101 protein-coding genes, 2 tRNA genes, 3 pseudogenes and 1 riboswitch (2 of these 107 only partly in view) are annotated in these 114,207 nt (G+C 72.8%); of the genes and pseudogenes, 58 read left to right on the top strand and 48 right to left on the bottom strand.

Going from position 1 to position 114,207, the window contains the following annotated elements; translation table 11 throughout:
* The 7 genes from ABH931_RS06960 to ABH931_RS06930 form a co-directional block, all read right to left on the bottom strand.
* Positions 1–351, bottom strand: partial view of an ABC transporter permease gene (locus ABH931_RS06960; RefSeq protein WP_370110924.1) — the start only. The gene continues 576 nt to the left of window position 1, outside the view; only the first 351 of its 927 coding nucleotides appear in the window; the start codon lies at positions 349–351; its stop codon lies off the left edge, out of view.
* A 73-nt stretch (positions 352–424) separates the two neighbouring features.
* Positions 425–1,372, bottom strand: a complete 948-nt coding sequence (locus tag ABH931_RS06955; RefSeq protein WP_370110922.1) for an ABC transporter permease — start codon at positions 1,370–1,372, stop codon at positions 425–427.
* A 175-nt stretch (positions 1,373–1,547) separates the two neighbouring features.
* On the bottom strand, positions 1,548–3,437 hold the full coding sequence (locus ABH931_RS06950) for an ABC transporter substrate-binding protein (RefSeq protein ID WP_370110921.1): 1,890 nt from the start codon (positions 3,435–3,437) through the stop codon (positions 1,548–1,550).
* A gap of 499 nt (positions 3,438–3,936) precedes the next feature.
* Positions 3,937–6,159, bottom strand: a complete 2,223-nt coding sequence (locus ABH931_RS06945) for a hypothetical protein (RefSeq protein ID WP_370110919.1) — start codon at positions 6,157–6,159, stop codon at positions 3,937–3,939.
* A 146-nt stretch (positions 6,160–6,305) separates the two neighbouring features.
* Positions 6,306–6,830 (bottom strand): DUF6113 family protein, encoded by a 525-nt coding sequence (locus ABH931_RS06940; protein WP_370110918.1) that lies wholly within the window; start codon positions 6,828–6,830, stop codon positions 6,306–6,308.
* Positions 6,827–7,819 (bottom strand): N-acetyl-1-D-myo-inositol-2-amino-2-deoxy-alpha-D-glucopyranoside deacetylase, encoded by a 993-nt coding sequence (gene mshB, locus ABH931_RS06935; protein WP_370110916.1) that lies wholly within the window; start codon positions 7,817–7,819, stop codon positions 6,827–6,829. The genes ABH931_RS06940 and mshB overlap by 4 nt, the downstream gene beginning before the upstream one ends.
* A 60-nt stretch (positions 7,820–7,879) precedes the next feature.
* The gene (locus tag ABH931_RS06930; protein WP_370110914.1) at positions 7,880–8,074 is read right to left on the bottom strand and encodes a hypothetical protein; all 195 of its coding nucleotides are present in this window, start codon (positions 8,072–8,074) and stop codon (positions 7,880–7,882) included.
* Between the two features lie 263 nt (positions 8,075–8,337).
* Here ABH931_RS06930 and ABH931_RS06925 point away from each other — a divergent pair, with 263 nt between their 5' ends.
* The 5 genes from ABH931_RS06925 (at position 8,338) to ABH931_RS06905 (ending at position 14,265) form a co-directional block, all read left to right on the top strand.
* Positions 8,338–10,614 (top strand): prolyl oligopeptidase family serine peptidase, encoded by a 2,277-nt coding sequence (locus ABH931_RS06925; protein ID WP_370110912.1) that lies wholly within the window; start codon positions 8,338–8,340, stop codon positions 10,612–10,614.
* Positions 10,615–10,683: 69 nt separating this feature from the next.
* Positions 10,684–11,679 carry an ABC transporter ATP-binding protein gene (locus ABH931_RS06920; RefSeq protein WP_370110911.1) on the top strand — a complete coding sequence of 332 codons (996 nt, stop codon included), beginning with the start codon at positions 10,684–10,686 and terminating at the stop codon, positions 11,677–11,679.
* Between the two features lie 2 nt (positions 11,680–11,681).
* A complete protein-coding gene (locus tag ABH931_RS06915; protein ID WP_370110909.1) occupies positions 11,682–12,398 on the top strand; it encodes an ABC transporter permease in 717 nt (238 codons plus the stop codon).
* Between the two features lie 20 nt (positions 12,399–12,418).
* On the top strand, positions 12,419–13,663 hold the full coding sequence (locus ABH931_RS06910; protein ID WP_370110906.1) for a sensor histidine kinase: 1,245 nt from the start codon (positions 12,419–12,421) through the stop codon (positions 13,661–13,663).
* Positions 13,660–14,265 (top strand): response regulator transcription factor, encoded by a 606-nt coding sequence (locus ABH931_RS06905; RefSeq protein WP_370110904.1) that lies wholly within the window; start codon positions 13,660–13,662, stop codon positions 14,263–14,265. The genes ABH931_RS06910 and ABH931_RS06905 overlap by 4 nt, the downstream gene beginning before the upstream one ends.
* 149 nt (positions 14,266–14,414) lie before the next feature.
* On the opposite strand, the gene ABH931_RS06900 is transcribed toward ABH931_RS06905, so the two are convergent.
* Positions 14,415–15,263 carry a transglutaminase family protein gene (locus ABH931_RS06900; RefSeq protein ID WP_370110901.1) on the bottom strand — a complete coding sequence of 283 codons (849 nt, stop codon included), beginning with the start codon at positions 15,261–15,263 and terminating at the stop codon, positions 14,415–14,417.
* Positions 15,264–15,311: 48 nt separating this feature from the next.
* Positions 15,312–16,298, bottom strand: coding sequence for a GNAT family N-acetyltransferase (locus ABH931_RS06895; protein ID WP_370110898.1), 987 nt, complete (start codon positions 16,296–16,298; stop codon positions 15,312–15,314).
* Positions 16,299–16,480: 182 nt separating this feature from the next.
* On the opposite strand from ABH931_RS06895, the gene fdxA reads away from it, so the two are divergent.
* Complete coding sequence (gene fdxA / locus ABH931_RS06890) at positions 16,481–16,807, top strand: ferredoxin (RefSeq protein ID WP_370110896.1); 327 nt, start codon at positions 16,481–16,483, stop codon at positions 16,805–16,807.
* A 1-nt stretch (position 16,808) separates the two neighbouring features.
* Positions 16,809–17,951 (top strand): succinyldiaminopimelate transaminase, encoded by a 1,143-nt coding sequence (gene dapC, locus ABH931_RS06885; RefSeq protein WP_370110894.1) that lies wholly within the window; start codon positions 16,809–16,811, stop codon positions 17,949–17,951.
* A 387-nt stretch (positions 17,952–18,338) separates the two neighbouring features.
* Here the strand turns inward: dapC and ABH931_RS06880 are convergent, their stop codons facing one another.
* Both ABH931_RS06880 and ABH931_RS06875 read right to left on the bottom strand, forming a co-directional pair.
* Entirely contained in the window at positions 18,339–19,061 is a 723-nt protein-coding gene (locus ABH931_RS06880; protein ID WP_370110891.1) for a hypothetical protein, read from the bottom strand.
* Positions 19,062–19,397: 336 nt separating this feature from the next.
* Positions 19,398–20,399 (bottom strand): hypothetical protein, encoded by a 1,002-nt coding sequence (locus ABH931_RS06875; protein ID WP_370110889.1) that lies wholly within the window; start codon positions 20,397–20,399, stop codon positions 19,398–19,400.
* A 275-nt stretch (positions 20,400–20,674) separates the two neighbouring features.
* Between ABH931_RS06875 and dapE the strand changes: the two genes are divergently transcribed.
* Complete coding sequence (gene dapE, locus ABH931_RS06870) at positions 20,675–21,715, top strand: succinyl-diaminopimelate desuccinylase (RefSeq protein WP_370110976.1); 1,041 nt, start codon at positions 20,675–20,677, stop codon at positions 21,713–21,715.
* Positions 21,716–21,793: 78 nt separating this feature from the next.
* A complete protein-coding gene (locus tag ABH931_RS06865) occupies positions 21,794–22,618 on the top strand; it encodes a TIGR00730 family Rossman fold protein (protein WP_370110886.1) in 825 nt (274 codons plus the stop codon).
* A 25-nt stretch (positions 22,619–22,643) separates the two neighbouring features.
* Here ABH931_RS06865 and folP read toward each other — a convergent pair whose 3' ends face one another.
* Complete coding sequence (folP, locus tag ABH931_RS06860) at positions 22,644–23,519, bottom strand: dihydropteroate synthase (RefSeq protein WP_370110884.1); 876 nt, start codon at positions 23,517–23,519, stop codon at positions 22,644–22,646.
* An 87-nt stretch (positions 23,520–23,606) separates the two neighbouring features.
* Between folP and ABH931_RS06855 the strand changes: the two genes are divergently transcribed.
* Together ABH931_RS06855 and ABH931_RS06850 are read left to right on the top strand one after the other, a co-directional pair.
* Complete coding sequence (locus ABH931_RS06855) at positions 23,607–24,083, top strand: DivIVA domain-containing protein (protein ID WP_370110883.1); 477 nt, start codon at positions 23,607–23,609, stop codon at positions 24,081–24,083.
* On the top strand, positions 24,080–24,649 hold the full coding sequence (locus tag ABH931_RS06850; protein ID WP_370110881.1) for a DNA-3-methyladenine glycosylase I: 570 nt from the start codon (positions 24,080–24,082) through the stop codon (positions 24,647–24,649). The genes ABH931_RS06855 and ABH931_RS06850 overlap by 4 nt, the downstream gene beginning before the upstream one ends.
* Before the next feature lie 218 nt (positions 24,650–24,867).
* On the opposite strand, the gene ABH931_RS06845 is transcribed toward ABH931_RS06850, so the two are convergent.
* Complete coding sequence (locus tag ABH931_RS06845; RefSeq protein WP_370110879.1) at positions 24,868–25,668, bottom strand: enoyl-CoA hydratase-related protein; 801 nt, start codon at positions 25,666–25,668, stop codon at positions 24,868–24,870.
* A gap of 359 nt (positions 25,669–26,027) precedes the next feature.
* Between ABH931_RS06845 and ABH931_RS06840 the strand changes: the two genes are divergently transcribed.
* Positions 26,028–26,195, top strand: coding sequence for a DUF3117 domain-containing protein (locus ABH931_RS06840; RefSeq protein WP_075003713.1), 168 nt, complete (start codon positions 26,028–26,030; stop codon positions 26,193–26,195).
* 117 nt (positions 26,196–26,312) lie between these two features.
* Here ABH931_RS06840 and ABH931_RS06835 read toward each other — a convergent pair whose 3' ends face one another.
* Positions 26,313–26,963: an O-methyltransferase gene (locus ABH931_RS06835; protein WP_370110974.1), complete on the bottom strand. Its 651-nt coding sequence runs from the start codon at positions 26,961–26,963 to the stop codon at positions 26,313–26,315.
* Positions 26,964–27,197: 234 nt separating this feature from the next.
* Between ABH931_RS06835 and sigE the strand changes: the two genes are divergently transcribed.
* The 5 genes from sigE to ABH931_RS06810 all read left to right on the top strand — a co-directional run bounded on the left by sigE (position 27,198) and on the right by ABH931_RS06810 (position 32,022).
* Complete coding sequence (gene sigE / locus ABH931_RS06830) at positions 27,198–28,001, top strand: RNA polymerase sigma factor SigE (protein ID WP_370110878.1); 804 nt, start codon at positions 27,198–27,200, stop codon at positions 27,999–28,001.
* Positions 27,998–29,002 (top strand): anti-sigma factor, encoded by a 1,005-nt coding sequence (locus tag ABH931_RS06825; protein ID WP_370110876.1) that lies wholly within the window; start codon positions 27,998–28,000, stop codon positions 29,000–29,002. Before sigE ends, ABH931_RS06825 begins: the two co-directional genes overlap by 4 nt.
* A 281-nt stretch (positions 29,003–29,283) precedes the next feature.
* Positions 29,284–30,603: a S1C family serine protease gene (locus tag ABH931_RS06820; protein ID WP_370110874.1), complete on the top strand. Its 1,320-nt coding sequence runs from the start codon at positions 29,284–29,286 to the stop codon at positions 30,601–30,603.
* Positions 30,604–30,712: 109 nt separating this feature from the next.
* Complete coding sequence (locus tag ABH931_RS06815) at positions 30,713–31,174, top strand: sec-independent translocase (protein ID WP_370110872.1); 462 nt, start codon at positions 30,713–30,715, stop codon at positions 31,172–31,174.
* A 116-nt stretch (positions 31,175–31,290) separates the two neighbouring features.
* Positions 31,291–32,022, top strand: a complete 732-nt coding sequence (locus ABH931_RS06810) for a hypothetical protein (RefSeq protein ID WP_370110870.1) — start codon at positions 31,291–31,293, stop codon at positions 32,020–32,022.
* 33 nt (positions 32,023–32,055) lie between these two features.
* Here ABH931_RS06810 and ABH931_RS06805 read toward each other — a convergent pair whose 3' ends face one another.
* The 5 genes from ABH931_RS06805 to ABH931_RS06785 all read right to left on the bottom strand — a co-directional run bounded on the left by ABH931_RS06805 (position 32,056) and on the right by ABH931_RS06785 (position 37,110).
* On the bottom strand, positions 32,056–32,820 hold the full coding sequence (locus ABH931_RS06805; protein ID WP_370110868.1) for a hypothetical protein: 765 nt from the start codon (positions 32,818–32,820) through the stop codon (positions 32,056–32,058).
* 476 nt (positions 32,821–33,296) lie between these two features.
* Complete coding sequence (locus ABH931_RS06800; protein WP_370110866.1) at positions 33,297–34,451, bottom strand: Mrp/NBP35 family ATP-binding protein; 1,155 nt, start codon at positions 34,449–34,451, stop codon at positions 33,297–33,299.
* A gap of 84 nt (positions 34,452–34,535) precedes the next feature.
* Positions 34,536–35,078: a DUF1003 domain-containing protein gene (locus ABH931_RS06795; protein WP_370110864.1), complete on the bottom strand. Its 543-nt coding sequence runs from the start codon at positions 35,076–35,078 to the stop codon at positions 34,536–34,538.
* Positions 35,062–36,357: a magnesium transporter MgtE N-terminal domain-containing protein gene (locus ABH931_RS06790; protein ID WP_370110861.1), complete on the bottom strand. Its 1,296-nt coding sequence runs from the start codon at positions 36,355–36,357 to the stop codon at positions 35,062–35,064. The genes ABH931_RS06795 and ABH931_RS06790 overlap by 17 nt, the downstream gene beginning before the upstream one ends.
* Before the next feature lie 213 nt (positions 36,358–36,570).
* Positions 36,571–37,110, bottom strand: coding sequence for a hypothetical protein (locus tag ABH931_RS06785; protein WP_370110859.1), 540 nt, complete (start codon positions 37,108–37,110; stop codon positions 36,571–36,573).
* A gap of 231 nt (positions 37,111–37,341) precedes the next feature.
* Here ABH931_RS06785 and ABH931_RS06780 point away from each other — a divergent pair, with 231 nt between their 5' ends.
* A complete protein-coding gene (locus ABH931_RS06780; protein WP_370110857.1) occupies positions 37,342–38,301 on the top strand; it encodes a DMT family transporter in 960 nt (319 codons plus the stop codon).
* Between the two features lie 38 nt (positions 38,302–38,339).
* Complete coding sequence (locus ABH931_RS06775) at positions 38,340–38,978, top strand: suppressor of fused domain protein (protein WP_370110855.1); 639 nt, start codon at positions 38,340–38,342, stop codon at positions 38,976–38,978.
* A gap of 7 nt (positions 38,979–38,985) precedes the next feature.
* Here the strand turns inward: ABH931_RS06775 and ABH931_RS06770 are convergent, their stop codons facing one another.
* From ABH931_RS06770 to ABH931_RS06745, 6 genes are all read right to left on the bottom strand, one after another.
* Positions 38,986–39,456: a hypothetical protein gene (locus ABH931_RS06770; RefSeq protein ID WP_370110853.1), complete on the bottom strand. Its 471-nt coding sequence runs from the start codon at positions 39,454–39,456 to the stop codon at positions 38,986–38,988.
* A 127-nt stretch (positions 39,457–39,583) separates the two neighbouring features.
* A complete protein-coding gene (locus tag ABH931_RS06765) occupies positions 39,584–40,432 on the bottom strand; it encodes a PHP domain-containing protein (protein ID WP_370110850.1) in 849 nt (282 codons plus the stop codon).
* 51 nt (positions 40,433–40,483) lie between these two features.
* Positions 40,484–41,122 (bottom strand): DUF6758 family protein, encoded by a 639-nt coding sequence (locus ABH931_RS06760; protein WP_370110849.1) that lies wholly within the window; start codon positions 41,120–41,122, stop codon positions 40,484–40,486.
* 110 nt (positions 41,123–41,232) lie between these two features.
* Entirely contained in the window at positions 41,233–41,382 is a 150-nt protein-coding gene (locus ABH931_RS06755; protein WP_370110848.1) for a hypothetical protein, read from the bottom strand.
* Positions 41,383–41,491: 109 nt separating this feature from the next.
* Positions 41,492–42,412, bottom strand: coding sequence for an alpha/beta fold hydrolase (locus tag ABH931_RS06750; protein WP_370110845.1), 921 nt, complete (start codon positions 42,410–42,412; stop codon positions 41,492–41,494).
* Between the two features lie 258 nt (positions 42,413–42,670).
* Positions 42,671–45,691, bottom strand: a complete 3,021-nt coding sequence (locus ABH931_RS06745) for a DEAD/DEAH box helicase (protein ID WP_370110842.1) — start codon at positions 45,689–45,691, stop codon at positions 42,671–42,673.
* Positions 45,692–46,254: 563 nt separating this feature from the next.
* On the opposite strand from ABH931_RS06745, the gene ABH931_RS06740 reads away from it, so the two are divergent.
* Entirely contained in the window at positions 46,255–46,998 is a 744-nt protein-coding gene (locus tag ABH931_RS06740) for a ferritin-like fold-containing protein (protein WP_370110840.1), read from the top strand.
* A gap of 24 nt (positions 46,999–47,022) precedes the next feature.
* Here ABH931_RS06740 and ABH931_RS06735 read toward each other — a convergent pair whose 3' ends face one another.
* From ABH931_RS06735 to ABH931_RS06720, 4 genes are all read right to left on the bottom strand, one after another.
* Positions 47,023–47,295 carry a hypothetical protein gene (locus ABH931_RS06735; RefSeq protein WP_370110838.1) on the bottom strand — a complete coding sequence of 91 codons (273 nt, stop codon included), beginning with the start codon at positions 47,293–47,295 and terminating at the stop codon, positions 47,023–47,025.
* Positions 47,296–47,460: 165 nt separating this feature from the next.
* Positions 47,461–47,685, bottom strand: a complete 225-nt coding sequence (locus ABH931_RS06730; RefSeq protein ID WP_370110836.1) for a DUF3107 domain-containing protein — start codon at positions 47,683–47,685, stop codon at positions 47,461–47,463.
* Positions 47,686–47,809: 124 nt separating this feature from the next.
* Positions 47,810–48,451: a TetR/AcrR family transcriptional regulator gene (locus tag ABH931_RS06725; protein WP_370110835.1), complete on the bottom strand. Its 642-nt coding sequence runs from the start codon at positions 48,449–48,451 to the stop codon at positions 47,810–47,812.
* 145 nt (positions 48,452–48,596) lie between these two features.
* The gene (locus ABH931_RS06720; protein ID WP_370110834.1) at positions 48,597–48,806 is read right to left on the bottom strand and encodes a hypothetical protein; all 210 of its coding nucleotides are present in this window, start codon (positions 48,804–48,806) and stop codon (positions 48,597–48,599) included.
* Between the two features lie 95 nt (positions 48,807–48,901).
* On the opposite strand from ABH931_RS06720, the gene ABH931_RS06715 reads away from it, so the two are divergent.
* From ABH931_RS06715 to moeZ, 6 genes and pseudogenes are all read left to right on the top strand, one after another.
* Complete coding sequence (locus ABH931_RS06715) at positions 48,902–49,852, top strand: alpha/beta fold hydrolase (RefSeq protein ID WP_370110833.1); 951 nt, start codon at positions 48,902–48,904, stop codon at positions 49,850–49,852.
* Between the two features lie 546 nt (positions 49,853–50,398).
* Positions 50,399–51,874, top strand: a complete 1,476-nt coding sequence (locus ABH931_RS06710) for a glycosyltransferase (protein WP_370110831.1) — start codon at positions 50,399–50,401, stop codon at positions 51,872–51,874.
* Positions 51,875–52,035: 161 nt separating this feature from the next.
* Positions 52,036–52,989, top strand: a complete 954-nt coding sequence (locus ABH931_RS06705) for a hypothetical protein (protein WP_370110829.1) — start codon at positions 52,036–52,038, stop codon at positions 52,987–52,989.
* A gap of 230 nt (positions 52,990–53,219) precedes the next feature.
* A pseudogene (locus ABH931_RS06700) lies at positions 53,220–54,038 on the top strand (NAD-dependent epimerase/dehydratase family protein); the annotation flags it as partial.
* Positions 54,021–54,131: pseudogene (locus ABH931_RS06695) on the top strand (reductase); the annotation flags it as partial. The pseudogenes ABH931_RS06700 and ABH931_RS06695, both read left to right, overlap by 18 nt.
* Before the next feature lie 165 nt (positions 54,132–54,296).
* A complete protein-coding gene (gene moeZ, locus ABH931_RS06690) occupies positions 54,297–55,475 on the top strand; it encodes an adenylyltransferase/sulfurtransferase MoeZ (RefSeq protein WP_370110828.1) in 1,179 nt (392 codons plus the stop codon).
* An 86-nt stretch (positions 55,476–55,561) separates the two neighbouring features.
* Here the strand turns inward: moeZ and ABH931_RS06685 are convergent, their stop codons facing one another.
* Positions 55,562–58,384 carry a flippase-like domain-containing protein gene (locus ABH931_RS06685; protein ID WP_370110827.1) on the bottom strand — a complete coding sequence of 941 codons (2,823 nt, stop codon included), beginning with the start codon at positions 58,382–58,384 and terminating at the stop codon, positions 55,562–55,564.
* Between the two features lie 282 nt (positions 58,385–58,666).
* Here ABH931_RS06685 and ABH931_RS06680 point away from each other — a divergent pair, with 282 nt between their 5' ends.
* The 4 genes from ABH931_RS06680 (at position 58,667) to ABH931_RS06665 (ending at position 67,906) form a co-directional block, all read left to right on the top strand.
* Positions 58,667–59,014, top strand: coding sequence for an MGMT family protein (locus ABH931_RS06680; RefSeq protein ID WP_370110824.1), 348 nt, complete (start codon positions 58,667–58,669; stop codon positions 59,012–59,014).
* A 179-nt stretch (positions 59,015–59,193) separates the two neighbouring features.
* Positions 59,194–62,895, top strand: coding sequence for an ATP-dependent helicase (locus tag ABH931_RS06675; RefSeq protein ID WP_370110822.1), 3,702 nt, complete (start codon positions 59,194–59,196; stop codon positions 62,893–62,895).
* Between the two features lie 76 nt (positions 62,896–62,971).
* Positions 62,972–66,505 carry a UvrD-helicase domain-containing protein gene (locus ABH931_RS06670; protein ID WP_370110821.1) on the top strand — a complete coding sequence of 1,178 codons (3,534 nt, stop codon included), beginning with the start codon at positions 62,972–62,974 and terminating at the stop codon, positions 66,503–66,505.
* Positions 66,506–66,739: 234 nt separating this feature from the next.
* Positions 66,740–67,906 (top strand): PP2C family protein-serine/threonine phosphatase, encoded by a 1,167-nt coding sequence (locus tag ABH931_RS06665; RefSeq protein ID WP_370110819.1) that lies wholly within the window; start codon positions 66,740–66,742, stop codon positions 67,904–67,906.
* A gap of 10 nt (positions 67,907–67,916) precedes the next feature.
* On the opposite strand, the gene ABH931_RS06660 is transcribed toward ABH931_RS06665, so the two are convergent.
* On the bottom strand, positions 67,917–68,864 hold the full coding sequence (locus ABH931_RS06660) for an endonuclease/exonuclease/phosphatase family protein (protein ID WP_370110816.1): 948 nt from the start codon (positions 68,862–68,864) through the stop codon (positions 67,917–67,919).
* A gap of 62 nt (positions 68,865–68,926) precedes the next feature.
* Between ABH931_RS06660 and ABH931_RS06655 the strand changes: the two genes are divergently transcribed.
* The 5 genes from ABH931_RS06655 (at position 68,927) to nudC (ending at position 75,698) form a co-directional block, all read left to right on the top strand.
* The gene (locus ABH931_RS06655; protein ID WP_370110814.1) at positions 68,927–69,568 is read left to right on the top strand and encodes a PadR family transcriptional regulator; all 642 of its coding nucleotides are present in this window, start codon (positions 68,927–68,929) and stop codon (positions 69,566–69,568) included.
* Entirely contained in the window at positions 69,565–70,392 is an 828-nt protein-coding gene (locus tag ABH931_RS06650; protein ID WP_370110812.1) for an ABC transporter ATP-binding protein, read from the top strand. Before ABH931_RS06655 ends, ABH931_RS06650 begins: the two co-directional genes overlap by 4 nt.
* Positions 70,389–73,181, top strand: a complete 2,793-nt coding sequence (locus ABH931_RS06645) for an FtsX-like permease family protein (RefSeq protein WP_370110810.1) — start codon at positions 70,389–70,391, stop codon at positions 73,179–73,181. The genes ABH931_RS06650 and ABH931_RS06645 overlap by 4 nt, the downstream gene beginning before the upstream one ends.
* Positions 73,182–73,281: 100 nt before the next feature.
* On the top strand, positions 73,282–74,736 hold the full coding sequence (locus ABH931_RS06640; RefSeq protein ID WP_370110808.1) for a dipeptidase: 1,455 nt from the start codon (positions 73,282–73,284) through the stop codon (positions 74,734–74,736).
* Positions 74,737–74,753: 17 nt separating this feature from the next.
* Positions 74,754–75,698 (top strand): NAD(+) diphosphatase, encoded by a 945-nt coding sequence (nudC, locus tag ABH931_RS06635; protein WP_370110806.1) that lies wholly within the window; start codon positions 74,754–74,756, stop codon positions 75,696–75,698.
* A gap of 218 nt (positions 75,699–75,916) precedes the next feature.
* On the opposite strand, the gene ABH931_RS06630 is transcribed toward nudC, so the two are convergent.
* On the bottom strand, positions 75,917–76,381 hold the full coding sequence (locus ABH931_RS06630) for an ATP-binding protein (protein WP_370110804.1): 465 nt from the start codon (positions 76,379–76,381) through the stop codon (positions 75,917–75,919).
* Positions 76,382–76,580: 199 nt separating this feature from the next.
* Between ABH931_RS06630 and ABH931_RS06625 the strand changes: the two are divergent.
* Both ABH931_RS06625 and ABH931_RS06620 read left to right on the top strand, forming a co-directional pair.
* Positions 76,581–76,670, top strand: a pseudogene (locus tag ABH931_RS06625) (GntR family transcriptional regulator); the annotation flags it as partial.
* A gap of 201 nt (positions 76,671–76,871) precedes the next feature.
* Entirely contained in the window at positions 76,872–77,324 is a 453-nt protein-coding gene (locus ABH931_RS06620; RefSeq protein ID WP_370110972.1) for a UTRA domain-containing protein, read from the top strand.
* 45 nt (positions 77,325–77,369) lie between these two features.
* Here ABH931_RS06620 and ABH931_RS06615 read toward each other — a convergent pair whose 3' ends face one another.
* Positions 77,370–77,621 carry a mycoredoxin gene (locus tag ABH931_RS06615; protein ID WP_370110802.1) on the bottom strand — a complete coding sequence of 84 codons (252 nt, stop codon included), beginning with the start codon at positions 77,619–77,621 and terminating at the stop codon, positions 77,370–77,372.
* Positions 77,622–77,803: 182 nt separating this feature from the next.
* Here ABH931_RS06615 and ABH931_RS06610 point away from each other — a divergent pair, with 182 nt between their 5' ends.
* The 4 genes from ABH931_RS06610 (at position 77,804) to ABH931_RS06595 (ending at position 81,564) form a co-directional block, all read left to right on the top strand.
* Positions 77,804–80,149: an ATP-dependent DNA helicase UvrD2 gene (locus tag ABH931_RS06610; protein ID WP_370110801.1), complete on the top strand. Its 2,346-nt coding sequence runs from the start codon at positions 77,804–77,806 to the stop codon at positions 80,147–80,149.
* A gap of 205 nt (positions 80,150–80,354) precedes the next feature.
* Positions 80,355–80,759: a hypothetical protein gene (locus ABH931_RS06605; protein ID WP_370110800.1), complete on the top strand. Its 405-nt coding sequence runs from the start codon at positions 80,355–80,357 to the stop codon at positions 80,757–80,759.
* 137 nt (positions 80,760–80,896) lie between these two features.
* Entirely contained in the window at positions 80,897–81,247 is a 351-nt protein-coding gene (locus ABH931_RS06600; RefSeq protein ID WP_370110799.1) for a WhiB family transcriptional regulator, read from the top strand.
* Positions 81,244–81,564 carry a hypothetical protein gene (locus ABH931_RS06595; protein ID WP_370110797.1) on the top strand — a complete coding sequence of 107 codons (321 nt, stop codon included), beginning with the start codon at positions 81,244–81,246 and terminating at the stop codon, positions 81,562–81,564. The genes ABH931_RS06600 and ABH931_RS06595 overlap by 4 nt, the downstream gene beginning before the upstream one ends.
* A gap of 157 nt (positions 81,565–81,721) precedes the next feature.
* On the opposite strand, the gene ABH931_RS06590 is transcribed toward ABH931_RS06595, so the two are convergent.
* On the bottom strand, positions 81,722–83,065 hold the full coding sequence (locus ABH931_RS06590; RefSeq protein ID WP_370110796.1) for an ABC1 kinase family protein: 1,344 nt from the start codon (positions 83,063–83,065) through the stop codon (positions 81,722–81,724).
* A gap of 86 nt (positions 83,066–83,151) precedes the next feature.
* Complete coding sequence (locus ABH931_RS06585; RefSeq protein WP_370110794.1) at positions 83,152–84,198, bottom strand: ThiF family adenylyltransferase; 1,047 nt, start codon at positions 84,196–84,198, stop codon at positions 83,152–83,154.
* A 250-nt stretch (positions 84,199–84,448) separates the two neighbouring features.
* On the opposite strand from ABH931_RS06585, the gene ABH931_RS06580 reads away from it, so the two are divergent.
* A complete protein-coding gene (locus tag ABH931_RS06580) occupies positions 84,449–85,036 on the top strand; it encodes a M48 family metallopeptidase (RefSeq protein WP_370110792.1) in 588 nt (195 codons plus the stop codon).
* A gap of 180 nt (positions 85,037–85,216) precedes the next feature.
* Here ABH931_RS06580 and ABH931_RS06575 read toward each other — a convergent pair whose 3' ends face one another.
* Entirely contained in the window at positions 85,217–85,798 is a 582-nt protein-coding gene (locus ABH931_RS06575) for an NUDIX hydrolase (RefSeq protein ID WP_370110790.1), read from the bottom strand.
* Positions 85,795–87,375, bottom strand: a complete 1,581-nt coding sequence (locus ABH931_RS06570) for a zinc-dependent metalloprotease (RefSeq protein ID WP_370110789.1) — start codon at positions 87,373–87,375, stop codon at positions 85,795–85,797. The genes ABH931_RS06575 and ABH931_RS06570 overlap by 4 nt, the downstream gene beginning before the upstream one ends.
* A gap of 212 nt (positions 87,376–87,587) precedes the next feature.
* Between ABH931_RS06570 and ABH931_RS06565 the strand changes: the two genes are divergently transcribed.
* From ABH931_RS06565 to ABH931_RS06550, 4 genes are all read left to right on the top strand, one after another.
* Positions 87,588–88,667: an NAD-dependent epimerase/dehydratase family protein gene (locus ABH931_RS06565; RefSeq protein WP_370110787.1), complete on the top strand. Its 1,080-nt coding sequence runs from the start codon at positions 87,588–87,590 to the stop codon at positions 88,665–88,667.
* A 168-nt stretch (positions 88,668–88,835) separates the two neighbouring features.
* On the top strand, positions 88,836–89,279 hold the full coding sequence (locus ABH931_RS06560; RefSeq protein WP_370110786.1) for a molybdenum cofactor biosynthesis protein MoaE: 444 nt from the start codon (positions 88,836–88,838) through the stop codon (positions 89,277–89,279).
* 131 nt (positions 89,280–89,410) lie between these two features.
* Complete coding sequence (locus ABH931_RS06555; protein WP_370110784.1) at positions 89,411–89,578, top strand: hypothetical protein; 168 nt, start codon at positions 89,411–89,413, stop codon at positions 89,576–89,578.
* A gap of 42 nt (positions 89,579–89,620) precedes the next feature.
* Positions 89,621–90,712, top strand: a complete 1,092-nt coding sequence (locus tag ABH931_RS06550) for a PDZ domain-containing protein (RefSeq protein WP_370110782.1) — start codon at positions 89,621–89,623, stop codon at positions 90,710–90,712.
* A 57-nt stretch (positions 90,713–90,769) separates the two neighbouring features.
* Here the strand turns inward: ABH931_RS06550 and ABH931_RS06545 are convergent, their stop codons facing one another.
* Positions 90,770–91,309, bottom strand: a complete 540-nt coding sequence (locus tag ABH931_RS06545) for a PPA1309 family protein (protein ID WP_370110780.1) — start codon at positions 91,307–91,309, stop codon at positions 90,770–90,772.
* A 155-nt stretch (positions 91,310–91,464) separates the two neighbouring features.
* On the opposite strand from ABH931_RS06545, the gene ABH931_RS06540 reads away from it, so the two are divergent.
* The 4 genes from ABH931_RS06540 to ABH931_RS06525 all read left to right on the top strand — a co-directional run bounded on the left by ABH931_RS06540 (position 91,465) and on the right by ABH931_RS06525 (position 94,919).
* Positions 91,465–92,316 (top strand): UPF0182 family protein, encoded by an 852-nt coding sequence (locus ABH931_RS06540; RefSeq protein WP_370110778.1) that lies wholly within the window; start codon positions 91,465–91,467, stop codon positions 92,314–92,316.
* Between the two features lie 40 nt (positions 92,317–92,356).
* Positions 92,357–92,430: transfer RNA gene (locus ABH931_RS06535), tRNA-Met, on the top strand.
* Positions 92,431–92,575: 145 nt separating this feature from the next.
* Positions 92,576–92,649 (top strand) — tRNA-Met (locus ABH931_RS06530).
* A gap of 623 nt (positions 92,650–93,272) precedes the next feature.
* Positions 93,273–94,919 (top strand): tetratricopeptide repeat protein, encoded by a 1,647-nt coding sequence (locus ABH931_RS06525; RefSeq protein ID WP_370110970.1) that lies wholly within the window; start codon positions 93,273–93,275, stop codon positions 94,917–94,919.
* A gap of 29 nt (positions 94,920–94,948) precedes the next feature.
* On the opposite strand, the gene ABH931_RS06520 is transcribed toward ABH931_RS06525, so the two are convergent.
* The 3 genes from ABH931_RS06520 to hisN all read right to left on the bottom strand — a co-directional run bounded on the left by ABH931_RS06520 (position 94,949) and on the right by hisN (position 96,989).
* The gene (locus ABH931_RS06520) at positions 94,949–95,365 is read right to left on the bottom strand and encodes a Fur family transcriptional regulator (RefSeq protein ID WP_370110776.1); all 417 of its coding nucleotides are present in this window, start codon (positions 95,363–95,365) and stop codon (positions 94,949–94,951) included.
* Positions 95,366–95,429: 64 nt separating this feature from the next.
* On the bottom strand, positions 95,430–96,101 hold the full coding sequence (locus tag ABH931_RS06515; protein ID WP_370110774.1) for a DedA family protein: 672 nt from the start codon (positions 96,099–96,101) through the stop codon (positions 95,430–95,432).
* A 93-nt stretch (positions 96,102–96,194) separates the two neighbouring features.
* Positions 96,195–96,989, bottom strand: coding sequence for a histidinol-phosphatase (gene hisN, locus ABH931_RS06510; protein WP_370110773.1), 795 nt, complete (start codon positions 96,987–96,989; stop codon positions 96,195–96,197).
* 166 nt (positions 96,990–97,155) lie between these two features.
* Between hisN and ABH931_RS06505 the strand changes: the two genes are divergently transcribed.
* Positions 97,156–98,766: a hypothetical protein gene (locus ABH931_RS06505; RefSeq protein WP_370110771.1), complete on the top strand. Its 1,611-nt coding sequence runs from the start codon at positions 97,156–97,158 to the stop codon at positions 98,764–98,766.
* Between the two features lie 18 nt (positions 98,767–98,784).
* Here the strand turns inward: ABH931_RS06505 and ABH931_RS06500 are convergent, their stop codons facing one another.
* From ABH931_RS06500 to ABH931_RS06485, 4 genes are all read right to left on the bottom strand, one after another.
* Positions 98,785–99,108: a multidrug efflux SMR transporter gene (locus ABH931_RS06500; protein ID WP_370110768.1), complete on the bottom strand. Its 324-nt coding sequence runs from the start codon at positions 99,106–99,108 to the stop codon at positions 98,785–98,787.
* Between the two features lie 272 nt (positions 99,109–99,380).
* Positions 99,381–100,412, bottom strand: coding sequence for a ribosome small subunit-dependent GTPase A (gene rsgA / locus ABH931_RS06495; protein WP_370110766.1), 1,032 nt, complete (start codon positions 100,410–100,412; stop codon positions 99,381–99,383).
* Positions 100,413–100,422: 10 nt separating this feature from the next.
* Positions 100,423–101,778, bottom strand: a complete 1,356-nt coding sequence (gene aroA, locus ABH931_RS06490) for a 3-phosphoshikimate 1-carboxyvinyltransferase (RefSeq protein ID WP_370110764.1) — start codon at positions 101,776–101,778, stop codon at positions 100,423–100,425.
* 67 nt (positions 101,779–101,845) lie between these two features.
* Positions 101,846–102,556 (bottom strand): M50 family metallopeptidase, encoded by a 711-nt coding sequence (locus tag ABH931_RS06485; protein WP_370110762.1) that lies wholly within the window; start codon positions 102,554–102,556, stop codon positions 101,846–101,848.
* Between the two features lie 184 nt (positions 102,557–102,740).
* Here ABH931_RS06485 and ABH931_RS06480 point away from each other — a divergent pair, with 184 nt between their 5' ends.
* From ABH931_RS06480 to def, 7 genes are all read left to right on the top strand, one after another.
* Entirely contained in the window at positions 102,741–103,508 is a 768-nt protein-coding gene (locus ABH931_RS06480; RefSeq protein WP_370110760.1) for an SOS response-associated peptidase, read from the top strand.
* 126 nt (positions 103,509–103,634) lie between these two features.
* Positions 103,635–104,408, top strand: a complete 774-nt coding sequence (locus tag ABH931_RS06475; RefSeq protein WP_370110759.1) for a sigma-70 family RNA polymerase sigma factor — start codon at positions 103,635–103,637, stop codon at positions 104,406–104,408.
* The gene (rsrA, locus tag ABH931_RS06470) at positions 104,405–104,719 is read left to right on the top strand and encodes a mycothiol system anti-sigma-R factor (protein WP_370110757.1); all 315 of its coding nucleotides are present in this window, start codon (positions 104,405–104,407) and stop codon (positions 104,717–104,719) included. The genes ABH931_RS06475 and rsrA overlap by 4 nt, the downstream gene beginning before the upstream one ends.
* An 839-nt stretch (positions 104,720–105,558) precedes the next feature.
* Positions 105,559–106,365, top strand: a complete 807-nt coding sequence (locus tag ABH931_RS06465) for an HD-GYP domain-containing protein (RefSeq protein WP_370110968.1) — start codon at positions 105,559–105,561, stop codon at positions 106,363–106,365.
* A 923-nt stretch (positions 106,366–107,288) separates the two neighbouring features.
* Entirely contained in the window at positions 107,289–108,482 is a 1,194-nt protein-coding gene (locus ABH931_RS06460) for an HD-GYP domain-containing protein (protein WP_370110756.1), read from the top strand.
* Between the two features lie 148 nt (positions 108,483–108,630).
* A complete protein-coding gene (locus tag ABH931_RS06455) occupies positions 108,631–109,593 on the top strand; it encodes a tetratricopeptide repeat protein (protein ID WP_370110754.1) in 963 nt (320 codons plus the stop codon).
* Between the two features lie 51 nt (positions 109,594–109,644).
* Entirely contained in the window at positions 109,645–110,244 is a 600-nt protein-coding gene (def, locus tag ABH931_RS06450) for a peptide deformylase (RefSeq protein WP_370110752.1), read from the top strand.
* Positions 110,245–110,337: 93 nt separating this feature from the next.
* Here def and ABH931_RS06445 read toward each other — a convergent pair whose 3' ends face one another.
* From ABH931_RS06445 to ABH931_RS06435, 3 genes are all read right to left on the bottom strand, one after another.
* Entirely contained in the window at positions 110,338–111,366 is a 1,029-nt protein-coding gene (locus tag ABH931_RS06445; protein WP_370110750.1) for a ribonucleotide-diphosphate reductase subunit beta, read from the bottom strand.
* Positions 111,366–113,732, bottom strand: a complete 2,367-nt coding sequence (locus ABH931_RS06440) for a ribonucleoside-diphosphate reductase subunit alpha (RefSeq protein WP_370110749.1) — start codon at positions 113,730–113,732, stop codon at positions 111,366–111,368. Before ABH931_RS06440 ends, ABH931_RS06445 begins: the two co-directional genes overlap by 1 nt.
* Positions 113,733–113,885: 153 nt before the next feature.
* A riboswitch (cobalamin riboswitch) is annotated at positions 113,886–114,067 on the bottom strand.
* Between the two features lie 48 nt (positions 114,068–114,115).
* Positions 114,116–114,207, bottom strand: partial view of a GNAT family N-acetyltransferase gene (locus ABH931_RS06435; protein ID WP_370110747.1) — the end only. 424 nt of this gene lie beyond the right edge of the window; the window shows 92 of its 516 coding nt (coding positions 425–516); its start codon lies beyond the right edge, outside the window — the gene reads right to left on this strand; the stop codon is at positions 114,116–114,118.

Below are 114,207 nucleotides of genomic sequence, written 5' to 3'. Positions count from 1 at the left end.
GATGACGGCGGCGGCGAAGCCGATCCACAGCGAGGTCTGACCGCCGAGCATGATGCGCCCGATGATGTCGAAGCCGTTGCTGTCGGTGCCGAGCGGGTGGCCCGGCCCGGGGGCGCCGTCGGTGTTGAGCAGGTCGGTGGTCTCCTGGTTGGAGTGGTAGAAGACCGGGCCGAGCCAGCAGAACAACACGAAGAAGACCAGGATCGCCACGCCGGCGACGGCCATCTTGTTCTTGAGGAACTCGCGGAGCGTCAGTTTCCAGGCGGAGGTGGTCGCCTGGAGGTCGCCGGCGTCCGCGACGGGAGCGGCAGCGGGCTCGGGGGAGGCCGGAGACTCGATGATCGCGCTCACGTCGACTCCTCGGGCTGTCTCGGTGGCGGCCTCGGCGGAGGCTGCGGGAGTGTTCGTCGTATCGGACATGGCGCTACACCAGCTTGATGCGGGGGTCGGACAGGGTCAGGCAGACGTCGGCGACGAGGTTGCCGATGACCGTCAGGACGGCCGTGATCAGGGTGTAGGCCATCAGGACGTTGTAGTCGTAGCCCTGCAGGGAGTTGACGAAGAGCAGGCCGAGACCGTTGATGTTGAAGGTGTACTCGACCAGCAGGTTGCCCGCGATCAGCAGGGGCAGCGAGAGCCCGATCAGGGTGATCATCGGCAGCGAGGCGTTGCGCACCAGGTGCCGGGAGTACACCAGCCGGTCCGAAAGACCCTTGGCCCGAGCCACCTTGATGTAGTCCTGCGCCAGCACGTCGAGGGCGGCCGAACGCTGGTACCTCGAAAATGAGGCGACAGCCGTGACGGTCAGTGCCACAATCGGCATGAGCAGGTCCTGGAAGCTGCCGAGCGCGCCGGAGAGCGTCTGGTCCTGCGGGACGTTGGGGCTGACCCAGTTCAGGTTGAGCGCGAACACCTGGACCAGCAGCAGCGCGACGATGAAGGTCGGCATCGAGTAGAAGATCATGGCCAGCGAGGTGGCGGAGATGTCACCGAAGGAGTTGCGCTTGACGCCCTGGTAGATGCCGAGCGGCAGCGCCACGGCGATGGAGAGGACCAGCGAGGCGACGGTCAGGAAGACACTGAGGGGCGCCTTCTCGGTGAGCAGGGAGGTCACCGGCTGGTTCAGGTGGTAGGACCAGCCGAGGTTCCCCTGGAAGAGATGGCCCACGTACGTGGCGAACTGGTCCCACCACGGCTTGTCGAAGCCGTTCGCGTGGTTCCATGCCTTGATGGCCGCTGGCTGCGCCTTCGGCCCGAGGACCGTGATCGCGGGTGACGGCGCGATGATGTGCAGCATCAGGAACGTCACCAGAATGATGCCGAAGACCACGAGGATCGCCGTGGCCAGGCGCCGGATGAGATAGCCCGCCATGTTCGGGATCTCCTCCTTCGTAATGGTTCGATGGGGAGGAAGGCAGCCCGCCACGGAGCTGCCTGTTGATACCAGGCGGCCCACCCGGAGTTGACGCTTGGTCCGGATGGGCTGCGAGGCGTCGACCGGGCGGCGCGGCAGACTGGCTACCGCGCCGCCTCGGTACGATCCCGGCTTACTTGGTGAAGTACCAGTCCTCGGGGTTCAGCATGAACTGCGTGGTGGCCGCGAAGGAGTCGGTGGAACCGGACAGCTTCGGGCTCCAGGCGTAGATACGGTCCTCGTTCGGCTGGAAGATGCCGGGGAGGTCGCCGTCGACCGCCGTGATCTCCTTCTTCAGCGCGTCGGAGTCCGGCGAGATCATCGAGTTGTTGATCAGCGTGTCCAGGGTCGGGTCCGAGAAGCCACCCTGGTTGTACGAGCCGCCCGTGTTGAACAGGTTGATCGTCGAGGGGTAGATGTTCTCCGAGAACCCACCGAAGTCGGCCATGCCCCAGTTGTTGTCGTTCTTCGGGGACGAGACCACGGACTCGTTCTGGATCAGGTTGTTGAACGTGTCGGCCTTCAGCGTGACGTTGACACCGATCTGCTTCAGGTTCGCCGCGAAGGCGGTCACCATCTGGCCGGTCGCCTTCGGCGTGCTGGTGTAGTAGAACGTGAAGTCCAGGCTCTGGCCCTTGGTGATGCCGGCGCCACACTGGTTGGCGGCCGTGCCCGGGGTGGCGCAGGTGGTGGTGCCGTTCGGGACCACGTTCCAGCCGTGCGAGGTCAGCAGCTGCTTGGCCTGGTCGATCGAGAACGGGAACGGGTTGGTCAGCGCGCTGTCCGGCGTGTAGGGCGACTTGGGCGCGACACCCAGCGGGCCGTAGGCCGGAGCGGCCATGCCCTTGTAGATGCCCTTGATCTCCGCGTCCTCGTCCTGCAGGTGGGCGAAGGCCTGGCGGACGTACAGCTGGCTGATCGCCTTGTCCCAGCCGTTGCTGGTGTTCTTGAAGTTGAAGTACATGTAGCCGAAGCCGAAGTCCGGCAGGCCGTAGACGTTGTAGCCGTTGGCCTTGAGCTTGCCCAGCTGCGGCCAGTTGTCGGACTTGACGTAGCCGAAGTCCAGCTTGCCGCTCTGCAGGTCGTTGAACTCGGCGGTCGGCGAGGTGTAGGCCAGCTCGTCGATCTCGGCGATGTTCGGCTTGCCCTCACCGGTGTAGCTCTTGTTGGCCAGGAAGTTGGTGGCCCCGGTGGAGGTGTTGTACATGCTGATCTTGTACGGGCCGTCGACGACCTGCCACAGCGGGTTGGTCGCGTAGGTCGACAGCTTCTTCGACGCGCCCGACAGGTAGTCGTAGATCGCCTTGGCGTTGGCCGGCTGGCTGTAGTCCAGCAGCGCGCCGCTGTCCGAGGACTTGGCCCAGGAGTGCGCGGGCAGCGGGATGATCTGGGCGAACTCCGTGCCCAGGACCCAGTCGGGGTTCAGCACCTTGTTGAACGTGAAGGTCACCGTCTGGTCGTCCGGCGCGGAGGCGGCCGTGACGTTGTCCGGGAACTGGCCGGCGGTGTAGTTGCCGACGTTCGCGGCGCTCTCCTTGACCGCGGCCTTGTACAGGTAGTACCAGAACAGGACGTCCTTGGAGGTGACCTTCTGCCCGTCGGACCAGGTGTACTTGCCGTTGAGCTTGATGGTGAAGGTCTTGCCGTCGGCCGAGACGGACGGCTTGCCGTCGGTCATCGAACGGGAGTAGTCCCAGTCCGGCGTGGCACCCTTCGGCGACCAGTAGAGGGTGCGCCAGCTCAGGTACTGGAACTGGTTGGTGACGTAGACGGACGAGTTGGCGGCCGGGGTGATCGGGAAGATCCAGCTCGGGTCGGCGCCACTGTCCTGCGCGACGTGGAGCACGCCACCGGGGACGACGTTCGACGAGGCGGCCGGAATGGTGCCGTAGGAGTAGTCGGTGCCGAGGCTCTTCGGCTTGGTGTTGTTGTTGGTCGAGCTGCTGCTGCACGCGGACAGCGCGAGCGCGCCAGTGGCGACCAGCGCCGCAGCCTGCAGGACCCGAAGGTTCCTTCTGGTCATTGTTTCCCCTCCCGGAGACAGTCATCCGCGTCGCCTGCCGGTGGTCAGGAACACCGCACAACAACGCCTAGCTGAAGCACATACTGGCGGCAAGGGGACCTCGTGTCGACAGGGCATCGATCAAGGTTGGATAACACTCAAACAGCAGGTAACGGCCATTCTTTGCTCCGACTATTACGTGCCACCACTTGACGCGGTGGCAGAACGTGCTGCTGAGAGGTGAGTTGGGCACATCTCTGTCCGACTATCGGACGTGGGTTCTGACAAGTCGGCAGAATCGGACTTACCCGGCATATCACTCGCAAGTAGTAGTTTTACTGCCGAGTGTCGGAAGGCGCATAAGTCAACCCTCCTATTGTGGGTAAAAGTCCGGCGGGTGGGGGGAATTTGCCCGGGAGCCGAGAATTTCCGCCGAATGCATCGGGAAATGTAATGGAAACAGAACGCCCCGGATACGCCATGCGCATCCGGGGCGAGCTGCCGCACTGGGCGGCCGGACTCAGATCTGGGTCGAGGTGACGCCGTCGGGCTTGCCGAGCATCGAGACCAGGGCCGCCGCGACGTCCTGGACCGTGACCAGCTTGCCGTCCTTGGTGTGGAGACCGTCGAAGGCCGTGCCGTAGGCCGCCTTCAGCTTGGCCAGGTTGAAGACCGGAACGAAGGCGCCGGAGGCGTCCGGGCGCAGCGTCAGCGCCTGGCTGAAGGTGCCCTTGCCGAAGGGCACCGGGTGACCGCCGGCGACGACGTGGAACTGCTGCTTCATCGCCCAGGCGCCGAGCGTGCGCGCCGCCTCGTCGACCGCGGTCGCGTCGGCCTTGGGCTGCACCGTGGTGACGCTGAGAGTCACCACCGTGTCCTGGCCGACGGTCGCCCGAGTCTTGAAGGCCTGCTCCACGAGCGGGACCGCCGCGTTCACGTCCAGGCCGCTGCCCGCCTTCGGCAGCGTGACCTCGACCTTGCCGGTCGCCGTGAAGTGGACCTCGGCGTCGGAGGCGCTGCTGCTGGAGGCCAGCTGCTGGAGCGCCGACCGGAGCTTGTCCTCGTCGATCACCACGACCGGCGCCACCGCCTGGCCGTGACCGAAGAGCGACTCGATCACGGTGACCGGGTTGTAGTCGTGGTGGGCGACGCTGTCGACGGTGGCACTGGTGTCGATGGTCAGACCGGCCACCGAGGGGTTCAGCGTGGCCGTCTTTCCGCCGATGGAGACCGTCAGCGGGTGCGAGGCGATGGCACCGAGGGTCTTGGTCAGCGTGGTGACCGCCTGGTCGCGGGTGTCGCCGCCGATGGAGTAGCCGAGCACCGTGGTGCCCTTGGGGATGTCGGCCTGGTTGAGCATCAGCCCCGCGCCGTAGGCGCCGGCACCCGCCAGCACCAGGGCGCCGATGGCGTAGCCCGCCAGCTTGCGGCCCTTGCCGCCGCCGCGCTTGCCGCCCGAGGCGGGCGCGGTCGAGGCGCCGGTGCCCTGCCCGCCACCGGCGGGCTCGGGCCGCGGCTCGGAGGCGACGCCGCCGGTACCGCCGGCGAAGCCGTCACCGATCGGCTGCGGGCGCGGCACGGGCAGTGTGGCGGTCTGGCCGTTGCCTGCGCCGCCCTTCGCGCCCGCCTTGCCGGTGTTCTTGCCGCCCTGCTGGGGCTGCTGGGCCTGCGCGCCACCCTTGCCCGCCTTGCCGGCGCGGCGGCTGCCGCCGCCCGGAGCGGTCGGCTGGCCCGGCTGGGAACCGGGCCCACCGGGGTAGCCGCCGGTGCCGGGACCCCCGGGGGTCGGCGTGGCTATCGTCGGGCCGCCGAACGCGGGCATGGTGGCGGTTGCGCCGGCCGCCTGGGCGAACCCGGCCTGCGGGTCCGTCAGTTGCTCGGTGGGCGCACGGAACTGGAGCGTCGGCTGACCACCCGTGAGGTCCTCGGCCGGCGTGCCGGGCGCACCCGGCAGGCGGGTGCTGCGGCCGCCCGGCACGGGGCGGGGCGGGAGCGTCTGCTGCGGCCTCGCCTGCGCGGCCTGGGGGGCCGGCCGGCCCTGCGCCGGGCCGGTGGGCTGCTGCTGGGTGTGCTGAGGCTGAGGCGTCTGCTGCGTCTGCGGGGACGGCGTGGCCCAGGGCTGGGCGTACGGGTCCGGCGTCGCGTCGCGGCCGCTGCCGTAGGGCAGGTCGTATCCGGCGGGCGCCCGGCCGTCCTGACGACCCGGGGCCTGGTAGCCCGGGGCGGCGGGAGGCTGCTCCTGGTAGAGCGGCTGCGCGGGCGCGGGGCTCGGCGCCGGGGCGGGGGCCGACGCGGCCGGCGGCGCCGACTTCTTCCGCGGCGCGAACCACTCGCTGGACGGGGAGCCGGGAGCCGCGGGGTCCGCGGGAGCCGACTCCTCCGGGGTGAGCCACTCCGGCGGCAGGTCCGGGGGCGTGGCGGTGCGCGACCCGGAGTCCATGACACCGAGCACGGGCGAGCCCGAGGTGTCGGCGCGGCGGCGCCGCGGCGAGGGCTGCTCGCCGGCCTCCTCGGTCAGCGGGCTGCGGACGACGACCTCGGGGATCGGCCGCGAGCCGGGGATGTTGATCTTGATGCGCGTGGTGAGCGTGGTCTCGGTCCGCGGTTCATCGCGGTCGGGGGAGCCGGGGTTCGGCCGGCCGGTCTGTGGCGGCTGCCCCGCGCGGGAGAACGCCGCGTCGCCGGGCACGCCGTACGGGGGCGTACCCGAGGGGTAGGAGTCGCCGCCCTGACGAGGCGACATCGGATTGTCGGATTCTCGACTCACTGCTGCTCCGGTTCGCGCCCCGCGCTGCGGCGAGGTGCGGTTGTGGATCGTTGTTCCCCGCGTCCCGTGGGGCTGCGGTTGCGGTGTGTGGAACCGCGGTCTCCAGCGTTGCGGGCACCACCTTACTGGGAGGCGTCCCGGGGCGGACCGGCCGGAGGCAGAACGGATCGTGACGAACCCTGGTGGTAGGGCGAGAGGGAGGGTCTGGCCAGCGAGAGTACCGAGCCGAGCATGCCGAGGAAGAGCAGGGCGACGCTCGTCGCACTGCCGCCCCAGATCAGATCGCCCTTGGGGGTGCTGATGCTGGCCGCGAGCAGGACGGCCAGCCAGGCGGCCGTCGGCGCCAGCGCGCCCGTCCTGGTGCCGGTGACCAGGCTGCCGCCGTAGCTCAGCGCGATGATCCCGGCGGCGCCCACGGCCAGGCCGCCGCCGTTCCACAGGTCCACGACCAGGGCCCCGGCGAGGCCGACCGCCACGCCCAGGACGCCGAGCAGGAGATAGGCCGTCACCCGGGCCGGGCGACCCAGGGGGTAGGACCGGACCGGCGGCTGCGGGGAGCCGTTGCGGGGTGCGGGCACCCGGGCGGCGCCGCCCTGGCCTTCGGCGCCTCCGGCTCGGCCGCGCCCCGGCGGCGGACCGGCGCTCACGCGTCGGCTCCGGCCGGGGTGGACGTGTCGGAGGCGGCACGGGCGTCGGTGCCGGCCTCCGCGGCGGCGGCCGTGGGCGCGTTGACGCCGGCGAAGAGGTCCGCCTCCCAGCCGGTGGCGGCGTCGACCTGGCCGGGCTCGCCGCGGACCAGGCGGTAGTACTCCACCGAGGGCAGCGGCTGGCCCAGATCGTTGGAGAGAGCGAAGAAGGGCCCGTCGACCGCGATCTGGGTGGCGTGCGCGCGCATCGCGGCGGCCTTGGCCGCGGCGAAGGCCGTGCCGTCGACCGCCGCCGTCACCTCGGCGTCGTCCACGACACCGGGCACGTCGTCGGCGGAGGCGATGCCGGGGAAGGGGGAGTTCTTCCCCGCGGCGCGCAGGGCGGCGAAGCCCGCCTCCACCACGGAGCGCGGGACGACGTTCCAGTAGACCTTGGCGATCGTGTGGGCGGTGCCGAGGTCGGGCCGGAAGCCGGCGTCGGCGGCCAGCTCCGCCCCGCGCATGGCCACGCGGTGCGCCTGGATGTGGTCCGGGTGGCCGTAGCCGCCGTTCGGGTCGTAGGTGACCAGGACCTGCGGCCGGACCTCTCGGACGACGGCGACCAGCTCGGCCGCGGCCTGGTCGAGGTCGGCCTGCCAGAAGGCGTCCGGGCGGACGTTGCTGGCGACGCCCATCATCCCGGAGTCGCGCCAGCGGCCGATGCCGCCCAGGAAGCGGTGGTCGGTGACACCGAGCTCGGCCATGGCCGCGGCGAGCTCGGTGATCCGGTGCCCGCCGAGGCTGTCCTCGCGGTCGGCCACCCGGTGGGCGTGGTCGTCGCCGATGACCTCGCCCTCCTCGCCCAGCGTGCAGGTGACCAGGGTGACGCCGGCGCCCTCGGCGGCGTAGCGGGCCATCGTCGCGCCGTTGCCGATCGACTCGTCGTCGGGGTGGGCATGGACGAGCAACAGACGCTGGTCGGCGCGGACCGCCCGGAGTGAATCCGTCATGGCGCCCAGCCTAGGCGGTCGGGCCGACCGCGCCCCAATGTGCTGCGGGCGCGGGGAGGCTCAGAGCTTGATGCCCGTCAGCATCCCGGCGACGCTCGTGGTCACCGTCTTGATCGACGGAGCGATCGAGCTGGAGGCCAGGTAGAAGCCGAGCAGCGTGCAGGCGAAGGCATGCCAGCCCTTGAGGCCGGAGCGCTTGATCAGGATTCCCACGACGATCATCATCAGCACCGCTGCGGAGATGGGCAGAACCATCGCGTCTCACACCTCTCGGAGTCGGGCGGCGGGGACTGCCGCCCAGTAGGACGGGGGCACACAGGTGTTACCCGTGGGGTGACGGTTGCATCACTTTCCGTCATCATGCATAGCCCGTCGCTGTGATGCACGGCCCGGCGCACGGCGCGGGCTTGCGCGCGGGTGGGCGCCGAGGCGCGCGGCGGCCGAACGGGGGAGGAAGGAGTGGCGGGCGTTTGCCGCGATGCTCCGTCCGTGCGGGGGTGCGCCGCTAGGGTCGGAACATGGCTCAGGAGATCACGTTCCCCCGTCAGTTCTCGCGTACCCAGCGGTTCTCGCTCGGTGCCCCGCGGTCCTTCTCGGTGTCCCCGGACGGCCGAAGGGTGGCCTTCCTGCGCAGTCGCGGCGGGACCGAACGGGCGAACCTGCTGTTCGTGCTCGACCTTTCGAACGAAGCTGCTCCGTTCGAGCGAGTGGCGGCCGATCCGGTCGCGCTGCTGGGCGGCGGCGAGGAGCACCTCTCCGCGGAGGAGCGGGCCCGCCGTGAACGCGCCCGGGAGGGCTCCGCGGGTGTGATCGCCTACGCGACCGACGCGGCGGTGACGATGGCCGCCTTCAGCCTCTCCGGCCGCCTGTTCACAGCCCCGCTGCTCGCCGCAGGCGATTCACGGCCCGGTTCGCAGACGGGTTCGCAGACGGGCGAGAAGGCGGGTTCGCAGCCCGGTTCACCGGCGGGCGCTCCGGGCGCCGGAGCCGTCGAGCTGCCCGCCCAGGGCACCGTGCTCGACCCGCGGCCCGCGCCGGACGGCCGCCACGTCGCCTACGCCACCACCGACGGCGCGCTGCGGGTCATCGCCGCCGACGGCAGCGGCGACCGGGCGCTGGCCCACGAGAGCGACCCCGAGGTCGTGTGGGGTCAGGCCGAGTTCATCGCCCAGGAGGAGATGGATCGCAGCCGCGGATTCTGGTGGGCGCCCGAGGGCGACCGGCTGCTTGCCGCGCGCGTCGACAACCGGCCCGTCCAGCGCTGGTGGATCGCCGACCCGGCCAACCCGGAGCAGGCGCCGCTGGAGATCGCCTATCCGCAGGCCGGTACGGCGAACGCCGAGGTCGGCCTCGCCGTGCTCGGCCTCGACGGCGGCCGCGTCGACGTCGCGTGGGACCGTAGCGCCTTCCCCTACCTGGCCCGGGTCCACTGGTCGGCGGGCGGCCCGCCGCTGCTGCTGGTGCAGACCCGCGACCAGCGCCGCCAGGTCGTCCTCACCGTCGACCCGGCGACGGGCGCGACGGCCGTGCTGCACGAGGAGAGCGACCCGGACTGGGTCGAGCTCTTCCCTGGCGTCCCGGTGTGGACGCCGGACGGACGTCTGGTGCGCCTGGCCGACGACCGCGAGGCCGACGCCCGGGTGCTCGTCGTCGGCGACCGGGTGCTGACGGACCGCTCCCTGCACGTGCGCGCGGTTCTCGACGTCACCGCCGAGGACGTGGTGTTCACGGCGTCCGCGGGGGAGGGTGCGGAGACGCCGGAGATCGGCGAGGTGCATGTGTACCGGGTCGACACGCGCCACGGCGACGCCGACGTTCACACGCTGAGCAGTGCCGACAGGCCGGGGGAGGTTCACCGGCTGAGCGACGCGCCCGGCTACCACTCCGCCGTGCGGGGCGGACCGGTCACCGTGCTCAGCTCGGCGGCACTCGACCGTCCCGGCGCGCTCGTGCGCGTGCTGCGTACCGAGGAGGGGAACTCGGCGGAGGTCGCCCGGATCGTCTCCCACGCCGAGACGCCCGTGCTCGCCGCCCACCCGGTGCTCGCCCTCGCCGGCAAGCGCCGTATCCCGGCGGCCGTGCTGCTGCCCACCGGCTACGACCGCGACCGCGACGGCCTGCTCCCGGTGCTGATGGCGCCGTACGGAGGACCGCACGGTCAGCAGGTCGTCGCGGCGCAGAACATCTTCCTGTCCGCCCAGTGGTTCGCCGACCAGGGCTTCGCCGTCGTCGTCGCCGACGGCCGGGGTACACCCGGACGCAGTCCGGCCTGGGAGAAGGCCATCCGCAGGGACATGGCCGGGGTCACCCTCGACGACCAGGTGGAGGCGTTGCAGGCGCTCGCCGAGGACTTCCCGCTCGACCTCGACCGGGTCGGGATCCGGGGTTGGTCCTACGGCGGCTACCTCTCCGCGCTGGCCGTGTTGCGGCGTCCGGACGTCTTCCACGCGGCGGTCGCCGGTGCGCCCGTCACCGACATGGAGCTCTACGACACCCACTACACCGAGCGCTATCTCGGCCACCCCGCCGAGGAGCCCGAGGTCTACGCCGCGCACTCGCTGCTGACGGACGCGGCGAGCCTGCGCAGGCCGCTTCAGATCATCCACGGCCTCGCCGACGACAACGTGGTGGTCGCGCACAGCCTGCGCTTCTCCTCGGCGCTGCTGGCGACCGGCCGCCCGCACGAGGTGCTGCCGCTCTCCGGGGTGACCCACATGACCCCGCAGGAGGAGGTCGCCGAGAACCTGCTGCTCCTGCAGGTCGACTTCCTGCGCAGGTCACTGCCGCGGCCGTGACATCTGTCATGGCTGGTCATGGAGGCGCGGCACTGCTGCCGCGCCTCTGTGAGCTGGGATTCTTCTTGCATGACGACTTCCACCGAGGTAGTGACGGGGGCGGACCGGAAGGGTTCCGCGACCCGCGGGGCGAACGGCCACCCCACCGAGGTCGCGGCGTTCCGCGACGTCAGCAAGGAGTTCGGCTCCGTCAAGGCGGTCAACGGCAGCAGCTTCACCCTGCACCCGGGTGAGACGGTCGCCTTTCTCGGCCCCAACGGCGCCGGCAAGTCCACCAGCATCGACATGCTGCTGGGTCTGAAGGACCCGAGCGCGGGCGAGGTGACTCTCTTCGGCGGCACCCCGCGCCAGGCGATCATGGCCGGCCGGGTCGGCGTCATGCTCCAGAGCGGCGGCCTGCTGCCCGAGGTGACCGTGCGCGAGCTGGTCACCTTCGCCTGCAAGGTCCACCCGCGCGGCTACGACGTCGACGAGGTCCTGACGACCGCGCAGATCCTCGACCTGGCCGACCGCAAGGTCGACAAGCTCTCCGGCGGCCAGGAGCAGCGCGTGCGCTTCGCCCTCGCCACGGCCGGCGACAGCGACCTCATCGTTCTCGACGAGCCGACCACCGGCATGGACGTCACCGCCCGCCAGGCCTTCTGGTCGGTGATGAAGGCCCAGGCCGACGCCGGCCGCACCATCCTGTTCGCCACGCACTACCTGGAGGAGGCGGACGCGATCGCCGACCGCGTCCTGGTGATGCACAAGGGCCGGCTGATCGCCGACGGCACCGCCGCCGAGATCAAGGCCAGGGCCGGTCAGCGCCGCATCTCCTTCGACCTGCACCCGGGCGACGGCGGCGACGCGAGCCTGCTGAACGCCCTGCCCGGCATCACCGCGCTGGACGTCAGCGGCACCGGCGGCGGCCAGACGGTCCGCATCTCCACGTCGGACGCCGACGCCACCATGGCCGCCGTGTACCGGGCCGGCCTCTACCCCCGCGGCCTGGAGGTCGCCGGGGTCGGCCTGGAGCAGGCCTTCATCACCATCACCGCAGAAGCTGCCGGCACGGAGGCGAACTGACCATGGGACAGCTCATCAAGCTCGAGGTCCTGCGGGTCCTGCGCAACCGCCGCTACCTGTTCTTCACCGTGGTCTTCCCGGCGATGATGTACTTCTTCTACTCCTCGTCGTTCAAGAACCAGATGTTCGACGGGATCTCCTACAAGACCTACTACATGGTCTCGATGGCGACCTTCGGCACCGTCGGTGCCGCCCTCAACACCGCCATGCGGATCTCGCTGGAGCGCAAGAGCGGCTGGACCCGCCAGCTGCGGCTGACCGCCCTGCCCGGCTGGGCCTACGTGCTCTCCAAGGTCGTCGCCGCCGGTGTGGTCACCCTCCCCGCCGTCGTCGTGGTCTTCGCGATGGGTGCCTTCCAGGGCGTGCACTTCCCGGTCTCCACCTGGCTCGGCATGGGCTTCGCGGTCTGGGCCGGCGGGTTCGTCTTCGCCGCGGCCGGTGTCGCCCTCGGCTACGCCGCCGCACCCGACACCGTCCAGCCGATCACTATGGTCAGCTACATGGGCATGGCCTTCCTCGGCGGCTCCTGGTTCCCGCTGACCGGCGGGCTGAAGACGGTCGGCCAGTACACTCCGGTCTACCTCTACAACGAGCTGGCCAAGTACCCGGTCAACGGGGTCTCGGTGGGCGCCTCCCAGATCGCAGGGCTTGCCGCCTATCTCGCCGTCTTCGCGGCCCTGGCGGCCTGGCTCTACCAGCGCGACCGCAAGACCGTCTGACGCCACGGGGGATGAGGAAGATGAGCGAGAGGCACGCGCACACACCGCGGGTCGGGGTTCCCCCCGAGAACCGTCGGCAGTTGCTCGTGAAGCTGTGCTGGATGCTGGTCTGGATGGTCTACCTGGCCTATCCGATCTCCCAGCTGTTCGGGCACTACAGCCCTGCGAAGACCGCCTTCGGCTGGGTCATGCTCGTCGTCTTCCTCGGCGTCTACGTCTGGCTGATCCTGCGTCGCCAGGTCGCGGGAGCAGCACACAAGTGGGACCGTCGGCAGGGCGTCGCGCTGGCCGCGATGTACCTGGTGTCGATCGCCACGTCGGTGGTGCTGGACGGCAACTGGTTGCCACTGTTCACCTACACCGCCGTCGCGACCGGCATCGTCCTGCCGCAGCGGATCGCGGCGATCGGCGTGGTCGCGGTCGTCGCGACCCAGGTCGGCCTCGGCCTGACGGCGATCGAGGTCGACCGCACCGGGCTGGCCGGGATGGCGCTGGGCGGTCTCCTCGGCGGCTTCGCCATGACGGGTCTGCAGCAGTTGGTCCGCACGATGGCCGAACTGCGCGAGGCCCGGCAGGCGGTGGCCGCGCTCGCCGCCTCCGACGAACGGCTGCGACTGGCCCGCGACCTCCACGATCTGCTCGGCCACTCGCTCTCGCTGATCACCCTGAAAACCGAGCTCACAGCCCGGTTCATGGACCAGGAGCGCTACGAGGAGGCCCGGTCCCAGGTCGACGACATCGAGAAGGTCTCCCGGCAGGCGCTGGTGGACGTCCGCGAGGCGATCGGCGGTTACCGCCGCCCCAAGCTCGCCGTCGAACTGGCCGCCGCGCGCACCGCGCTCAACGCGGCGGACATCGCCATCGACGCCCCGCTCTCGCTCGCCGACCCGCGCCCCGGCCTCGGCGCGGACGAGGAGGGCGCCCTCGGCTGGGCGCTGCGCGAGGGAGTCACCAACGTGGTCCGCCACAGCGGCGCCAGCGAGTGCCGGATCCGCCTGATCGAGGACCACGCCCCCGACGGCCGCCTCGGCCGGGTGCTGACGCTGGAGATCGCCGACAACGGCACCGGCGGCGGCAAGCAGGCCCGCCACAGCACTCCCGGCCACGGCCTGACCGGCCTCTCCGAGCGCCTGGCCCTCGCCGACGGCTCCCTCGACGCGCTGCCCCCCTCCGGCAAGCACGGCTTCGTGCTGCGGGCGACGGTGCCGCTGCGCACGGTCGAGACTCCCGTGCAACAGCCCGCGGCCGGTACCGTGCAGGAGTGATCAGAGTTCTGCTGGCCGAGGATCAGGCCATGGTCCGTGAGGCGCTGGCCGCCCTGCTGGGCCTGGAGGGGGACATCGACGTCGTGGCGCAGGTCGCCCGCGGCGACGAGGTGGTGGCGGCGGCCGAAGCCCACGAGGTCGAGGTCGCGCTGCTGGACATCGAGATGCCGGGCCTCACCGGCATCGAGGCGGCGGGTCTGCTGCGCAAGGCCCGTCCGGGCACCAAGATCGTGGTGCTGACCACGTTCGGGCGCCCGGGCTACCTGCGTCGGGCGATGGAGTCCGGCGCGGACGCGTTCCTGGTCAAGGACGCTCCGGCCTCCCAACTCGCGGAGGCGGTCCGCCGCGTGCTGCGCGGCGAGCGGGTCATCGACCCCACGCTCGCCGCGGCGGCCCTCGCGGAGGGGGCCAACCCGCTCACGTCACGCGAACGCGACGTCCTGTCGGCGGCCGCGGACGGCAGCGCGAACACCGAAATCGGCAAGCGCCTGCACCTCTCCGAGGGCACGGTCCGCAACTACCTCTCTGCGGCGATCCAGAAGACGGGCGCCCGCAACCGCACCGAGGCGGTGCGCATCGCCCTGGAAAAGGGCTGGCTTTAGGTCCGGCGCTCCGTTGCACCTACCTCAGGGGCGCGGGGAACTGCGTGACAAGCCACCCACCACGGTCAGATCCCGAGCGAGCAGCGCCGTCCGCCCCGAGTGGGCCCCCGCGCGGTTCCCCGCGCCCCTGAGGTAGGTGCAACCTGGCCTCAGTTCAGCCGGAACCTCGCTGCCTTCGCCTCCTGGCGGACCCGCTTCGCGGAGTCCGGGTCGAAGGCGTCCAGGATGGTCGCGTACTCCTCCATCTGCGCCGCGCCCTCGACGAAGTGACCCGTCTTCACCAGCAGTTCCGCTCGCTCCAGGCGGAGCTGCGCGGGGTGCCGGGGCAGCAGCAGCGACAGCTGCGTCGCCCACAGCTGGGTACGTGCGTGCTCGGGCCGCGCCGCGGCCCAGTTGCGGATGTTGGCCAGCGTCCGCAGGACGATGTCCTGCGGCTCCGCCGGGCGCAGCAGATCGGGCGTGAGGCGGTAGCCCGCCTCGGCGACCAGGGCCCGGGTGTCGGCGAGGGAGAGGATCTGGCCGCCCCGGAACGCGTCGACCAGGACGTGGTCCCCCTCCGGATCGCCCACCCCGACCACGAAGTGGCCCGGCAGGGCGACGCCGTGGACGGGCAGGCCCACCATCCGGCCGACCGTGATCCACACCGTGGAGACGGTGATCGGCAGCCCCCGTCCGCGCCGCAGCACCTCGTGCAGCAGTGAGGACTCCAGCCGCTTGTAGACGCCCGGTCCGCCCCGCAGATCCGCGGAGCCCGCCAACGCCCCCGCGAGCAGCGCGGCGGTCTCGGCGGCGTCGTCCGGCGGGGACTCCCGTAGGGCCGCCCGCACCACCGACGCCAGGCGCTCCAGCGCGCCCCAGGCCGGCGCCAGCGCCGCGTCGAGGTGCCCGCTCTCGGCTTCCAGATCCACCTCGAAGCCCATGAGCAGGCAGAGCAGCGCGAGGTCCGGATGGTCCTCGCGCGCCTCGGCGGCGAACCGCTCTCTGCTCTCCTCGCTCACGGGCGAGGATTCTATGCGCGCAGCGCCACCTGATCGCGCCTCAGCCGCTCAGACGGTCGGGAGTCGCGCGTAGCTGTAGCGGTACGAGGTGTCGAATCCGAGCTTGTCGTACAGCGCCAGAGCGACCGTGTTGTCCGCCTCGACCTGCAGATAGGCGCCCGAGGCGCCCTCCTCGGCCGCACGGGAGGCCAGCGTCGCCATGAGGGCGCCCGCCAGCCCGCGCCGACGGGCCTGCGGCACCACCTCGACCGCGCCGAACCCCGCCCACACGCCGTCCACGACGCATCGGGCGATCGCGGCGGGACCGTCCGGCACCTCCGGCAGGGTGACCGAGGCGAACCAGACCGACGGCCCGCTGTGCAGCAGCGCCCGCGCCGCGGCCGCCTTGGCCGCGTCGTCGCCGACCCGCTGGTAGCGGGACATCCAGGCCTCGTCGGCCGTCCGCGACAGCCGGACATCCGCGCCCACGTCCGTTCCGGCGCGCGGGCCGGCGTTCGCGCCCGCGGGTGCGGCCAGGCGCGCCAGCGGGGCGGTGCGGACGAACGTCGCGGCCTCCTGCGCGCCGCGCGCGGCCAGGGCCGCGGCCAGGCCGGGCGTGGAGCCGGGAGAGGTCAGCTCGATGAAGGCCGGCAGGCCGCGCGCGGCGTACCAGTCCTGGACCCGGTCCAGCGCCTCCTCCACCGGCAGGCCGGGATCGCCCAGCGTCTGCGTCGAGTTGCCCCGGCGGGTGAAGCCGGACGAGGCCCGCAGCACCCAGCCCCCGAGGGCCTCCTGTTCCAGCGCGTTCCAGCCGCGGGCGGCGATCCGCTGCATCTCGGCCGGGGCCGGGACCTCCGGCGCGGCCAGCGAGCGCCGCAGCGGCGCCGGCGGCACCGTCTTGCCCGCCACCAGCTCTCCCTCGGGCAGTTCGACCGCCTCTCCAGACCGGCCGACTACGGTGAGAACACCAGCGTCGAGATCCCAGGATGTGAGCACACCCAGCGTGTCGCCGAACTGGAGACGGCCGTCGACCAGTCCGACAACACGCCGAGTCATGACACGTCGTCCCAGGTCAGCGGGGGTGAGCCGGAACGCCGACCGGTCGAGTGCGCCCCTTTGGGACGTCATCATGCCTACCTCCGTTACATTCGGTGCCCTCGACCGGCGATACTAGGGGCGGGCATCGACGACGCCGCGCTTCCCTTGCGCGATAGGCCCTTACTAGGAGGAATGACAGCGTGACCTACGTCATCGCGCAGCCTTGTGTCGACGTGAAGGACAAGGCGTGCATCGAAGAGTGCCCGGTCGACTGCATCTACGAGGGCCAGCGGTCCTTGTACATCCACCCGGACGAGTGCGTCGACTGCGGCGCGTGTGAGCCGGTCTGCCCGGTCGAGGCGATCTTCTACGAGGACGACACCCCGGACGAGTGGAAGGACTACTACAAGGCGAACGTCGAGTTCTTCGACGACCTCGGTTCGCCCGGTGGTGCCTCCAAGCTCGGTGTGATCGACAAGGACCACCCGTTCATCGCGGCCCTCCCGCCGCAGAACCAGGACCACTGAGTTGACCCCCTCGCAGGACAGCTCCGCCGCGCCGTCCCTCCTCGGAGGGGCGGCGCGCCGCGTCTCGGCCCTTCTCCCGCCGTTCCCGTGGGACCGGCTGGAGCCGTACAAGGCCATTGCGACAGCCCACCCCGACGGCATCGTCGACCTCTCGGTCGGTACGCCGGTCGACCCGGTCCCGCAGCTGATCCAGGACGCGCTCGCGGCCGCCTCGGACAGCCCCGGCTACCCCACGGTCTGGGGAACGACAGAGCTGAAGGACGCCCTGGTCGGCTGGGTCGAGGGCCGTCTCGGCGCGCGCGGGATGACCCACCGCAACGTCCTGCCCGTGGTCGGCTCCAAGGAGCTCGTCGCGTTGCTGCCCTGGCAGTTGGGCCTCGGCCCCGGCGACAAGGTCGCCTTCCCGCGGTTGGCCTACCCGACCTACGAGGTGGGCGCGCGGCTGGCTCGGGCGGAGTACGTCGTCTACGACGATCCGACCGAGCTCGACCCGGAGGGCCTGCGGCTGCTCTGGCTCAACTCGCCGTCCAACCCGACGGGTCGGGTCCTGGGCGTCGAGGAGCTGCGTCGCATCGTCGCCTGGGCCCGGGAGCACCGGATCCTCGTCGTCAGCGACGAGTGCTACCTGGAGCTGGGCTGGGAGGCCGAGCCGGTCTCCGTCCTGCACCCGGACGTCTGCGGTGGCTCGGTGGACGGGCTGGTCGCGGTCCACTCGCTCTCGAAGCGCTCGAACCTGGCCGGCTACCGTTCCGCGTTCATCGCGGGCGACGCGGAGATCCTGGGTGAGCTGCTCGAACTGCGCAAGCACAGCGGCTTCATGGTCCCGGCGCCCGTGCAGGCGGCGACGGTCGCCGCGCTGGGCGACACCGCCCATGTCGACGAGCAGCGCCGCCGCTACGCGGCCCGCCGTGACGCCCTGCGGGCGGCACTGGTCGGCGCGGGTTTCCGCATCGACCACAGCGAGGCGAGCCTCTATCTGTGGGCCACCCGTGACGAGCCGTGCTGGGACACCATCGCGGACCTCGCCAAGCTCGGCATCCTGGTCGCCCCGGGCGAGTTCTACGGCACAGCGGGTGCGAACTTCGTCCGCGTGGCCCTCACAGCCACGGACGAACGCGTCGCGGCGGCGGTCGCCCGCCTCTGACACCTCCGACGCCCCGGGCGGCGCAGCCGCCGGGGGCGCGGGCCTGTGTCTTTGCGCGGCTCCGCCGCGGTGGCGCGGGGCGCGCGTCTGGGGGTCGGTCGCGCACGCCGGGGGCGTGGGGCTGTGTCCTTGCGCGGCTCCGCCGCGGTGGCGCGGGGCGCGCGTCGGGGGGTCGGTCGCGCACGCCGGGGGCGTGGGGCTGTGTCCTTGCGCGGCTCCGCCGCGGTGGCGCGGGGCGCGCGTCTGGGGGTCGGTTGCACACGCCAGGGGCGCGGGGAACTGCGCGACAAGCCACCCTGAGTGGTGTGTCGCCGAGCGAGCAGGGCCACCCTTCGTGGTTGGTTGCTCGCGCAGTTCCCCGCGCCCCTGATGCGCCTGCGGCGCTCGCTACAGCGGCAGGCCGTTGACCGGGAGGCCGCCGAGGGGGAGGCCGCTCAGGCCGGGGACGGCGCCGGTGACGCCGGAGAGCGGGGACTGCTGGGCCGCGCCCAGGTTCGGGAGGCCGCCGAGGCGCTCCGAGGGCGCGGGCATGCTGCGGGTCGCGCCGCCCAGCGAGCTCAGCGGGAGGCTGTTGACGGCCGGCAGGCCGTTCAGCGGGAGGGCACCCAGCGGGGACTGCGGCGCGGCCGCGGGCGCCGCAGCCGGAGCTTCCGCGGCGGGGGCGGCGGCAGGCGCCGCCTCGTCGCCGGGCGTCGTCGCGTTGGCCGCCGCGGACGCGGGCACGCTGCGCGCCACGCCGGTGTCGTGGGCGAGGCTCACGGCCTGCGCCGCGGTGCCGAGCACCCCCATGACCGACGAGCCCATCGAGCGGCTGCTGGCGAGCGGGACGGCCTGGCCGGCCGCGTGGCCCGCGGCGTCGGCGACGACCGGCAGGCCGTTGCTCGCGGCCTCACCGACGTCCGAGCCGGCCATCTCACCGGTCTGGTGCGCGGTGCCCTCGACGGAACCGCCGAGGTCGGGAGCAGAGTTGAGCTGGCTGAGCCCACCCAGGTCAGGCACCGCCGGCAGCGCGGGGGCGGCCATCGCCGTGCCCGCCGCGACCGCCGGGACCGAGGCGGCGGCGACGATGACCGCGGCCTGGACGATCCGGCGCGAGATGGGGAGAGACATGGTGCTCCTTGAGAAGGGACGACAGAACCCGTCCGCCGGGCGGACGTGGTGAATACCGCCCCAGGAGCAAGAAGGTTGCGGGGCCGCCGGGTAAAGAGTTCTCCAAGCGATGAAGCCTTCTGTCCGGGTTTGCCGGGAATGTCGCCAGTGGAGGACCTCGCTGCGGAAAGGTTTCTTCTCCGCCTCGCCAAGGGTCGCCGCAGCTCGGACGAGAAATTTCGGCCGACTCGACCCGAATGGCCGCATTCGTCAACCGGTGTTGCCGCCGTTCACCCCTCGGGGAGCCCCCGGGAGTGACTCGGGTTGCCGCCGCGCGAGGCCGGAGGCCGGGTGACGCTAGGCGACGGTGATCCGCAGGCCGCCGGAGGAGCCGGAGGCGTCCGAGGTGCCGGACGTGCCCGGCGACGCCGAGCTCGCCTGCACCCAGCCCTTCTCCGAATCGCCGCTGGTCCAGATCTTCCCGGCGTACTCGACGGCGGTGATGTGCAGCGTCTTGGCGTGCGCCACCGACCACTGCGCCACCGCCCAGGCGCGCTGCGACTGGTACGCGGTGCCGTGCACCGTCACGGCCAGCCGCTGCTCGGGCGCGGCGCTCGGCGACGCCGCGTCGGTGCTGGGGACCGCGGCCGGCGCCGAGGTGCTGACCACGCGTCCGAAGTCCTTCTTCAGCTCGGACTGCAGCGTGGTGGCGCCGCTGCCGGCGGGGTTGGAGGTGCCGACGCCGTTCACGGTGCAGTTCAGGGCCGACGGCACCCGGCCGGTCAGCGCACCCGACAGGGTCTGCGCGTCGGCCTCGTGCTGGGCGTAGGCGTCCGGGAAGCCGCTGTGCTGGACGTCCTGCGCGGCCTCGGTCAAGGGCAGCTGGGCGTAGCCCGGGATGGCCACGAGCTTGTCCAGGAACCTGTTGGTCGCGTAGACGGGATCGGCGATCTGCTCCGGGGTGCCCCAGCCCTGCGAGGGGCGCTGCTGGAACAGGCCGATCGAGTCGCGGTCGCCGCCGTTGAGATTGGTCAGCCGGGACTCCTGCATCGCGGTGGCGAGCGAGATGGTCACCGCCCGCTCCGGCAGGTTGCGCGAGGTCGCGACGGCCGCGATGGTGCTGGCGTTCTGCATCTGGTCGAGGCTGAGCTGGACGATGCCGTCCGGCGTGTCGACCTCGCAGCCCTCGGCGACCGGCCCGGGCAGCAGGTTGCGGCCCTTGCCGAGCAGGAGGGCCACCACGACGGCGGCCACGACGAGCAGCACCACGAAGGGCAGGCAGGCCAGCATCCGGCGTCGACGCCGACGGCGCGGAACCGGGGTGTCGTTGCCCGCGCCCATCATCTCGCTCAGACTCACCCGGTGTCCTTTCTCCGGCAGCGCCCACCTCGCTGCGCACCGCTCCGGTCGGCACATTCGGCCTGGTCCGGCCGAGTGGTCACCCTACCCACTGGGACGGCCCGCTCGGGACTACGGTTCGCCTGCGTACCTGTGACCTGTACCGCGCTCCGGCGGACGCTGAGGCGGAGCCGAGGGAATCCCACGTAGGCTGGATGTTCATGAGCCGTCCTGATGCCTCCACCGCAGCCGCCGAGTCCGCCGAGTCCGCCGCCGTTCCGGAGCTGGACCTGAGCATGACCGGTGGTGAGCTGACCGCCCGCCTGGTCGACATCCCGTCCGTCAGCGGCTCTGAGCAGGTGATCGCCGACGCCGTCGAGGTCGCGCTGCGCAAGCTGCCGCACCTGACCGTGGAGCGCGACGGCAACGCCGTGATCGCCCGGACCAACCTGGGCCGGCCGGAGCGCGTGGTGCTGGCCGGTCACCTCGACACCGTGCCGATCGCCGACAACCTGCCCTCCCATGTGGAGGGCGATCTGCTCTACGGCTGCGGTACCTCGGACATGAAGTCCGGCGTCGCGGTCCAGCTGCGCATCGCGGCGACGGTGCCGGAGCCCAACCGGGACATCACCTTCGTCTTCTACGACTGCGAGGAGGTCGAGGCGCGCCGCAACGGCCTGGGCCGCCTCTCCCGCAACCACCCCGACTGGCTCGCGGCCGACTTCGCGGTGCTCCTGGAGGGCACCAACGCGCAGGTCGAGGGCGGCTGCCAGGGCACCCTGCGCGCCGAGATCCGCACCCACGGTCAGCGCGCCCACTCGGCCCGCGCCTGGCTCGGCGACAACGCCATCCACAAGGCCGCGCCGATCCTTGAGCGGCTGGCCGCCTACGAGGCGCAGCGTCCGGTGATCGACGGCCTGGAGTACCACGAGGGCCTGAACGCGGTCCGGATCGAGGGCGGCGTCGCCAACAACGTGATCCCCGACGAGTGCCTGGTCGTGGTGAACTTCCGCTACGCCCCGGACCGCAGCCCCGAGCAGGCGGAGGCGCACGTGCGCGAGGTCTTCGACGGGTTCGACGTCGTCGTCACCGACTTCGCCGCGGGCGCCCTGCCGGGCCTGTCGCAGCCGGCTGCCGCCGCGTTCGTCGAGGCCACCTCGACCACCCCGACCGCCAAGTTCGGCTGGACCGACGTGGCGCGCTTCTCCGCGCTCGGCATCCCGGCGGTGAACTTCGGCCCCGGCGACCCGAACTACGCGCACAAGCGCGACGAGCACTGCTCGCTGTCGGCGATCGAGGAGACCGAGAAGCGCCTCCGGGCCTGGCTCCAGTCCTGATCGCTCGCGCGAAGCAGTAGCGAAGACGCCTTCTGACATACCTCCGTTCGTCGATTGATCGTCGTACGCTGCGGAGGTATGACAGACGGCAACAGCAACGGGAACGCCAGCGGCAACGGCAACGGGCACGAGGTGCGTCTGCGCGGCAAGGTCCGCGTGAAGCACCGCGGGCCGGTGCTGCTGCGTGGCGAACAGGTGGACAACAGCACCACCGACCAGCGCCTGCTGGACTCGGCCGGTCCTTCCGACTGGCTGCACACCGATCCGTGGCGGGTCATGCGGATCCAGTCCGAGTTCGTCGAGGGCTTCGGCGCGCTCGCCGAGCTCGGCCCCGCGGTCAGCGTCTTCGGCTCCGCCCGCACTCCCGTCGACTCCGACGAGTACCGCGCCGGTGTCCAGATCGGCAGGGCACTCGTGGACGCCGGGTACGCGGTGATCACCGGGGGCGGCCCCGGGGCCATGGAGTCGGCCAACCGCGGTGCCTTCGAGGCGGGTGGCACCTCGGTGGGGCTCGGCATCGAGCTGCCCTTCGAGCAGGGCCTGAACGACTACATCCACCTGGGTCTGAACTTCCGGTACTTCTTCGTCCGGAAGACCATGTTCGTCAAGTACAGCCAGGGTTTCATCGTGCTGCCCGGCGGCTTCGGCACCCTCGACGAGCTCTTCGAGGCGCTCACCCTGGTGCAGACGCACAAGGTGACCAGGTTCCCGGTGATCCTCTTCGGCACCGCCTACTGGTCCGGCCTGCTCGACTGGATCAGGAGCGCGCTGGTCGCCGAGGGCAAGGCCTCCCCGGGCGACCTGGAGCTGATCAGCTGCACCGACTCCGTCGAGGAGGCCGTCAAGATCCTCGAGGCGAGCCGCACCAACGGTCACGCGCAGCCCGCCCACAACCCGGAGTAGCCGCCGGAGCGGTGATCCGGAGCGGCTAGGCGAGCCCGCGGCGGGCGACCGCGGGTTCGCGGGTGCCGCGGATCGACGCCACCATGTCCAGGACCTGGCGGGTCTCGGCCACTTGGTGCACCCGGTAGATCTGGGCGCCGAGCCAGGCCGAGACCGCCGTCGTGGCCAGGGTGCCGAGCAGCCGCTCGCCGACCGGCTTGTCCAGCGTCTCGCCGACGAAGTCCTTGTTGGACAGCGAGACCAGCACCGGCCAGCCGGTCGCCGTCATCTCCGGCAGCCGGCGCGTCGCCTCCAGCGAGTGGCGGGTGTTCTTGCCGAAGTCGTGGCCCGGGTCGATGATGATCGACTCGCGCGGCACGCCCAGCGCCAGCGCGCGCTCCGCCTCGCCGTGAACCGTGCGCTCCAGGATGTCGGCCATGACGTCCGCGTACGCGACCCGGTGCGGCCGTGTACGCGGTTCCGTGCCACCCGCGTGTGTACAGACCAGTCCCACCTTGTGTGCGGCGGCAACCTCGGCGAGCTTCGGGTCGACGCCTCCCCACGCGTCGTTCAGCAGGTCCGCGCCGACCGCGCAGACGGCCTCGCCGACCTCGTGGCGCCAGGTGTCCACACTGATCACCACGTCCGGGTGGCGTTCACGCAGCGCGGCGACGAAGGGCACAGTGCGCCGCAGCTCCTCCTCGACGGTGACCTCGTCGCCGGGCCCCGCCTTCACGCCGCCGATGTCGAGGATCGCGGCCCCCTCGGCGACGGCCCGGTCGGCTGCGGCGAAGGCCGGTTCGTCGGCGAAGGTGGCCCCCTGGTCGAAGAAGGAATCCGGCGTGCGGTTCACGATCGCCATGATCACGAGCTCGTCCGGGGAGAAGACCCGTCGACCTAGCTTGAGGGGCGTGCGATCCATGCGTCCTCCCGGGCTGGTGCGCCATGATGGCTGTCGTTACGTTTGGGGCTTGTCCATGATCCCCCACCGGCAGCCTGGAGTGGGCCTGTGTTCTGGTTGATCCTCGTCCTGATGGTGCTGGTCGTCGGCGCGGCCGCGCTGGCCGCGCTGGGCGCGGGCGGTTCCCTTCCGGAGGCCGAGCGCGACCGCCTGTCCGCGCGCCTGCCCCAGGAACGGCCGCTGGCCCGCACCGATGTCGACGACTTGCGCTTCCCGATGGCCCTGCGCGGCTACCGCATGGACGAGGTCGATGACGCCCTCGACCGCATGGCGGCGGAGCTGAGCGAGCGCGAGCACCGAGTCGTCGAGCTTGAGCACGCGCTGGCCGCGGCGCTCGCCTCCCCGGCGGCGGCCGGCTCGGTCGCGGTGGAGCAGCACGCCGCGTACGAGCCCACACAGGTCTCGTCGCCGGTGGTGGCCCCGCAGACGCTGTCCTCGGGGACCTCGGAGGCCGTACCGGCCCCCGAGTCCCCTGAGGCCCCGGAGGCCCCGCGGGACGCTGCCCGCGAGGACGACCGCCCGTGAGCGAGGCGATCCGGGGCGAGGACGGCCGACTGCGCTGCCCCTGGGGCCTGTCGGCCCCCGACTACGTCGAGTACCACGACACCGAGTGGGGCAGGCCGGTCCACGGGGACGTGGCCCTGTACGAGCGGATCTCGCTGGAGGCGTTCCAGTCCGGCCTGTCCTGGATCACGATCCTGCGGCGCAGGGAGGGCTTCCGCCGGGCCTTCGACGGCTTCGACCCGGCGACGGTCGCCGCCTACGACGACGCCGACGTCACCCGCCTGCTGGCGGACGAGGGCATCATCCGCAACCGCGCGAAGGTCCTCGCCACCATCGCCAACGCCCGTGCGCTGCTGGAGCTGGGCGGCACCACCCTCGACGCTCTCGTCTGGAGCTTCGCCCCGGACCCGTCACCGGCGGCCCCGAAGTCCCTGACCGAGGTCCCGGCCGTGACCCCGGAGTCGAAGGCGCTGGCCAAGGAACTCAAGCGCCACGGCTTCCGCTTCGTCGGCCCCACCACGGCCTACGCCCTCATGCAGGCCTGCGGCCTCGTGAACGACCACCTCGCGGACTGCTTCGCCCGCTGAGGGCCCGTTGCACTTTGCCAGGGGCGCGAGGCGCTGCTGATGTGGGGCTCCTCCCGGCCTTCGGCCGGGAGGAGCCCCCGAGGTGACCCTGCGTGGGCGCGAGCACCCACCGGTGTGCGGACGGCCCTGCCCGTTCGGCCTGCCGGCGGAGTGGGTGGCTGCTCGCGCACGCGGTTGATCGAGCGTTGATCGAGCAGAGCCGCGCGCCCCTTTCGGGGCTACGCCCCGGTGAAGCGGGGGGCTTCCTTGGCCAGGAAGGCCTCGACGGCGATGGTGTGGTCCGCGGACTCGCCCGCGAGGGTCTGCAGCTCCTCCTCCTTGGCGAGGGTCTCCAGCAGGGTGTGCCCGGCCCCGAACGCCACCGCGGCCTTGATCGCGCCGTAGGCGACCGTCGGACCCTCGGCGAGCTGGCGGGCGAACGCCCGCGCCTCGTCCGCGAGCTCCGCACCCGGCAGCACGCGGTGCGCCAGGCCGAGGGCCAACGCCTCCTCCGCCTTGACCGTCTGAGGGAACATCAGCAGCTCGACGGCCTTCGCCTGGCCGACCAGCCGCGGCAGCGTCCACGCCGCGCCGCTGTCCGTGCTGAGGGCGACGCCCGCGAAGGAGGTGTTGAAGCCGCCGTGCGCGGCGAGGAAGCGGAAGTCGCAGGCCCACGCGAGCGCCGCGCCCGCGCCCGCCGCGACGCCGTTGACCGCCGCGACGACCGGCTTGCGCATCGTGGCGAGCGCGGTGACCAGCGGGTTGTAGTGCTCGCGCACCGTGGACAGCGCCGGGCCGCCGCCCGCGCGTGCCGCGGCGAGGGCGCCGACGTGCTCCTTGAGATCCTGGCCGACGCAGAACGCGCGGTCGCCGGCGCCGGTCAGCAGGACCGCACGGACCGCCGGGTTCTCCGCCGCGTCGATCGCGGCGTCCCGCAGGGCCACCTTGGTCGCCGTGTCGAGGGCGTTCATCGCCTCCGGGCGGTTGATGGTCAGGGTCGCGAGCCCGTCTTCGATCTCGTACAGAACGCTGTCGGCCACGTCCGTCTCCTCACTGTTCGTCCAGCTGTGTCACCGGCTGGTACCCCGGTCAGCATGACGGATCGGGTGCCCTCGGGAAGATGTGACGTAGCCCACTTTCCCGGATGCCCGCGCTGGAACGCGAGGGGGCCTCACAGGGCCGCAGTGGCCGGGCGGCGGAGGGGAACTGAGGTGCGGTCGGCGTGCGTGTTCGAGTGTGTCGGAGCGTGCACGGAGGAGGCCGCTGGGGCTGGCGAGATACGTGATGTTGGTCATCGGACCGTTGAATGCGGGATACTGGTACTCCGATCAGTGCGTTCGAAACCGACGGTGGACGGGCCGTGGGTTCCGGTGGAGCAGGTGCAGGAAGGGGAACGAGCATGGCGGCCATGAAGCCGCGGACGGGCGATGGCCCGCTTGAGGTGACCAAGGAGGGGCGGGGCATCGTCATGCGCGTTCCGCTTGAGGGTGGCGGCCGTCTGGTCGTCGAGCTGACGCCGGACGAGGCCGAGGCGCTCGGTGACGCTCTCAAGAAGGTGTGCGGCTGACCCGCACCCCCGCTCAGATCCTCCGTCGAAGGCCTCTGTCCCGTTCCGGGACGGGGGCCTTCGTCCTTTCCGGAGGCTTTTCCGCGCCGTTCGGCCGATCGGCGCCGGGCCGGGCGGTCAGCGCCGGACGGCGGCCAGCAGCCCGTCGCCGACCGGCAGCAGCGCCGGGATCAGGTCCGGATGCTCGCGCACCTGCCGCATGAGCTCCCGGACCGCGGCCGTGCGCACCCCGAGCGCGCCCTCGAAGCAGACCGTTCCCCCAGGTCGGAGCAGGCGCAACGATTCAGCAAGGTAACCGGTCGTCTCGGTCGGGTCGCCGTCGCAGAAGACCAGGTCGTACTGCCCGTCGGCGAGCCGCGGCAGGACGTCCAGCGCCGGGCCCGGGATCAGCCGGGCGCGGCTCGACGCGAAGCCGGCCGCCAGATACGCCTCACGGGCCTGCCGCTGCAGGCCGGGCTGGACGTCGACGGTGGTCAGGATGCCGTCCTGGCGCATGCCGCGGAGCAGGCAGATGCCGGACACGCCCACGCCGGTGCCGATCTCCACCACCGCCCGCGCGCCGCTCGCCGCGGCCAGGAGCCGCAGGGCCGCGCCGCTGCCGGGGGAGACCGGTCGCACCGAGGCGAGCAGGGACAGTTCGCGGGCGCGCAGCAGCACCGGGTCCTCGACGGCATAGGCGTCGGCGAGGGCCGCGTCCGCTTGCCCGTAGCCGCTGATGCCTTCCTCCCGCGCCGACCCGTGGTGGGTCCGGTGGTGTGAACCCGTGATGTGTACCTGCGTACCTGTGTACCGGTGGACCGATCCGTGCTGACCAGTGCCGATTTCTGGCCACAGGTTAGTGGAGAGCGGCGGAACCGGGATCAACGCCCGGCCGTTGGAAGTGGATGAGGGCCGGGTTCACACCCGGCCGCCCGCCTCGCCGACGCACCGGGTGTGTACGGAGCGCCGCAGGTGGGTCGTATGGTGATTGGCTTTTATCCGGTGCTAACGGGTGGTGCGGATATGGTGGTGGCCCTGCTAGGCAGAAGAGCCGATCGAGGAGGTGTGGCTGAGGGGGGCGCCCGTTCGCGCGATCTTCGCGGCCCCGCGCCGGCCCGTAGGCCGAAGCCCGTGATGAGTGAGTCGCAGCCCGAGTACGCGCCCGCCGAGACAGCGGAGACCAGCCAGACGGCGTCCTTCGACGAGCTGGGCACTGCGGCTGCCTGGACCCCGCCCAGCTGGGAGGAGATCGTCCAGACGCACAGCGCACGGGTCTACCGCCTCGCCTACCGCCTGACCGGCAACCAGCACGACGCCGAGGACCTCACTCAGGAGGTCTTCGTCCGGGTCTTCCGCTCGCTGTCCACGTACACGCCGGGCACCTTCGAGGGCTGGCTGCACCGGATCACGACCAACCTCTTCCTGGACATGGTCCGCCGCAAGCAGCGGATCCGCTTCGACGCCCTGGCCGACGACGCCGCCGAGCGCCTGCCCAGCCGCGAGCCGTCGCCCGCGCAGCAGTTCCACGACACTCACTTCGACGCCGACGTGCAGCACGCGCTCGACACGCTCGCGCCGGAGTTCCGGGCCGCCGTCGTGCTCTGCGACATCGAGGGCCTGTCCTACGAGGAGATCGCCGCCACCCTCGGCGTGAAGCTCGGCACCGTCCGCAGCCGCATCCACCGCGGTCGCGCGCACCTGCGCGCCGCCCTGCAGCACCGCGCCCCCGGCGCGGGCGAGGGCCGTGAGCGTCGTGGCGGCGTGGACGTCGAGGCCGAGGCCCAGCTGCTCGCCGCGGATTCCCTGGATCGGGGGCGGTCCTCGTGAGCGAGCACCCCCGCCGCTTCCCGCGGTCGGAGGTAGGCGAGCTGCGGGTGACCCAGGTCTCCGTGGCCCTCACCGCGCCGCAGCCGCAGGAGCACCACCTCGGTGACCGTCTGGCCGCCTTCGTCGACGGCGAGCTCGACCACGGCGCCCGGGAGCGTGTCCAGGCGCACCTGGCCACCTGCCCCGACTGCCTGGCCGAGGCCGAGGACGAGCGCCGGCTCAAGGCACGCCTGCGCGAGGTGCTGCCGCCGGACCCGAGCGCCGTCTTCATGAACCGCCTGATGGCCATCTCCGCCCCCGGACAGGACGGCGACGACAGCGGCACGCCCCAGGGCCCCGCCGGGCCGTCACGGGTCCGCTCGCTCTTCGGCTCGGGCTCCCAGGGCCCCGGCGCGGGCTTCGGCAGTTCGGGCGGCCTGAGCGGCAGAGGTCTGGGCGCCGGCGGCCTGCGCGGCAGCAGCTTCGGCAACGGTGCGCTCGGCGCCGACCACCCGCTGCCCGGCGTCGACCCGCGTGCCCGGCGCGAGCGTCGCGATCCGCGCGCGGAGCGCCCGATAGCGGCGCGGCTGCGTTCGGGTGAGGGCCCCGGTTCGATGGTCCCCACCCAGCCCGAGGGGCAGTCCGGGGACGAGACGGGCCGGTCCGGGCGGACGGCGACGGTCGTCGGTCTGGCGCCGAGCGTGCCCACCGCCCCGCGCGGTCGTCGGCTGGTCGTCGCGGCGGCCGGGGCCTTCTCGGTCGCGGCGGTCACTCTGAGCACCGCCCTGACCGGTGTCACGGCCACCTCGGAGGCGCCCCCCGGTGTCGCCCCGCTGACCGGCACGAACAACTACGCGCCTAACTACGTGGCGCCGAACAACGACGGGCCCGGCGGCGGGCAGCTCGCCGCGAGCGTGACGGGCGTCGACGACATGCGTGCGGGGCAGCTCTCCGCCGCCCGCCACGCGGCCGCCCTGCCCACGTCGGCACCGAACCTCTACCCGGCGGCGCAGATGCGGTAGCGCCCCGGGCGGTAGCCCTGGGCAGTCCCGCACATCGGGCACGCGAGGACGTGGCGGCCGACCCCTCCGGGCGGTTGCCACGTCCCGTTTCCGCCGACCGCCCCGCGCCCGCGCGTCACACCTTTCCGGGGTGTCAGTGGATCTCCAGGTCAGTGCGGCTGCCTGTCGACGGCCTGTTCAGTCACCTGTTCGTTAACTGGGAACATTCACGATGGCGTAGCCCGCACCGCCTCCGACCTGTTTCAATGCCAGGGCAGCAGGCATGGAGGAGCGGGTTCGGCATGGCAGCGGAGCACCAGGTGGAAGGGTCGCGGGCGCTGCAACGCGCCGAACGGCCCGCGCCCGAGTGGTGGAGCCACCCGGACGGACCTGACGCGCGGCGTGGCCCGATCTTCGGTGGGGCGCCCACGGCAGTCGCGTCGGCCGACGACGCCGACGGCTGCCCGGACCGGCCCGCACCCGACGGTCGGAGCTCCGAAGGGGCCGTCCGCCGTCCCCGCTCCGCGCCCGCGCTCGGCTCTCCCCGCGGCCTGCTGATCGTCGCCTTCGTCGTGGTCGTCGCGAGCCTGCTGGGCGGTGGCCTGGGCGTCGCGATCGAGGGAGCCGCCGAGGGGGGCCGGCTCACGCTGCACCAGGCGTCGACCACCGCGAGCAAGCCGTCCAGCCGTACGGCGGCCGTGCTCCACGACGTCCTGCCGGGCGTGGTCTACCTCCAGGTGGACGCCGGGGGCCAGCGCAGCGCCGGCACCGGCATCCTGCTGGACGCCAACGGCCACATCCTCACCAACAACCACGTGGTCGCCCCCAACGGCACCACGGGCACGGTGACGGTCACCTTCAGCACCGGTCAGCGGCACCCGGCCGACATCATCGGCCGCGACGTCGGCAGCGACCTCGCCGTGCTGCGGGTCACCGGCGTCTCCGGGCTCACGCCGGCGACCTTCGGCGACTCGGACAACGTCCAGGTCGGCGAGCCGGTGATGGCGATCGGCGCCCCCTACGGACTGCGCGGCACGGTCACGTCCGGAATCGTCAGCGCCGTCGACCGCCCGATCGTCTCCGGGAGCCTCGACTCACCGGCCGGGCACTCCTACCTGGACGCGCTGCAGACCGACGCGCCGATCAACCCCGGCAACTCCGGCGGCCCGCTGCTGGACGCGAGCGGGACGGTGATCGGCATCAACACGGTGATCCGCTCCTCCGACCCGGACAGCTCCGATCCCTACGGCAGTGACAGCACCAGCGGCAGTATCGGTCTGGGTTTCGCCATCCCGATCGACCAGGCCACGCAGGTGGCGGCGCAGCTGATCGGCGGTGGGCGGGCCACGCCGCCGACGATCGGGGTCACCCTGGACCGCGGCTTCGACGGCGGCGCCAAGATCACCGAGGTGCACGCCCGGGGCTCCAAGCTCCAGGTCGGCGACGTCGTCACGGCGGCCGACGGGGTGGCCGTGACCGACGCCGACGACCTGATCGCGCTCATCCGCGGTCGCAAACCGACCGGCGTCACGGTGCTCACGGTGCTGCGGGGCGGGGCCAGCCTGCGGATCGAGGCGAAGCTCACCACCGGACCCACCGACATCACCTCGACCAAGGCCTGAACGGGTCCGAACGCCCATTTCACACCGCCGGTTCACCGGGGACAGGTACGACTTGCCGCGCGGGCGATTACGCTGGACCCGTCCACACGTCAGCAGGGGAGCCCACCGCATGTTCTTCGACATCAGCCCACTGGAGATGGTGGTGCTCGTCGTCCTCGCCGTGGTGATCTTCGGCCCCGACAAGCTGCCCAAGCTGGTCCAGGACGCGATGGGCATCATCCGCAAGATCCGCGAGTTCTCCGACAGCGCCAAGGAGGACATCCGCAAGGAGCTCGGTCCGGAGTACCAGGACTTCGAGTTCCAGGACCTCAACCCGAAGACCTTCGTCCGCAAGCAGATGCAGCGGCACGGCGACGAGTTCGGTCTCGGCGAGATCCAGGAGCTGAAGAACGGCTTCACCCGCGACGCCTCCGAGGCCTCGGCGGCGGTGCGTTCGGTCCGCAACGACCCGCTGGGCAAGGTCGAGGCCGAGCAGGCCGCGACGGCGACCCCGGCGTCGTCCGCGACCCCGGCTCCCGCGGCATCCGCCGCCGCGGACGAGCGGGCCCCGTACGACCTCGACGCGACCTGACGGCCCCTCGAAGGACACCCGTGCCCGCCTGACGCGCGCGTTGCCCCTTCCCTGCACGGCCGCTCCGCCCGGCCCCGGTAATCTTCTGCCGGGGCGGACCAAGGAGGAGGGCCGGTATGGACACCACGAGCCACACCGTGGCGGCGGAGCAGGAACCGGAGCAGTCGGCTGAGCAGGTGGCCGAGCAGGCGGCTGAGCCGACTGCTGAGCAGGTGGTCGAGCAGCCCGAGCAGCAGCCGCACGCGGAGGCGAAGCCGACCGAGCCGGGCTTCGGCGGGGTCGATTTCCCCTGGTACGGCCTGGACGACGCCTGGACCGGCCGCCGCTGGTACGGCGCCACCGGCACCTCCCCGGACGGCCGTACGGTCGACTACGGCTCGCTGGGTCACGGCGACGAGCCCGTCCGCTCCTACCTCGCCCAGGACCCGGCCGAGGGCAAGCGCTTCGCCGTCGTCGTGACGGTCGCCCGCCGCGAGGCCCGGCGGCTGGAGAACGGCACCGGCATGCTTGAGGCGACCTCCGTCTCCTCCGCGGCCTGGCTGGCCGGCTCCGGACTCCTTGCCGCGACCGAGCACGCCCCGATGGAGCGCTCGCTGCGCCAGGACTGGCTCGACCAGCAGACGACGCTGGCCTGGGACCTCGCCGACGACCTCGAGGGACCGGCCTGGTCCTCCCTCACCCTGCCCGTCGACGGCACCCCGCAGCCCTTTCGCTACCGCGAGTCGGAGTACGGCTGGGTCCTCGCGGGTGACGCCGAGGGTGTGCACATCGGCGCCTACGGCCGCGGCGTGAGCGCCTACGGGCTGGGCTTCGGCGCCGTCAAGGACTTCACCTCGTACGGCGGCTGAGCCCGGTCGCACCCGCTGCGGGCGCGACCGCTGTCACCCTTCGGCGGCGGTCCTGAACCGTGCGGTGAGCGTGGCCAGGTCCTGGACGGAGATGCCGTTGTTCAGGGCGGTGACAAGGACGCCCTGGGAGCCGGCGTCGGTCCACTGGCAGATCGTCTCCTCGGTGTTCTGACCGCACTGCATCTCGCCGTTGCCGTCGGTGCCGAGCGGGAAGACCTGGGGCCGGCTCACCTGGCCCCCGGCCATGAAGTCGGCGTTCAGGTTGTCGGCCGAGTGCGCGTCGAGGTCGGCGGCGAGTCGGCTGTCGACCGCGCTGGTGTCGGTGACGACGATCAGGACCGGGCGTGTGGGGGCACCCGCGCCGCTGTAGAAGTTCAGGACGTGCTGGGGGGACAGGTCCCCGCTGACCTTGCCCTGCAACTGGGTCCGGAGCTGGTCGGCCGTCGTACCGGTCATCAGCTGGTAGTCGTCGAGGGAGGCGGGCGCGGTGATCGTCACCGTGTCGGGCCCCTTGGACGCCGCGCTGCCGTACTGGCCACCGGAGGCGATGTCCTGCACCACGTCCAGCCCGATGGCGCCGACGACGATCGCCAGCGAGGCGAGCGCGACCTTCCTGGTCCGCGCCCGGCCGAGCTGCGTCGCCTCCTCGATGTCCTCGGGGATCCGCTCCGGCTGGGGCCGCCGCCAATTCCGGGTCGCGGCCCAGAGGACGGCGAGGGCGACCGCGCCCATCAGGATCGGGGCGGCCATCTGGCCGGCGTGGTAGGCATCGGACTGGGTGTCGATCGCGAGAAGCACGGGGCGAGATCATAGGAACACCACAGGAGTGTGTACACGTCCCTGCGTCTCGATCCCGTATCGATCATGCGCCGCCCCACGGGGGCCGGCCCTCCTCGACCGCGCACCGGAGGCATACCGGGGACCTCCCGGTGTCGGCGGAGCTGTCCTGACGGCAGACGTCGACAGTCTGGTCGCGGACACCGCCCGACGTGGAATCGGCGGAGGTTTGCGCAGGTGGCGGGAGTCCAGCTCGGCCCAGGTTGCCTGGACGGAGGCTCCTCAGGCCGGTGTCGGCGATGAGGCAGACGACCCTGTCCGCACCCCGGGTCCCGTCCTTTACCGTGCGGGCGACCCCATCGCTCGGAGGGACTCTACCGGGCCGTCTCGGGGCCGTGCGGGGTGGGCCAAGGTGCCCAACGACGACAATCGCCGACCACTTCCCCGCAGGCCGGGGAGTGATCGGCGATGGTGTCGGAGGCCGGAGGACCGACCGGTCAGAACTTGTTCTTCGGCGTGAGGCCGAGGGACAGACCGGAGAGGCCGCGCTGGCGGTTCGCCAGCTTGTTGGCGATGGCGCGGAGGGCGGAGCCGCCCGGGGAGTCCGGGTCGGAGAGGACCACGGGCTTGCCCTCGTCGCCGCCCTGGCGGAGCTGGACGTCGATCGGGATGTTGCCGAGCACCGGGACCTTCGCGCCGGTGGCGCGGGTCAGGGCGTCGGCCACCGTCTGGCCGCCGCCGGTGCCGAAGACGTCGACCATCTCGCCGCAGTGCGGGCACGGCATGCCGGACATGTTCTCGATCACGCCGACGATGGTCTGGTGGGTCTGCAGCGCAATCGTGCCGGCGCGCTCGGCGACCTCCGCCGCGGCCTGCTGCGGCGTGGTGACCAGCAGGATCTCCGCGTTCGGGACCAGCTGGGCGACCGAGATCGCGATGTCGCCGGTGCCCGGCGGCAGGTCGAGCAGCAGGATGTCCAGATCCCCCCAGTAGACGTCCGCAAGGAACTGCTGCAGGGCGCGGTGCAGCATCGGGCCGCGCCAGACGACGGGCGCGTTGCCGGGGGTGAACATGCCGATCGAGATGACCTTCACGCCGTTGGCGGACGGCGGCATGATCATGTTCTCGACCTGGGTGGGCCGGCCCTCGGCGCCGAGCATGCGGGGCACGCTGTGGCCGTAGATGTCGGCGTCGACCACGGCGACCTTCAGACCCTGGTCGGCCAGGGCCGCGGCCAGGTTGACCGTCACCGAGGACTTGCCGACGCCGCCCTTGCCGGAGGCGACCGCGTAGACGCGGGTCAGCGAGCCGGGCTTGGCGAAGGGGATCTCCTTCTCCGCCTGGCCGCCGCGCAGCGTCGCGGCGAGCTCCTGCCGCTGCTCGGCGCTCATCACGTCCAGCTCGACCTCGACCGAGGAGATGCCGGGGACCGCGGAGACCGCGTCGCGGACACGGCTGGTGATGGTCTCGCGCATCGGGCAGCCGGACACCGTCAGCCAGACCGCGACCTTCGCCGCCCCCGCGGCGTCGACCGCCACGGTTTTGACCATGCCGAGCTCGGTGATGGGCCGGTTGATCTCCGGGTCCTGCACCTTCGCCAGCGCGGCGCGCACGGACTCCTCGATGGGAGTCGCCTCAGTGTCGGTTGCCATACCGGAATGGTACGGCGGCCCGTGTCGCTCGCTGACCCACCGGTAGCGTGCGGCGGATCACATCAGGTCACCGGAGGCGGGACGTCACAGGAGGTCGGACGGGGTGAGCCTGCGGTCGTCCGGCTCCTGGCCGTCCCCGTTGCGGGCGTCCAACTCCTTGAGCAGCTGCTGCAGCTCGCTGCGGAGGAAATCGCGGGTGGCGACCTCGCCGAGGCCCTGGCGCAGCGCCGCGACCTCCAATGTGAGGAACTCGGTGTCGGCGACGGTGCGGCTCGCCCGGGCGCGGTCCTGCTCCATGTTGACGCGGTCCCGGTCGTCCTGCCGGTTCTGCGCCAGCAGGATCAGCGGTGCCGCGTAGGAGGCCTGCAGGGACAGCACCAGGGTCAGGAAGATGAAGGGGTACTGGTCGAAGCGCACGGCGGGTGGGGCCAGCACGTTCCAGGCGACCCAGACCACGATGAACATGGTCATCCAGACCAGGAACCGGCCGGTGCCCATGAAGCGCGCGAACCGCTCCGACAGCCGTCCGAACGCGTCCGGGTCCGGCTGCGGCAGGTTCAGCCGGGAGCGCCGCTGCGGTTGGTCCAGCCGGGGCCGCTTGGGCTTCTGCTCACCGGTGGGAGCCATCGGCGGTCACCTCCTCGCCGTGCAGTGCGGCCTCGCGCCAGTCCTCCGGGAGCAGGTGGTCCAGCACGTCGTCGACGGTGACGGAGCCCAGGAGCCGGTCGAGCTCGTCGACCACCGGCGCGGCCACCATGTTGTAGGTCGCCAGGAAGCTGGTGATGCGCGGCAGTTCGGTCGCGGGCGTGAGCGGATCGAGGTCACGGTCGACGAGTGATCCGACGAGTGTGTACGGCGGCTCGCGCAGCAGGCGCTGAAAATGGACCAGTCCGAGGTACCGGCCGGTCGGCGTCTCCAGCGGCGGGCGGCAGACGAAGACGACGGAGGCCTGCGCGGGCTTCAGGTCCTCGATGCGGATGCGGGCCAGCGCCTCGGCGACCGTCGCGTCCGGGGAGAGCACGATCGGTTCGGTGGTCATCAGACCACCGGCGGTGTGCTCGGCGTAGGTCAGCAGGCGCCGCAGCGGTTCCGCCTCGTCCGGCTCCATCAGCTGGAGCAGCTGCTCCGCCTCCTCGTCCGGCAGTTCGGAGAGCAGGTCGGCCGCGTCGTCCGGGTCCATCGCCTCCAGCACGTCGGCGGCACGCTCCTGGTGCAGGCCGGCCAGGATCGCGACCTGGTCGTCCTCCGGCAGCTCCTCCATGACGTCGGCGAGCCGCTCGTCGTCGAGCGCGGCGGCGACCTCGCCGCGGCGCTTGGGGGAGAGGTGGTGCAGCACGTTGGCAAGGTCGGCGGGGCGCAGCTGCTCGAAGGTGGCGAGCAGGTTGGCGGCGCCCTGGTCCTCCTCGCGCAGTGCGAAGCCGGTCACGGCGGACCACTCGACGACCATGGTCTCGCCCTTGCGCCGCAGCCGGCCGGGGCGTCCCTTCTCCACGAAGACCTTGCTGATCTCCCAGTCGTGGGTGCGGGTGCGCACCATGGCGACGTCGAGCACGGTGAACAGCTCGCCCTCCTCGCCGTAGGGACCGGTCTCGCGCAGGGTGACGCGCCGGTCCAGCAGCTCGGCCAGGCAGAGCGTCTCGGTGGGCCGCTGCTCGAAGCGCCGCATGTTGATCACGCCGGTCATGATCACCTGGCCGGACTCCACGCTGGTGACCCGGTTCATGGGCAGGAAGACGCGGCGCTTGCCGGGCACCTCCACAACGAAGCCGAGCACGCGCGGCGGCCGTCCGCCCAGCCGCAGCGTGACCACGAGGTCCCGGATCCGCCCGACGGAGTCGGCGTTGGGGTCGAAGACCGTCACTCCGGACAGGTGCGAGACGAAGACCCGCGAGGCGCCTGCACTCACGCGCTGCCTCCCTCTCTGTCGCTCGTCCTGTGACCTCGTCCGACTGACGCGTTGCCGATCGCCAGGCTACCTGGAATGCGAGGTCTATCCCTTGTGTAGGCCTGTGTGCACGCCCGTGCGTGGTGTCGTCCGGACATGGTGCCCGAGCGGGCCGTGGTGCCCGAGCGGGCCGTGGTGCCCGAGCGGGCCGTGGTGCCCGAGCGGGCCGTGGTGTCAGGACGCGCCGCGGCGCTTGCGGCCGAACACCAGCCTGGGCAGCGCGGCCGGGATCGGCTCACGCGTCGTGGCGCCGGTGGGTGCCGGCGCGGCCGCGTGCGCGACATCCGGCATCGCGCCGGGATGCTCGACACTCGGACCCTGCGGCACCATTCGCAGCACCTGGGCGTCCGCGGCCCAGCGGTCCGCGATCGTGTCGTGGTCCAAGGCGTTGAGCCGCTTGCCCTTCAGCTCGTCGACGGCCGCCTGCCACGCCTCGCTGTGCGGGGCCAGCAACTCGGTGTGCGCCCGGAAGGCGACGAGCCGCCCCCACTTGTCCCGGCTGCGCAGGGTGACGACGACATCGAGACCCGTGCCGAGATCGCCCAGCGGCTGCTCGCCCCCGTCGCCGACGACCACCACCGCCTGGTCGACCCATGCGTGCCACAGCGCCCGGTCCCGTCCGCCGTCGCGCCGCACCCACAGCAGACCGGACTTCTTCGCGGCCTCCTCGATCAGGGCGCGGTCCAGCAGCTCGGCACTCGGCTCAGCAGTCATGCTCACAGGGTATTGGGTTCCCGCGCGGCTTCTCTCCGAGGTCCGACGACCGCCCGCCGACAGCTCACCGGCCGTCTGTGACCGCCCTTCCGTCGGCCGTCCGCGAGGGGAAACCAAGGCGTGGACGCGCGTGGATGCGGAGGGTGTCATTCACCTACCATCGATACGCCCCTTACCGACGGCCGGTCGGTCCCTGCGTGGTCGCGCCGTGGTCGCACCGAGGAGAAGCCTGTGTCCAGCACTGCCGAGAGCGCGACCCCGACGCCGACCTCGCAGGCGTCCGGTGCCTCGCTGGCGCGGGGCGCGCAGCCCGATCTCGCGGCCGTGCCCAGGATCGACTTCCTCCTGCTCGCTCTCGCCGTCGCCGGCGTCGCCCTGTCCGCGCCGCTGATCAGCGCCATCGCCGCCCCGGCCGTGGCGATCGCCTTCTGGCGCAACTGCATCGCCACCGGCGTGCTGGCCCCGATCGCGCTGCTGCGGCACCGCGGCGAGCTGCGCGCGATGAGCCGACGATCGGTCGGCCTCTCGCTCGCCGCCGGCGGGTTCCTGGCCCTGCACTTCGCGATGTGGCTGCCGAGCCTGCGGCTCACCTCGGTGGCCACCTCCACCGCCCTGTGCACCGCGACCCCGCTGTGGACCACGCTCTATCTGCGCCTGCGAGGCCACCGGCCGCCGCGCGTGGTCTGGATCGGGATCAGCCTCGCCTTCGCAGGTGTCGTCCTGCTGACAGGCTTCGACCTGACGCTCTCCTCCCGTGCCGTGCTGGGCGATCTGCTCGCCCTCGGCGCCGGCATGGCGGCCTCCGGCTACTTCCTGCTCGGCAGCGAGGTCCGACGCACCGTCAGCACGACGGCCTACACCTTCGTCTGCTACGCGACCACGGCCGTGCTGCTGCTGATCGCCTGCCTGCTGTCCGGGCAGTCGCTCTCCGGCTACAGCTCCACCGCCTGGTGGCAGATCCTGCTGCTGACGGCCTCGGCGCAGTTCCTCGGCCACTCGCTGAGCAACCGTGTGGTGCGGACCCTCGGCCCGTCGTTCGTCTCCACCGCGATCCTGCTGGAGACCCCGGGTGCGGCGCTGATCGCCGCCGTCTGGCTCGGGCAGCTGCCGCCGGTCGCGGTCTACCCGGCCATGGCGATGATCCTGGCCGGCCTGCTGCTGATCATCCGCGCCGGCCAGCGCGCGTCCTGAACGACGGGGCCCGCCGGGTGAGGTCGTAGGCTCTGCGTATGCCGCACCCAGCCGACCCGTCCGATCCGTCGGACCTGCCCGCCCCGTCCGTGCCGGACGAAGTCCTGGCCGCCGTCGAGGCGCGTCTGATCAGCACCTTCGGTGAGCCGGACGGCCGCGCCGCGATCACCTTCCTCGGGGCCGAGCGGATCGAGGTGCTGCGCTTCCCCCAGCCCGACGGGCTCTTCCGCTACGTCACCCTCGGCATGTCCGCCGCGCCGATGACCGACCCCACCGCGCTGGTGGCCGACCCCATCGCGGGGCCGCGCGCCGAGCTCGTGGTCACGGTACGCGGCGGCCAGGACGGGCTGCTCCGTCCGCTGGCCACGCTCGCCTCCGCCCCGCAGGTGGAGGGACTGGTCGTGGCGCCGGGCGCCTCGCTCGACCTCGGCGATCCGCTCTGGGCGGGGGCGCCCTTCACCGCCTTCCTCGTCGCCGAGCCCGGCGGCCTCGTCGCGGACCTGGAGCTGCCCGAGCCGGCCGAGGCGATCCGCTTCCTGCCGCTGCTGCCGATGACCCCGAACGAGGCCGCGCACAAGCGCGTGCACGGCGCAGCCGAGCTCCAGGAGCGGTGGCTGCGCCATGGCACGGACCTGCGCGACCAGCGGCGCGTCTCTGTTCCGCTCGGCGACTCCTGACCTCGGGTCAGGCCTGCGGCTGACCGACCGGCGCGCCGCCCTGGGCCGGGATCTGCGCCTGCGGCAGCGCGGCGAGGAGCTGGTCCAGCTCACCTCGCCAGTAGCGGTGGACGTTCAGGCGCGTCGGCTTGGCACCCGGGGTCATCTCGACGTACAGGGAGCTCCAGACCGTCGCCCGCTTGATCCGGCTCACCGGGAAGGACGGGATCGGGAAGGCGCCGACGACGTCGCCCGGGCGGTTGGTCCACCGGCTCGCGGTGTTGACCACGACCGAGGTGTTGGTCAGCGTCAGGAAGTAGAACTTCCGCGTGAGCGCGACGACCAGGCCGACGCCCGGAATCTCGTCGAAGATCGCGTTCAGCCACGGGCTCGGCCCGGTCTCCACGTGCACGCAGGCGATGAAGGTCTCGCCGGGAGGAGCGACCTGCGAGAGCTTCTCGATGACCTGCTGCTTCTGCTTGGCACGGCGAATCGCCATGAACCCACCCCTGAGGAAGAAACGAAGAGGGACGGGCTCCACACCCCCGGTGCCCGTCGAGGAGGCCAGAGGCTAGCAGGTTTTCCGTTCGGTCGGACGGCCGGTCGGCAGTACGGTTCCGGCCGGCTCAGCCGGTGATCGGCTTGGCTCCGGTGGCCAGGCCGACGAGGGCCTCGTAGACGGCCGGATCCGTCGTGTTCTCGGCGAGACTGACGGTCTTTCGGCTCCCGTGGTAGTCCGACGAGCCGGTGACGAGCAGGCCCAGTTCGGCGGCGAGTCCGCGCAGCCGGACGCGGGTCTCCGCGTCGTGGTCCATGTGGTCGACCTCCAGCCCCGTCAGGCCCGCCGCGGCCAGGTCCGCGATGGTCGCCTCGGAGACCGTCCGCCCCCGCTTGGACGCTCCCGGGTGCGCGAACACCGCGACGCCTCCGGCTCCGCGCACCAGTGCGACCGCCTCGACCGGGTCGGTCTCCCGCTTGGGCACGTCCGCGCGCCCGCCGTTGGCGAGCCAGTCCCTGGTGAAGGCCGAGTCCACGCTCTCCACGACACCCGCCTCGACCAGCGCCGAGGCGATGTGCGGCCGCCCGACCGCGCCGCGGCCCGCGATGCCCAGCACCTGCTCCCAGGTGACCGGCGCGCCGAGCGCCCGGCACCGCTCCACGATCGCCTGCGCCCGGCGTACCCGGTCCGTCCGAACCAGCTCGCGCTCCCGGGCGAAGGCCGGCTCCTCCGGATCGAAGAGGTAGGCCAGCATGTGCATCGAGATGCCCTCGATCCGGCACGACAGCTCGGCGCCCGGCACCAGGGTCAACGCCGTCCCGCGCAGCGCGCCCGCCGCCTCCGCCCAGCCGGCGGTGGTGTCGTGGTCGGTCAGCGCGACGACGTCCAGCCCCGCGGCGGCGGCGTTCCGCACCAGCTCCGCGGGGGAGTCCGTCCCGTCGGAGGCGTTGCTGTGGGCGTGCAGATCGATGCGCATGCCGTCCAGGGTAGGGGAGCCCTCGGACAGCGCTACTTCCCCCGGACAGCGTTACTTCAGGATGCGGGGCGACAGCGCCCCGCAGGGCAGGAGGTCGAGCTCCGCGCCCGCGTCCCTCAGGTCCGTCAGGACCAGCTCGTCATACATCAGCAGCCCGGAGCGCTCGGGCCACATCACGGCCCAGAGCCAGAGCCCGCGCGCCTCGCCGACGAAGACGGCACGATCGTCCGGCGCGTCCGGCACGTGCCACATCGCCGTCGGGCGCCCCGCCGCCAGGACCTTCGCGTGCGGTGGGCGGTTCACCGCGATCGCGTCGCCCGGATCGGGGCCGGACAGCCCGGCGTACCGCGCGCCGAGCCCCACGCCGAGCTCTTCGGCGATCAGCAGCAGCTCTCCCGGACCGCCCAGCGGGCCGGGACCGGAGCAGGCGACCGCGGTCGCCCGCGTTCCCGAGACGTCGTCACCAGCGTGGGCGATACCCGTGTAGAGCCAGCCCACCGGTAGCGGCCAGGGCAGCCAGACGGGAACCTCGGCCCTGGCGACGGCAACGCCCAGCGCCTCGACGCTGGGCGGGACGACCGGCTGCAGAGGATAGACCGTTCCGTGTCTGTCGCACTGCCACGTGTCGGTGAACAACCCCGGGGCGCGGACTCGGCCCCCGCACCTCGGGCAACTGGGCTCGCCCCTCATAGAGGACCACGGTCCTCCCTCACGACCGGTCCGTCAAGGACGATCACCCGGGCGGGCGATGCCTCTTTCGAGTGAGGCGCCCGCACCGGTGACGCCGTCGGAGAGCGGTGTCAGGAGACGGGTTGCGGGACCGGGCGGATGTAGAGCCGCTCGCCGGTGGCGGCGGCGTGATCGACGATCGAGCGGACCGCGTCCGCCTCTGCGATCAGGGTGTCCTGAGCCACTCCGGCCTCGTCGAGGCGGAAGATCTCGAATCGCATGGGCCTCTCCCCTCTCGTGGTGAGTCCCATCCTGGGTGACGCCTGCTGCGGGGTGGTTAGCGATCCGTTAACCCTGCGTGTCGCCTTCGTGCCACCGTCCGGGGAGGTGTCAGCCCTGCTCGCCCCCGCTGTGGGCGGTCCAGAACGCGGCGAGCGACACCGCCGTGCCCTCCGGCCGCTCCGCGTTGGGGGAGTGCCCGGCGCCGGGGATCACGACGTGCTCGGCGGAGAGCCGCAGGGCCATCTGTGCCTGCAGCTCGACCGGCCAGGCGTAGTCCGTCTCGCCCGACAGCACCAGCTTCGGCAGCGGCGCCTTCGCCAGCTCGTCCACCCGGTCCGGCTCCGAGACCAGCTGCTGCGCCATCGCGCTCAGCGCGGCCGGGACGTTGGCAAGCCAGCGGCGGTGCAGGAAGCCCGCGATCTCCGGCTCCAGGCGCGCGCCCACCCCGCCGGCCTCGTCCATGTCCTGCATCGCCTGCCAGATCTCCTCCAGCGTCATCGCGGGCAGCGCGGCCAGCAGGAGCTTGGCGCGCTCGGTCTCCCCGTGGCCGATGGCCGCCGGACCGGTGCTGAGCAGTGTGAGCGACGACCACGGCAGGGGCGTCCCGGTCGCCCGCAGGACCGCGTCCCTGGCGACGTAGCCCGCGAAGGAGTGCGCGACCAGGTGGGGCGCGCGCCGGAGCGAGGCGACCGAGCCGCTCACCCCGGTCGTACCGGCCCGCAGCTCCGCGGTGAGCGCGAGCAGGTCGAGGCTGAACTCCTCCAGCGCGTAGGCCGCGGCGTCGTCGGGCCCACCCGTCTCGTACTGACCGCGCTGGTCGACGGCGTAGACCTCGAACCCGTCCGCGGCGAGCGGCGCCAACAGGGCGATGAAGTCCTCCTTGCTCCCGGTAAACCCGGGTACCAGCAGGGCCACGCCCCGTGTGTCACCCTCCGGGACCGCGTGCAGCGCGGCGAACTCGCCGCGCGCCGTCCGCAGCCGGACGCTGCGGGCGCAGCCGGGCAGGGTGAGGAAGGGCGGGGTGCTCATCTGGCGGGACCTCCTGGTGGCGCGACGGGCGGCTTCGAGCCTAGCCAGGGCAGATGTCGGCGAGATGTCCTCGCCCTCCTGGCGGCGCGTCGGGAGCCGGGGCGGCCCGGAATCCTGACTGCCCGCCACGACAGCCCGCCACGACAGCCCGCCACGACTGCTCGCCACGACTGGCGGCAGCGCGGGCCGCAGAACGCGACGGCGCGGCGGGCACCCGTCAGGGTTCCCGCCGCGCCGTTTCCACGCGGTGTCGGACCGTCAGGCGCGCGAGCGGCGGCGCCCCGTGCTCGCCGGCGGCGTCGTCACCCCGGCCGCCTCCGCGGCGGCGGTGGCGGCGGCTGCCTCCGCGAGGCGGACGCTGCGACGCTTGCGCTTCGGGCGCTCCTCCTCGGCCGCGACCGGCGTCGCCTCCGCGCGCTGCGCGGGGACGTCCGCCTCGATCCGCGCGGCGGCGGCCAGAGCCGCGGCCCGGGCGGTGGTGTCGGTGACGCCCGAGGTCGCCCGGCGGCGCTTGCGCGGCGCGGGCAGAGCGGCGGTCTCCACCGGCGCCTGCGGCTCCTCGGCAGGTGCGGCGACGACGTCGGCGGCCTTGGCGCTGGTGTCGGTGACACCCGACGTCGCCCGACGCCGCTTGCGCGGCGCCACCGCGACCGGCGCCGGCTGCGCCGACGTCTCGGCCACGGCCTCGACGACAGCGGCCTGGGCGGCCGGTGCCTCGGTGACCGGGGCTTCGACGGCGGGCGTCTCGGCGGTGGTCTTCTTGGCGGTCCGGGTGCGCTTGCGCGGGGCCGGGACCTCCTCGGCGACCGGTGCCTCGGCGGCCGGTGCCTCGGGGGCGGTTTCGGCGGTGGCCTTCGCGGTCCGGGTGCGGCGACGCGGTGCGGGGGTCTCCTCGGTGGGGACCTCCGCGACCTCGACAGCCTCGACGACGGGCGTCTCGGCGGTCTCGGCGACGGCCTTCTTGGTGGCGCGCGTGCGCTTGCGCGGCGCGGGCACCTCCTCGGCGACCGGTGCCTCGACGGCCTCGACAGCCGGTGCCTCGACGACGGCCTTCTTGGTGGCGCGCGTGCGCTTGCGCGGCGCGGGCGCCTCCTCGACGGCCTGGGCCTCGGCGGCCGGTGCCTCGACGGCCTCGGTGGGCTCGGCCTTGGCGGTCCGGGTGCGCTTGCGCGGGGCCGGGGCCTCGACGGCGACCGGTGCCTCGGCGGCCGGTGCCTCGATGGCGGGGGCCTCGGGGGCGGTTTCGGCGGTGGCCTTCGCGGTCCGGGTGCGGCGACGCGGTGCGGGGGTCTCCTCGGTGGGAACCTCCGCGACCTCGACAGCCTCGACGACGGGCGTCTCGGCGGTCTCGGCGACGGCCTTCTTGGTGGCGCGCGTGCGCTTGCGCGGCGCGGGCACCTCCTCGACGGCCTGGGCCTCGGCGACCGGTGCCTCGACGGCCTCGGCCTTGACGGCCCTGGTGCGGCGACGCGCTGCGGGCGCCTCCTCGGTGACCGGCACCTCGGCGACGGGCGTCTCGACGGCCGGCACCTCGGCGACGGCCTTCTTGGTGGCGCGGGTGCGCTTGCGCGGCGCGGGCACCTCCTCGACGACGGGTGCCTCGACAACCGGCGCCTCGGCGACCGGGGCCTCGACAGCCTCGACGACCTCGGCCTTGGCAGCCCGGGTACGGCGACGCTGCGCGGGCGCCTCGTCGGCGACCGGTGCCTCGACGGCCTCGGCGGCGACCGGCGTCTCGATCACGTCTGCCGCGGCCGCGGTCGCAGCCGCGACGGGCGTCTGCTCCGCTCCGCGGGAACGGCGACGGCGACGGCGTGCGGGGGCCTCCGCGGCGTCGCCGGTGACGGATGCCGCCACGGCGTCGTCCGACGGAGCGACCTGGGTCGCGGACGTGTCGGTGCCCTCGTTCTCCAGACCGCCACGGGTACGGCGGCGCTTGCGGTCGCGCTCGCGACGCCCGGCGGGACGCTCGCTGTCGCGCGCGTCCTCACGGGCACCGTCGCGGGAGCCGTCACGGCCCCGTCCGCCCCGCTCGTCGCCGCGACCGGCCGGCTTCGCGGCGGTGCCGCGGCTGCGACGACCGCCACCCGGCTCGCCCAGGTCTTCGATCTCCTCCGCGTCCAGACCGGCGCGGGTCCGCTCGGTGCGCGGCAGCACGCCCTTGGTCCCGGCGGGGATGTGCAGCTGCTCGTAGAAGTGCGCGGAGGACGAGTACGTCTCCTCCGGGTCGTTGAACTTCAGGTCCAGCGCCTTGTTGATCAGCTGCCAGCGCGGGATGTCGTCCCAGTCGACCAGCGTGACGGCGGTGCCCGACGCGCCCGCGCGGCCGGTACGGCCGATGCGGTGCAGGTAGGTCTTCTCGTCCTCGGGGCACTGGTAGTTCACCACGTGGGTGACACCCTCGACGTCGATGCCGCGGGCGGCGACGTCGGTGCAGACCAGCACGTCGACCTTGCCGTTGCGGAACGCGCGCAGCGCCTGCTCACGCGCGCCCTGGCCGAGGTCGCCGTGGACTGCGCCGGCCGCGAAGCCGCGCTTGGTGAGCTGCTCGGCGACGTCGGCGGTGGTGCGCTTGGTGCGGCAGAAGATCATCGCCAGGTTGCGGCCCTCGGCCTGCAGCAGGCGGGCGATCATCTCGACCTTGTCGAGCGAGTGGGCACGGAAGATGTGCTGCGAGATGTTCGCGACCGTCGCGCCCTCGTCGTCCGGCGCGGTGGCGCGGATGTGCGTCGGGCGGTTCATGTAGCGACGGGCCAGGCCGATGACCGCGCCCGGCATGGTCGCCGAGAACAGCATGGTCTGACGCCGCGCGGGCAGCAGGTCGAGGATCCGCTCGACGTCGGGCAGGAAGCCCAGGTCGAGCATCTCGTCCGCCTCGTCGAGCACGAGCACGCGCACGGCGGAGAGGTCGAGCTTCTTCTGGCGGGCCAGGTCCAGCAGACGGCCGGGCGTGCCGACGATGACGTCGACGCCGCGCTCCAGCGCCTCGATCTGGGTCTCGTAGCCGCGACCGCCGTAGATCGAGAGGACCCGGACGTTGCGGACCTTGCCGGCGACCAGCAGGTCGTTGGTGACCTGGGTGCACAGCTCGCGCGTCGGGACGACGACCAGCGCCTGCGGCGCGGTCGGCAGCTCGGCGGCGGTGAGCCGGCCGGCGTCCACGTCGGCAGCGACGCGGACGGAGTCGATGATGGGGAGCCCGAAGCCCAGGGTCTTGCCAGTGCCGGTCTTGGCCTGGCCGATGACGTCATGGCCGGTCATGGCGACCGGGAGGGTCATCTCCTGGATCGGGAAAGGGGTGATGATACCGACGGCCTCGAGGGCCTCTGCGGTCTCGGGAAGGATCCCGAGTTCACGGAACGTAGTCAGGGCTGTGCCTCTTCCGGATGTGGTGCGGCCGATCGCGGGGACGGCCGGGCACCCGTCACAGGACGGGCGCACGGACCGCTACCGGTTTGCCTCGCGGCGGCTCACGCGCCTGCACGTCGCGGTGACGTCCGTGGACGTGTTCGTCCAGGACGCGTCCGCGGGGAGCGGACTCGACGGGGCACGGTGAGCGGCACTGCAATGGAGGCCCGGCGCGGGACCGCGATGGCGCGGTCTGCGGCGGCCCTCGCTCGGCCACTGCGGGGTCGGTCGGAGCCGATCGTGCGACCGACCGGGCATCCGCGTGCGTGAGGCGCGATGCGCGTTCGCGTCCGTTCGGATCACGAAAGACACCGGGCCTCGCTACAACCATACCGTCAAGTCGAAGATCGAACATGTGACGCGGGTGACATCGGGTCCTTTCCTGCCCGCTTATCGGCGTCTGCTGTCCTTCTCGGGCCACTAAGGTGCCGCGTATGGAGACCCCTGAAGCACCCAATCAGGACGAGGCGGACACCGCCGCGTACCCGTCGATCGGTGACTGGGCGAGCTGCTCGGCCGATCCGCAGTACCGCGCGGCCGTGGTCGATTTGCTCGGCGCGCTGGCCTACGGCGAGCTCAGCGCCTTCGAGCGGCTGGCCGAGGACGCGAAGCTGGCCCCCAGCCTGGAGGACAAGGCCGCGCTCGCGGGCATGGCGGCGGCCGAGTTCGGTCACTACCGCGTGCTGTCCGACCGCCTCGCCGGGATCGGTGAGAACCCGGCCGAGGCGATGCAGCCCTTCGCCGAGGCGCTGGAGTCCTTCCACCGCATGACCGCTCCGGCGGACTGGGAGGAGGGCCTGGTCAAGGCCTACGTCGGTGACTCCATCGCGGCCGACTTCTACCGCGAGGTCGCGGTGCGGCTCGACGACGACACCCGTGAGCTGGTACTCCGCGTCATGGCCGACACCGGGCACGCCGAGTTCGCCGTCGGCAAGGTCCGCGGGGCCATCGAGGCCGATCCGCGCATCGGCGGACGGCTGGCCCTGTGGGGCCGCCGGCTCATGGGCGAGGCGCTGAGTCAGGCGCAGCGGGTCGTCGCCGAGCGCGACGCGCTGTCGAACCTGCTGATCGGCGGCACCGAGGTGCGCGGCTTCGACCTGGTCGAGGTCGGCAAGATGTTCAACCGGATCACCGAGGCCCACACTCGCCGCATGGCGGCGCTGGGGCTGGCCTCCTGAACCCCACCCGCCGGTGAACGGCGGTCAGGCGTGCCGGGGACGGTGGCCTGACCGCTGGTCCGGCCGGGCGAGCAGCGAGACCATCGCGGCGGAGCCGAGGAACGAGCAGATCACCGTCTCGACCGGGTGTCCGTCGCCGAACGCGGTGTGGGCGATCCCGCCGAGCAGCAGCGCCGAGCAGAGGCCGGTCAGCAAGGTCACCAGTCGCGGCGCCGGGAACAGGTCGCTCAGCAGCACGACGGCGCCCAGCCCGACGGCCAGGCCGGCAATGGCGAAAGCGATCAGTTCGGCGGTCATGGTCACGGCCTCCCCGGCGGTTCTGTCCGTTTGCTGTGGATTGGGGTCGAGAAAGCCCTACCCACAACGAGCACGGGACATGCCAGGACACGTGGAACGCCCCGGTTTCCCCCACGTGCGGGGGAAACCGGGGCGTTCGGTGTTTGAGCTCCGCCTTCGCGAGCCTCAGAGCGTGCCGAAGCCGACCTTCGCGCGCGTCGGCTCACCGATCTCCACGTAGGCCAGGCGGTCGGCCGGGACCAGGATCTTGCGGCCGTGCTCGTCCGTCAGCTTCAGCAGCTTGCCGCCGTCCACCGCAGCGGCGACAGCGCTCTCGACCTCGTCGGCAGTCTGCGCGCTCTCGAGAATGATCTCCCGAGCCGCGTTCTGCACGCCGATCTTGACCTCCACGGCTTTCGTCCCTCCGGGCCCATCACAGGCGTTCGTCGTTCACACGCGGCCGAGAGGCCACATGCCGTACGGCCCCACCATACGGCTCACCGGCCGCGAAGCGGGGCCGGTCGGGGCACCGTGATCAGTGCGCGGCGTCCCCGCCGTGCAGCGGGAAGCCCTTCAGGCCGCGCCAGGACAGGCTGGAGACCATGCGGACCGCCTCGTCCTGCGGAATGGTCGCGCCCTGGGCGAGCCAGAAGCGGGCGGTGATCTGGCACAGCCCGCAGACGCCGACCGCCAGCAGCATGGACTCCTCCTCCGGGAGGTCGGTGTCCTCGGCGATCACCTTGCTGACGAGCGTGGCCGTGTCCCGCGTGACGCGCTCGACGCGCTCGCGGACGGCCTCCTCGTTGGTCAGGTCCGACTCGAAGACCAGCCGGAAGGCGCCGGACTCGGAGGAGACGTACTCGAAGTAGGCCTCGGTCGTCGCCAGCACGCGGCTCTTGTTGTCGTTCGTCGACTCGAGCGCGGCGTGGATCGCCTCGACCAGGGCCTCGCAGTGCGTGTCCAGCAGGGCGAGGTAGAGCTCGAGCTTGCCCGGGAAGTGCTGGTAGAGCACCGGCTTGCTGACCCCGGCGCGCTCGGCGATGTCGTCCATCGCCGCGGCGTGGTAGCCCTGCGCGACGAAGACCTCCTGGGCCGCGCCCAGCAACTGGTTCCGGCGGGCACTGCGCGGCAGGCGAGTACCCCGGGGGCGCTCGGCCGTGTCCTGGATTGCCGTCACGGTGCTCCTCACTCAGCGTCTGGATTCACAGGCGCCGTCCTGGGCCGACACCTGCGGCCATCCTACTTTCGGGTAATGGCCGATGTCGCAGGTCCGGACCCGAAAGTCCCGACCTTGGCTTGTGAGGATTCCACAAGCACCCCCGTCACCGGTACTCGTCTTCATCGATTCGGACCTCGACCTTCTGTTCCACGGTGTCCGCCTCGGGCGACTCCAGGGCCAGTTCCTCCTGGGTGAGGCTCTTCAGCTCCTCGCCCCCCGCCTCGCCGTCGTCGACGTCCGGCTCGACCTCAGGGCGCTCGTCGGCCTCGGCGACGTCCAGGGAGTCGAGTGCGGCGTCGTTGACCTCGGACATGGTGGCCTCCCTGATGGCGCGGGTGCGGGGTGGAGGTGGCTGAGGGGACGGGATTGGCGGTGCTGTCACGGCACCGCCCTCTTAGCATCGTCCCCATGAGTGGACTGCGCGAGACATTCGAGGCCGAGACCTCCACCGGCGCCCCGACCGGCGCCCCGACCGCCGTCGGTGGACTGCACGAGGTGCGGGTGCCCGGCAGCGCGCTGTTCACGGAGGCCCAGCCGCCGGCCCGCGCGGGGCTGCCCGCCGCGCTGTTCGTCCACGGCCTCGGCGGGTCCACCCGCAACTGGGAGCTGCTGATGGCCGAGCTGGCCGGCACGGTCGACGGCCAGGCCGTCGACCTGCCCGGCTTCGGGCAGTCCCCGCCCCCGGACGACGCGGACCTCTCCCTGGACGCGCACATGCGCGCCGTCGTCGACCACATCGAACGCGGCGAGCGCGGGCCGGTCCACCTCTTCGGCAACTCACTCGGCGGCGCGGTCGTGACACGCCTCGCGGCCCTCCGCCCCGACCTGGTCCGGAGCCTCACGCTCATCTCCCCGGCCCTGCCCGAACTGCCGCCGCAGACCACCGCCTGGCCGACGGCGCTGCTCGCCCTCCCGGGAGCAGCCGGCGTCATCCGGCGCGCCTCCCGCGGCACCACCTTCGACTCCCAGACGCAGGCGGTGCTCGAACTCTGCTACGGCGATCCCGGGCGCATCCCGCCCGAGCGCCGGGCGGTGATGGTCGCGGAGTACCGGCGCCGTGCGGAGCTCCCGTACACCCTCGACGTCCTCGCCCGCAGCGCCCGCGGCATCGTCCGTGCCTACACCGAGCGCGGCGCGCACTCGCTCTGGCGCCAGGCGGAACGCGTCACCGCCCCGACGCTCCTGGTCTACGGCCTGCGGGACAAGCTCGTCGGCTACCGCATGGCGCGCCGGGCGTCGCGCGCCTTCGCCGACTCCCGCCTCCTGGTCCTGCCGGAGGCAGGGCACGTGGCGATGATGGAGTTCCCGGCCCTGCTCGCCGCCCGCGTCGAGGACTTCCTCGCCGAGGTCGACGGCTGACCTTTCGTGGCACCTTCCACGGGCGCGGGGCTCTGCCGATGCGCGGCTCCGCCGGTGGGCGCGACAATCTCCCGGCCTTCGGCCGGGAGGTGCCCCCTCCGGCGTGCGGATGGTCCCGATGCGAGCAGGGCCATCCCCCTCGGGCGGGTTCTCGCGCCCCCGCAGGGGGCACCTGCCGGACCGATGGGCGACCAGGCCCGGCGCATCGGTTCTCGCGCCCCCGCAGGGGGCACCTCCCGGCCGAAGGCTGGGGGAGGAGCCGCACATCGGCAGTTCCTCCCGCCCCTGGCGGAGTGCAACGACCGGTTGAGGGGCAAGCGTCGGGGCTTCACTCCTTCGGGTGGTAGGGGGCCGGATGGCCGACTGGGTGTCGGTGGTGGGACGTAGTTTCGTGCCGTCGGCCGAACACGCGTCCCCGCGTCGGGGTTAACCGCGGTCGGCGTGTGCGTGGTGGGGGAGTCAGTGGTCAGCTCGGCCGCTGTGCGGCCGTGTGCGCCCGTGTGGTCCTCCGCCTGAATTCGTCGTCATCTTCCGGACGGAGGTCCCATGCGCATCGCACTGGTCACCGAGAGTGTCGCCTCCGTCGCGTGGAGCGACCGGCTCGTCGCCGCCCTGCCCGAGCACGAGTTCGTGCGGATCTCACCCGCCGCCGCGGATCGCCCCCGCTCAGCACCGCCGTTCGCCGCCCGCAGACGGCGCGCCCTGGCCGCGTACGGGGAGTTGGTCCGCTCGCTGGTCGAGCCCCGCGCCGCGGCCGGTTTCGGCGAGGCCCTGAACGCGCTGACGGACGAGGCGCGGGCGGGCGGCCTGCCCGCCCTGCTGCGGTCCGGCGCCGCGGTCCGGGCGCTGGAGTCGACCTGGTTCGGCTCGGCGGCCGCCGCTGTCGCCGCAGGGCCGGGGGACGCGGGCGTACCCCTGGTGCAGGACGCCCTGGTCGCCACGGATCTGCTGGAACGCGCCCTGCGACCGCTCTCGCTGCCCTGGTACGGCCCGAAGGGCGCCCTGCACGGCGCGGACGTCTGCCACGTCGTCGACGGGCCGTCCGCCCTGCTCGCGGGCCTCGTCGCCAAGACCCGCCTCGGCCTGCCGCTGCTGCTGACCGAGCACAACCTGCACCTGCGCGAGCGCTACCGCGGCTACCGGGCCTCCCGGTACCGGTGGCCGGTCCGGTCCCTGCTGCTCGCCTTCCACCGGCTGCTCGCCGGGGAGGGCTACGACCAGGCGGACGTGATCACGCCGGGCAGCGCCTTCGACCAGCGCTGGCAGGAGTACTGCGGGGCCCGGCGCGAGCGGATCCGCGTGGTCTACGAGGCCACCCCGCTCGCCGAGGAGCCGCCGGTCGGGCCCGAGCCGGAGCGGCCGACGCTCGCATGGCTCGGGCCGATAGAGCCGGCCGGAGGGCTGGAGGCGATGCTGAGGGCCTTCGCGCTGGTCCGCGAGGAACTGCCGGACGCGGTTCTGCGCGTCCACGGCCAAGCCCCCGCCGGCGCGGCCGCCTACGAGGAGCACTGCCGCTCCCTGGCCCGGCGCCTCTTCGACGACGCGACGGAGGGCGGCACGGGGGCGGACGCTGTCTCGTTCGACGGCCACCCGGTGCGGCTGCGTTCCGCCTACGAGCACGCCACGGTCCTGGTCTTCTCCGGCAGCGCCGGGGTGCGCCCGCAGTTGCTGGCCCAGGCCCAGCTCAGCGGCCGCCCGGTGGTGGCGGCCGACTCCGGCGCGGCGCGGGAGGTGCTGGGGCGGACGGGCCTGCTCGTCCCGGTCGGGGAGCCCGCCCCGCTCGCCGCGGCCTGTGCCGCACTGCTGCGGGACGAGGAGCGCCGTGAGCGTCTCGGTCACGCGGGCCGTCTGCGCGCCCAGGAGCTGTACGCGGTGGAGCCGGCCGTCGACGCCTTCGGCACGCTCTACCTCGAGCTCGCGGCCGCGCTCCCCGCGCCCGCCCCGGAGCGGGCCGGACAGCCCTTCGCCCGCCCGGCCGAGTACTGGGTCGGGGCCTTCCCGAAGGGGGTGCCCGCCCAATGACGCCTCGTCACGCCGCACGCGGCGGCCCCGCGCCGAGGCACGGTGGCTCCGGCCAGCATGCCGCGAGTCCCCGGTCCGTCCCCGGTCCCGGCCGCCACGCGGGCCCGTCGCGGCCCGCCCGTTCCGCCCCGCCGACGCGTCCGCGGGGTGCGGCCGATCCGGTGCAGGTTCTGATGGAGCGCCACCAGGAGCTGTACGCGGACGCGGTGGACCCGCTGGACATCGCCGCGGTGCTGGAGCGTTCCGGCATCGGCCCGGAGACCGCCGGTCGCTTCCGGCACGCCGACGTCTTCTCGCTCGCCGAGGAGCTCCATGCCCGCGTACCGCGCCGGGCGCTCGCGGCGCCACCGGACCCGGGAGCCTGGCGACGCCGGGCCCGACCGGCCGCGACCGTCACAGCGGCCCTCGTCGCGGTGTCCCTGCTGCTCTGGAGCCTGCGGGCGTTCGGGCTGCCGGTTCCCCCGGTGGCCCAGGTGACGGCCTTCGCCCTGGTCGCCGCTCCGACGTCGGGGCGCGGGCTGCGGCCTCCCGAGCGGGCAGTGTTCGCCCTGGGTGTCGGCGCCCTGCTGGGCCTCGCCCAGGGCGTCGGTCCGCCTCAGCTCGCGCTGGCGGCGGGGGTCGGGGCCGCCGAGTGGTCGGCCCGCTGGTTCCGCCACCTGGGTTGGGGCCATGTCCGTGCCCGATCCTCCCGCGAGTTCCGGGCGCGGATGCGGCCGGTGCTGCCCGCGGTGGTGCTGGGGTACCTGGCGGTGCTGGCCGGTCTCACGGCGGCGGCCCTCGCGCTGCCGCCCGGCGGCGGCCATGGTGCCTCGGTGATCGCGCCGGTCTGGTCGAGCCCCGGGGCGGTCTGGGCCGCTCAGGGCGGAGCCGGAGCGGCGCTGCTGGTGGCCCTGATGCTGCGGCACGGCGTGCGGGTTCCGGGGGCCCTCACCGTCCTCGCCGCCTCGTCCGGCTGCGCCGCCATGGCCCGGGCCGTACCGGCCCAGCCGACCGCGATCGCGTGGGGCTGCGCGCTGACGGCCTGTCTGCTGCTGCCTTACGCCTGGGCCTCCCTGCTGAGCCCGGCGGCCCACCGGCCCCCGCCGGGGGACGAGGCGGTGGCGCCAGGGCCGTAGACCAGGCCCTCCGATCATCCCGGCCTCGGCACAGGGGCCCGGGCGAACAGCTCTGGGGCGGGGCGAGGCGGGGCGCTTCGCGAGCCGGCCGCTCCTTCGCCTCCGCACGGACGACAACCGCCCCGTGCCCCCGACGCGCGGTCCGCCCGCCGGTCCGGACCTCGGGATCCGCCCGGGGAGCCACCCACCCATCGAGCAACGAACCGCACTACGTACGGAAGGACCACCTGATGAGGGTGCTGCTGCTGGGCGCCGACGGCTTCATCGGCCGTCGCGTCGCCGATCGACTCTTCGCCGACCCGGAACTCCAGGTCACTGTGCTCGGCCGACGCGACTCGGCGGACATCCGCTTCGACCTCGCCGCGGGCAGCCCGGGCGCGCTGGCCCGGTTCCTCGACGCCGTGATGCCGCGGGTGGTCGTCAACTGTGCCGGTGCGACCTACGGCAGCCCGCGCGATCTGGTCCGGGCCAACACCCAGGCCGTCGCGACGGTCTGTGAGGCGATCCGTCGCAGCCACGACCCGGCCCGGCTGGTGCACGTCGGCTCCGCCGCCGAGTACGGTCCGGTCCCGATCGGCACGGCGACGGCCGAGACGGCCGAACCGCGTCCGCTCGGGCCGTACGGCGTCACCAAGCTGGCGGGGACGGAGCTCGCGCTCTCCTCGGGTCTGGACGCCGTCGTGCTGCGGATCTTCGACGTGGTCGGTCCCGGCGTTCCGGCGGGGTCCCTCTTCGGGCGTCTCTCGGAGGGACTGCGGCGGGCGCTGGAGCGGGGCGAGTCTCATGTTCGTACCGCCGATCTGTCCGCATTCCGAGACTTCGTCGACGTGCGGGACGTGGCGCGTGCCGTCCAGTCCGCCGCTGTCTCGGCGGCCACCGGCGTGATCAACATCGGTGGCGGTGCCGGAGTGCGGATGCGTGACGCCGCCGGGCTGCTGGTGCGGGCCTCGGGCTTCGAGGGTCGGCTGATGGAGGAGTCGCGCAGCCCGATCTCCGGCGCGGACGCCGCCGACCGGCCGATGGAGGTGCTGTGGCGGCAGGCGGACATCCGCACCGCGCGGGAGCGGCTCGGCTGGCGGCCCCGAGTGCCGCTGGAGGAGTCGCTGGCGGACATCTGGATGGAGACGGCCTGCCGCGTCTGAGCCGTCCCGGCCACGCGGCCACCCTTCTCACCTGCGGGCCGGGGGGCTCGTCTCACGATCGTCTCATCGGATGTCTCGCACATTGGACCAGGTGCTTCGGAATAGGTCCGCGCGTGGCACTGTTGGCCAGGGAAACACATCGCCTGACCACCACCGGAGTCCCCCGTGTCGCTGCCACCCCTGGTCGAGCCCGCTGCCGAGCTCACCGTGGACGAGGTCCGCAGGTACTCCCGCCACCTGATCATCCCGGATGTCGGGATGGACGGGCAGAAGCGGTTGAAGAACGCCAAGGTGCTCTGTGTGGGCGCCGGTGGACTGGGCTCGCCCGCACTGATGTACCTGGCCGCGGCCGGTGTCGGCACCCTCGGCATCGTCGAGTTCGACACCGTCGACGAGTCGAACCTGCAGCGTCAGATCATCCACGGCCAGTCCGACATCGGCCGCTCCAAGGCCGAGTCCGCGCGTGACTCGGTCAAGGAGATCAACCCCTACGTCAACGTGATCCTGCACGAGGAGCGCCTCGACGTCGACAACGTCAAGGAGATCTTCGCCGGGTACGACCTGATCGTCGACGGCACGGACAACTTCGCCACCCGGTACCTGGTCAACGACGCGGCCGTGCTGCTCGGCAAGCCGTACGTGTGGGGTTCGATCTACCGCTTCGACGGTCAGGCCTCCGTCTTCTGGGCCGAGCACGGCCCCTGCTACCGCTGCCTCTACCCGGAGGCGCCGCCGCCGGGCATGGTTCCCTCCTGCGCCGAGGGTGGCGTGCTGGGCGTGCTGTGCGCGTCCATCGGTTCGATCCAGGTCACCGAGGCTATCAAGCTGCTCGCCGGTGTCGGTGAGCCGCTGGTCGGCCGTCTGATGATCTACGACGCCCTGGAGATGCAGTACCGCCAGGTCAAGGTGCGCAAGGACCCGAACTGCGCGCTGTGCGGCGAGAACCCGACGGTCACCGACCTGATCGACTACGAGGCCTTCTGCGGCGCCGTCTCCGAGGAGGCCCAGCTGGCCGCCGCGGGCAACACGATCACGCCGAAGCAGCTCAAGGAGTGGCAGGACAACGAGGAGGACATCTTCCTCATCGACGTCCGCGAGCCGGGTGAGTACGAGATCGTCAACATCCCGGGCGCCACGCTGATCCCGAAGAACGAGTTCCTGCTCGGCAACGCCCTCGAGAAGATGCCGCAGGACAAGAAGATCGTCCTGCACTGCAAGACCGGCGTCCGTTCCGCCGAGGTGCTGGCCGTCCTGCACGCGGCCGGCTTCGCCGACGCGGTGCACGTCGGTGGCGGCGTCATCGGCTGGGTCAACCAGATCGAGCCGGAGAAGCCCGTCTACTAGGACTTCCGCCAGGAGATCCGCAACGCGAGGGGCCCTCCCGGACCGTACGGTCCGGGAGGGCCCCTCGCGTTGCCCGGTGTCCGGTGTTACAGCGCGCCGCGCCGCTGCAGGTAGCTGAAGGAGCCCCAGCCCGGCAGGACCGGCAGCCAGAACGTCAGCAGGCGGAACATCAGCACGGACGGCGTCGCGATCACGGCCGGGACGCCGGCCACCGAGCTGAGCAGCAGGATCAGCGCCGTCTCGATGGTCCCGATGCCGCCGGGCACCGGCACCGCCGAACCGGCCGCGTTGCCCGCCAGGTAGACCACGGCGATCGCCGCGAACCCGGCCGAGCCGCCGAAGGCCAGCACGCAGGTGTAGAGGCAGGCGATGAAGGCCATCGAGACGAGGATGATGCCGCCGAAGCCCGTCGCCAGCTTGGACGGGGTGCGCAGCAGGTCCAGCATGCGCGGGACGACGCCGATGAAGAGCGTCCGCAGTTGGTGGAAGACCCAGCGCCGCAGCGACGGGATCGCCGTGACGATCAGCACCACCACCGCCGCCACCAGCAGCACCGTGATCACGGTGCGTGCCGAGGGCACGTCGGAACTGCGCGCCGTCCCGGCGATCAGGCCGAAGCCGAGCAGCAGCACGATGTGCATGGCCAGGCCGACCAGCTGCGACGCTCCCACGCTCGCCACGGCCTGTCCCGACCGCACCCCGCAGCGCTGCAGGAACCGCGCGTTCAGCGCGACGCCGCCGACGGCCGCCGGGGCGACCAGCTTCACGAACGAGCCCGCCACCTGCGCGGCGAAGGTCCGCCAGAACGGCAGCTGCTCGGGCACGAAGCCCGCCAGGCTCATCGCGGCCCCGACGTAGCTGGCCACCGAGGCGCCCACCGCGATCGAGATCCAGCCCCACTGCGCGTGCGCGAGCTTGGTCAGCGGGTTGTTGGTCAGCTGGCCCACCAGCAGGTACGCGGCGAAGGCGCCCGCGACGAGGCTGATCAGGGTCTTCGGCTTGAGCCGCTCCAGCTTGGCCGGCTCGACCGGGGCCTGCGGCACCAGCTCCAGGATCTGCTCGCGGATGAGCGAGAGCAGGTCCGTGGGGTCCGGGTGGGCCTCCAGCGCCGCCTCGATCTTCATGCCGGCGGCGATCTTGGCGTCGCGTTCGGCCTGGACCTCGGCCTTGGCCTGCCGGTGGTAGGCCGACAGGTCCTGACGGGTCGAGCGGCTCAGACCCACCGGTTGCAGCATCGGCAGGGCGGCCGCGGTCCGGGCGGTCCCGAGCACCTGCGTGGCGGAGGCGACCGCGCGCTCGGGGCCGACCCGCAGCGCGAACGTGGTCAGCAACTGGGAGACGTCCATGCGCAGCGCCAGGTCGCCGGCGGCGATGTCGCCGCCGGCGAGGTTGACCAGGCAGGTGCCGCCGTCCTCGGTGACCAGCAGCGCGCTGGAGGTGAGCTGCCGGTGGGCGATCCGGCGGTCGTGCAGGATGCGGACGGACGTCCAGGCGTCGCCGAGGACCTTGTCGCTGATCTCACTGTCGTCCAGGTCCGCCAGGGCCCGGCCCTCGATCCGCTCGTAGACCAGGATCACCGCGTCGGGGCCGAGCTCGGAGGTGGCGATCAGGAGCGGCGAACGGGCGCCCGCCGCGTTCGCGGCGTAGGCGATCAGAGCCTCCTGCTCCAGCGCCTGGCGCAGCGACTGCGGGCTGGAGCGGGTCGCGACGGCGCGCAGCCGCAGCCGTCGCCAGAAGCGGTAGAAGAAGCCGGACGCCTGGTGCTCGCGGTCGATCACGTGGACGTCGAGCGGCGGGCCGACCCGCTGGACCACCAGGTAGCGGCGGGTGCCCTCGGGTCCGTCGGGGGAGCGGTGCGCGGTGATCGGGTCGAAGCCGACCTTGCGCAGACCGGCCAGCAGGTGCTCCCCGGTCGGGCGCACGTTGGGGCTGCCGACGGCGTAGAGGGTGCCGTAGGCGACGGTCAGGCCGAGCAGGATGGTGATCGCGATCGACAGCGGGGTGGTGTTCCCGCCCACCAGCTCGGAGAGGCTGTCCATCAGCACGACCAGCCACAGCGCCACCCGCCAGCGCGGGCGGCTGGCCATGCCGACGGCGGTCATGTAGGCGATGACCGGCGTGAGGTAGCCGTGCACGGGGTCCGAGGCGACGCCGTTGTGCGTGACCACGAGCGCGTCGTAGATGGGCGCCGGGGCCGCCTTGAGGACCCACAGGTCGACGCCGAGCGAGATGCCGTGCGCCAGCACGGCGGCCAGGACGCCGTCCGCGACGCGCAGCCCGTCCCGTTTGATCAGCCGCTCGACGGCGAAGGCGACGGGCACGATCAGCACGGCCGCGGTGGAGAAGAAGCTGGTGATCGTGACCAGGAAGCTGGGCAGCCGGTTGGCGTTGGTGTTGATGTCGGCGGTCAGGCCACTCGTCGTGGACTGCGCGATGCTGGCCAGCACCAGGACGGCGGCGATGCCGAGCAGGCCGAGCAGGAAACGCAGCAGGTCCGAGGGCCGGTGCGCGCGGGCGGGCAGCAGCGGCTCGTTGACCGCGACGCTCGCCGGTTGCTGGGCCGGCCCGTCCGGCCTCTCGCCCTGGTGCCCCGGGTCGGCGTCGGTGCGGCTGTCGCCGTGGGCGTCGCGGGCGGCGTCGTGGGTGACCGACTCCTCGGGCGACGACGCGGGGTCGGCCGGGCTCGCGGGGTCGGCCGGGCTTGCAGGGTCGCCGGCACCGGAGGAGGAACGCTTCACCAGGTCGACGGGCGGAGCGCTCGCTCCGGCCGCACCGGCGCCCGCCGGTTCTCCCGTCGACGGCTGGTCCGGCTCGGACGGCTCAGCCGCTGCTCCCACCACTGGTCCCGCCGCTGCCCCGGTCGCTGGTTCGGCCGGGTCCGTCGGCTCGTCCGGTTCGGATGCGGGCATGCTCCGGGGCGCGTCGGCAGAGCCCGCCGCGCTCGTGGCCCTCGATCCGGTCATCGCTCCCCGTGTGCCTTCTGTCCGTCCGCCCGCCGTCGTCCCCTCATCAGGGCCCCTTCAGGTATTTCAAGGGTGGCATGGTCGGATCGTGCGCGCGGCGGTGAGGTGTCCCCGTGCCGACCCTCGGCGGATGCTACATTCCCCCGGCTGGGTGAGCGAGGAGGTTCCCCGGCACGGTCCCCCTTCGGTGTGGTGCTTCCGCACGCGTTGTCGTACCCGTGCGACAGAATGCCGGTTGTGAACGAAGGGGCGTTGAAGTCCGAGCTTCCGCCGTATGCCGAACGCGTCCTGGACGTCGCGGAGGCCATTCCGGCTGGACGGGTGATGACCTACGGCGATGTCGCCGAATACCTGGGGGAGGGCGGTCCGCGGCAGGTCGGGCGGGTGATGGCGCTCTACGGGGGCGCCGTGCCGTGGTGGCGGGTGATCCGCGCGGACGGGCGGTTGCTGCCGGGCCACGAGCTGCGTGCGCTGGAGCAGTACCGGGTCGAGGGCACCGCGCTGCGCGAGGTCGCCGGGCAGCACATGCCCCGTGTCGATCTGCGCCGCGCCCGCTGGGACGGCCGCGCTCAGTGACGGCCCACTGACGCGGGCGACCGTGTCGGTAGCGGTGGGACGTGGCGAACGCCACGGATCCGCTGATTCGGGAGACAGACGCGGGGCTGTCGGGGCAGGATCGTAGGCTCGCTGTCGGACGGAGTGCGTGAGGCGCACCCCGTTCCCGTGTGCCGCCTGCTTCGCCCTTGGATCCGCTGATGACCACCTCCCTGCCCGCCGGCGCCTACCGCCTGGTGCGTGAGCCGGTCGTGTCCGCGGTGCCGCCTGCGCTGGACCACCACCAGCAGGCGGTGGTGGACCACCGTGGCGGCCCACTGCTGGTGCTGGCCGGTCCCGGCACCGGCAAGACCACCACGTTGGTGGAGGCGGTCGCGGCGCGGATCGCCGAGGGCGTCCCGGCCGAGGAGATCCTCGTGCTCACCTTCAGCCGCAAGGCGGCGGTGGAGCTGCGCGACCGGATCACCGCCCGGCTCGGCGTGACGGGCACGCCCACCGGGGCCGTGGCCGTCCCGCAGGCGACGACGTTCCACTCCTTCTGCTACGCGCTGCTCCGTGCCCACCAGGAGCCCGACCTCTACGCGGAGCCGCTGCGCCTGCTTTCCGGCCCCGAGCAGGACGTCTTGGTGCGAGAGCTGCTGGTCGGCGGCGCCGAGGACGCCCGCGCGGGCCGCGCGGGCCGGCCCGGCTGGCCGGGGGAGCTGCGGGCCGCGCTGACCACCCGCGGCTTCGCGGACGAGGTCCGCGCGGTCCTCGCCCGCGCCCGCGAGCTCGGCCTCGGCGAGACGGAGCTGGCCCGCTTCGCCGACCGGGTCGGCCGCCCCGACTGGGCCGCTGCGGCGCGGTTCCTCGCCGAGTACCTGGACGTGCTCGACGCCCAGGATCTGCTCGACTACGCGGAGCTGGTGCACCGCGCGGTGCTGCTGGCGGAGCGTCCGGGGGTCGGCGAGCAGCTGCGCCGCACCTTCTCGGTCGTCTTCGTCGACGAGTACCAGGACACGGACCCCTCCCAGACAAGGCTGCTGCGGGCGCTCGCCGGCGACGGCCGCGAGCTGATCGCGGTCGGCGACCCGGACCAGTCGATCTACGCGTTCCGGGGCGCGGACGTCAACGGCATCCTCGACTTCCCGCACGCCTTCCCGCAGCGGGACGGGCGCCCCGCGCCGATCCAGGTGCTGCGCGTCTCGCGACGTGCCGGCCGTCGGCTGCTGGCCTCCAGCCGGGTGCTCGCCGAACGCCTCCCGGCCGGCCGCCTGCCCGCGGCGGCGCTGGCGGCCCACCGCGACCTGACACCGGCCCGCGACGGCGGCTCGGTCGAGGTGCTCACCTTCCCGACGCCGGGCGCGGAGCTGGACAACATCGCGGACCTGCTGCGCCGTGCGCACCTGGAGCAGGACGTCCCCTGGTCCGAGATGGCCGTGCTGGTCCGTGCGGGCTCCCGCTCCCTTCCGGGCCTGCGCCGCGCCCTCACCTCGGCCGGGGTCCCGGTCGAGATCGACGGCGACGACCTCCCTCTCCACGCCGAGCCCGCCGTCGCCCCGCTCCTCACCGCACTCCGCCTCTGCGCCCTCTCCGCCACCCGCGCCCGCCGCCTCACCTCGGCCCCCGACGACACCATCCCGCCCCAACCGGGCCCCGACCTGACGGAGACCCTGCCCGCACCTGTCGACCCCACACCCGCCGCGCCCGCACCCACGCCAGGAGTCGAGGGCGAGGCTTCGCCCTCGACTCCTGCGGCCCAGGACACGGACGAAGGTCCTTCGGCGGGGGCGGCGTCGCCAACGGACGGGCCCTTGGGCGCCGTCCAGGCCGGTCCCGCCGGGATCGGGGCTTCGCCCGCGACCCCTCCCTCGCCCCACGACGCGGCCGGAGGCCTGCCGGCGGAGGGGTCGGCCGCGCTCGCCGCAGGCGACGATCACGTTGGTGACCTGCGGTTCCGCTCCGGCGTGCACGATCTTGAGGATCCGCTGACCGTCGAGATCGCGCAGCAGCTGCTGACCGGTCCGCTCGCCGGGCTGGACGGGGCGGACCTGCGGCAGCTCGGGCGCGCCCTGCGGGAGGGGGAGCGCAGCGTCCTGCGCGAGGTCCCACCGGAGCAGCGCCGCGCAGTACGGCCCGCCGGGGAGCTGATCCGGGAGGCCCTCGCCGAGCCCGAGCGGCTCGTCATGGTCGCGGGCCCGGCGGCCCGCCGCGCCCGCGAGCTGGGGCTGCTGCTGCGCAAGGTGCAGGGCCTGCTGTCCGGCGGCGCCACCGCCGAGGACGCGCTGTGGGCGCTGTGGGAGGCGAGCAGCGCGTGGCGCGAGCGGCTGGAGCGCGGCGCCCTGCGCGGTGGCGCCGCCGGCCGCAACGCCGACCGTGACCTCGACGCGCTCTGCGCGCTGTTCGAGACCGCCGCCCGCGCCGAGCTGCGCGCGGGCGGCCCCCGCGGCGCGCTGAACTTCCTCGCCGAGGTGGAGCAGCAGGACATCGCCGCCGACAGGCTCTCCGGCCGGGCCGTGCGCGCGGACGCGGTCCGGCTGATGACCGCGCACCGCTCGAAGGGGCTGGAGTGGCGCCTCGTCGTGGTCGCCGGTGTCCAGGAGGGCCTCTGGCCCGACCTGCGGCGGCGCGGCTCGCTGCTGGAGGCGGACCGGATCGGCCGCGAGGGCCTCGCCGAGCCGATGCCGCAGAGCGCCCTGCTCGCAGAGGAGCGGCGCCTCTTCTACGTCGCCTGCACCCGGGCCAAGGAGCGCCTCGTGGTGACCGCCGTCCAGGCGGCGGCCGAGGACGGGGACGAGCCCTCACGCTTCCTGCGCGAGCTCTACCGTGAGCGTCCCGACGGGACGCGCGAGCCGGAGGTCCGCGTCGAGGACGTGACCCATCGGCCGCGGCGCGCGCTGTCCGTCGCCGCGCTCGTCGCGGAGCTGCGCGCGACCAGCGTCGACCCGGCCGTCTCGCCGCAGCTGCGCGAGGCCGCCGCCGAGCGGCTGGCCCGGCTCGCCGATCTCGCGGACGAGGACGGCCTGCCGCTCGTCCCGTCCGCGAACCCGCACCGCTGGTGGGGCATGGCCGACCTGACGGAGAACGAGGTCCCGGTGCGGGACCCGTCCCGTCCCGTGGAGCTGTCGGGCAGTGCGCTGGAGTCCGTGAACGCCTGCTCGTTGCAGTGGTTCCTCGGGCGGGAGGTCCGGGCCCAGGAGGTGTCGAGCGGGGCGCAGGGTTTCGGGAACGTGGTCCACGTGCTGGCCGAGGAGGTCGGCTCGGGGCGCGCCCCGGCCGATCTCGACGTGCTGATGGCCCGGCTCGACCGGGTCTGGGACGCGGTGGCCTTCGACGCCCCGTGGAAGTCGGAGCAGGAGAAGGGCGAGGCGCGGGCGGCCCTGGAACGCTTCCTGGCCTGGCACTCCGCCGAACGGGGACGCGTTCCCGTGGCGACCGAGCAGCCGTTCGACGTCGAGCTCAAGGCAGGCCCCTATGCGGTCCGCATCCGCGGCACCATGGACCGGGTCGAACGCGAGGACGCGACCGGCGCGGCCTACGTGGTGGACTTCAAGACCGGCCGCCACACGCCCACCAAGGCACAGGTCGAGGAGCACCCGCAGCTCGGTGTCTACCAGCTCGCGGTCCGCGAGGGCGCCGCGGACGAGGCCTTCGACGGGCTGCGGCCCGAGCCGGGCGGCGCGGAACTGGTGCAGTTGCGGCAGCCCGCGTCCCGCGCGGCCGAGGACGTGCCGAAGGTGCAGCACCAGGCGGGCCTGGCGGAGCACCCCGCGGGGGCGGAGTGGATCGAGGGGCTACTGGCCGAAGCGGCGGACCGGGTGCTGCGTGAGCGGTTCCTGCCGACGACCGGGGACCAGTGCGGCCACTGCTCCTTCCGCGGCAGCTGCTCGGCCCGGCCGGAGGGCCGCCAGGTCGTGGAGTGACCGGTGGGCAACGTCACCCACCTTCCGAGCCGCGGAGGCGCGGATCGTGTCGGACCCCCGCGCTAGCGTGGCAGGCATGCCAGGCAGTCTCAGCAGTCCCGAGGAGCTCAAGGAGCTCCTCGGGATCCCGTTCACCGCGGAGCAGTTGCGCGCGATCACCGCGCCGCTCGCCCCCGCGGTGATCGTTGCGGGCGCGGGGTCCGGCAAGACCACGGTGATGGCCGCGCGGGTGGTCTGGCTGGTCTGCACCGGCCAGGTCCGGCCGGAGCAGGTGCTCGGGCTGACCTTCACCAACAAGGCGGCGGCGGAGCTCGCCGAGCGCGTGCGCAAGGCCCTGCTGCGCGCAGGGGTCGGCGCCGCCTCGGAGGACGCCGGTCCGCGCGAGGGGGACGAGGCGTTCGGCGAGCCCGAGATCTCCACCTACCACGCCTTCGCCGGACGGCTGCTGACCGACCACGGCCTGCGCATCGGCCTCGAACCGGACGTCCGGCTGCTCGCCGACGCCACCCGCTTCCAGCTCGCCGCGCGCGTGCTGCGCCAGGCGCCCGGGCCTTACCCGGGGCTGCGGGACGGCGTCTCCTCGCTCATCGCCAAGCTGGTCAAGCTCGACGGTGAGCTGGCCGAGCACCTCGTTCCGCCGGAGCGGCTGATCGCGCACGACACCGCGCTGCTGGCCTCGCTGGAGGGGGTCAAGCTCGGCAACGAGTCGCTGCGGGCCGTACCGGTCGCGGCGCAGGCCCGCCGTGAGCTGGCCGAGCTCGTCGTCCGCTACCGCGCCCGCAAGCGCGAGGCCCAGCTGATGGACTTCGGCGACCAGATCGCCGCGTGCGCGCGCCTCGCCCTGACCCGCCCCGAGGTGGGCGCGCTGCTGCGCGAGCAGTTCGCCGTGGTGCTGCTGGACGAGTACCAGGACACCTCCGTCGCCCAGCGACTCCTGCTCGCGGGCCTCTTCGGCGACGGCACCGGCCACCCGGTCACCGCCGTCGGCGACCCCTGCCAGGCCATCTACGGCTGGCGCGGCGCCTCCGTCGCCAACCTGGACGAGTTCCCGCACCACTTCCGCGAAGCGGAATATGTCGGCAGTCGCGAAGCGGACCATGTCGGCAGTCGCGAAGCGGACCATGTCGGCAGTCGCGAAGCGGACCATGTCGGCAGTCGCGAAGCGGACCAGGTCGGCAGTCGCGAAGCGAACGGCGGGCACCACCGCGGAGCAGACCTCGGGCAGCACCGCGACGCGGACCTTGGGCCGAGCCGGGAGGCGGATGGCGGGGCAGTCGGCGAAGCCGACGGGTACGGCCCCGGCGCGTCGGCGGTGTCGGCGGTGTCGCCCCCCGGCGCGCACCAGGCCGGCGGGGGCCGGCCCGGCGCGCCCGCCGCGCGGTACTCGCTCAGTGAGAACCGCCGGTCCGGCGGGCGGTTGCTGGCCTTCGCGAACGACCTCGCCGCGCCGTTGCGCGCGATGCACGAGGGCGTCGCCGCCCTGCGGCCCGCACCGGGGGACGAGCAGGCGGGTGGGCTGCGCGGCGCGCTGCTGGAGTCCCACGAGGCCGAGGTCGCCTGGGTCGCGGACAGCATCGCCCACCTGGTCCGCACCGGCACGCCGCCGGGCCGGATCGCCGTGCTCTGCCGCGCGGGGCGCGAGCTCTTCCCCGACGTGCACGCCGCGCTCGTCGCCCGGGACGTGCCGGTCGAGGTGGTCGGGCTGTCCGGGCTGCTGCACCTGCCCGAGATCGCCGACCTGGTCGCCACCTGCGAGGTGCTGCAGGACCCGACGGCCAACGCCGCGCTGGTCCGGCTGCTGACGGGGCCGCGCTGGCGGATCGGTCCGCGCGACCTCGCCCTGCTCGGCCGCCGCGCCCGGGACCTGGTCCGCGTCGCCCGGGACGACGGGCGGACGGACAAGCTGGAGCAGGCCGTCGCCGAGGCGGATCCGACGGAGATCGTCTCGTTGGCCGACGCGCTGGAGTCCTTCCTGTATCCGGGGCAGGCCGGCGAGCCCGAGCTGCCGTTCTCGGCGGACGCGGCGACCCGCTTCCAGCGGCTGGCCGCCGAGATCCGCGAGCTGCGCCGCGTGCTCGCCGAGCCGCTGATGGACGTGCTGCACCGGGTGCTCACGGTGACGGGTCTGGAGGTGGAGCTCGCCGCCTCCCCGCACGCCCTCGCCGCCCGCCGCCGGGAGACCCTCTCGGCCTTCCTCGACGTCGCCGCCGGCTTCGCGGACCTGGACGGCGACCCCTCCCTGGGCGCCTTCCTCGCGTTCCTGCGCACGGCGCAGGAGTACGACCGAGGTCTCGACAACACCCTGCCGAGCGGCGAGGACACCGTGAAGGTGCTCACCGCCCACAAGTCCAAGGGCCTGGAGTGGGACGTCGTCTTCGTCCCCGGTCTGGTCAAGGGTGCGTTCCCGAGCGGCACGGGGCGTGAGCGGTGGACTTCGCGCCCCGAGGTGCTCCCGCACACCCTGCGCGGTGACGCCCCCTCGCTGCCCGCCGATCCGGCGTGGACCTCGGCCGGGCTCAAGGCCTTCGAGGCGGAGATGAAGGAGCACGCTGCCACCGAGGAGCTGCGCCTCGGCTATGTGGCCTTCACCCGCCCACGCACGCAGCTGTACGCGTCCGGCCACTGGTGGGGACCGTCGCAGAAGCGCCCTCGCGGGCCGTCCCCGTTCCTGGAGGCGCTGCGGGCGTTCGGCGAGGAGCGCCCCGGCAGCGGCGTCGAGATCGAGCACTGGGCCGAGCCGCCGGCCGAGGACGCCCAGAACCCGGCGCTGGACGAGTCGGTCGAGCTCGCCTGGCCGCTGCCGCTCGACGCGGCCGCCCAGGCCGCCCGTCGCGCGGTGGGCACGCGCGTGCTGGCGGGCCCGCGCGGGGAGGAGTCCCCGCTGCCGGAGGCATCGGAGGAGCGGCGGCTGGTCACCTCGTGGGACCGGGACCTGGAGCTGCTCTCCGTCGAGCTGCGCCGTTCGCGCTCCCGGGTGCGGGAGGTGCCACTGCCGGCGTCGCTGTCGGCGTCCCAGTTGCTGCGCGTCGCCGCCGATCCGGACGGGTTCGCCCGTGAGCTGGCCCGGCCGGTGCCGCGCCCGCCGCAGCCGGCCGCGCGTCGCGGTACCCGCTTCCATGCCTGGGTCGAGTCCCGGCTGGCCGTCGAGCCGCTGTTGCTGCTGGGCGAGGAGGAGCTGCCGGGCCTCGACGAGTCCGGCATCGAGGACGAGCGTGACCTGGCCCGGCTCAAGGAGGCGTTCCTGCGGACGGAGTACGCCGCGCGCCCCGCGTACCGGATCGAGGAGCCTTTCCAACTGCTGCTCGGGGGCCGGGTGATCCGCGGCCGGATCGACGCGGTCTACCGTACGGAGACGGGTTACGAGGTCGTCGACTGGAAGACCAACCACCGGGAGACGGCCGATCCGCTGCAACTCGCCGTCTACCGGTTGGCCTGGGCCGAACGCGAGGGGCTCGATCCGGGCCTGGTGACGGCCGCGTTTCTGTATGTTCGTAGCGGAACGGTCGTGAGGCCACAGGCGCTCCCGGACCGCGCGGGGCTGGAGGCGCTACTGGACTCCATTACTCCGAACGGGGAGAAAGTCGGTGGAGCAGGCGCGAAGGCTTTGTGAAAGGACTGTGCAGTCTGTCCAATTCGCGCCTAATGTGGGGACGTTAACCAGTCAACTTCGATCCGACGATGCACCATTTCCGGCCGCGATCGGGGCCACCGCCAGGCGGAGCCCGCTCGCACACACCGCCTACGTTCATGCACCCTCGTTGCACCTCGATGCACAGTGCCCGCAGGAGAGACGACGTTGACTGCCGCCGGAAGGTTCCGCCAGCTCAGCCAGAGGGGCCGGGGGGTGCTTCTGCTGCCCTTCGTCGGGGTGGCCCTGGTCTTCGTGCTGGACCGGGCGAGCAACAACCCCAATGTCACCTTCGAGCCGGCCCTCTCGGCCGGCCCGGCGCTCGCGGCCGTCGTCAGCAACAGCCTCTGGTTCCCGCTCGTGGTCGGCGGGGTCACCATCGGTGAGGCCTTCGGCATCGCGGCGGAGGACCGGACCATGTCCGCCTCCGTCCACACGGCCAGCGTGCTCGCCATCGTGCTGATCACCGCGATCGGCGCGGCCAGCGTGATGCTGCGCAACCGGCAGGAGCGCGCCCTGGCCGACGCGCGCCTGGTCTCCGAGGTCGCCCAGCGCATCCTGCTGCGCTCGATCCCGGAGCGGATCGGGCCGGTCCGCGCCGCCGTCCACTACGCGGCCGCCGCCGCCCACGCCCGCATCGGCGGGGATCTCTACGAGGTGGTGCAGACCCGCTACGGGGTCCGCGCTGTCATCGGTGACGTCAGAGGCAAGGGCCTCGCGGCGGTGGAGACCGCGGCGGCGATCCTCGGTGCGTTCCGCGAGGCGGCACACCAGGAGCAGGCCCTGGACAGGGTCGCCGCCTGGCTGGCCGACAGTCTCGGCCGCGCCCTGCACGAGAACGACGGCGAGCACGAGGGGAGCGACGAGGAGTTCGTCACCCTGGTCCTGGTCGGCGTCGGCTCCGACGCGGTCGTCGAGATCGTCAACTGCGGCCATCCGGCCCCGCTGCTGCTGCGCCGGGGCACTCCGGTCCGCTTCCTCGACCCGCCGTCGAACGTCCCGCCGCTGGGCGTGCTGGAGCCGGAGGACGTCCACCCGCCGATCCTTCGGCTGCCGCTCCAGGAGGACGACCGGCTGCTGCTGTACACCGACGGCGTCATCGAGGCCCGCAACAGCTGGGGCGTCTTCTACCCCCTCGTCGAGCGGGTCCCGGACTGTGCGACGGCCGAGACGCCGGCCCTGGTCCTGGACCGCCTCCACGAGGACGTCCGCCGCCACGTCGGGCACCAGCTCGGCGACGACGCGGCGATGCTGCTTCTCCAGTACGCGCCGCTGCCCACCGGCTCCGCGGCTCCTCCGCCCCGCTCCGTCGTCCACCCCCGCGTCTCCACCACCCAGGCCGACCAGCTGCCGCTCCTCGACCGGGGCGACCCGAGAGAGTAGGTCCGGGGCGTCACTCCGGGAGCGTCAGCTCGACCAGCAGCGGCCGGTGGTCCGAGACGCCGGTCGTCGGCGTCTCGACGCGCTGGACGGCGGTGCGCGGGACGCCCACCGCCAGGACGTGGTCGAACTGCACGGTCGGCCGGTGGGCGGGGTACGTGGGGGTGCGGGCCAGGTCGCGCCAGCCCTGCAGCCGGCCCCGGGGTGAGGCGGTGCGACGCGGGCGCCGGGCGCGCGGCCGCAGCGGGAGCCGGCCGCGGTCCACGACCGAGGCGCCGCCCAGCACGGTGCGCGGGACCGGGCCGATCAGATTGAAGTCACCGAGCAGCAGGTACGGCATCGGCAGGTCGGCGATCCACCGGCGCATCCCGGCGAGCTGGCCGAGGTTCCAGCCCGGCACGAACGACAGGTGGGCGGCGACGACGGTGAACGGGCCGGCCGGCCCGTCCAGTACCGCCGCCAGCGCGGCCCTCGGCTCGTCCGGCACGGGGGTCAGTCCACGCCGCCCGGCCACGCGCAGCGGCAGCCCGAACGGCGCCGCGGGGAACCGCCGCGCGCGCCAGTGCAGCACGGGGAGCCGGGTCAGCAGCGCCGTGCCGTAGGCGGGCTGGTCCGCGTCCCGCCCGGCGTCGTCGGGCCCGTAGACGCGCAGCGCCGTCGCGTCCGGCGCGTGCACCCACCCGGCGACGGGCGCGGGCCGGCCGACGACGGCCGCGGCGAAGCGGTAGTCCCGTGCGCCGAGGGCCTTCGCGCCCGCGGCCGCCTGGTCGACGCGTCCGGAGCGTTCCTGGAACCGGTCGACCTCCTGCAGGGCGAGCACGTCCGCGTCGAGCGCGGTGATCGCGTCGGCGAGCGGCGCGGCCGGGTCGTACTCGGGGCGGGAGCCCGTGAGGGGTCGGCCCGCGCGGTCCATCGGCTGGCCGTGCAGAAGGTTGAAGGTCGCGACGCGCAGCTGGCTCACGGGTCGAACCTACGCCAGCGGGGGCTTGTCGCAAGCATGCATACCCGGTATACATACTCAGTATGTCGATCCGCCACGGGCTGCTCGCCCTCCTCGATGAGGGCCCGCGTTACGGCTACCAACTGCGCGTGGAGTTCGAGGCGCGCACCGGTGCCACCTGGCCGCTGAACGTCGGGCAGGTGTACACGACGCTGGGCCGGCTCGAGCGCGACGGACTGGTCGAGCCCTCCGGTGAGGACGACGAGGGCCACGTGTTCTACGCGATCACCGAGGCGGGGCGCGGTGAACTGCGGTCCTGGTTCGACACGCCCGTAGGCAGGGACAACCCGCCCCGGGACGAGTTGGCGATCAAGCTCGCCATGGCCGTCACCGTCCCCGGTGTCGACGTCGCCGCGGTGGTGCAGGCCCAGCGGGGCCACACCATGCGCGCGCTCCAGGACTACACCCGCCTCAAGGCGCGGGCCATGGGGGCGGTGACGAACGCCTCGGGGGACGAACGGGCCCAGGGGCGGGATCTGGCGTGGCTGCTGGTGCTGGACCAGCTGATCTTCCAGGCCGAGGCCGAGGTGCGCTGGCTGGACCACTGCGAGACGCGCCTGCTGAGCGCGGCGTCCCGGCGGCCGGCTGCCGGGACGCCGAACGTGTCGCCGGCTGTCGCCGATCCGGCTGTTGACCGAGTTGTCACGAAACAGGGGGAGCGTTGAGTTCACAACGGGGGGCGGGTGAGACGGCGGTCCTACGGCTCCGCGCCGTCTCGCGGGTTCACGGGCAGGGCGCGACCGAGGTCCACGCCTTGTACGGGGTGGACCTGGAGGTCGGGGCAGGGGAGTTCCTCGCCGTCATGGGGCCGAGCGGCTCGGGCAAGTCCACACTGCTCGCCCTCGCCGGCGGGCTCGACCTCGCCACCTCGGGCGAGGTGCTGGTGGAGGGGCGTGAACTCGGGGCGCTTTCCCACAAGGAGCTGGCGGCGGTGCGCCGCCGCTCGATCGGATACGTGTTCCAGGACTTCAATCTGATCCCCGCGCTGACCGCTGCCGAGAACGTGGCCGTCCCCCGCGAACTGGACGGCGTCCCCGCCCGAAAGGCCCGTAGCGAGGCACTGGCCGCGCTCGCCGAGGTGGGTGTGCCCGAACTCGCCGACCGACTCCCTGACCAGCTGTCCGGCGGACAACAGCAGCGGGTCGCCATCGCGAGGGCACTGGTCGGCGAACGACGCCTGGTCCTCGCGGACGAGCCCACCGGCGCGCTCGACTCCGGTACCGGCGAGACGGTCCTCGCCGTGCTCCGGGCCCGCTGCGACGCGGGCGCCGCGACGGTGCTCGTCACCCACGAGGCCCGGCACGCGGCCTGGGCGGACCGGGTGGTGTTCCTGCGGGACGGCCGCCTTGTCGACCAGACCGCCGTCAGCGCCCCGGAGTCGCTGCTCACGGCGGTGCCCGCCGCCGGCGGGCCCGGCTCGGGTGAGGCGGGCGAGGTGGCGGGTGCCGACGGCGCCGACACCGCGGACGGCCCGGGCGACGCGTCGTGATCCTCAAAGGAGCCGGGTTCTCGTCCTGGCGGGTGGCCCTGCGGCTCGCCCGCCGCAACGCGCTGCGGGCCAAGGCCCGCAGCCTGCTGGTGATCGCAATGATCGCGCTGCCGGTCGCGGGGGTGTCGGCAGCGGACATCGTGAACAGCAGCAGCACACTGACGGTCGGGCAGCAGCTCGACCGTCGGCTGGGCGCCGCCCAGGCCATGGTGCAGCCGGTGCAGCCGGGATCGCCCATCGTGCAGCTGCCCGACGGCAGCGCCTTCGCGGTGGCGAACACCGACGCGAACGGGACACCACAGCCGAGCGCGTCCCCGGGCGGGCCGCGACCGGTCGGACCCGGAGCCCTGGACCAGCTGCGCGCCGCCCTTCCGCGCGGCGCGCGGCTGGTCCCGGACGACGAGACACCGCGTCAGGTCACCACCGTCCACGGGGAGGACACCACCAGGCTGGTGACCCTCGACGCCGCCGACCCGGCCGCCCGCGGCATCGTCACGCTGCGCGCGGGCCGGTTGCCCCACGCCGTGGGCGAGGCCCTCGCGACGAGCGGCTTCCTCGCCGCCTCGGGCCTCTCCGTCGGTGACACCACGGCGGACGTGGCCACCCGGACGCGGTTCACCATCACCGGCGTGGCCGAGTTCCCCGCGGACCTCGCCAAGGACGCCCTGGTGGCGGCCCCGCGCACGACCGCCCCGATCACCGGCGCCTCCGCCGGCTCGGACTGGTGGACGGGCGGCGACGCGCTCGTCGTCCTGCCCGCGGGCGCCCCGTTCACCTGGGCCCAGGTGGAGGCGGCCGACCACCACGGGTACAGCGTGGTCTCCCGGGCGGTCGGCCTCACACCGCCCCCCGCCGACCAGGTCCCGTACTACCGGAGCGACTCCTACGCGGGAGGCGGGGGTCTCTTCGACGACTGGACGGCCACCGCCGCCACGGTCGTCAGCGGCATGGCCCTGCTGGAGGTCGTGCTCCTGGCCGGACCGGCCTTCGCCGTCGGTGCGCGCCGCACCCGGCGCGAACTCGGACTCCTCGCCGCCGCCGGCGGCAGCCGGGCCCACGTCCGCCGTGTCGTGCTCGCGGGCGGCGCCGTGCTGGGGGGCGTCGGGGCCGTCCTCGGCGTGCTGTTCGGCGGCCTCGCGGTGGCACTGGCCCGCGACCCGATCGAGCGGAGCACCGGAGCGCGGTTCGGCGGCTACGTGCTGCGCCCGGCAGAACTGCTCGGCGTGCTCGCCGTCGGCCTGGTCACCGGCCTTCTCGCCGCACTCATCCCAGCGGTCCGGGCGGGTCGCGCGCCGGTGCTGGCCTCGCTGTCCGGGCACGCGGCCGCCGGCCCGCCCCGCCGTCTGCCCACCGTGGTGGGCCTGGCCGCGCTCGTCGCGGGCACGGCGACGGCCTTCGCCGGCGCGACCGTCGGCATGCAGGGCACCTGGATCCTGGCCGGCTCGATCGTCGCGGAGCTCGGCCTGGTCATCTGCACGCCGTCGCTCATCGGACTCCTCGGCCGGCTCGGACGTCGCCTGCCGCTCTCCCCGCGACTTGCGCTCCGCGACGCCGCCCGGCACCCCGGCCGCACCGCTCCGGCCGTCGCCGCGGTCCTCGCGGCGGCCGCCGGTGCCGTGGCGGTCCTGGTCTACGTCAGCAGTTCCGACGCCGAGGCGCGGGCCCAGTTCCCCGTCGCGATGCCGTTGGGCGGTGTGGCACTGCTGGACCCTGACGCGCCCACCCTGTCGAGCCTGCCCGACCAGGCCGCGGCGGTGGAGGGGGCACTGCCGGGGATCGGTCCGCGCGCCGCTTTCCAGCGGGTGATCCCCGGGCCGGACTGCGGACAGCGGTCGAGCGAGGGTGCGGCGTCCTGCGGGGAGGTCGGGCTGCTGCTGCCACCCGCACAGCGTTGCCCGGCGGGCGGTGGCGCCCAGGACGCCACGCCGAGTGATCCGCGCTGCCACCCGCCGACCGCCTTGCGCCTGGCGGACGTGGTCGCGGGCGACGCGGGCACTCTGCGGGCGCTCACCGGCTCGACGGATCCGGCGGCCGTGCGGGCGCTGCTTCAGGGCAAGGTGGTGCTCACCGACGCGCGCTATCTGGACCGCGGAGAGGCGATCCTCGGCGTCGGCGATCCGGCGATCAACGGCGCCGATCCCAACGCCGGTCCGGACGGCACCGGAGGCGCGCCGACCGTCCGCCTCCCGGCGGTGGTGGTCTCCGTCTCGTCGGCGGCCGTGGGCGCCGTGATCCCGGAGTCGGCGCTGCACGGAGCCGGGCTCACCGAGGAGCCGATGGGTTACGCCTGGCTGCCGCCGTACGTGCCGAGCACCGCGCAGGCCGAGCGGGCGCTGGCGGCGGTGGACGCGTACAACCCGGGATCGGTCCTCCAGGTGCAGCACCCGTTCCAGCCTCGCCATGGTGCCCTGGAGCTCGTTCTCGTCGCCGCGGCCGTCCTCGTCGCGGTGGGCGCGTCCGCCCTCGCCACCGGCCTCGCTGCGGCCGACGCCCAGGACGACCTGGCGATCCTGGCCGCCGTCGGCGCGCCACCGCGCACCCGGCGCAGGCTCTCGGGATTCCAGTGCGCGGTGATCGCGGCCATGGGAACCCTGCTCGGCGCGGTCTCGGGGCTGGTCCCGGCGGCCGCCCTGTGGGAGAGCCGCTACATCTCCGTCCACGAGGGCGGTGAGGTGGTGGTGCCCTGGGGCTCGCTCGCCCTCCTCGTCGTGTGCGTCCCCGCGCTCGCCTGGGTCCTGGCGGCCCTCTCCACCCGCCCCCGCCGGCACCTGCTCCGCCGCCCGACCTGAAGGCGCGGCCCCGCCCGGCGCCCCGATCGCCGTGTCCGATCGGGGCGCTGTGATCAAACGCGCTTGCCGGGCGGGCGCGGCTTCGAACTAGAGTCGTGCCATGAGCCCCGAAGCCCCGGACAGCGTCGTCCGCGCCTACATCGACCAGCACCGTGCCGCCTTCCTCGACGATCTCGCCGAGTGGCTGCGCATCCCCTCCGTCTCCGCCGACCCGGCTCGGGCCGGGGAGGTGCGCCGTTCCGCGGAGTGGCTGGCGGCCAAGCTCCGGGAGACGGGCTTCCCGGTGGCGGAGGTCTGGGAGACGGAGAACGGTGGCCTGCCCGCCGTCTTCGCCGAGTGGCCCTCGGGAGAGGCCGGGGCGCCGACCGTGCTCGTCTACGGTCACCACGACGTCCAGCCCGCCGCCCGCGAGGACGGCTGGGCGACGGAGCCGTTCGAGCCGACCGTCGTCGACGGCCGCCTGTTCGCGCGTGGCGCGGCCGACGACAAGGGCCAGGTCTTCTTCCACACGCTCGGCGTGCGCGCCCACCTCGCGGCCACCGGCCGCACCGCACCGGCCGTCAACCTCAAGCTGCTGATCGAGGGCGAGGAGGAGTCGGGCTCGGCGAACTTCGTCGATCTGGTGCGCCGCCAGGCCGGCCGCCTCGCCGCCGACATCGTGATCGTCTCGGACACGGGCATGTGGGCCGAGACCACGCCGACCGTCTGCACGGGCATGCGCGGCGTCGCCGACGCCGAGATCAGCCTCTACGGACCCGACACCGACATCCACTCGGGCTCCTTCGGCGGCGCGGTGCCGAACCCGGCCGACGAGGCCGCGCGGCTGGTCGCGGCCCTGCACGACGCCGACCGCAGGGTCGCGGTCCCCGGCTTCTACGACGGTGTGGTGGAGCTGACCGAGCGGGAGCGCGAGCTCTTCGCCGAACTGCCCTTCGACGAGGAGGCGTGGCTGCGCGTCGCCAAGTCCCGGGGCACCCAGGGCGAGGCCGGGTTCACCACGCTGGAGCGGATCTGGGCCCGTCCCACGGCCGAGGTCAACGGCATCTGGGGCGGCTACACCGGCCCCGGTGGCAAGACCATCGTCCCGGCCGAGGCGCACGTCAAGTTGACCTTCCGGCTGGTGGCGGGGCAGGACGCGGAGAAGGTGCAGCAGGCGGTCGCCGACTGGGTCGGCCGGCAGGTGACGCCGGGGATCCGGCACGAGGTCGCCTTCCGCGGAGCGACCCGGCCGTGCCTGACGCCGCTCGACCACCCGGCGTTGCGGTCGCTGGCCCGGTCCATGGGCCGCGCGTTCGAGCAGAAGATCCTTTTCACCCGGGAGGGCGGCTCCGGTCCCGCCGCCGACCTGCAGGACGTGCTCGGTGCCCCGGTGCTCTTCCTGGGCATCTCGGTGCCGTCCGACGGCTGGCACTCGACGAACGAGAAGGTCGAGCTCGACCTGCTGGTCAAGGGTGTCGAGACGGCGGCCTACCTGTGGTCCGACCTCGCCCGGAGCTGGGCCGCTGACGGAGCGGACGGGGTCCCGGCCGGGGCCCCGACCACCGCGGACAACTGATCAAGGGGGAGCGAACCGTGACGGTTCAGCAGCATTTCGACCGTACGCTGCCGCTCGCGCGGGCCGGCGTGGACCGTGCCGCCGAGCGGCGCCTGGACGAGCCGTGGCTCGCCGCGGCCTGGAGCCACCCCAGCACCCGGGTGCTGGCGGTCGCCGAGGGCAAGGCCTTCGTGGCCGACACCGAGTCCGGCACCGAACTGGTGCTGCTCAGCACCTTCGACGCGCCGGACTCGGGGGAGCGCGTCTTCCTCGGCTGCGACGAGGACGGGACGGCGTACTTCGCCGTCCTCGGCGCCCAGCTTCCCGGCCGACTCGACGGTCCGGAGCGCCCGGCGGGCCTGCGGGAGGTGGGCGGTCTTCTGGGCGCGCGCGACGCCGGTCTGCTGGTGCACGCCGTGGCCCTGCAGAACTGGCACGGCGCGAACCGCTTCTGTGCGAACTGCGGGCACGAGACCGTGGTGGCCGCGGCCGGACACGTCCGTCGCTGCACGTCCTGTGCCCGCGAGCACTACCCGCGCACCGACGGGGCCGTGATCATGCTGATCACGGATGACCAGGACCGCGCCCTCCTGGGGCGTCAGGCGCTGTGGCCCGAGGGGCGCTACTCGACCCTGGCCGGCTTCGTCGAGCCCGGGGAGTCCCTGGAGCAGGCGGTGGCCCGCGAGGTCGCCGAGGAGTCCGGTGTCCGGATCGACCTCGATTCGGTGGGCTATGTCGCCTCGCAGCCGTGGCCCTTCCCGGCGAGCCTGATGCTGGGCTTCACGGCCAAGGTCGACTCCGCTCCGGGCGCGGCCGAGATCCGGGTCGACGGCGAGGAACTCGACGAGGCCCGCTGGTTCAGCCGCGAGGACCTCGCGGCCGGCATGGCGGCGGGCACCACGCTGCCTCCGTCCGGGATCTCCATCGCCCGCCGCCTGATCGAGCTCTGGTACGGCCGGCCGCTCCCCGAGGTGAGCTGGTAGCCCGAGCCGCCGGGCGCGCCGTCCGTCTGGCCGCTTGATCACCTGGCCGCCGCGCCATGCTCCGACGCGTGGCGCGGCGGCCTGTGGGTGCCGGCCTGTGGGTGGCGGCGGCCGGATGTGGGGGACGGCGACGGTCGGCGGTCCGGCGGGGGCGTGTCAGCGCGTCCACGCGCCCCGGGGCGCGGTGTGACGCCGGTCGCGTGCGCCCGGAGCCGTCGTCATGCCCCCGCTTCGCTCGAAAGAGTGATGGCCGGAGCGAGCCCGCCCTGCGCCGCAGCGGCGTCGTCCGCGCGCTTCGGGTCGAGGGCGAGGACACAGGTCACCGTTTTTCCGGTGAGCCGGACCACCACGTCCCAGCTCTCGGCGAGCAGCCGGACGATCTGCAGCCCGCGCCCGCCGAGCGCGTCGTCACCGGCGTCCCGGGCCGCCGGGAGCGAGGTGCCCTCGTCCGTGACCGAGACCCGCAGCCCGGTCTCGGTGAGCGCGAGGGTGAGGTCGACCGGGCCGCTCCCGTATCGCATCGCGTTGGTGACCAGCTCGGAGACGACCATCTCGGCGCTGTCGACGAGCTCGACGGCACCCCAGGCGGCCAGCGCGGTGCGGGTGATCCGGCGGGCGTGCCGGACATTGCGCGGGTGGGGCGGGAAGGAGGCGACAGCCGCCCAGGCTCTCCGGTCGTTCATCGTTCATGCCTCCAGGGCAGGATCATGAGGGCACGCAAGTAGTTGGGATAATCCGGAATGAGCCAGCCTTGACTGATGTTGGCTCGTTTCCCCGATCTCGCGCAAGCGCAATGGCTACATTCTCGGGGTGAACATTTCCCGAGGGGCGGGCCAGGCCCCGAAATATCAGCGGCTGGCCGCGGATCTGCGGCGCCGGATCATGGACGGGGAGTGGCAGGGTGGCGTGCCGCTGCCGGTGGAAGGCGAGTTGGAGAGCCAGTACGGGGTCGCTCGTAATACTGTCCGACTTGCTGTTGATGTTCTCGTCAATGAAGGACTTCTGGTCCGCATCCAGGGAAAAGGGACCTATCTCAAGGACCACACCGTCGTCGATCACCACGCCTATCGTGCACCGATCGGTGCCGCTCCAGGAACCCCCCTGGCTGCGGCCGGTTCGGTATATGCGGAAGAGGCGCAGGCGGCTGGTCGGAAATTGACCTCCGACTTTCAGATGCTGATCGTAAGAGCCACCACTGACATCACCGAACGCCTCCGGCTCGCCGCCGGCGAGGCGGTGGTGCTGCGGCGGGTGCTGCGCTATCTCGACGGCGAGCCGTGGTCGGTCGAGGAGAGCCACTACCCGGTGCGGCTCGCGGCGGCCACCGCGCTGATGGACCCCGACCCGGTGCCGGGCGGGGACGAGGCCGCCCTGGCGGAGGCCGGGCACGTCGAGACCGGGTACGTGGACGAACTGTGCGCCCGGATGCCGAACCCGGAGGAGGCCCGCTGGTTCCAGGCGGGCCCGGGCGTTCCGCTGCTGGTCCAGCTGCGCACCGGGCTGACCGGGAGCGGCCCGGTGCGGGTCACCGAGACCCGCTACTGCGCGGACCGCAACCGGCTCGTCTACTCGCTCGGCGGGCTGGAGAGCCTCGCGCCCTCGGGGCGGGTCCCCGCACAACGATGACCGGCCCCGGGCGATCGCCCGGGGCCGGTCATCGAGGCGGAGAGGTCAGGCGACGGCGGCCTTCACCTGGGCCAGCGACGGGTTGGTCATCACCGTCTCCGCGCCGGTGGAGGAGATCGCGATCACCGTCGGAACCGTCTGGTTGCCGTTGTTGACCTTCTCGACGAAGGCGGCCGAGGCCGGGTCCTGCTCGATGTTGATCTCGGTGTACTCGATGCCCTCGCGGGTCAGCTGCGACTTCAGCCGCTGGCAGTACCCACACCAGGTCGTGCTGTACATCGTGACTTTGGCGGACATCGGTATCGCTCCTCAAAGGTCTGTCCCGGCGTTCTCGTTGCCGGTAGACGCAACGCGGCCGCGCGGGGCGGCATTCCCCGGGCCGATCGGGTCGATCGGCCGGGCCGGTCCGTCGTATCAGCTGACCGGCCTTGTGGACAACGTGACCCGGGTTGTCGCTGCGGCTTGAGAGGATGGACAGCATGCAGGTAGAGCTCCCCGGCACGCTGCCGTCCTTCCCCGGTTCCCACGAGGCCGCCCCCGCGGGGCGCCCCGACGCCGACGCCGTGCTCGCCGGGCTCGACCCGGAGCAGCGGGCCGTCGCCACGGCGCTCCAGGGCCCCGTCTGCGTCCTCGCGGGCGCGGGCACGGGCAAGACCCGGGCCATCACCCACCGGATCGCCTACGGCGTCCGCAGCGGGGTCATGCAGCCCCAGCGGGTGCTCGCCGTGACGTTCACCGCGCGTGCGGCGGGGGAGATGCGCGGCCGCCTGCGCCAGCTCGGCGTCGAGGGCGTCCAGGCCAGGACGTTCCACGCCGCGGCGCTGCGCCAGCTCCAGTACTTCTGGCCGCGGGTCGTCGGCGGCGAGCTGCCGCGCCTGATCGAACGCAAGGTGCAGTTGGTGGCCGAGGCCGCGGGCCGCTGCCGGATCCGCCTCGAGCGCACCGAGCTGCGCGACCTCACCGCCGAGATCGAGTGGGCCAAGGTCACCCAGACCGTCCCCGAGGACTATCCGGCGGCAGCGGTCAAGGCAGGCCGGGAGACCCCGCGGGACCCGGCCGAGATCCGCCAGGTCTACAAGGTCTACGAGGAGCTCAAGCGCGACCGCGGCGTGATCGACTTCGAGGACGTGCTGCTGCTCGCCGTCGGTGTGCTCGACGACCGGCCCGAGGTCGCCGAGCAGGTCCGCGCGCAGTACCAGCACTTCGTCGTCGACGAGTACCAGGACGTCTCGCCGTTGCAGCAGCGCCTGCTGGACCTGTGGCTGGGCCCGCGTTCGAGCCTCTGCGTGGTCGGTGACGCCAGCCAGACGATCTACTCCTTCACCGGCGCCACACCCGAGTACCTGCTGGGCTTCCGCACCCGGCACCCGGACGCCGCCGTGATCAAGCTGGTCCGGGACTACCGCTCCACGCCGCAGATCGTGAACCTGGCCAACGGGCTGCTCGCCCAGGCACGCGGCCAGGCTGCCCAGCACCGGCTGGAGCTGGTCTCCCAGCGCGAGGCCGGCCCCGAGCCGGTCTACCTGGAGTACCCGGACGAGCCCGCCGAGGCCGAGGGCACGGCCAAGCGGATCCGCGTCCTGCTGGACTCCGGCGTGCGGGCCAGCGAGATCGCTGTGCTCTTCCGCGTCAACGCCCAGTCCGAGGTCTACGAGCAGGCCCTGGCCGACCAGGGCATTCCGTACCAGCTGCGCGGGGCGGAGCGCTTCTTCGAGCGGCCCGAGGTCCGCGAGGCCGGGCTGCTGCTGCGCGGCGCCGCCCGCGCCGGAGGCGGTCCGGTCGACCCCCTGCTGGAGGACGCGCCGGAACGGCTGGCCGACCAGGTCCGCGCGGTGCTGTCGACGCGCGGCTTCACCGCCCAGCCTCCGTCGGGGTCGGGCGCGGTCCGCGAGCGCTGGGAGTCGCTGGCGGCGCTGGTCCGCCTCGCGGAGGACTTCGAGACCGCGCAGCACGCCGCGCAGCAGCCGGCCGACCTCACCGCCTACGTGGCCGAGCTCGACGCCCGCGCCGCCGCCCAGCACGCCCCGGCGGTCGAGGGCGTCACCCTCGCTTCGCTGCACTCGGCCAAGGGCCTGGAGTGGGACGCGGTGTTCCTCGTCGGCCTGACCGAGGGCATGATGCCGATCACCTACGCCAAGACCGACGAGCAGGTCGAGGAGGAACGGCGGCTGCTGTACGTCGGTGTCACCCGTGCGCGGGCGCACCTCGGGCTCTCCTGGGCGCTGTCCCGGTCCCCGGGTGGCCGCGCCTCGCGCAACCCGTCCCGATTCCTCGACGGCCTGCGTCCCGGCTCGGCCCCGCGGGGTGCCGGAGCGGGCCGCGGTGGCGCGGGCGCGGCCGGTGCCCGCGACGGCCGGGCCGCCCGCAGCCGCTCGCCGATCAAGTGCCGCGTGTGCGGCCGGGTCCTCACCGAGGCGGTGGAGCGCAAGCTGCGCCGTTGCGAGGACTGCCCGTCCACCCTGGACGAGGGCCTGTACGAGCGTCTGCGCGACTGGCGTGGCCGTACGGCGAAGGAGCAGAGCCTGCCCGGCTACTGCGTCTTCACCGACGCGACGCTGATCGCGATCGCCGAACAACTGCCCGGGGGGCTGCCGGAGCTCGGCCAGATCTCCGGGGTGGGCCGGGCCAAGCTGGAGAAGTACGGCGAGGCCGTCCTGTTGCTGGTGTCCGGCGCCGATCCCTCCGGCATCGAGGATCAACTGCGGCTGCGCGGCTCCGAGGAGGCGGACGAGCCGTCCGAGCAGCGCGGACAGGGGGACAACTCGGACCTGTGGGGCGAGCCGGCACCCTCTTCGACCCCGTCTGAAGACTCGCCGGAAAAATAGTTTGCGCCCGCAGTGCGGACCCTACTAGCGTGCCGAGCACGGTCGAGGAAACGAGGCCGGGCCCACTCAGGCACTCCCTGCAGCGGGCGTTACTGCTGCGTGCTGTACAGCTCCCGGGCTGTCCTGCAAGCTTGATGGAAGAAGTGACCACCCACGGGTCCGCGACGCCAGCGGACCCCGAGCGCGCCGAAAGGAGGCGGACATTGTGATCAGCATGACGAAACTCGCTGAGCAGACGGTGACCGTCGCTGACTTCGGCCTGCGCGCCTTTGGTCTGCCCTGTGGCAAGGCCAGTGGTCTGTCCCTCGCCGGTGCCCGTGTCGACGCCACCTCTGTGCGCGTCGCCGACGCCGTCGTCGAAGGTGCCGCCTTTGCCGCCCCGGGCGGTAATGGCCTCGGCGCCTGGGATGCCCGCCGTCCGGAGCGAGCGATGTCGGCATCCGTAGTGAAGCTTTCCGCCCTGGCAGGCGGTTATGGCGACGCGACGGGTGCCGGAACCCCCGCGATGCAGCAGTCCCAGCAGCACCAGCTCCACCTGCAGAAGTTCGCCGCAACGGCGATGACGATTCAGGCCCTCCGCGGTCCTGAACCCTGGATAGATCGAACCTGAGCCTGCATCAGGTCGGCACCTTCCAGGGCCGCGGAACCCGAATCGGGATCCGCGGCCCTTCTGTTTGCCCACCGGCGCACAACAGAACCCATCGAGAACACCCACTCAGACAGGAAGACGACGCGACCGTGTCACCCGTGACCACCTCACTCGCCCCGTCCGCTGCCAATGCCGACCACTTCGACGACTCCCACCCCCCGGAGGTTTCCCTGATGCAGCTCACCGCGTTCGAGGAGGCCGAGACGCTCGGCGTCCCGATCCCCTGCCGCTCCCTCGACCCCGAGGTCTTCTTCGCCGAGTCGCCGGCGGACGTCGAGTACGCCAAGACCCTCTGCGGCACCTGCCCGGTCAAGGACGCCTGTCTGACCGGCGCCCTCGAGCGCCGCGAGCCGTGGGGCGTCTGGGGTGGCGAGCTCTTCGTCCAGGGTGTTGTCGTGGCCCGCAAGCGGCCGCGTGGTCGCCCGCGCAAGACCGAGGTCATGGCGTGACCCCCGCAGGCGCGCTGCGCAGTTCCATCCGTGAGATCGCCGACCCGGTGATCGATTCGAACCCTCTCGACGACAAGCAGGTCCCTCCGATGAACCGTCCCGCCGACGCTCGCCCCCGCACCGCCCCGCACACCGAGACTTCCCAGAACAGGACCCTCACGATGCAACTCATGCCCCAAGCCCTGGCTCGTGTCCACATGCAAGAGCGCATGCAGGAGGCCGAGCGCGAACGATTGCTGCGCGCCTTCCACCTGAAGCGCCGAGCCGAGCGCGCCTCGCTGCGCGCCCGGCGCGCGCTCGCCTCCGTCGTCCTCTGACGACGCGGCACGCTCTGATCCGATGTGGCGTCGGCTGAACCGACGTCACGTCAGCACGGCAGAACCGAACAGATACTGATCGGGCCCGTCTCCCTCCGGGGAGACGGGCCCGAGGGCTTTTCGGACGGCCGTGGGTGACGGTCCGGAACCCTCGGGATCAGGCGATGGCCTCCTCGTCCGCGAAGCCGGGCAGCCAGGCGAGCAGCTCGTCGCGGAAGGGGGCGGTGGCGTCGAGCTGGCACAGCACGCCGATCGTGCTGAGCGTGACCCGATGGATCAGCAGGTAGGAGGGCGGCAGGTTGAGCTGGCGCCCGAGGGCGTAGGCGGGCGAGCGCGGGTCGCCCACCCGTGCGGCCTGGGTCCGCATCCAGCTCCGGGTGAACCGGAACTCGTCCACCGCGGCCGGCTCGATGATCGGGAGCACGTAGTCCAGCACCGCGTCCGGATCGAGGTCGATGGTGGGCTTCACGAAGCCCTCCTGCCGCAGCATCTCCAGCACCCCGGCGGCGTCGCCCTGGAGCGCGAGCCGCAACGCGGTCCCTATCGGGACCGGCAGTCCCTCGGGCAGGCGATCGACCGTGCCGAAGTCGAGAACGCCCAGCTGCCAGCCCTCCGCCGGGCCGTCGTTGACCAGCAGCCGGAAATTGCCCGGGTGCGGGTCCGCGTGCAGCAGCCCGGTGCGGGCGGGGCCGGCGAAAAGGAAACGGGCCAGCAGCCGGCCCGCCCGGTCCCGTTGTTCCTGGGTGCCGGAGGCGATGATCTCCGAGAGCGGGACGCCCTCCAGCCACTCGGTGACCAGAACCTGGTCCGCGTGGTGGACCACGGCCGGCACCCGGATCTCCGGGTCGCCGGCGAACTCCTCGGCGTGGACGGCCTGGGACTCGGCCTCCAGCGCGTAGTCGAGCTCCTCGGTGACGCGATTGCGCAGCTCCGCGATCAGCGGCTTCACGTCCAGGCCCGGGATCAGCGGCCCGATGAGCCTGGCCACCCGGCTCAGCTGGGTGAGGTCCGAGAGCAGGGCGTCGCCCGCTCCCGGGTACTGGACCTTGACCGCGACCTCGCGGCCGTCGTGCCAGACGGCCCGGTGCACCTGCCCGATCGAGGCCGCCGCGGCGGGCTTGTCCTCGAAGGAGGTGAACAGCTCCCGCCAGTCGGGCCCGAGCCGCTCCGCCAACGCGTGGTGGACGGAGGCGGCGGGCATCGGCGGGGCAGCCTCCTGGAGTTTGGTCAGCGCGGCGCGGTACGGGCCGGCGACTTCCTCCGGCAGGGCGGCCTCGAAGACGGACAGCGCCTGTCCGAACTTCATGGCTCCGCCCTTGAGCTCGCCGAGCACCTTGAACAGCTGGTCCGCGGTCCGCTGTTGGAGCTCCGCCGCGACCTCCTCCGCCGGGCGCCCGCCGATGCGTTTGCCGAGACCGAGGGTGGCGCGTCCGGCTATCCCCAGCGGCAGGGCAGCGAGTTTCGCGGTGCGGGTCACTGCCTTGCGTGGAAGATCGCTCACGGATGCCTCCCTGCTCCTCGGGCGCGCCCGGGGCCGTCGGACCCGTGCGGATGCTCGGCCGGCGCGCGGAACGCGTGCGGCTGAGGTCATTCTGCCCCCGGCTGCCAGCAGCAGCCGCAATCGGGGTGCGGATCGAGCGGTCGACGGCGCATCGAGCCGTCGACCATCGAGATGTCGACCCACCCGCCAAGGCTAGGTGGTGCGCCGCCGTCAAGGTAGATCAGCGCGTGCAGGGCTGCGGTGGCAGCGACCGTCGCCGCCAGGGTGGCGTCGCAGGCGCCGGGCGCGGACCGGCCGCTGCAGTGCTGGGCCAGCAGCAGCGGCCAGCTCGGGTCCGCGTCCGAGCGGTGGCAGGACAAGCAACGCCCGCAGGGGCTGTTCCCCGGGAGCACCAGGGGCCCCACCGAGCCCGTGGTCTCCACCACGCCCGCGTAGAGGTGGGGGAGCCCCGCCTGCACCAGCGCCTGCCCGAGCTCCGGATCGGGCAGGCCGCGGGGTGCCACCACCACGAGGTCCGGCAGCCCCTGGGCGGCCGCAGTCTCGTCGGGCAGCCCCGGGGCGGCGCGCCGCACGGCGGCCCGGGCCGCGTCGGTGCGCAGGCGGCCGGCGTCGTCCGGCCGCAGTCCCGCCGGGGAGGCGTCCTCCGGCTGGACCCGGCCGGCGTCCCTGACCCTGACCCGGCCGACCCCGGCCGCGGCCAGCAGTGAGGCGACCGCGGCGCCGACCCGCCCCGCGCCGCGCACCTCGATCCGCGCCTCCCGGCGGGCGAGCAGGGCGGCGGGGGCCGCGCCCGGACCCGGCCGGGCGAGTGACAGGGCCGCGAGGTCCGGTGCCAGCCGGGCCCGTTCCTCGGGCGGCAGTGCCAGCAGCGGCCGATGGGCGGTGCTGTCGTCGAGGGCGCCGCAGGCGAACAGCTCCTCCAGCAACTCGCCCGCCCGCTCCGGACCGATGCCGAGCCGGGCGGCCTCGCCCGGCAGGGTGGCCAGCTCCCTGGTGCCGTCCAGGAGGTCGAGGAAGCGGGCCTCGGCCGGCATCGCCGTCACCACTCCGCCGTGCCCGTGGCCGAGGCCGAACTGCAGCGTCTCCCGGTCGCGCCAGGCGGGGCGCAGGGCGGGCTTGAGACAGGGGCGCATCGACGTCTCCGTTCCGAGCGGTGAGGTCCTGCCGGATCTGACGTCGTCAGCATGCACCCGGGGCGAAAAACATGCGCAGAGTTATCCACAGACCTGTGGATATGGTCTGATGATCGCTCAACTGAGGCGTGGAATAGTCCGGTTTTGCTCTGGATTAGCGCTATTCCCCGTGTGGTGATGACCACCCGAAGGGAGAAATTCAGCCAGCAGGTCGGGACTTTTGTCGGTGTCGGCAGGTAGCTTCTGTGCCGTGGCTGCCGGACCGGAGCACCGTCCCGCTGCGCCCCGCAGGCCTGTTCTGGCAGCAGCCCAGAGCCGGTCGTCGGCGCAGGACGTCGAGGTGCGCCGAAGCACCCGCCGGAGCCGCACGGTGTCCGCCTATCGCGAGGACGGACGCACGATCGTGCTCATCCCCGCCCGCATGTCCGCGGCCGAGGAGAAGCGCTGGGTGGCGCGGATGCTGGATCGGCTCGAAGCCCGGGAGAGCCGGCAGATCCGTGGTGACGACGAACTCGCGGCGCGGGCTCGTGAGCTGTCCAGGAAGTACCTGGGTGGCCGGGCCGAGCCGGACAGCGTCCGCTGGGTCACCAACCAGAACACCCGCTGGGGCTCCTGCACCCCGTCGGAGGGGACGATACGGCTCTCCCACCGGCTGCAGGGCATGCCCGACTACGTGGTCGACTACGTGTTGCTGCACGAGCTCGCCCACCTCCTGGAGCCGGACCACGGGAGCCGGTTCTGGGCACTGCTGGAGTCCTACCCGCGCACCGAACGTGCGCGGGGCTACCTCGAGGGCGTGGTTGCCGCACGGGTGCCCTCCCAGCGCGAGAGCCACTGAGGCCGCGCATCCGAGGTGGCGTCGGCGGCCCCGGCCCACGTCCGGCCCGGAGGCCCTGGTCCGCCCCTGGTCTGGAGCCCTGGTCCGGAGCCCCGGTCCAGGGGGCTCGGCCCGGAGGCCCCGGCCCGCGCCTCAGCCCGGAGGCTTTGGCCCGGAGGCTTTGGCTCGGCTCGGCCCGGTTCAGCTCAGCGCGAGCCGGGCCAGATCGGCCAGCCGCCGCACCGAGGTGTCGGTGTCGTCCGGCAGGGCGTCCCACGGGAACCAGCGCAGGTCCAGGGATTCCTCGCTGATCCGGGCCACCGCATCGGCCGGGGCCACGATCAGGTACTGGACATCCAGGTGCGTGTTCTCCGGCTGGTCCTTGCCGGCGCAGCGCACCGCATGACGGTCCAGCTTGACGGGCCCGTCGCCGAAGACGGTGAGGCCCTCGGCGATGCCGGACTCCTCACGGGCCTCGCGCAGGGCGGCCCCGGCGAGGGTGGTGTCCTCGGGCTCGCAGTGTCCGCCCAGCTGCAGCCACCGGCCCACCTTGGGGTGCAGGGTGAGCAGCACCCGTCCGGCCGCGGCATCCGCGACGAGGGCGCTCGCGGTGATGTGGGCGGGGCGGCAGCTGCGCCAGACCCCGTCCGGCCTCGCGTCCAGATGATCGAGGTAGTCGTGGCGCAGCAGGTCCTGCTCGGCGTCGGGCGCCTGCCAACCGCGCAGCACCGCCACGGCGTCGGCCTGGAGGCCTGAGACGGTCGTCAGGGAGCGGGAGATCACTGCTCGCTACCCGGCTTCCGCTCGTCCCCGTCGCCGGACTCGCCGTGCCCGGACTCGCCGTCCCCGGACTCGCCGTCCTCCGGCGCGTCCTTGGCGGGCCCCGCCTCGGGGTCTCCGGTGGCACCGGGGGTGTCGGTGGCACCGGGGGCTCCCGGGCGCCGCTCCGCCGCCTCGTTGAGCATCTCGTCGAGCTTGGAGAAGTCGATGCCGCCCTCGGCCAGCTCTGCGAGCCCCGGGGTGTCGGCGCCGTGCACGAAGCCGTCCGGGTCGTCCAGGTCCGCCGCGGTCGGCAGCATGTCGGGGTGGCTCCACAGGGCGTCCCGGCCGTCGGTGCCGCGGGCGTCGGCCAGCGAGGCCCACAGGCGGGAGGCGTCCCGCAGTCGGCGCGGGCGCAGTTCCAGACCCACCAGGGTGGCGAAGGTCTGCTCGGCGGGGCCGCCCGTCGCGCGGCGTCGCCGCAGGGTCTCGCGCAGGGCGGCGGCGTGCGGCAGGTGCGGGGAGGCGGCGGCGTGGACGACCGCGTCCACCCAGCCCTCGACGAGGGCCAGGGCCGTCTCCAGCCGGGCCAGGGCGGCCTTCTGCTCGGGAGTGTCCTCGGGCTGGAAGAGGCCGCCGCTCATGGCCTCCTGGAGGGACTCGGGGTTCGTCGGGTCGACCTGGCCGACCAGGTCCTCCAGCCGTGAGGTGTCGACCTTGATGCCGCGCGCGTACGCCTCGACGGCGCCGAAGAGGTGCTGGCGCAACCACGGAACGTGGGCGAAGAGGCGCTGGTGTGCCGCCTCGCGCAGGGCGAGGTAGAGGCGGACCTCGTCGGCGGGGACGGAGAGCCCCTCGCCGAAGATCTCGATGTTCTGGGGCAGCAGGGCGGCCTTGCCGGCCGGGCCCAGCGGCAGGCCGACGTCGGTGGAGCCGAGAACCTCGGCCGCCAGGGCGCCGAGCGCCTGACCGATCTGGGTGCCGAACATGGCCCCGCCCATGCTCCGCATCACGCCGAGCAGCGGGCCGGCCATGGCCTGCATCTCCTCGGGCACCACGCTGCCCATGGCCGCGCCGACGCGTTCGGCCACCGGGTCGACGAGCTGCCGCCAGGTGGGGATGGTGGCCTCGATCCACTCGGCGCGGCTCCAGGCGACCGCGCCGGCCGCGCCGGCGGGCAGCGCGGTGGCCGAGTCCAGCCACAGCTCGGCCAGCCGCATCGCCTCGGAGACGGCGGACCGCTCCGACTCGGCGACGGAGCGGTCTTTGGACCCCTCCTCGCCGGTGCCCTGCACGACGGCCTGGCGTGCGATGTTCGTGGCCAGCTCCCAGTTGACCGGGCCGCCGTCGAACGAGAGCATCTGGCCGAGCTGCTGGAAGGCCGCGCCGATGTCGTTCGGGTTCATACCGCCGAAGAGGGCGGCGAAGGGGTTGTCCCCGCCGTCGCCGGAGCCGCCCGGGCCGCCGGGCAGACCCGGGAATCCGGGGAAGCCGAAGCTGAACGGGTTGCCGCCCTGGTTGCCGGAGTCGCCCTGCTTCCCCTCCTTGCCCTCCTCGGGCTCCTCGGGGGGAAGGCCGAAGCCGAAGGGGATGTCGCTCACGAGTCGCCTCGATCTGATAGGCCGGCGCCGGAACACGGCGGGTGCCGGGTGCACCGCCATGCCCTGGCCTCGGGCAGGATGGACCGGTACGTGACACTTACGTACGCATCAAAACTAACCGTGGAGGATAGCCGGTGAGTTCCCCGCCTTCGGACGTTCGCTCTGGGCTGACCGGTGATCTCGCGCGTCCGGCGGGTGACGAGGAGGTCGAGGTGGACCGTCCCGAGTACGCCGGACCGCCCCTGGTCGTGGCGGTCACCGGCGCGGCCTCCGGCATGGGCGAACGCCTGGTCCGGCGCCTCGCCGAGGCGCAGGGCGTGCGGCGGGTGCTGGCCATCGACGAACGCCGAGGCGAGGCCAAGGGCGTCCAGTGGCGGGTGCTCGACGTCCGCGATCCGGCGGTGGCTGAGCGGCTGGCCGGGGTGGACGTCGTCGTCCACCTGGCCCTCGACCTCGGAATGGAGTCGGACCCGAAGGCGCGGTCCGCCTACAACGTGCGCGGCACGCAGACGGTGATCACGGCCGCGGCCGCCGCCGGCGTGCACCGGGTCGTGCTGTGCACATCCGCCATGGTCTACGGCGCGCTGCCCGACAACGAGGTCCCCCTCGCGGAGGACGCGCCGTTGCGGGCCACCGAGGAAGCCACCCTTGTGGGTGATCTCCTGGAGATCGAACGGCTCGCCCGGCGCGCGCCGCACGTCCACCCGGGCCTGTCGGTGACGGTGCTGCGTCCGGCCGTGCTGGTCGGTCCGGGAGTGGACACCGTGCTGACACGGCACTTCGAGGCCCCCCGGCTGCTGGTCGTCGCGGGCTCGCGTCCGTGCTGGCAGTTCTGCCATGTCGACGATCTGACCACCGCGCTGGAGTACGCGGCGCTCGGGTTCGTCGAGGGCGAGGTCACCGTCGGTTGCGACGGCTGGCTGGAGCAGGAGGAGGTCGAGCAGATCACCGGGATCCGCCGGATGGAGCTGCCCGCCTCGCTCGCCCTGGGGACTGCCGCGCGTCTGCACCGCCTGGGCCTGACGCCCGCCCCGGCGGGGGATCTGGCCTACACGATGTACCCGTGGGTGGTTTCCGGCAGCCGGCTCCACGAGGCCGGCTGGCGCCCCCGGTACAGCAACGAGGACGTGCTCGCGGAGCTGCTGGCACAGGTGTCGGGGAACCACGCGGTGGCCGGCCGGCGCCTGAGCGGCAAGGACGCCGCGACGAGCCTGGGCGCGGCGGGTGCCACGGTGGCCCTGGTCGGCACGGCGGCACTGGTCCGCCGAGCCCGCAAGCGCCGACGGCTCTGACGGCGGGTCTGTCTGCCGGCGGGGCTGACCGCCGGGGGTTCTCCTGCTCCCGGCGGGTGTGCACGTGGGGAGGCGCGGCGGAGGAGCGCCGGCATTCGAACGGAAGTCGGATGTCACGATGCGGAATCGGGTCTTGAGTCGTGTGCGCGATCCGTCATCATGGAGGCCATGAGCTCCAACACCACGGCCGACGACCCGATCCGCCTGCTCGCGCTGCGCGACACCGCGCTGTCGCTCGACGAGGTCTACGCGGCGGTGCAGCACGACGCCGCCGGTGGCACGGACGTGTTCATCGGCACCGTCCGCGACCACGACGGTGGCAAGGGCGTCACCGCCCTGGAGTACAGCGCGCACCCCATGGCCGAGGCCGAGCTGCGGCGTGTGGCGGAGAAGGTCTGCGCGGACTTCCCCGTCCTGGCGCTGGCGGCCGTCCACCGTGTGGGCCTGCTGGAGATCAACGACGTCGCGGTCATCGTGGCGGTGTCCTGCGCCCACCGGGGAGAGGCCTTCGAGGCCTGCCGCCGGCTGATCGACACCCTCAAGCACGAGGTGCCGGTCTGGAAGCACCAGCGCTTCAGCGACGGCAGCGACGAGTGGGTCGCCGCCTGCTGAACGGCCTCTCCGGCCGTGCGGTCGCGCCGTTCGCCACACGGGTGGAACGGGTGCGTGACCGGCACGCCCAGGTGATCGTTGTCCGTGTCAGCGACTAGTCTGCTGATATCACGATGAGCTGGGAGAACGACATGGCTGTGCTCGCCTGGTGGATCATCCCGGTGGTGGGCGGTGTGCTCGCGGCGCTCTGGGTGGCCTTCTCCTCCCGGACCCGCACCACCGGCGACCGTGACTCGGTGCAGGGCTACGAGCGGTTCCGGGCGGCGATGGAGCGCAAGCCCGAGCGTCCGGAAGCGTAGTCCGCCGGGCGGGAGTGCGAGCCCGTCCCGTACTGTCGTGCCATGCCACGCCGCTCCGCGACGATGCTCGCTGCCACCCTGATGCTGATAGCGCTGTTCTGTACCGCCCTCGTGGTGCCCACGCCCTATGCCGAGATGAGCCCGGGGCCGACGTACAACACGCTGGGTGAGCAGAACGGCAAGCCCGTGATCGTCATCACCGGGCATCAGACCTATCCGACCACCGGGCATCTGAACATGACCACGGTCGAGGTCAGCAGCGCGGACTACCGGCCGAGTCTGGTGTCGGCCCTCGTCGGGTGGATCAACGGCGACATGGCCATCGTGCCGCACAGCACGCTCTACCCGGACAACCAGACGGAGCAGCAGGCCCAGCAGCAGAACGCCGAGGAGTTCTCCGCCTCGCAGGACAGTGCCAAGGCCGCCGCGCTGAGCGCCCTCGGCTACCCGGTGAACGCGGAGGTCATCGTCGCCGCGGTGGTCGAGAACAGCCCTTCCGTCGGAAAGCTGCACGCCGGCGACGTGATCGTGGCCGTGGACGGAACCAAGGTCACCGACCCGCAGCAGGTCTCCACCCTGGTCACCAAGCACCAGCCGGGCCAGGACGTGGTGTTCACGGTGGTCCCGAAGGCGAAGAGCTCGGACATCACCAAGACCCCGGCCCAGGAGGCTGCGGCCGAGCAGCGGGTCACCATCACCACGGCGAAGAACCCCGACACCGGCAAGGCCATGGTGGGCATCCAGCCGGACGTCGAGCACACCTTCCCGTTCGACGTCCAGATCAACCTGGGTGACGTCGGCGGCCCCAGCGCCGGCCTGATGTTCGCGCTCGGCATCGTGGACAAGCTGAACGGCACCGACCTGACGGGCGGCAAGTTCGTCGCGGGTACCGGCACGATCGACGCCTCGGGCAACGTCGGGCCGATCGGGGGCATCACCATGAAGCTGATCGCGGCCCGCAACGCCGGCGCCCGGTATTTCTTCACCCCGGCCGACAACTGCGCCGAGGCCGCATCCGCCACTCCCTCCGGGCTGACGCTCGTGAAGGAGACCAGTCTCAAGGGCGCGCTCGACGCCCTGAGTGCGATCCGCTCCGGCAACACGGCCGCCCTGCCGTCCTGCTCGGCCAAGTAGGCCGGACGGCAGGCTTTCCGGCACCCCCGGCGCGGGCCGGGGGTGCGGATGCGCCGGTCAGCTGAAGGTGGTCAGCAGGGCGTCGGCGAGACCGGGGACCAGGTCGGGGCCGGTGAGGACCTCGCGGGCGGTGTCCTTGGCGCGCAGGCGCAGCGCCGTCTCCCGGCTGCCGTCGCGGAGCACCGCCACCGTCATCCGGACCTCCTGACGGTCCGGGTGCTTGGCCACGTACGCCGTCAGCTCCCGCTCGCTCTTTCCGCCGGGCAGGTCCGACTCGGCCGAGGGCGGCAGGATCAGGCGCTCGACGACCAGGGCGCAGCCGGCGACCGCGTCCGGCCAGGCGATGGTGCCGAGGAATTCGTCCAGCTGCGCGCCGCGCGGCAGCTCCTCCTGCTCGATCGGGGTCAGCTGCCCCTCGGCGCCCGGCTCGAGGCCCAGCTGACGCGCCAGTGCGGGCTCGTTGGCCAGCAGCGCGCCGGTGTCCACCAGGGCGAAGAGACGAGCGGGCTGGTCCCAGCCCAGGCCGGCGGCGTACTCGTCGATTTCGAGCGCGGCGCGGGTCAGCGGACGGGCGGCGGGGGGAGTGGCGTCGGACATGGTCCCTATCCTCACATGTTGCCGGGAACTCAAATAATCGTCGTCGGAGTTGGACTAAGCGGCCCCTCGCGCCCCGGCCGGGGTCGGGCCGACCAGCGCCCCCTGCTCTGCCGATCCGCAGACGACGAGCCCGAGGACCCGCCTTGGTTTTCCAGATGCCGACGCCTGGCCCGACGCGGCGCCGTCCGTGCGTGCTGCCGTGGGCGTCGGCCGTCTCCGCAGGGCTGGCCCTGGGCGCCGTCGTGGTGCTGTTCGCGCCGACGTGGGCGCAGTTCAGCCTCTTCCTGGTGTTCGGCTCGGTGATGTCGCTGCTGGTGGGCGGCAACTGCTGGCTGGCGCACCGGTTGCGTCAGCCGCTGAGCGTCATGTCGCCCGAACAGGTGAGCCTCGATCCGTGCCGCCAGCTGGTTGCCGGGCGTAAGCGCCTGCTGCTGGTGACGGTCGCCGGTGTGCCCGGGGTGCTCGCGGGGGTTGCCGCGGCCACCCACGCGGACCTGTGGCAGGAGACGGTGCACGGTGCGCGTTGGGGCGTGCGGGACCCGATCCTGCACCGCCCCTCGGGCTTCTACCTGACGACCGTCCCCTGGTACCGCTTCCTGGTGGACTTCGGCTTCGCCGCGATGGTGGCGTCGCTGGCGGCGGCGGGGGCGGTGCACTACCTGTACGGCGGGCTCCAACTGCAGGACCGGCGAAGACGCAGCACCGCCGCCGCGCGCGCCCAGCTCTCGGTGCTGTGCGCCGCGCTACTGGCGCTCAAGGCCGCGGCGTACTGGCTGGACCGGTTCGAGATCGTGGGCCGGGCCACCGAGCTGGGCTCGCGGGAGCTCGGCGCCTGGCTGCAGGCGAAGTCGCTGATGTGCTGGGTCGCACTGATCTGCGCGTTGCTGTTCCTGACCGTCCCGCTGCGCCACCGATGGCTGCCGGCGCTGACCGGTGTGGTCCTGCTGCTGCTCTGTTCGGCGCTGGTCGGCGAGGTCTATCCGGTGCTGGTCGCGTATCTCGGTTGAGGGGCGCCTCCGCCGGCATGCTATGGTTGAGACACAACGACGCGGGGTGGAGCAGCTCGGTAGCTCGCTGGGCTCATAACCCAGAGGTCGCAGGTTCAAATCCTGTCCCCGCTACTCGAATCGAAGGGCCCGGTGCATATGCACCGGGCCCTTCGGCCTTTCCTTGCCGCCGTCGGGTGCTGCCTCGCGCCGCCGTCGGGCGCCGGTTATATCGATTTGCTCTGATCGGCACGGTTGTCGTAGACTGAGGACACAACGACGCGGGGTGGAGCAGCTCGGTAGCTCGCTGGGCTCATAACCCAGAGGTCGCAGGTTCAAATCCTGTCCCCGCTACTCGAAGACAGGCCCGGTGCACCAGCACCGGGCCTGTCGCATGTCCGGGAATCGTCTGTCTGCGGCCGACGCCGCGCCCGAATGTCGGGGGCGCTCTGCCGAATGGGTAGCAAATCTGACGGACAGTCTTATGGCGTGCCGGCTGGGGAAGATGACGCTCGCAGGAGGTCAGCGGCGAGCACTCGCACAGGTGTTGCACGGTAGATGTGTCGCGATATCGACAAAGCGCTGAAGTACCCTCACAAGCTGCGGTATACCAGGTGTACGCGGGTTGCGGATGGTGCGACGATGAGCTTCACGGGGGAGATTGCGTACCAGGGGCACCCGCAACCCCGGCGGACGCGGGAGTCGACATGTCGGTGATGGCTGGAGGCCCGGCAGGGGCCGAGCAGGCGGGGCGGCTGCCGTTGCAGCGCGCCCAGGACGCCCAGCTGAACGGCGCGCTGCCCGGCCGGACGTCCGGCGACCCGGCGGTCCTGGACCCCGACGCGCATCTCGACCCCGGCCTTGACCCGAGCCGCGACCGGGACGCCTCCCTTGACACGATCGCGGGTCTGGAGAGCGCGACCGGGGTCGAGAGCTTCGAGGCGGTGCTCGAGGCCCGTGAGCGCGACGCCCTCGAGATGCGGTACCGCGAGGCCGCCGAGGCGGGCGACGCCGGAGCGGCCAGCCTCCTCGGCGCGCTGCTGCTGCGCAGCGGAGACCTGGACACCGCCGAGCCCTACCTGCGCCGAGCCGCCGCGGCCGGCCTGCGCGCCGCCGTCAACAACCTCGGCGTCCTGCTGCACGAGCGCGGGCACCGCGACGAGGCGGCGCAGTGGTGGCGCGAGGCCGCGGTGGCGGGCAGCGCGCCCGCCGCGCACGCCCTGGGCCTGCACCTGCGCGACCACGGGGACGAGGGCGGCGCTGAGTACTGGCTGCTCCAGGCGGCCGAGCAGGGCCACACCGGGGGTGCCTACGCGCTGGCCGACCTGCTGGAGCACCGCCGGGAGAACGTCCGCGCGGAGCGCTGGTTCCGCGCGGCCGCGGAGGTGGGACACCGGGAGGCGGCCTATCGCCTGGGCCGGCTGCGCGAGGGGGCCAAGGATCCGGCGAGCGCGGAGCCCTGGTACCGGCAGGCGGCGGCTCGCAGTCACGCTGCGGCCTCGCTGCGTCTCGGCCATCTGCTGGAGGCTCGCGGCGAGCGCGAGGAGTCGGCCCGCTGGTACCGGCAGGCGGCGCAGGCCGGTGAGACACGCGCTGCCTGCGCGCTCGGGTTCCTGTTGCGCGACCAGGGCGACGCCGTCGGCGCCGCCGACTGGTGGCGCGAGGCGGCCGAGGCCGGGGACGGCATCGCGGCCAACGCGCTCGGCGCGCTCCACGACGAGTGGGGCGAGACCGAGATGGCCCAGCAGTGGTACCGGACGGCGCTTGATGCCGGCGATCACAACGGGGCCTTCAACCTCGGACTGATGGCCGCCGCGCGCGGCCAGGAGGCGATGGCCGAGCAGTGGTACCGCCGCGCGGCGTACGCGGGCCACCGGGAGGCGAGCAACGCGCTGGCGGTGATGCTGCTGAAGCGCGGGGACACTCCCGGTGCCGAGCCGTGGTTCTGCAAGGCGGCCGAGGCCGGTTCCGTGGATGCCGCGTACAACCTGGGCATCCTGCACGCGGATCGCGGCGAGCAGCATCACGCCCAGGAGTGGTACGCCCGGGCGGCGGCCGAGGGCCACGCGGACGCGGCGCTGCAGCTCGGCGTGGCCAAGGAGCGACGCGGGGATCTGGGCGCGGCGGTCGCGCGCTACCGCCAGGCGGCGGAGTGCGGGTCGGTCGAGGGCGCGTTCCGTCTGGCGGTGCTGCTGGAGCGCTGCGAGGACGAGACCGGCGGCCGTGGCGAGGACCCGGAGCGGTGGTACCGCAAGGCGGCCGAGGCCGGGCACGGGCGCGCGCAGGTCCGGATCGGCGTGCGTGCGGCGGAGCGGGGTGAGACGCGGGAGGCGGAGCGGTGGTACCGCGCGGCGGCGGAGGGCGGAAGCCGCAGCGGTGCCTTCAACCTCGGTCTGCTGCTGGCCCGCGAGGGCGGGGAGTCGGAGGCGCTGCGCTGGTACGCGGCTGCGGCGGAGGCCGGGCACGGGCGCGCGGCCCTGCGCCTGGCGCTCGTCGCCGCGCGGCGCGGTGAGCTGCGGGAGGCGCGAGGGTGGTGCCTGCGCGCTGCGGAGTTGGGCCCCGCGGGAGTGACGGAGCGCGCGGAGCGGCTGCTCGAGGCGTTGAGCGCGGAGCTGTCCGCGTAGCGCGCGCGAGCTCGCGGCGGCGGCGCGGGTCAGGCCTTGGCGCAGTCCGGGCAGAGCCCCCGGTAGGTGACCTCGACGCCGGAGATGGTGAAGCCGAAGCGCTCCGCCGCCGGGAGGGCGGTCAGGGCGTCGCCCGAGGGGTGGACGTCGCGGATGGTGCCGCAGGACTCGCAGATGAGGTGCTGGTGGGCGTGGTGCGCGTTGGGGTCGTACCGCTTGGCCCGGCCGTCGGTGGACACCTCCAGCACCTCGCCGAGGGAGACGAGTTCGCCGAGGGTGTTGTAGACCGTCGCGCGGCTGATCTCCGGCAGCAGGTCCGCCGCGCGGGCGTGGATCTCGTCGGCGGTGTAGTGGACGTGGTCGCCGTCCAGGACCTGGGCGACGACCCGCCGCTGCGCGGTCAGCCGCCAGCCGCGGTTGCGAAGCCGTTCCAGCAGGTCACTCATGGGGGGAAGGGTAGCAGGGGCCCGCGGCGCACCCGGAGGCGTCCGTTCCGGTGTGGGTGCCGCCTCAGACGGCGGAGCTCTCCGGCCGGGTGGTGTTCTCGGACTCCGACTCGTCCAGCCACGTCTCGGCCTTCTTCTCCGCGCGGCGCTTGAGCAGCACCAGGCCGACGACACCCAGGGCCGCGACGCCGACGGCGACCCAGCTCACGACGGAGGCGTAGTGCTCGACCTGGTGCCAGCCGGCGCCGGCGAAGTAGCCGAGCAGGACGAAGCCCGTCGCCCAGACGGCGCCGCCGAGGAGGTTCCATCGCGCGAAGGTCCGGTAGGGCATCTCGGAGACGCCGCACAGGCCCGGGACGAGTGCGCGCAGCGCGGCGGCGAAGCGGCCGGCGAAGACGGCCTTGCCGCCGAGGCGTCGGATCAGTTCCTTGCTCTGCCTGATGCTGGCGGGCTTGACGAGCCGCTGGGGTAGCCGGGCGAGCAGGGTGTTGCCCCAGCGCTTGCCGACTGCGTAGCCGATCCCGTCGCCGATGACCGCACCGAGGATCGCCACGAGCAGGACCGCCCACAGTGCCGTGCGCCCGTTGTAGGCCGTCACCCCGCCGATGACGACCGCCGTCTCACCGGGGATCAGAAAGCCCAGGAAGACCGAGGACTCCAGGGCGGGCAGCAGGAAGACGGCGATCAGCACCAGCGTGCCGTTGAGGGCGAGCAGGTGGTCGCTGATCCAGGACACGGGCAGTCCTCGTGGCAGAAGGGGACAGGACGGGACCAGCACACGGTACCGTCCGCCTGTGTAAGCGTGGGGTGAGCAGCGCTACGGCCGCGCTCAGCCCAGGCGCCGCAGCGCCTCGCCGTGGAGCAGGCCGTTGCTGGCCACGGCGTTGCCGCTGCGGACCCCGGGGATGCCGTCGAGCCCGGTGAACCGGCCGCCCGCCTCCTCGACAACGACGCAGCAGGCCGCCATGTCCCACAGGCTCAGCTCGGGCTCGGCGGCGATGTCGACCGCGCCCTCGGCGACCATCATGTAGGACCAGAAGTCGCCGTAGGCGCGGGTGCGCCAGCAGGCGCGGGTGAGGTCGAGGAAGGCGTCCAGCTTGCCGCGCTCCTCCCAGCCGGAGAGCGAGGAGTAGGAGAACGAGGCGTCCTCCACGCGGGAGACCTCCGAGACCTTGATCCGCGAGGCGCGGGTCAGGCTGCGGCCGGTGAACGCGCCGGTGCCGCGGGCGGCCCACCAGCGGCGGCCCAGCGCGGGGGCGGAGACCAGTCCGACGACGGGCTGCTCACCGCCCGGACCGGCCTCTATCAGCGCGATCAGCGTCGCCCACACCGGGACGCCGCGGATGAAGTTCTTGGTGCCGTCGATCGGGTCGATCACCCAGCGGCGCGGCCCTTGGCCGGTGGTGACGCCGTACTCCTCGCCGAGGACGGTGTCGCGCGGTCGCGCCCGGGCCAGGTCGCCGCGGATCAGGTCCTCCACGGTCTTGTCCGCGTCGCTGACCGGCGTGAGGTCCGGCTTGGTCTCCACGGTGAGGTCGAGCGCGCGGAAGCGGTCGAGCGTCACCGAGTCGGCGTGGTCCGCGAGGACGTGGGCGAGGCGCAGATCGTCGGAGTAGTCGGCCATGCCCCGAACAGTAACGATCTCGACCGGCGCGGGCCAGCGCTGTCCACGCCGCGTCGCGCACGGCCGGGGTGCGGTGGGTGCCGGGGGATTGACTTCACCGGGGAGCGCCCCGAGGCTGACAAGCTGACGTGACGTCAGCTCATGTTCGCTGGGGGAGGGATTGCTCGTGAGACCGGTGAAGATCGCGAACATCGCGCAGATCGCACGGAGTGCACGGGGTGCACGGGGTGGCCGGAGACTGGCGCTGGTCCTGGTGGGGGCGGCGGCCCTGGTCCTCGGCGGGCTCGCGCCGACCGGGGCCGGCGTGGCGGCCGCGCACGACCGGGACGACGCGCGGGCGCTGCTGGTCTGCAACGGCAGTACCACGCCGTGTCCACGCACCGACGGCCGCACGCACGTCTACCGGACCGTCCAGGCCGCCGTGGACGCCGCGCACCGTGGTGACTGGGTCCTGATCTGGCCCGGCGTCTACCACGAGAAGGCCACCGCCGACGCGGGCGTGCTGATCACCACGCCGGGCATCCACCTGCGCGGGCTCGACCGCAACAGGGTCGTCGTCGACGGCAGCGACGGCACCGTCGCGCACCCGTGTCCGTCCGCCCCGGCGTTGCAGGACCGGACCGGGCGCAGCGGCATCGTCGTGTCCAAGGCCGACGACGTCTCCGTCGAGAACCTGACTGTCTGCAACTACCTCTCCGGCGCCAACGGCGACGGGGGTAACGAGATCTGGTGGAACGGTGGCGACGGCAGCGGCTCCATCGGCCTGCATCGCTACCGCGGCGCCTACCTGACCGCGACCTCGGGCTACGGCTCGGCCGACGCGAGCGCCCCCATGGCGCAGTACGGGATCTTCGCCTCCAACGCCACCGGCCCGGCGGTCATCGCCCACACCTACGCCTCGAACATGGGCGACTCCGACTACTACGTCGGTGCCTGCCGCAACATCTGCGGGGTGACCCTGACCGACGCGCACGGCCAGAACTCCGCGCTCGGGTTCTCCGGGACGAACTCCGGCGGCTACACGATCCGCGACTCCGAGTTCGACCACAACCGGACCGGAATCGCGCCCAACTCACTGAACAACGACGACGCGCCCCCGCCCCAGGACGGCAGCTGCGTGCGCGCCCCCCAGGCATCGTGCACGTTCATCGAGCACAACTTCATCCACGACAACAACAACCCGAACGCGCCCGTCTCCGGCTTGGCGCCGGTGATCGGCGTCGGGGTGGAGATCTCCGGCGGCCACAACGACACCGTCCGGGACAACCGGATCGAGCGGCAGGGCAGCTGGGGCGTGGTCCTGCACGACTTCCCCGACAGCGAGACCCCGCCGTCGGCCAGTCACTGCCAGGGCGGGGTGCAGCAGCCCGGGGTCTGTCTCTTCCTCGCCTACGGCAACGTCGTCACCGACAACGCGTTCAGCCACGTCGGCTTCTTCGGCAACCCGACCAACGCCGACGTGGCCAACGAGTCGCAGACGGCCCCGCGCAACTGCTTCGCGGGCAACCGCGTGATCGGCGGCGGCGCGCTGACCAGCGACCCGGCGCTGATCCAGAGCGCGGCGGTGGACGGCACCCCGTGCGGGGCCGGCGCGGGTGCCGGCGACAGCGGGCTGCTCTTCGGCGAGCTGGTCTGCGCGGCCGGCTTCGGTCAGTGCCCGGTCCCCGGGGCGTCGTATCCGCAGCGGACCGGGCTGGACCTGGCGCCGATCCGCCCGCAGTCGACGATGCCGCACCCGTGTGCCGGGCTGCCGGAGAACCCGTTCTGCGGTCGGTGAGCGAACCGGGCCTCCGGCTCAGTGGCCGGCGCCGCTGAGCTGGAGGCCGACGACACCGAGCAGGACGAGGGAGATCGAGACCAGCTTCAGCACGGAGACGGCGTCGCCGAGCCAGATCATGCCGATGATCGCGGTTCCGGCTGCGCCGATTCCCGTCCAGACGGCGTAGGCCGGGCCGACGTCGAGGGTCTTCAGGGAGAGGGTCAGCAGGCCGAAGCTGCCGAGGGCGAAGCAGGCGAACCCGACGGTGGGCCAGACCTTGGAGAAGCCGTCGCTGAGCTTGAGACAGACGGCGAAGCCCGTCTCCAGGATCCCCGCGATGATCACCAGCAGCCAGGCCACAGCGCACTCACCCTCCGGGACGGGGACGATCAGTTCCCACCATGATCGACGCGAGGGGCATGGTCGGCATCTCGAGCGGCAGCCCCAGGGGCGCGGAGCTCTGCCGATGTGCGGCTCCGCTCGTGGGCGCGACAATCCCACAGCCTCCGGCCGGGGGGATCCCCTCCCGCCACCGTGAGATCCCGAGCGGGCAGGGCCATCCGCCTCGGGTGGGTTGCTCGCGCACGCGGGTCATCGAGCAGAGCCCCGCGCCCCTGGAGGCGCTACGCGCCTCAGTCGCCTTCGCGGGCTTCGCGGGTGGAGAGGAGGCGGCGGAGGGAGTAGAGGCGGGCCGGGTCGGCGTGGCCGGCGGCCACCCAGGCGTCGAGGGCGCAGTCCGGTTCGTCGTGGGAGCAGGCGCGCGGGCAGTCGGCCGTGCCGGGTTCGAGGTCGGGGAAGGCGTGGATGACGCGGGACGGCTCGATGTGGGAGAGGCCGAAACTGCGGAAACCCGGAGTGTCGATGACCCAGCCGGACTCCTGACCCTTCGCCGCCGGAAGGCGCAGCGCCAGGGCGGAGGTCGTGGTGTGGCGGCCGCGGCCGGTGACCGCGTTGACGTGGCCGGTCTGCCGTTGGCGGTCGGGGACGAGCGCGTTCACCAGCGTGGTCTTGCCCACGCCGCTGTGGCCGATGAACACCGTGGACAGGCCGCGCAGGAACTCCCTGACGGCCTCCGCGCCCTCGGACGCCAGGGATTCGCGGCTGGTCACGACGGAGCGGACGCCCAGCGGGGCGTAGGTCTCCAGCAGTGGCTCGGCCGTGGCGAGATCGGCCTTGGTCAGCACGAGCAGCGGTTCCATGCCCGCGTCGTAGGCGGCGACCAGGCAGCGGTCGATCAGTCGGGGGCGGGGCTCGGGGTCGGCGAGGGCGCAGACGATCGCGAGCTGGTCGGCGTTGGCGACCACGATGCGCTCGTAGGGGTCGTCGTCGTCCGCCGTCCGGCGCAGCACCGAGTCGCGTTCCTCGACCCGGACGATGCGGGCCAGGGAGCCGGCCTCGCCGGACATGTCGCCGACCAGGGCGACCCGGTCGCCGACGACGACACCCTTGCGGCCGAGCTCGCGGGCCTTCATCGCGGAGATCTCCCGCTCGCGCTTGGTGCCCTCGTCGATCAGGCAGGTGAAGCGGCCCCGGTCGATGGTGAGGACCATGCCCTCGGCGGCGTCCTCGTGGGTCGGGCGGATCCGCGTGCGCGGACGCGAACCGCGACGGGACGGGCGGTTGCGGATGTCGTCCTCGTCGGCGTCCTTGCCGTAGCGGCGCATGGCGGTGCTCCTAGCCCTTTCCACCCGCGGCGGCGGTCGGCGTCGACCCTGGCTCGGAGCCGAGCAACTCGGCCCAGAGTTCGGGGAAGTCGGGCAGCGTCTTGGCGGTGGTCGCGATGTTCTCGACCTCGACACCGGGGACCGCGAGCCCGATGACGGCGGCGGCGGTGGCCAGGCGGTGATCCTCGTAGGTGTGGAACACGCCGCCGTGCAGGGGGCGCGGTGCGATCCGCAGGCCGTCCTTGGTCTCGGTCACCTCGCCGCCGAGGGCGTTGAACTCGCGGGCGAGCGCGGCCAGCCGGTCGGTCTCGTGCATCCGCAGGTGGGCGATGCCACGCAGGGTCGTCGGGGAGTCGGCGAGGACCGCGACGGCGGCGACCACCGGGGTCAGCTCGCCGACGGCGTGCAGGTCCGCGTCGATGCCGTGGATCTTGCCGCTGCCGGTGAAGCGGAGGCCGTCGGCTGTGAACTCGGCCGAGCCGCCCATCTGTGTGAACAGATCGCGCAGCTCGTCGCCCGGCTGGCTGGTGCGCCGGGGCCAGTCCCGGACGGTGACCGTGCCGCCGGTGACCAGGGCGGCGGCCAGGAAGGGGGCGGCGTTGGACAGGTCCGGCTCGACCACGACGTCGCGGCCGAGCAGCGCACCCGGCGTGACCCGCCACACGTCCGGTTCGCCGCCGTCCTCCGGCGCGTCGACCTGGGCGCCGGCGGCGCGCAGCATCTCGACGGTCATCCGGATGTGGGGGAGCGAGGGGACGGGGTCGCCGACGTGGCGGACCTCGACGCCGTGCTGGAAGCGGGCGCCCGAGAGGAGCAGCGCGCTGACGAACTGCGAGGAACTGGAGGCGTCGACGGTGACGGTGCCGCCGACCAGGCCGCCGGTGCCGTGGACGGTCATCGGCAGGGCGCCGCGGCCGCCGTCCTCGATGCGGGCGCCGAGCGCGCGCAGCGCCTCGATGACGCCGCCCAGGGGACGCTCGTGCGAGCGCGGGTCGCCGTCGAAGTGGACCGGGCCGTCGGCCAGGGCGGCGACCGGCGGCAGGAAGCGCATCACGGTCCCGGCGTTGCCGACGTCGATCCGGGCCGGTCCGTGCAGCGGGGCGGGCAGCACCCGCCAGGCCTCGCCGCCGCCGGGGACGCCGCTGCTGGAGTTGAGGGTGTCCTCGACCCCCACACCGAGCGCGCGCAGGCCCTCGGCCATCAGCAGGCTGTCGCGGCTGCGCAGCGGGCGCCGCACATAGCCGGGCTGGGAGGCCAGCGCGGCCAGTACGAGGGCGCGGTTGGTCGCGGATTTGGAACCGGGCACGGTGACCACCGCGTCCACGGGGTCGGTCGCGGTCGGGGCGGGCCAGTGCAGCTCGGTCATGAGCACACAGCTTAGGCCCCGAGATGGTCCGTGTTCGGAACGGCGCCGGGGTGGGGGGCTCAGGAACCTAAGGGAGCAGCCAGCGGGCGCCGAGGGCGAGCGCACCGAGGGAGACGACGAGGAAGAGGACCACCCAGAGGAGGCCCGGCAGCCGGGTGAGGCGAGCCAGCTGGTCCGCGTCGGAGTCGTGGGCCTGGCCGCGGGCACGCTTGCTCTGCAGCTCGACCACCGGCCGGACGCCGCCGAGCAGCAGGAAGAAGACGCTGAGGTAGGCGAAGGCGCCCTGCAGTTCCGCGCCGCCGAACCAGGAGACGGCGAAACAGAGCACACCGGTTGTGAGCACGGTCAACACACCGAACGCGTTCCGGACCTCGATCAGCACGCCGAGCAGCAGCGCGACCACCGCCCACAGCAGGGCCGTGGTGTGACCGGCCGAGAGCAGCCAGGCACCGCCGAGGCCGAGCAGTGACGGGGCGGTGTAGCCGGCGGCGGCTGTGAACACCATGCCGGGGCCGTAGGGCTTGCCGGAGGAGACGGTCAGCCCGCTGGTGTCCGAGTGAAGCCGGATGCCGTGCAGGCGCCGCCGCATGAGCAGGGCGACGAGGGCGTGCCCGCCCTCGTGCGCGATGGTCACCACGTTCCGGCTGAGCTGCCAGACCGCGCGCCAGCCGACGGCGACCAGCGCGACCGCGGCCATGGCCCAGACCAGGGCGGAGCTCGGCGCGGCCTGGGTGCCGGTGACCTGGTCCCAGACCTGGCTGATGCTGTGCGGCTGCATGGTGCGGTGTCCCTGCTTCCCGATGGGTGGGCCGGATGGGGGCGGCGGACGAGGCGTGCAGCCTCGCACACGGGGACGCCGCGGGGCCAGGCTGCGGTTCTGGCGGGCACGGCTCCAGCGGAGCTCAGGCCGAGCCCGGGGGTTACGGCCCCGTTCCGCGTGTCCACCTGGCAAGGTGGAACCCATGTGCGGACGGTATGCGTCGAGTCGGAAGCCCGAGGACCTGGTCGAGCTCTTCGAGGTGAAGAGCTGGAGCGCGCAGGAGACCCTCGACGCGGACTACAACGTGGCGCCGACCAAGGACGTCTACGCGGTGCTGGAGCGTCCCGTCCGCGACCTCGGCCCGGACCCGGTGCGGCAGCTGCGGGTGCTGCGCTGGGGTCTGGTCCCCTCCTGGGCGAAGGAGCCGGGTGTGGGCGTGAAGATGTTCAACGCCCGGGCCGAGACGGTTCACGAGAAGCCGGCCTACCGCCGGGCGTTCACGACGCGTCGCTGCCTGCTGCCCGCCGACGGCTACTTCGAGTGGCACACCCCCGAGAAGGAGCCGGGCCAGAAGAAGGCGCCGAAGAAGCAGCCGTACTTCGTGACGCCGAAGGACGGTGCCGGGATCGCCTTCGCGGGGCTGTACGAGTTCTGGCGGGACCGGACCGTCCCCGAGGACGACCCTGCGGCCTGGCTGACCACCTGCACGGTGATCACCGTCGCCGCGGAGCCGGAGCTGGAGCGGGTGCACCCGCGGATGCCGCTGATCCTGCCGCGGGACCGCTGGGACGACTGGCTGGACCGTTCCCTGACCGAGCCGGACGAGCTGCAGTCGCTGCTGGCGCCGCCGACGCCCGGGCTGATGGAGCTGCGGCCGGTGGGCGCGGCGGTCGGCAACTTCCGCAACAACGGGCCCGAGCTGCTGGACCGGGTCGAGCCGGAGGCCGCGTCCGTGGAGACGCTCTTCTGAGCGTCTCGGCGAGCGTCGCCGCGGGCGCCGCGTGAGGGCCGCGGGCGGGGAATGAACGCGCGGGCCCACTGGTTGAGTCCACTGACAGGATCGAGTCGGATCATCGCCGTCAGTGGAAGGCAGCTCATGGTCGCAGCAGCATGCCCGGCCCGCCCGGAGGAGACCGCGCAGGCGTTGCTCGCCTGGGCGGAGTGGCCTGTCGCGGGCGGAACCGCGCCGAGCCCGATAGTCTCCTTGGCGAGTACGCACGGCATCGCTGAGGAGGTGGGTCCGGTCGCCGAGAAGGACACCGAGGAGACCGAGGCGGAGCGCTCACAGCGCTTCGAGCGGGACGCTCTGGGCTACCTGGACCAGCTCTACTCCGCGGCCCTGCGGATGACGCGCAACCCGGCCGACGCCGAGGATCTGCTCCAGGAGACCTTCGTCAAGGCGTTCGCCTCCTTCCACCAGTTCCGCGAGGGCACCAACCTCAAGGCCTGGCTGTACCGCATCCTGACGAACACGTTCATCAACTCCTACCGGAAGAAGCAGCGCGAGCCGCAGCGCACCGGTGCGGACGAGATCGAGGACTGGCAGCTGGCACGGGCCGAGTCGCACATGTCGACGGGCCTGCGGTCGGCGGAGGCGCAGGCGCTGGACCACCTCCCGGACAGCGACGTGAAGGAAGCCCTTCAGGCGATCCCTGAGGAGTTCCGGATCGCGGTGTATCTCGCGGATGTCGAGGGCTTCGCGTACAAGGAGATTGCCGACATCATGGGGACACCCATCGGTACGGTGATGTCCCGTCTCCACCGCGGACGCCGACAGCTGCGGTCCCTGCTGGAGGACTACGCCCGTGACCGCGGGTTGGTCCCGGCCGGAACTGGCACGGGGGATGACCGGAAAGGCGCGGACTCATGAGCTGCGGCAACCACCACGACACTCCGTGCGAGGACGTGCTCGACCACCTGTACGAGTACCTCGACAACGAGATGGGCGCAGCGGAGTGCGCGAAGCTGCGTGAGCACCTCGACGAGTGCAGCCCGTGCCTGGACAAGTACGGGCTCGAGCAGGCGATCAAGGCGCTGGTGAAGCGCAGTTGCGGTTGTGACACCGCGCCGGCCGACCTGCGCGGCAAGGTGCTCGCCCGCATCGAGCGGATCCGTGCGGGTCTGCCGGTCGAGGGCGACGTGCTGGCGGAGCCGACGCCGGCACCTGCGACGCAGGAGTAGTCCGCTCGATGCGCGCGGAGTAGCCGCACCACCCCTGCGGGGTGCCGTGTGAAGAAATGGTGCTGCTCGCGCCGCTTCAAGGCCGTGGGCCTGGGTAATCAGTCACCCGATCGTGGAGTTTTTCGCCGAACGTCCGCTGTCGTGCGGTCGCTGTGCGATGAACTGAGGCTGGGCCTGGGGACCATGGCGAAAGCGGAGCGGAGTCGGTGGCGGAGGCGGGCGGACAGCTCCTGGCGCGCGGGGGGCGGTTCTACGCGGCGGCGGTGATCGTCGCAGCGGCGGTGTGCGTCGCGGTCTGCGGGGTCGGTGCGGGGCCCTGGAGCCGGGTCGCGGTGCTGGCGGCGCTCCACGTGGCGTGCGAGTGGCTGGTGCGGCGTCAGGCCAGGGTTGACGGAACGGGGTTGGGCGGAGCGACCGGCCGTCCGGACGCGGCGGCCGCGGGTGCGCGGTGGGCGGCTTCCTTCCCGGTGCTGCTCGCGGCGGCGCTGCTGCTGCGGCCGGGAGTCGCAGCGCTGGTCCCGGTGGTGGGCGCGGTGCTCGCGCCCGCGGCGGCGCCACGGGCGCTGCGCCGGGCCTGGAACGCGGCGCAGCTCGCCCTGGCGACGTGTGCGGCGGCCGCCGTCTTCCGGGGGCTCGGCGGGCGAGCGGAGCTGGCGCGGCATCAGTTCCCGGAGGTGCTGGGGCCGACGGTGCTGGCGGCGCTCGCGTTCTGCGTGGTCTCCGGGGTGCTCGCGGCGGGTATCCGGATCACCGCGGAGCGGGCCGATCCGCGCACGGTCTGGGGCGGGGTGCTGCTGCGCTCGTTGGTGCCGTGCCTCGGGTACGGCCTGATCGGGCTGATGATGGCGGTGCTGTGGCAGGGGCGGTACGGCGTCTTCTCGGCCGTGCTGGTGCTGCTGCCGCTCACCGTGTGCTCGTGGGTCTTCGCGCAGTTCCAGCGGGAGGAGGCCGCGCACCAGGCGACGGTCAGCGCGTTGGTGCAGGCGGTGGAGATCAAGGACGAGTACACGCGCGGCCACAGTGAGCGGGTGAGCCGCGCCTCCGTACTGATCGCCAGGGAGCTGAGGCTGCCGGAGGAGCGGGTCGTGTCGCTGCGGATCGCCGGGGTGCTGCACGACATCGGCAAGCTGGGCGTCCCGACGCGGGTGCTGCGCAAGAGCGGCCCGCTGACGGACGACGAGCACGAGGCTGTGCAGCTGCATCCGACGTTCGGGCACGAGATGGTGCGCGGCATCGGGTTCCTCGGGGAGGCGCGGGAGGGCATCCTGCACCACCACGAGCGGATGGACGGACGCGGCTACCCCTCCGGGCTGAGCGGGGACCGGATCCCGGAGTTCGCCCGGGTGATCGCGGTGGCGGACGCGTTCGACTCGATGACCTCCACCCGCTCCTACCGGCGCGGACGGCCGGTGGAGGAGGCGGTGACGGAGCTGGAGCGCTGCGCGGGCACGCAGTTCGACCCGGTGATGGTCACCGCGCTGGTCCGTGCGGTCCGCCGCCACGGGTGGAGTCCGACCGGCCCGCGGCCGGGGGACGAGTCCGTCCCGGATCTGCCACTCGGCATCCGTGAGCCCACCCGCGAGCCCGGCGGCGGACCCGCCCGCGAGCCCGGTCGTGAGCCCAGCCACATCGGCCTGGCCGGATGAGCCCCGGCGAGTCACCCACACCCCGCCGACCCGCCGCCGCGGGGCCCCCGCGCCCACAACGGCCCCACGCGGCCGAACCCCCCGCCGCCGCCCACGGCGCTCCCGCGCCCCCTGCCGTACCCCAGAGCGTTCCCGCGCCTCTTGCCGTACCCCAGAGCGTTCCCGCTCCGGGCGCAGCCCCGGCTGTGCCGGTCGGCCCACGGCCGGGGCAGCCCACGGCCGCCGAGCCGGGCGGCGTCCCCGAACCCCCCGCCACAGCCCCCGGCGCTTCCGCGCCTCCCGCCGTACCCCAGAGCGTTCCCGCTCCGGGCGCAGCCCCGGCTGTGCCGGTCGGCCCACTGCCGGGACAGGCCCCGGCCGCCGCGCCGGGCGGCGTCCCCGCGCCTCCTGCCGCAGCCCACGGCGTCCCCGCGCCTCTTGCCGTACCCCAGAGCGTTCCCGCGCCTCTTGCCGTACCCCAGAGCGTTCCCGCTCCGGGCGCAGCCCCGGCTGTGCCGGGCGGCCCCCTGCCGGGGCAGCCCACGGCCGCCGAGCCGGGCGGCGTCCCCGAATCCCCCGCCACAGCCCCCGGCGTTCCCGCGCCTCCCGCCGTACCCCAGAGCGTTCCCGCTCCGGGCGCAGCCCCGGCTGTGCCGGTCGGCCCACTGCCGGGACAGGCCCCGGCTGCCGCGCCCGGCGGCGCTCCAGTGCGGCCCGCCGCAGCTCAGGGCGCTGCCGGGCCGGGCGCCGCGTCGGTTTTCCCAGCTCCGGCCTCCGCGCCCCCCGCAGGGGCTCTGTCGCATGCCGCCGTCGCGGCGGGCGGTGGGCCGGGGCGGGGGTGGCTGCCGAGGCAGCAGGGCGGGGTGGGGGTTGCGCCGGGTGGGGGACTGCGGGCGCGAGGGCGGCGGAGGAGGGCGGGGATCCATGCCGGGGCCGCGCTGCTCGTGCTCGCCTCACTCGGGTGGGTCAGCGTCTTCGGGTTCGTCGAGCCGTGGATCGCGGTGGCGTTCGGGGTGCTGATCGCGCTCGGGGAGGTGGTGCGTACTCCTCTGCCGGGGGAGCGGGACCAGGCGCCGCTCGGGGCGGCCGGCGCGCTGGGCTACGCGCTGCTGGGCAGCCTCGCCGGGGAGCGGACGCACCACGGCGTCGCGCAGGTCGTCGTGGTGTGGGTCACGGCCGCGTTGGTGGGGGCCGTGCCGGCGCTGGTGCGCGGGCGGCGACCGAACGCCGACTCGGCCGCGCGGCGGGTGCTGGCGGTCGGCTTCGCCGCCCTGCTGTTCCAACCCCTCTACAACCGCGGGACGCTGCTGCGGCACGGCCTGGACCACGGGCCCGGCTACGCCGCCTGCATCGCGGCCTGTGCCGCGCTCTCGGCCGGTGTGGACGTCTGCCTGGCGGCGCTGCTCGCGGACGCCCCGCTGCGGCGGGCGGTGCGGGACGAGGCGACGGCGCTGCTGCGGATCGGATCGGCGGTCGCGGCCACCGGTGTGGTGATCGCCATCGCGGCGGGGGAGATCGGGCTGTGGGCGCTGCCCCTGTTCTCGGTTCCGCTGCTGCTGGCCCAGGCGGGGTTCCGCCGCTACGCGGCGATCCGGGCGACGCAGCGGCAGACCATCGCCAGCCTGGCCCGCGCGACCGAGGTGGCCGGCTACACCCTGCCCGGCCACGCGCACCGGGTCGCCGTGCTCGCGCGCGGCGTGGGGCGTGAACTCGGGCTCAGTGACCACGAGTTGTTGCTGCTGGAGTACGCGGCGCTGATGCATGACATCGGTCAGCTCTCGCTGGTGGACCCGATCCCCGGCGGGGCGACGGCGCTGCTGCACGAGGAGGAGCAGCGCCGGATCGGGAGGCTGGGCAGCGAGGTGATCCGGCGGACCGGGGTGCCGCCGGAGGTGGCCGAGATCGTGGCCCGGGCGGCGGAGCCGTACCGGGGGGCGGACGGCGGCGTGGACGCGGAACTGCCGCTGTCGGCGCGGATCGTCCGGGTGGCCAACGCCTACGACGACCTCGCCTGCGACGACCCGGGCCCGGCGCGGCGTGAGGAGGTGCTGGCCCAGTTGCGGGCGGGGACGGAGCGCGACTACGAGCCGCGCGTGGTGGAAGCGCTGGCCCGTGTCTGTCCACGGATCGCCGGGTAGGCAGCGGGCGAGGGGGTGCACGTGGTTGGATGCAGAGGCAGGGCCTTGCGGGTCCATGTGTCGACCTGTGGATGTGGCAACGCAACGTGTGCACGCCCTTGGCGTAGCGGGTACGCCGGGCGCTGGGACCGACAAGCGGCAGGCTGAGGTGAAGATCTTCAATCGAGCACGGCAGAGGCCGTCCGCCAGCTGGCGGCAGACCACCGACCGCGCCTTCACGCTCATCGGGGACGGTCGCCTCGACGACGCCGGCGCATTGCTGGTCCGTGCGACGGACCTGGAGCCCTGGCTCTCCGACTCGTGGTTCAACCTGGCGTTGCTGCACAAGTTCCGCCGGGACTGGGACCAGGCGCGGGCGGCCGGGCTGCGCGCGGTCGCCCTGCTGGACCGCGGCAGCGGCGCCGGAGCGCCCGACTGGTGGAACCTGGGCATCGCGGCCACGGCGCTCCAGGACTGGGCGCTGGCCCGCCGGGCCTGGCAGGCCTACGGCCTGCGCGTCCCGGCCGGGGACGGCCCGGTCAGCCTGGACTTCGGCACGACGCCGGTCCGGCTCTCCCCGGAGGGGGAGTCCGAGGTGGTGTGGGGCAGACGCCTGGACCCGGCGAGAGTCGAGGTGCTGAGCATCCCGCTGCCGTCCTCCGGGCGGCGCTGGGGCGAGGTGGTCCTGCACGACGGCTCCGCGCACGGCGAGCGGGTCGCGGACGGGGTGCCGTTCCCCGTCTTCGACGAGATCGAGCTGTGGGCGCCGTCCCCCGTTCCGACCCATGTGGTGCTGCTGCAGGCGGCCACGGAGGGTGACCGGGACGAGCTGGAGCGGCTGGTCTCCGAGGCCGGGTACGCGGCGGAGGACTGGACCTCGTCGGTGCGGCTGCTCTGCCGGGCCTGTAGCGAGAGCCGGATGACGGCGGACGACGGGCACAGCGGCGCGCACGACCCGCACGACGACGGGCCGCTCGGACGGCTGAGCCACCACGCGCAGGGGGAACTGTGGGTTCCCGAGCGTGAGTGCGGTCTCGCCGCGCCGGCGGGGCTGGTGGGGGAGCTGCTGGACCGCTGGGTGATGGCGGCGCCGGGGCGCCGGGCCTACCGGGACCTGGAAGAAGTCTGCTGAGCTGCCACGTACCCTGTGAGCGAAGAGCAGAGCATCGTTGAAGGCGAGAGCATGTCGGAAGAGCAGTTGGAAGAGCCGCAGCAGGTGATCGGGGAGGAGCCGGACACCTCGCGTGGCACCGCGCGGCCCATCACGGTGGTCGGCAACCCGGTCCTGCACCACGCGTGTGCCATGGTGACCGAGTTCGGGCCGGAGCTGCACGCGCTGATCGACGACATGTTCGTCAGCATGTACGCCGCCGAGGGTGTGGGTCTGGCCGCGAACCAGATCGGGGTCGCGCAGCGGGTCTTCGTCTACGACTGCCCGGACGACGACAACGTGCGTCACATCGGCGTCGTCGTGAACCCGGTCCTGGACGACCTGGAGCCGTCACGGCGGGTGCTGGACGACGGCAACGAGGGCTGTCTGTCGGTGCCGGGCGCGTACGCCGAGCTGGCGCGGCCCGACCTCGCGATCGTGCGTGGTCAGGACAGGGACGGCAAGGACGTCGTGGTGGAGGGCACCGGTTTCTTCGCGCGCTGCCTGCAGCACGAGACGGACCACCTGAACGGCTACCTCTACATCGACCGCCTCTCCAAGCGCGACCGCAAGGACGCGCTGCGGCAGATGGAGGAGAAGCAGCCGCGGTACGAGGTCGTTCCGAACGAGTAGGACCAGGGCCGCACACGGCGAAGGGCGTTCACCCACCTGGGTGAACGCCCTTCGCCGTGTGCGGCCCTGCGTTGCGTTGCCTGCGTTCCGTTCCTAGAAGTCGTCGTCGAAGGAGACCGAGCCCTCGACGGCGATCTGGTACGCGGAGACGCGGCGTTCGAAGAAGTTCGTCAGCTCCTGGACGTTCTGCAGCTCCATGAAGCCGAACGGGTTCTCCGAGCCGTAGCGGATCGGCAGGCCGAGGCGGGCCAGGCGCTGGTCGGCCACGCACTCCAGGTACTGCCGCATGGACTCGGTGTTCATGCCGGGCAGACCCTCGCCGCACAGGTCCTGGGCGAACTGGAGCTCGGCCTCGACGGCCTCCTCCAGCATGGCGGTGACCCGCTTGCCGAGCTCCTCGTCGAACAGGTCGGGCTCCTCGGCCCGGACGGTGTCGACGACACGGAAGGCGAAGTCCATGTGCATGGACTCGTCGCGGAAGACCCAGTTGGTGCCGGTCGCCAGGCCGTGCAGCAGGCCGCGGCTGCGGAACCAGTACACGTACGCGAAGGCGCCGTAGAAGAACAGGCCCTCGATGCACGCCGCGAAGCAGATCAGGTTGAGCAGGAAGCGGCGGCGGTCCTCCTTGGACTCCAGCGCGTCGATCTTCTCCACGCTGTCCATCCAGCGGAAGCAGAACTGGGCCTTCTCGCGGATGGAGGGGATGCTCTCCACCGCGTCGAACGCGGCCGCGCGGTCCTCCGGGTCGGGGAGGTAGGTGTCCAGCAGGGTCAGGTAGAACTGGACGTGCACGGCCTCCTCGAACAGCTGGCGCGACAGGTACAGGCGCGCCTCCGGGGAGTTGATGTGCTTGTAGAGCGTCAGCACCAGGTTGTTGGAGACGATCGAGTCGCCGGTCGCGAAGAACGCGACCAGACGGCCGATCATGTGGCGCTCGCCCTCGCTGAGCTTGGCCAGGTCCGCGACGTCGGAGTGGAGGTCGACCTCCTCCACGGTCCAGGTGTTCTTGATGGCGTTGCGGTAGTGCTCGTAGAAGTCCGGGTAGCGCATCGGGCGGAGCGTCAGCTCGAAGCCCGGGTCCAGGATGTTCTTCTTGTTCTTGTTCTCGGCAGGGGTGCTCATTACTGGCAGGCCTCGCAGGACTCGGGGTTCTCCAGGGAGCAGGCGACGGCTTCCGCCTCCGCCACGACCTGGGTGGTGGCCGCGCGGGCGATCCGGGTCGCCGGGCGCGAGCGCAGGTAGTACGTGGTCTTCAGGCCGACCTTCCAGGCGTACGCGTACATCGAGCTGAGCTTGCCGATGGTGGGCGCGGCCATGAACAGGTTCAGCGACTGGCTCTGGTCCAGGTACGGCATGCGGGCCGCGGCCAGGTCGATCAGCGCGCGCTGCGGGAGCTCCCAGGCGGTGCGGTAGAGGCGCTTGTACTCCTCCGGCAGGTCGGTGATCTCCTGGGCGGAGCCGTTGCCCTCGCGCAGCTCCTCGCGGGTGATCGCGTTCCACAGGCCCAGGCGCTTGAGGTCCGCCACCAGGTACGGGTTGACCTGAAGGAACTCGCCCGACAGCGTCTCGCGCTTGAAGAGGTTGGAGACCTGCGGCTCGATGCACTCGTACACGCCTGCGATCGACGCGATGGTCGCGGTCGGGGCGACGGCGAGCAGCAGCGCGTTGCGCAGGCCGGTGGTGGCGACACGGGCACGCAGCGCGTCCCAGCGGGCCGGCCACTGGGTGGTCACCGGGAAGTGGTCGATGTGGAGCTCGCCGCGGGCGGCGCGCGTCTCGTCGTAGGCCTCGTGGCGGCCGAGGCGCTCGGCCAGGTCGCAGCTGGTCTCGTAGGCGGCCAGCATGATCCGCTCGGAGATCTTCGTCGAGAGCGCCTTGGCCTCGGCGGAGTCGAACTCCAGCCGCAGCTTGAAGAAGACGTCCTGGAGACCCATCATGCCCAGGCCCACCGGGCGCCAGCGGGAGTTGGACGTCCCGGCCTCGGGGGTCGGGTAGAAGTTGATGTCGATGACCCGGTCGAGGAAGGTCACCGCGGTGCGGACGGTCGCGTCGAGGCGCTCCCAGTCGATCTCGCCGTGTCCGTCCACGAACGCGCCGAGGTTGACCGAGCCGAGGTTGCAGACGGCGGTCTCGGAGTCGTCGGTGACCTCGAGGATCTCGGTGCACAGGTTGGAGGAGTGGACCGTGCGGCCGGGCAGCGCGGTCTGGTTGGCGGCGCGGTTGGAGGCGTCCTTGAAGGTCATCCAGCCGTTGCCGGTCTGCGCGAGGGTGCGCATCATCCGGGCGTAGAGGGTGCGGGCCGCGATGGTGCGGACGGCCTTGCCGGCCTGCTCGGCCTTGACGTAGGCGGCGTCGAACTCGGCGCCCCACAGGTCGACCAGCTCGGGCACGTCGCCGGGGGAGAAGAGCGACCACTCGGTGTCGGCGTCGACGCGGCGCATGAACTCGTCCGGGATCCAGTGCGCCAGGTTGAGGTTGTGGGTGCGGCGCGCCTCCTCACCGGTGTTGTCGCGCAGCTCGAGGAACTCCTCGATGTCCGCGTGCCAGGTCTCCAGGTAGACGCAGGCCGCGCCCTTGCGGCGACCGCCCTGGTTGACGGCGGCGACGGAGGCGTCGAGCGTGCGCAGGAACGGGACGATGCCGTTCGACTGGCCGTTGGTGCCGCGGATCAGCGACCCGCGGGAGCGGACGCGGGAGTAGGACAGGCCGATGCCGCCGGCGTGCTTGGACAGGCGGGCGATCTGCGCGTAGCGGCTGTAGATCGAGTCCAGCTCGTCGAGCGGGGAGTCCAGCAGGTAGCAGGAGGACATCTGCGGGTGCCGGGTGCCGGAGTTGAACAGCGTCGGCGAGCTGGGCAGGTAGTCCAGGCGGCTCATCAGCCGGTACAGCTCGGCGACCTCCGCGACGGACGCGGCGTCGCCGCCGACCTCCAGGCCGCAGGCCACGCGCAGCATGAACTGCTGCGGGGTCTCCACGACCTGGCGGGTGATCGGGTGGCGCAGCAGGTAGCGGGAGTAGACCGTGCGCAGGCCGAAGTACTCGAAGCGGTCGTCGCCCTGCGGGTCGACGACGGCGTCGAGGGCGTCGGCGTGGGCGGCGACGAAGTCGGCGGTGGCGTCGCCGATCAGGCCCTCGCGGTGGCCGACGGCCACGGACGCGGCGAAGCAGGTGGCACCCTGCCCGGCGGCCTCCTCGCGGATCTCCTCGGCCAGCAGGCGCGCGGCGAGGCGCGAGTACTGCGGGTCCTCGGCGATGAGTGAGGCGGAGGCCTCCATGGCCAGGCCCCGCAGCTCGGCGTAGTCGGCCCTGGCGCTGCGGCCGCGCAGTGCGGCGGCGGCGACGCGGCCGGGGTCGACGGCGGGCAGGTCGACGGAGCGCTCGGTCAGGGTGACCAGCAGGGCGGTGCCGGGGGCGTCCCCGCCCGCGTCGGATCCGGGGGCGGATTCCCGTGCGGGCTGGGGCAGGGTGGGGACGGCGGTGTCCGTCATGTACGCGCTCGCTCCTCGTTGGCGGCCGGTGGCTGAGGGTGGTGCTCGGGTGCTCAGTCGGACCACGTGAGAAGGCAGGCGGAAGCAGGGCAGCATGAAGCCAACCCGTCGGCCCACCCACGAGGCCCGGCGTTGCGGCGCCCACGGCCGGGCAGGCCGGGGCGCGCTGACGGCAGGTCGTCGGACTCGCGGGCAGGCCCGATCCAGGCCGGATCGGCGCTCGCTCACCGTTGCGGGGCAGCCCCGGAATTCCACCGGGTTCCCCTGCGTCGACAGCGAGCATGAGCATACATCTAGGGGCGAGCGCGGCGCGCACCACCACATGTTGTGTCGTGCCGGGTGTGTCGCGTAGTCGTTCGACTACGCGGGCCCACCTGGGAGCGTCACGCAGGCGAGCCGTCCAGCTCCAGTGCGTAGGTGAAGAGATGGACCCCGGGGACGGGCGACCAGTCGCGATCGGGGGTGCGGACGAAGC

It is taken from the genome of Streptacidiphilus sp. MAP12-33, from assembly GCF_041261265.1.
In the GTDB taxonomy this organism is placed as follows: Bacteria; Actinomycetota; Actinomycetes; order Streptomycetales; family Streptomycetaceae; genus Streptacidiphilus.
Note: the sequence above shows the minus strand (reverse complement) of the source record. Positions and strands in the feature narration are given on the sequence as shown.

Coding starts and splice junctions, on each gene's coding strand:
- ABH931_RS06955 (WP_370110922.1), bottom strand. CDS start 1,372: ATGGCGGGCTATCTCATCCGGCGCCTGGCCACGGCGATCCTCGTGGTC.
- ABH931_RS06950 (WP_370110921.1), bottom strand. CDS start 3,437: ATGACCAGAAGGAACCTTCGGGTCCTGCAGGCTGCGGCGCTGGTCGCC.
- ABH931_RS06945 (WP_370110919.1), bottom strand. CDS start 6,159: ATGTCGCCTCGTCAGGGCGGCGACTCCTACCCCTCGGGTACGCCCCCG.
- mshB (WP_370110916.1), bottom strand. CDS start 7,819: ATGACGGATTCACTCCGGGCGGTCCGCGCCGACCAGCGTCTGTTGCTC.
- ABH931_RS06930 (WP_370110914.1), bottom strand. CDS start 8,074: ATGGTTCTGCCCATCTCCGCAGCGGTGCTGATGATGATCGTCGTGGGA.
- ABH931_RS06925 (WP_370110912.1), top strand. CDS start 8,338: ATGGCTCAGGAGATCACGTTCCCCCGTCAGTTCTCGCGTACCCAGCGG.
- ABH931_RS06920 (WP_370110911.1), top strand. CDS start 10,684: ATGACGACTTCCACCGAGGTAGTGACGGGGGCGGACCGGAAGGGTTCC.
- ABH931_RS06915 (WP_370110909.1), top strand. CDS start 11,682: ATGGGACAGCTCATCAAGCTCGAGGTCCTGCGGGTCCTGCGCAACCGC.
- ABH931_RS06910 (WP_370110906.1), top strand. CDS start 12,419: ATGAGCGAGAGGCACGCGCACACACCGCGGGTCGGGGTTCCCCCCGAG.
- ABH931_RS06895 (WP_370110898.1), bottom strand. CDS start 16,298: ATGACTCGGCGTGTTGTCGGACTGGTCGACGGCCGTCTCCAGTTCGGC.
- ABH931_RS06880 (WP_370110891.1), bottom strand. CDS start 19,061: ATGTCTCTCCCCATCTCGCGCCGGATCGTCCAGGCCGCGGTCATCGTC.
- dapE (WP_370110976.1), top strand. CDS start 20,675: ATGACCGGTGGTGAGCTGACCGCCCGCCTGGTCGACATCCCGTCCGTC.
- ABH931_RS06865 (WP_370110886.1), top strand. CDS start 21,794: ATGACAGACGGCAACAGCAACGGGAACGCCAGCGGCAACGGCAACGGG.
- folP (WP_370110884.1), bottom strand. CDS start 23,519: ATGGATCGCACGCCCCTCAAGCTAGGTCGACGGGTCTTCTCCCCGGAC.
- ABH931_RS06840 (WP_075003713.1), top strand. CDS start 26,028: ATGGCGGCCATGAAGCCGCGGACGGGCGATGGCCCGCTTGAGGTGACC.
- sigE (WP_370110878.1), top strand. CDS start 27,198: ATGGTGGTGGCCCTGCTAGGCAGAAGAGCCGATCGAGGAGGTGTGGCT.
- ABH931_RS06820 (WP_370110874.1), top strand. CDS start 29,284: ATGGCAGCGGAGCACCAGGTGGAAGGGTCGCGGGCGCTGCAACGCGCC.
- ABH931_RS06815 (WP_370110872.1), top strand. CDS start 30,713: ATGTTCTTCGACATCAGCCCACTGGAGATGGTGGTGCTCGTCGTCCTC.
- ABH931_RS06810 (WP_370110870.1), top strand. CDS start 31,291: ATGGACACCACGAGCCACACCGTGGCGGCGGAGCAGGAACCGGAGCAG.
- ABH931_RS06800 (WP_370110866.1), bottom strand. CDS start 34,451: ATGGCAACCGACACTGAGGCGACTCCCATCGAGGAGTCCGTGCGCGCC.
- ABH931_RS06795 (WP_370110864.1), bottom strand. CDS start 35,078: ATGGCTCCCACCGGTGAGCAGAAGCCCAAGCGGCCCCGGCTGGACCAA.
- ABH931_RS06785 (WP_370110859.1), bottom strand. CDS start 37,110: ATGACTGCTGAGCCGAGTGCCGAGCTGCTGGACCGCGCCCTGATCGAG.
- ABH931_RS06775 (WP_370110855.1), top strand. CDS start 38,340: ATGCCGCACCCAGCCGACCCGTCCGATCCGTCGGACCTGCCCGCCCCG.
- ABH931_RS06770 (WP_370110853.1), bottom strand. CDS start 39,456: ATGGCGATTCGCCGTGCCAAGCAGAAGCAGCAGGTCATCGAGAAGCTC.
- ABH931_RS06765 (WP_370110850.1), bottom strand. CDS start 40,432: ATGCGCATCGATCTGCACGCCCACAGCAACGCCTCCGACGGGACGGAC.
- ABH931_RS06760 (WP_370110849.1), bottom strand. CDS start 41,122: ATGAGGGGCGAGCCCAGTTGCCCGAGGTGCGGGGGCCGAGTCCGCGCC.
- ABH931_RS06755 (WP_370110848.1), bottom strand. CDS start 41,382: ATGCGATTCGAGATCTTCCGCCTCGACGAGGCCGGAGTGGCTCAGGAC.
- ABH931_RS06750 (WP_370110845.1), bottom strand. CDS start 42,412: ATGAGCACCCCGCCCTTCCTCACCCTGCCCGGCTGCGCCCGCAGCGTC.
- ABH931_RS06745 (WP_370110842.1), bottom strand. CDS start 45,691: ATGACCCTCCCGGTCGCCATGACCGGCCATGACGTCATCGGCCAGGCC.
- ABH931_RS06740 (WP_370110840.1), top strand. CDS start 46,255: ATGGAGACCCCTGAAGCACCCAATCAGGACGAGGCGGACACCGCCGCG.
- ABH931_RS06735 (WP_370110838.1), bottom strand. CDS start 47,295: ATGACCGCCGAACTGATCGCTTTCGCCATTGCCGGCCTGGCCGTCGGG.
- ABH931_RS06720 (WP_370110834.1), bottom strand. CDS start 48,806: ATGTCCGAGGTCAACGACGCCGCACTCGACTCCCTGGACGTCGCCGAG.
- ABH931_RS06715 (WP_370110833.1), top strand. CDS start 48,902: ATGAGTGGACTGCGCGAGACATTCGAGGCCGAGACCTCCACCGGCGCC.
- ABH931_RS06710 (WP_370110831.1), top strand. CDS start 50,399: ATGCGCATCGCACTGGTCACCGAGAGTGTCGCCTCCGTCGCGTGGAGC.
- ABH931_RS06685 (WP_370110827.1), bottom strand. CDS start 58,384: ATGCCCGCATCCGAACCGGACGAGCCGACGGACCCGGCCGAACCAGCG.
- ABH931_RS06680 (WP_370110824.1), top strand. CDS start 58,667: ATGCCGGTTGTGAACGAAGGGGCGTTGAAGTCCGAGCTTCCGCCGTAT.
- ABH931_RS06675 (WP_370110822.1), top strand. CDS start 59,194: ATGACCACCTCCCTGCCCGCCGGCGCCTACCGCCTGGTGCGTGAGCCG.
- ABH931_RS06670 (WP_370110821.1), top strand. CDS start 62,972: ATGCCAGGCAGTCTCAGCAGTCCCGAGGAGCTCAAGGAGCTCCTCGGG.
- ABH931_RS06655 (WP_370110814.1), top strand. CDS start 68,927: ATGTCGATCCGCCACGGGCTGCTCGCCCTCCTCGATGAGGGCCCGCGT.
- ABH931_RS06640 (WP_370110808.1), top strand. CDS start 73,282: ATGAGCCCCGAAGCCCCGGACAGCGTCGTCCGCGCCTACATCGACCAG.
- ABH931_RS06630 (WP_370110804.1), bottom strand. CDS start 76,381: ATGAACGACCGGAGAGCCTGGGCGGCTGTCGCCTCCTTCCCGCCCCAC.
- ABH931_RS06620 (WP_370110972.1), top strand. CDS start 76,872: ATGCTGATCGTAAGAGCCACCACTGACATCACCGAACGCCTCCGGCTC.
- ABH931_RS06615 (WP_370110802.1), bottom strand. CDS start 77,621: ATGTCCGCCAAAGTCACGATGTACAGCACGACCTGGTGTGGGTACTGC.
- ABH931_RS06610 (WP_370110801.1), top strand. CDS start 77,804: ATGCAGGTAGAGCTCCCCGGCACGCTGCCGTCCTTCCCCGGTTCCCAC.
- ABH931_RS06585 (WP_370110794.1), bottom strand. CDS start 84,198: ATGCGCCCCTGTCTCAAGCCCGCCCTGCGCCCCGCCTGGCGCGACCGG.
- ABH931_RS06560 (WP_370110786.1), top strand. CDS start 88,836: ATGAGCTCCAACACCACGGCCGACGACCCGATCCGCCTGCTCGCGCTG.
- ABH931_RS06555 (WP_370110784.1), top strand. CDS start 89,411: ATGGCTGTGCTCGCCTGGTGGATCATCCCGGTGGTGGGCGGTGTGCTC.
- ABH931_RS06550 (WP_370110782.1), top strand. CDS start 89,621: ATGCCACGCCGCTCCGCGACGATGCTCGCTGCCACCCTGATGCTGATA.
- ABH931_RS06545 (WP_370110780.1), bottom strand. CDS start 91,309: ATGTCCGACGCCACTCCCCCCGCCGCCCGTCCGCTGACCCGCGCCGCG.
- ABH931_RS06540 (WP_370110778.1), top strand. CDS start 91,465: ATGCCGACGCCTGGCCCGACGCGGCGCCGTCCGTGCGTGCTGCCGTGG.
- ABH931_RS06525 (WP_370110970.1), top strand. CDS start 93,273: ATGCGGTACCGCGAGGCCGCCGAGGCGGGCGACGCCGGAGCGGCCAGC.
- ABH931_RS06520 (WP_370110776.1), bottom strand. CDS start 95,365: ATGAGTGACCTGCTGGAACGGCTTCGCAACCGCGGCTGGCGGCTGACC.
- hisN (WP_370110773.1), bottom strand. CDS start 96,989: ATGGCCGACTACTCCGACGATCTGCGCCTCGCCCACGTCCTCGCGGAC.
- rsgA (WP_370110766.1), bottom strand. CDS start 100,412: ATGCGCCGCTACGGCAAGGACGCCGACGAGGACGACATCCGCAACCGC.
- aroA (WP_370110764.1), bottom strand. CDS start 101,778: ATGACCGAGCTGCACTGGCCCGCCCCGACCGCGACCGACCCCGTGGAC.
- ABH931_RS06485 (WP_370110762.1), bottom strand. CDS start 102,556: ATGCAGCCGCACAGCATCAGCCAGGTCTGGGACCAGGTCACCGGCACC.
- ABH931_RS06480 (WP_370110760.1), top strand. CDS start 102,741: ATGTGCGGACGGTATGCGTCGAGTCGGAAGCCCGAGGACCTGGTCGAG.
- ABH931_RS06475 (WP_370110759.1), top strand. CDS start 103,635: ATGGTCGCAGCAGCATGCCCGGCCCGCCCGGAGGAGACCGCGCAGGCG.
- rsrA (WP_370110757.1), top strand. CDS start 104,405: ATGAGCTGCGGCAACCACCACGACACTCCGTGCGAGGACGTGCTCGAC.
- ABH931_RS06465 (WP_370110968.1), top strand. CDS start 105,559: ATGATGGCGGTGCTGTGGCAGGGGCGGTACGGCGTCTTCTCGGCCGTG.
- def (WP_370110752.1), top strand. CDS start 109,645: ATGTCGGAAGAGCAGTTGGAAGAGCCGCAGCAGGTGATCGGGGAGGAG.
- ABH931_RS06445 (WP_370110750.1), bottom strand. CDS start 111,366: ATGAGCACCCCTGCCGAGAACAAGAACAAGAAGAACATCCTGGACCCG.
- ABH931_RS06440 (WP_370110749.1), bottom strand. CDS start 113,732: ATGACGGACACCGCCGTCCCCACCCTGCCCCAGCCCGCACGGGAATCC.